Annotated in this window: 102 protein-coding genes, 2 tRNA genes, 1 pseudogene and 1 riboswitch (2 of these 106 cut by a window edge); of the genes and pseudogenes, 78 read left to right on the top strand and 27 right to left on the bottom strand. The window is 73.1% G+C overall.

Translation table 11 applies throughout. The features are described from left to right. The 4 genes in view from AC54T2_RS12570 to AC54T2_RS12555 are tightly spaced (each overlapping or abutting the next) and all read left to right on the top strand, a layout consistent with a single transcriptional unit that may run on beyond the window. On the top strand, positions 1–753 hold the 3' portion of the coding sequence (locus AC54T2_RS12570; RefSeq protein WP_186340818.1) for a cysteine desulfurase family protein. It extends 429 nt beyond the left edge of the window; the window shows 753 of its 1,182 coding nt (coding positions 430–1,182); its start codon lies beyond the left edge, outside the window; its stop codon occupies positions 751–753. Continuing rightward, the gene (mnmA, locus tag AC54T2_RS12565) at positions 750–1,877 is read left to right on the top strand and encodes a tRNA 2-thiouridine(34) synthase MnmA (protein WP_186340819.1); all 1,128 of its coding nucleotides are present in this window, start codon (positions 750–752) and stop codon (positions 1,875–1,877) included. The genes AC54T2_RS12570 and mnmA overlap by 4 nt, the downstream gene beginning before the upstream one ends. After that, complete coding sequence (locus AC54T2_RS12560) at positions 1,874–2,827, top strand: serine hydrolase domain-containing protein (RefSeq protein ID WP_496666337.1); 954 nt, start codon at positions 1,874–1,876, stop codon at positions 2,825–2,827. The genes mnmA and AC54T2_RS12560 overlap by 4 nt, the downstream gene beginning before the upstream one ends. Beyond that, the gene (locus tag AC54T2_RS12555; protein ID WP_489974809.1) at positions 2,824–3,813 is read left to right on the top strand and encodes a uroporphyrinogen decarboxylase/cobalamine-independent methonine synthase family protein; all 990 of its coding nucleotides are present in this window, start codon (positions 2,824–2,826) and stop codon (positions 3,811–3,813) included. Before AC54T2_RS12560 ends, AC54T2_RS12555 begins: the two co-directional genes overlap by 4 nt. Positions 3,814–3,822: 9 nt before the next feature. On the opposite strand, the gene AC54T2_RS12550 is transcribed toward AC54T2_RS12555, so the two are convergent. Continuing rightward, positions 3,823–5,442 carry an MFS transporter gene (locus AC54T2_RS12550; RefSeq protein ID WP_496666336.1) on the bottom strand — a complete coding sequence of 540 codons (1,620 nt, stop codon included), beginning with the start codon at positions 5,440–5,442 and terminating at the stop codon, positions 3,823–3,825. Positions 5,443–5,534: 92 nt separating this feature from the next. Then, a complete protein-coding gene (locus tag AC54T2_RS12545; protein ID WP_489974807.1) occupies positions 5,535–6,137 on the bottom strand; it encodes a TetR/AcrR family transcriptional regulator C-terminal ligand-binding domain-containing protein in 603 nt (200 codons plus the stop codon). Between the two features lie 180 nt (positions 6,138–6,317). On the opposite strand from AC54T2_RS12545, the gene ligA reads away from it, so the two are divergent. From ligA to AC54T2_RS12490, 11 genes are all read left to right on the top strand, one after another. Continuing rightward, a complete protein-coding gene (gene ligA, locus AC54T2_RS12540; protein WP_186340822.1) occupies positions 6,318–8,459 on the top strand; it encodes an NAD-dependent DNA ligase LigA in 2,142 nt (713 codons plus the stop codon). Positions 8,460–8,539: 80 nt separating this feature from the next. Further along, complete coding sequence (locus AC54T2_RS12535; protein ID WP_186340823.1) at positions 8,540–9,787, top strand: calcium-binding protein; 1,248 nt, start codon at positions 8,540–8,542, stop codon at positions 9,785–9,787. A 117-nt stretch (positions 9,788–9,904) separates the two neighbouring features. Continuing rightward, positions 9,905–10,204, top strand: a complete 300-nt coding sequence (gene gatC / locus AC54T2_RS12530) for an Asp-tRNA(Asn)/Glu-tRNA(Gln) amidotransferase subunit GatC (RefSeq protein WP_489974804.1) — start codon at positions 9,905–9,907, stop codon at positions 10,202–10,204. After that, entirely contained in the window at positions 10,204–11,748 is a 1,545-nt protein-coding gene (gene gatA, locus AC54T2_RS12525; protein WP_496666335.1) for an Asp-tRNA(Asn)/Glu-tRNA(Gln) amidotransferase subunit GatA, read from the top strand. Before gatC ends, gatA begins: the two co-directional genes overlap by 1 nt. Before the next feature lies 1 nt (position 11,749). After that, positions 11,750–13,258: an Asp-tRNA(Asn)/Glu-tRNA(Gln) amidotransferase subunit GatB gene (gene gatB / locus AC54T2_RS12520; RefSeq protein ID WP_206054395.1), complete on the top strand. Its 1,509-nt coding sequence runs from the start codon at positions 11,750–11,752 to the stop codon at positions 13,256–13,258. Positions 13,259–13,420: 162 nt separating this feature from the next. Then, the gene (locus AC54T2_RS12515; RefSeq protein WP_186340826.1) at positions 13,421–14,830 is read left to right on the top strand and encodes a prenyltransferase/squalene oxidase repeat-containing protein; all 1,410 of its coding nucleotides are present in this window, start codon (positions 13,421–13,423) and stop codon (positions 14,828–14,830) included. 103 nt (positions 14,831–14,933) lie between these two features. Continuing rightward, positions 14,934–15,072, top strand: a riboswitch (cobalamin riboswitch). Positions 15,073–15,149: 77 nt separating this feature from the next. After that, positions 15,150–17,024, top strand: a complete 1,875-nt coding sequence (locus tag AC54T2_RS12510) for a prenyltransferase/squalene oxidase repeat-containing protein (protein WP_496666334.1) — start codon at positions 15,150–15,152, stop codon at positions 17,022–17,024. Next, on the top strand, positions 17,021–18,127 hold the full coding sequence (locus AC54T2_RS12505; RefSeq protein WP_496666333.1) for a hypothetical protein: 1,107 nt from the start codon (positions 17,021–17,023) through the stop codon (positions 18,125–18,127). The genes AC54T2_RS12510 and AC54T2_RS12505 overlap by 4 nt, the downstream gene beginning before the upstream one ends. A 5-nt stretch (positions 18,128–18,132) precedes the next feature. After that, on the top strand, positions 18,133–19,233 hold the full coding sequence (locus AC54T2_RS12500) for an energy-coupling factor transporter transmembrane component T (protein ID WP_186340829.1): 1,101 nt from the start codon (positions 18,133–18,135) through the stop codon (positions 19,231–19,233). Next, positions 19,230–20,879 carry an ABC transporter ATP-binding protein gene (locus AC54T2_RS12495; RefSeq protein WP_496666332.1) on the top strand — a complete coding sequence of 550 codons (1,650 nt, stop codon included), beginning with the start codon at positions 19,230–19,232 and terminating at the stop codon, positions 20,877–20,879. Before AC54T2_RS12500 ends, AC54T2_RS12495 begins: the two co-directional genes overlap by 4 nt. Then, positions 20,876–21,700, top strand: a complete 825-nt coding sequence (locus AC54T2_RS12490; protein ID WP_241005150.1) for an ECF transporter S component family protein — start codon at positions 20,876–20,878, stop codon at positions 21,698–21,700. Before AC54T2_RS12495 ends, AC54T2_RS12490 begins: the two co-directional genes overlap by 4 nt. A gap of 36 nt (positions 21,701–21,736) precedes the next feature. On the opposite strand, the gene AC54T2_RS12485 is transcribed toward AC54T2_RS12490, so the two are convergent. From AC54T2_RS12485 to AC54T2_RS12475, 3 genes are read right to left on the bottom strand one after another with little or no spacing between them, the layout of a single operon-like run. After that, the gene (locus tag AC54T2_RS12485; RefSeq protein WP_496666331.1) at positions 21,737–22,891 is read right to left on the bottom strand and encodes a PQQ-dependent sugar dehydrogenase; all 1,155 of its coding nucleotides are present in this window, start codon (positions 22,889–22,891) and stop codon (positions 21,737–21,739) included. Beyond that, a complete protein-coding gene (locus tag AC54T2_RS12480) occupies positions 22,888–23,808 on the bottom strand; it encodes an EamA family transporter (RefSeq protein WP_496666330.1) in 921 nt (306 codons plus the stop codon). Before AC54T2_RS12480 ends, AC54T2_RS12485 begins: the two co-directional genes overlap by 4 nt. Positions 23,809–23,831: 23 nt before the next feature. Next, entirely contained in the window at positions 23,832–24,398 is a 567-nt protein-coding gene (locus tag AC54T2_RS12475; protein WP_496666329.1) for a PadR family transcriptional regulator, read from the bottom strand. A gap of 60 nt (positions 24,399–24,458) precedes the next feature. Here AC54T2_RS12475 and AC54T2_RS12470 point away from each other — a divergent pair, with 60 nt between their 5' ends. From AC54T2_RS12470 to AC54T2_RS12440, 7 genes are all read left to right on the top strand, one after another. Beyond that, positions 24,459–25,562: a WD40/YVTN/BNR-like repeat-containing protein gene (locus AC54T2_RS12470; RefSeq protein ID WP_496666328.1), complete on the top strand. Its 1,104-nt coding sequence runs from the start codon at positions 24,459–24,461 to the stop codon at positions 25,560–25,562. A gap of 337 nt (positions 25,563–25,899) precedes the next feature. Beyond that, on the top strand, positions 25,900–26,568 hold the full coding sequence (locus AC54T2_RS12465) for a helix-turn-helix domain-containing protein (RefSeq protein ID WP_496666327.1): 669 nt from the start codon (positions 25,900–25,902) through the stop codon (positions 26,566–26,568). After that, positions 26,565–28,256, top strand: a complete 1,692-nt coding sequence (gene ilvD / locus AC54T2_RS12460) for a dihydroxy-acid dehydratase (RefSeq protein ID WP_186340835.1) — start codon at positions 26,565–26,567, stop codon at positions 28,254–28,256. The genes AC54T2_RS12465 and ilvD overlap by 4 nt, the downstream gene beginning before the upstream one ends. A 40-nt stretch (positions 28,257–28,296) precedes the next feature. Next, positions 28,297–29,511 carry a kynureninase gene (kynU, locus tag AC54T2_RS12455; RefSeq protein WP_496666533.1) on the top strand — a complete coding sequence of 405 codons (1,215 nt, stop codon included), beginning with the start codon at positions 28,297–28,299 and terminating at the stop codon, positions 29,509–29,511. Further along, the gene (locus tag AC54T2_RS12450) at positions 29,508–30,242 is read left to right on the top strand and encodes a GNAT family N-acetyltransferase (RefSeq protein WP_496666326.1); all 735 of its coding nucleotides are present in this window, start codon (positions 29,508–29,510) and stop codon (positions 30,240–30,242) included. The genes kynU and AC54T2_RS12450 overlap by 4 nt, the downstream gene beginning before the upstream one ends. Before the next feature lies 1 nt (position 30,243). Next, positions 30,244–30,660 carry a VOC family protein gene (locus AC54T2_RS12445; protein WP_186340837.1) on the top strand — a complete coding sequence of 139 codons (417 nt, stop codon included), beginning with the start codon at positions 30,244–30,246 and terminating at the stop codon, positions 30,658–30,660. After that, entirely contained in the window at positions 30,657–31,121 is a 465-nt protein-coding gene (locus AC54T2_RS12440) for a deoxycytidylate deaminase (protein ID WP_186340838.1), read from the top strand. The genes AC54T2_RS12445 and AC54T2_RS12440 overlap by 4 nt, the downstream gene beginning before the upstream one ends. Here AC54T2_RS12440 and AC54T2_RS12435 read toward each other — a convergent pair. Next, complete coding sequence (locus tag AC54T2_RS12435; protein WP_496666325.1) at positions 31,102–31,872, bottom strand: hypothetical protein; 771 nt, start codon at positions 31,870–31,872, stop codon at positions 31,102–31,104. The two genes, AC54T2_RS12440 and AC54T2_RS12435, sit on opposite strands and share 20 nt — an antisense overlap. Before the next feature lie 47 nt (positions 31,873–31,919). Here AC54T2_RS12435 and AC54T2_RS12430 point away from each other — a divergent pair, with 47 nt between their 5' ends. Then, complete coding sequence (locus AC54T2_RS12430; protein ID WP_489974790.1) at positions 31,920–32,537, top strand: TetR family transcriptional regulator; 618 nt, start codon at positions 31,920–31,922, stop codon at positions 32,535–32,537. Here AC54T2_RS12430 and AC54T2_RS12425 read toward each other — a convergent pair. Continuing rightward, the gene (locus AC54T2_RS12425) at positions 32,524–32,964 is read right to left on the bottom strand and encodes a DUF6973 domain-containing protein (protein WP_186340840.1); all 441 of its coding nucleotides are present in this window, start codon (positions 32,962–32,964) and stop codon (positions 32,524–32,526) included. The two genes, AC54T2_RS12430 and AC54T2_RS12425, sit on opposite strands and share 14 nt — an antisense overlap. A gap of 25 nt (positions 32,965–32,989) precedes the next feature. Between AC54T2_RS12425 and AC54T2_RS12420 the strand changes: the two genes are divergently transcribed. The 12 genes from AC54T2_RS12420 (at position 32,990) to AC54T2_RS12365 (ending at position 45,312) form a co-directional block, all read left to right on the top strand. Then, the gene (locus AC54T2_RS12420; RefSeq protein ID WP_186340841.1) at positions 32,990–34,006 is read left to right on the top strand and encodes a S66 family peptidase; all 1,017 of its coding nucleotides are present in this window, start codon (positions 32,990–32,992) and stop codon (positions 34,004–34,006) included. Positions 34,007–34,053: 47 nt separating this feature from the next. Then, on the top strand, positions 34,054–34,728 hold the full coding sequence (locus AC54T2_RS12415) for a 4a-hydroxytetrahydrobiopterin dehydratase (RefSeq protein ID WP_496666324.1): 675 nt from the start codon (positions 34,054–34,056) through the stop codon (positions 34,726–34,728). Positions 34,729–34,933: 205 nt separating this feature from the next. After that, on the top strand, positions 34,934–36,751 hold the full coding sequence (locus AC54T2_RS12410) for an acetolactate synthase large subunit (RefSeq protein ID WP_186340843.1): 1,818 nt from the start codon (positions 34,934–34,936) through the stop codon (positions 36,749–36,751). Then, complete coding sequence (gene ilvN, locus AC54T2_RS12405) at positions 36,748–37,302, top strand: acetolactate synthase small subunit (protein ID WP_186340844.1); 555 nt, start codon at positions 36,748–36,750, stop codon at positions 37,300–37,302. Before AC54T2_RS12410 ends, ilvN begins: the two co-directional genes overlap by 4 nt. 67 nt (positions 37,303–37,369) lie before the next feature. After that, a complete protein-coding gene (gene ilvC, locus AC54T2_RS12400) occupies positions 37,370–38,398 on the top strand; it encodes a ketol-acid reductoisomerase (protein ID WP_277395297.1) in 1,029 nt (342 codons plus the stop codon). 19 nt (positions 38,399–38,417) lie between these two features. Further along, positions 38,418–39,218 carry a class I SAM-dependent methyltransferase gene (locus tag AC54T2_RS12395; RefSeq protein ID WP_496666323.1) on the top strand — a complete coding sequence of 267 codons (801 nt, stop codon included), beginning with the start codon at positions 38,418–38,420 and terminating at the stop codon, positions 39,216–39,218. 56 nt (positions 39,219–39,274) lie between these two features. Next, a complete protein-coding gene (gene efeU / locus AC54T2_RS12390; protein ID WP_496666322.1) occupies positions 39,275–40,138 on the top strand; it encodes an iron uptake transporter permease EfeU in 864 nt (287 codons plus the stop codon). 16 nt (positions 40,139–40,154) lie between these two features. Further along, the gene (gene efeO / locus AC54T2_RS12385) at positions 40,155–41,330 is read left to right on the top strand and encodes an iron uptake system protein EfeO (protein ID WP_496666321.1); all 1,176 of its coding nucleotides are present in this window, start codon (positions 40,155–40,157) and stop codon (positions 41,328–41,330) included. Further along, positions 41,327–42,613, top strand: coding sequence for an iron uptake transporter deferrochelatase/peroxidase subunit (gene efeB, locus AC54T2_RS12380; RefSeq protein WP_496666532.1), 1,287 nt, complete (start codon positions 41,327–41,329; stop codon positions 42,611–42,613). Before efeO ends, efeB begins: the two co-directional genes overlap by 4 nt. 37 nt (positions 42,614–42,650) lie before the next feature. Continuing rightward, the gene (locus tag AC54T2_RS12375; protein WP_496666320.1) at positions 42,651–42,989 is read left to right on the top strand and encodes a hypothetical protein; all 339 of its coding nucleotides are present in this window, start codon (positions 42,651–42,653) and stop codon (positions 42,987–42,989) included. 51 nt (positions 42,990–43,040) lie between these two features. Continuing rightward, the gene (locus tag AC54T2_RS12370; RefSeq protein WP_496666319.1) at positions 43,041–44,561 is read left to right on the top strand and encodes a purine-cytosine permease family protein; all 1,521 of its coding nucleotides are present in this window, start codon (positions 43,041–43,043) and stop codon (positions 44,559–44,561) included. A gap of 37 nt (positions 44,562–44,598) precedes the next feature. Then, complete coding sequence (locus AC54T2_RS12365; RefSeq protein WP_496666318.1) at positions 44,599–45,312, top strand: DsbA family oxidoreductase; 714 nt, start codon at positions 44,599–44,601, stop codon at positions 45,310–45,312. Positions 45,313–45,327: 15 nt separating this feature from the next. On the opposite strand, the gene AC54T2_RS12360 is transcribed toward AC54T2_RS12365, so the two are convergent. Beyond that, entirely contained in the window at positions 45,328–45,900 is a 573-nt protein-coding gene (locus AC54T2_RS12360) for a YdeI/OmpD-associated family protein (RefSeq protein ID WP_186340848.1), read from the bottom strand. A gap of 135 nt (positions 45,901–46,035) precedes the next feature. Between AC54T2_RS12360 and serA the strand changes: the two genes are divergently transcribed. Beyond that, complete coding sequence (gene serA, locus AC54T2_RS12355; RefSeq protein ID WP_186340849.1) at positions 46,036–47,631, top strand: phosphoglycerate dehydrogenase; 1,596 nt, start codon at positions 46,036–46,038, stop codon at positions 47,629–47,631. Positions 47,632–47,718: 87 nt separating this feature from the next. On the opposite strand, the gene yczR is transcribed toward serA, so the two are convergent. Beyond that, positions 47,719–49,170 carry a MocR-like transcription factor YczR gene (gene yczR, locus AC54T2_RS12350; RefSeq protein ID WP_496666317.1) on the bottom strand — a complete coding sequence of 484 codons (1,452 nt, stop codon included), beginning with the start codon at positions 49,168–49,170 and terminating at the stop codon, positions 47,719–47,721. A 61-nt stretch (positions 49,171–49,231) separates the two neighbouring features. On the opposite strand from yczR, the gene yczE reads away from it, so the two are divergent. After that, positions 49,232–49,936: a membrane protein YczE gene (gene yczE / locus AC54T2_RS12345; RefSeq protein ID WP_496666316.1), complete on the top strand. Its 705-nt coding sequence runs from the start codon at positions 49,232–49,234 to the stop codon at positions 49,934–49,936. A gap of 9 nt (positions 49,937–49,945) precedes the next feature. On the opposite strand, the gene AC54T2_RS12340 is transcribed toward yczE, so the two are convergent. Beyond that, the gene (locus AC54T2_RS12340; protein ID WP_496666315.1) at positions 49,946–51,439 is read right to left on the bottom strand and encodes a DUF6297 family protein; all 1,494 of its coding nucleotides are present in this window, start codon (positions 51,437–51,439) and stop codon (positions 49,946–49,948) included. After that, positions 51,429–52,097, bottom strand: a complete 669-nt coding sequence (locus tag AC54T2_RS12335) for an ATP-binding cassette domain-containing protein (RefSeq protein WP_489974780.1) — start codon at positions 52,095–52,097, stop codon at positions 51,429–51,431. The genes AC54T2_RS12340 and AC54T2_RS12335 overlap by 11 nt, the downstream gene beginning before the upstream one ends. Before the next feature lie 93 nt (positions 52,098–52,190). On the opposite strand from AC54T2_RS12335, the gene AC54T2_RS12330 reads away from it, so the two are divergent. Then, positions 52,191–53,822 (top strand): hypothetical protein, encoded by a 1,632-nt coding sequence (locus AC54T2_RS12330; RefSeq protein WP_496666314.1) that lies wholly within the window; start codon positions 52,191–52,193, stop codon positions 53,820–53,822. Positions 53,823–53,852: 30 nt separating this feature from the next. On the opposite strand, the gene AC54T2_RS12325 is transcribed toward AC54T2_RS12330, so the two are convergent. After that, positions 53,853–54,419, bottom strand: a complete 567-nt coding sequence (locus tag AC54T2_RS12325; RefSeq protein ID WP_496666313.1) for an O-methyltransferase — start codon at positions 54,417–54,419, stop codon at positions 53,853–53,855. A 419-nt stretch (positions 54,420–54,838) separates the two neighbouring features. Here AC54T2_RS12325 and AC54T2_RS12320 point away from each other — a divergent pair, with 419 nt between their 5' ends. Genes AC54T2_RS12320 through nhaA form a run of 4 tightly spaced genes read left to right on the top strand, consistent with a single transcriptional unit; the run spans position 54,839 to position 59,110 of the window. Then, positions 54,839–54,988, top strand: a complete 150-nt coding sequence (locus AC54T2_RS12320; protein ID WP_186340855.1) for a hypothetical protein — start codon at positions 54,839–54,841, stop codon at positions 54,986–54,988. Positions 54,989–54,998: 10 nt separating this feature from the next. Then, positions 54,999–56,087 (top strand): 3-isopropylmalate dehydrogenase, encoded by a 1,089-nt coding sequence (locus AC54T2_RS12315; RefSeq protein WP_186340856.1) that lies wholly within the window; start codon positions 54,999–55,001, stop codon positions 56,085–56,087. Between the two features lie 25 nt (positions 56,088–56,112). Beyond that, a complete protein-coding gene (locus tag AC54T2_RS12310) occupies positions 56,113–57,186 on the top strand; it encodes a branched-chain amino acid aminotransferase (RefSeq protein WP_186340857.1) in 1,074 nt (357 codons plus the stop codon). A 37-nt stretch (positions 57,187–57,223) separates the two neighbouring features. Further along, entirely contained in the window at positions 57,224–59,110 is a 1,887-nt protein-coding gene (gene nhaA / locus AC54T2_RS12305; protein ID WP_496666312.1) for a Na+/H+ antiporter NhaA, read from the top strand. Positions 59,111–59,660: 550 nt separating this feature from the next. On the opposite strand, the gene AC54T2_RS12300 is transcribed toward nhaA, so the two are convergent. Further along, entirely contained in the window at positions 59,661–60,014 is a 354-nt protein-coding gene (locus AC54T2_RS12300) for a TraR/DksA family transcriptional regulator (RefSeq protein WP_186340858.1), read from the bottom strand. 108 nt (positions 60,015–60,122) lie between these two features. Here AC54T2_RS12300 and AC54T2_RS12295 point away from each other — a divergent pair, with 108 nt between their 5' ends. The 4 genes from AC54T2_RS12295 to cimA all read left to right on the top strand — a co-directional run bounded on the left by AC54T2_RS12295 (position 60,123) and on the right by cimA (position 65,867). Next, on the top strand, positions 60,123–61,868 hold the full coding sequence (locus AC54T2_RS12295; protein ID WP_186340859.1) for a serine/threonine protein kinase: 1,746 nt from the start codon (positions 60,123–60,125) through the stop codon (positions 61,866–61,868). A gap of 70 nt (positions 61,869–61,938) precedes the next feature. Further along, positions 61,939–62,577: a DUF5709 domain-containing protein gene (locus AC54T2_RS12290; RefSeq protein ID WP_206054393.1), complete on the top strand. Its 639-nt coding sequence runs from the start codon at positions 61,939–61,941 to the stop codon at positions 62,575–62,577. Between the two features lie 200 nt (positions 62,578–62,777). Beyond that, complete coding sequence (locus AC54T2_RS12285; RefSeq protein ID WP_186340860.1) at positions 62,778–64,097, top strand: circularly permuted type 2 ATP-grasp protein; 1,320 nt, start codon at positions 62,778–62,780, stop codon at positions 64,095–64,097. Between the two features lie 177 nt (positions 64,098–64,274). Next, positions 64,275–65,867: a citramalate synthase gene (gene cimA, locus AC54T2_RS12280; protein WP_186340861.1), complete on the top strand. Its 1,593-nt coding sequence runs from the start codon at positions 64,275–64,277 to the stop codon at positions 65,865–65,867. Between the two features lie 89 nt (positions 65,868–65,956). Here cimA and AC54T2_RS12275 read toward each other — a convergent pair whose 3' ends face one another. Further along, positions 65,957–68,386: an Ig-like domain repeat protein gene (locus tag AC54T2_RS12275; protein ID WP_496666311.1), complete on the bottom strand. Its 2,430-nt coding sequence runs from the start codon at positions 68,384–68,386 to the stop codon at positions 65,957–65,959. 162 nt (positions 68,387–68,548) lie between these two features. On the opposite strand from AC54T2_RS12275, the gene AC54T2_RS12270 reads away from it, so the two are divergent. Continuing rightward, complete coding sequence (locus AC54T2_RS12270; RefSeq protein ID WP_186340863.1) at positions 68,549–69,271, top strand: DUF305 domain-containing protein; 723 nt, start codon at positions 68,549–68,551, stop codon at positions 69,269–69,271. 19 nt (positions 69,272–69,290) lie between these two features. Here AC54T2_RS12270 and AC54T2_RS12265 read toward each other — a convergent pair whose 3' ends face one another. Beyond that, positions 69,291–69,878 carry a TetR/AcrR family transcriptional regulator gene (locus AC54T2_RS12265; protein WP_241005145.1) on the bottom strand — a complete coding sequence of 196 codons (588 nt, stop codon included), beginning with the start codon at positions 69,876–69,878 and terminating at the stop codon, positions 69,291–69,293. 72 nt (positions 69,879–69,950) lie between these two features. On the opposite strand from AC54T2_RS12265, the gene AC54T2_RS12260 reads away from it, so the two are divergent. Genes AC54T2_RS12260 through AC54T2_RS12250 form a run of 3 tightly spaced genes read left to right on the top strand, consistent with a single transcriptional unit; the run spans position 69,951 to position 72,327 of the window. Continuing rightward, a complete protein-coding gene (locus AC54T2_RS12260; protein ID WP_186340864.1) occupies positions 69,951–70,508 on the top strand; it encodes an NAD(P)H-dependent oxidoreductase in 558 nt (185 codons plus the stop codon). A 33-nt stretch (positions 70,509–70,541) separates the two neighbouring features. Beyond that, positions 70,542–71,933 (top strand): amidase, encoded by a 1,392-nt coding sequence (locus AC54T2_RS12255; RefSeq protein WP_496666310.1) that lies wholly within the window; start codon positions 70,542–70,544, stop codon positions 71,931–71,933. 10 nt (positions 71,934–71,943) lie between these two features. After that, positions 71,944–72,327, top strand: coding sequence for a VOC family protein (locus AC54T2_RS12250; protein ID WP_489974772.1), 384 nt, complete (start codon positions 71,944–71,946; stop codon positions 72,325–72,327). Here the strand turns inward: AC54T2_RS12250 and AC54T2_RS12245 are convergent, their stop codons facing one another. Genes AC54T2_RS12245 through AC54T2_RS12235 form a run of 3 tightly spaced genes read right to left on the bottom strand, consistent with a single transcriptional unit; the run spans position 72,328 to position 74,316 of the window. Continuing rightward, entirely contained in the window at positions 72,328–72,945 is a 618-nt protein-coding gene (locus AC54T2_RS12245) for an energy-coupling factor transporter transmembrane component T family protein (protein ID WP_496666309.1), read from the bottom strand. Continuing rightward, a complete protein-coding gene (locus tag AC54T2_RS12240; RefSeq protein WP_186340867.1) occupies positions 72,942–73,640 on the bottom strand; it encodes an energy-coupling factor ABC transporter ATP-binding protein in 699 nt (232 codons plus the stop codon). The genes AC54T2_RS12245 and AC54T2_RS12240 overlap by 4 nt, the downstream gene beginning before the upstream one ends. Positions 73,641–73,674: 34 nt before the next feature. Continuing rightward, a complete protein-coding gene (locus AC54T2_RS12235; RefSeq protein ID WP_496666308.1) occupies positions 73,675–74,316 on the bottom strand; it encodes a biotin transporter BioY in 642 nt (213 codons plus the stop codon). Between the two features lie 110 nt (positions 74,317–74,426). On the opposite strand from AC54T2_RS12235, the gene AC54T2_RS12230 reads away from it, so the two are divergent. Further along, positions 74,427–74,987 (top strand): TetR/AcrR family transcriptional regulator, encoded by a 561-nt coding sequence (locus tag AC54T2_RS12230; protein ID WP_186340868.1) that lies wholly within the window; start codon positions 74,427–74,429, stop codon positions 74,985–74,987. A gap of 232 nt (positions 74,988–75,219) precedes the next feature. On the opposite strand, the gene AC54T2_RS12225 is transcribed toward AC54T2_RS12230, so the two are convergent. Next, the gene (locus tag AC54T2_RS12225; RefSeq protein WP_186340869.1) at positions 75,220–75,828 is read right to left on the bottom strand and encodes a pentapeptide repeat-containing protein; all 609 of its coding nucleotides are present in this window, start codon (positions 75,826–75,828) and stop codon (positions 75,220–75,222) included. 103 nt (positions 75,829–75,931) lie between these two features. Between AC54T2_RS12225 and AC54T2_RS12220 the strand changes: the two genes are divergently transcribed. Both AC54T2_RS12220 and AC54T2_RS12215 read left to right on the top strand, forming a co-directional pair. Continuing rightward, positions 75,932–76,573, top strand: coding sequence for a sulfotransferase family 2 domain-containing protein (locus AC54T2_RS12220; RefSeq protein ID WP_496666307.1), 642 nt, complete (start codon positions 75,932–75,934; stop codon positions 76,571–76,573). Positions 76,574–76,581: 8 nt separating this feature from the next. Beyond that, positions 76,582–77,016 carry a hypothetical protein gene (locus AC54T2_RS12215; RefSeq protein WP_496666306.1) on the top strand — a complete coding sequence of 145 codons (435 nt, stop codon included), beginning with the start codon at positions 76,582–76,584 and terminating at the stop codon, positions 77,014–77,016. Between the two features lie 10 nt (positions 77,017–77,026). Here the strand turns inward: AC54T2_RS12215 and AC54T2_RS12210 are convergent, their stop codons facing one another. Further along, a complete protein-coding gene (locus AC54T2_RS12210; protein WP_496666305.1) occupies positions 77,027–77,896 on the bottom strand; it encodes a 3-methyladenine DNA glycosylase in 870 nt (289 codons plus the stop codon). Positions 77,897–77,979: 83 nt separating this feature from the next. Between AC54T2_RS12210 and AC54T2_RS12205 the strand changes: the two genes are divergently transcribed. The 16 genes from AC54T2_RS12205 (at position 77,980) to AC54T2_RS12130 (ending at position 100,898) form a co-directional block, all read left to right on the top strand. Then, positions 77,980–79,341: an aminotransferase class V-fold PLP-dependent enzyme gene (locus AC54T2_RS12205; RefSeq protein WP_489974766.1), complete on the top strand. Its 1,362-nt coding sequence runs from the start codon at positions 77,980–77,982 to the stop codon at positions 79,339–79,341. Positions 79,342–79,440: 99 nt separating this feature from the next. Continuing rightward, positions 79,441–80,253, top strand: a complete 813-nt coding sequence (locus tag AC54T2_RS12200; protein ID WP_186340874.1) for a fumarylacetoacetate hydrolase family protein — start codon at positions 79,441–79,443, stop codon at positions 80,251–80,253. Positions 80,254–80,278: 25 nt separating this feature from the next. Then, on the top strand, positions 80,279–81,748 hold the full coding sequence (gene gltX, locus AC54T2_RS12195) for a glutamate--tRNA ligase (RefSeq protein WP_186340875.1): 1,470 nt from the start codon (positions 80,279–80,281) through the stop codon (positions 81,746–81,748). A gap of 4 nt (positions 81,749–81,752) precedes the next feature. Beyond that, positions 81,753–82,760: a CPBP family intramembrane glutamic endopeptidase gene (locus AC54T2_RS12190; RefSeq protein WP_186340876.1), complete on the top strand. Its 1,008-nt coding sequence runs from the start codon at positions 81,753–81,755 to the stop codon at positions 82,758–82,760. A gap of 85 nt (positions 82,761–82,845) precedes the next feature. Then, positions 82,846–82,917: transfer RNA gene (locus tag AC54T2_RS12185), tRNA-Gln, on the top strand. Between the two features lie 89 nt (positions 82,918–83,006). Next, positions 83,007–83,079, top strand: a tRNA-Glu gene (locus tag AC54T2_RS12180). Between the two features lie 112 nt (positions 83,080–83,191). Beyond that, positions 83,192–84,631: a xylulokinase gene (gene xylB / locus AC54T2_RS12175; protein WP_496666304.1), complete on the top strand. Its 1,440-nt coding sequence runs from the start codon at positions 83,192–83,194 to the stop codon at positions 84,629–84,631. Positions 84,632–84,734: 103 nt separating this feature from the next. Next, positions 84,735–86,006: an ROK family transcriptional regulator gene (locus tag AC54T2_RS12170; RefSeq protein WP_496666303.1), complete on the top strand. Its 1,272-nt coding sequence runs from the start codon at positions 84,735–84,737 to the stop codon at positions 86,004–86,006. Beyond that, positions 86,003–87,514 carry a sugar ABC transporter ATP-binding protein gene (locus AC54T2_RS12165; RefSeq protein ID WP_496666302.1) on the top strand — a complete coding sequence of 504 codons (1,512 nt, stop codon included), beginning with the start codon at positions 86,003–86,005 and terminating at the stop codon, positions 87,512–87,514. The genes AC54T2_RS12170 and AC54T2_RS12165 overlap by 4 nt, the downstream gene beginning before the upstream one ends. Continuing rightward, on the top strand, positions 87,511–88,587 hold the full coding sequence (locus tag AC54T2_RS12160; RefSeq protein ID WP_489974761.1) for an ABC transporter permease subunit: 1,077 nt from the start codon (positions 87,511–87,513) through the stop codon (positions 88,585–88,587). Before AC54T2_RS12165 ends, AC54T2_RS12160 begins: the two co-directional genes overlap by 4 nt. Positions 88,588–88,728: 141 nt before the next feature. Next, positions 88,729–89,808, top strand: a complete 1,080-nt coding sequence (locus AC54T2_RS12155; RefSeq protein ID WP_186340880.1) for a substrate-binding domain-containing protein — start codon at positions 88,729–88,731, stop codon at positions 89,806–89,808. Between the two features lie 163 nt (positions 89,809–89,971). Continuing rightward, the gene (locus tag AC54T2_RS12150; protein ID WP_206054391.1) at positions 89,972–91,165 is read left to right on the top strand and encodes a Gfo/Idh/MocA family protein; all 1,194 of its coding nucleotides are present in this window, start codon (positions 89,972–89,974) and stop codon (positions 91,163–91,165) included. Next, a complete protein-coding gene (gene xylA, locus AC54T2_RS12145) occupies positions 91,162–92,322 on the top strand; it encodes a xylose isomerase (RefSeq protein ID WP_186340881.1) in 1,161 nt (386 codons plus the stop codon). Before AC54T2_RS12150 ends, xylA begins: the two co-directional genes overlap by 4 nt. Before the next feature lie 168 nt (positions 92,323–92,490). Then, a complete protein-coding gene (locus tag AC54T2_RS12140; protein ID WP_496666301.1) occupies positions 92,491–98,826 on the top strand; it encodes a ThuA domain-containing protein in 6,336 nt (2,111 codons plus the stop codon). Between the two features lie 368 nt (positions 98,827–99,194). Next, positions 99,195–100,202: a sugar phosphate isomerase/epimerase family protein gene (locus AC54T2_RS12135; RefSeq protein WP_496666300.1), complete on the top strand. Its 1,008-nt coding sequence runs from the start codon at positions 99,195–99,197 to the stop codon at positions 100,200–100,202. A gap of 156 nt (positions 100,203–100,358) precedes the next feature. Then, positions 100,359–100,898, top strand: coding sequence for a copper resistance protein CopC (locus AC54T2_RS12130; protein WP_489974756.1), 540 nt, complete (start codon positions 100,359–100,361; stop codon positions 100,896–100,898). Here AC54T2_RS12130 and AC54T2_RS12125 read toward each other — a convergent pair. The 4 genes from AC54T2_RS12125 to AC54T2_RS12110 are packed head-to-tail and all read right to left on the bottom strand — an operon-like array spanning position 100,895 to position 104,374. Then, positions 100,895–101,290: a universal stress protein gene (locus AC54T2_RS12125; RefSeq protein WP_186340886.1), complete on the bottom strand. Its 396-nt coding sequence runs from the start codon at positions 101,288–101,290 to the stop codon at positions 100,895–100,897. The two genes, AC54T2_RS12130 and AC54T2_RS12125, sit on opposite strands and share 4 nt — an antisense overlap. Continuing rightward, entirely contained in the window at positions 101,287–102,846 is a 1,560-nt protein-coding gene (locus tag AC54T2_RS12120) for a tripartite tricarboxylate transporter permease (protein WP_496666299.1), read from the bottom strand. The genes AC54T2_RS12125 and AC54T2_RS12120 overlap by 4 nt, the downstream gene beginning before the upstream one ends. Next, positions 102,846–103,382 carry a tripartite tricarboxylate transporter TctB family protein gene (locus AC54T2_RS12115; RefSeq protein WP_489974755.1) on the bottom strand — a complete coding sequence of 179 codons (537 nt, stop codon included), beginning with the start codon at positions 103,380–103,382 and terminating at the stop codon, positions 102,846–102,848. The genes AC54T2_RS12120 and AC54T2_RS12115 overlap by 1 nt, the downstream gene beginning before the upstream one ends. Then, the gene (locus AC54T2_RS12110) at positions 103,379–104,374 is read right to left on the bottom strand and encodes a Bug family tripartite tricarboxylate transporter substrate binding protein (RefSeq protein WP_186340889.1); all 996 of its coding nucleotides are present in this window, start codon (positions 104,372–104,374) and stop codon (positions 103,379–103,381) included. Before AC54T2_RS12110 ends, AC54T2_RS12115 begins: the two co-directional genes overlap by 4 nt. Positions 104,375–104,467: 93 nt before the next feature. On the opposite strand from AC54T2_RS12110, the gene AC54T2_RS12105 reads away from it, so the two are divergent. From AC54T2_RS12105 to AC54T2_RS12085, 5 genes and pseudogenes are all read left to right on the top strand, one after another. Beyond that, positions 104,468–106,078, top strand: coding sequence for a sensor histidine kinase (locus AC54T2_RS12105; RefSeq protein ID WP_496666298.1), 1,611 nt, complete (start codon positions 104,468–104,470; stop codon positions 106,076–106,078). Further along, positions 106,075–106,797 carry a response regulator gene (locus AC54T2_RS12100; RefSeq protein ID WP_496666297.1) on the top strand — a complete coding sequence of 241 codons (723 nt, stop codon included), beginning with the start codon at positions 106,075–106,077 and terminating at the stop codon, positions 106,795–106,797. The genes AC54T2_RS12105 and AC54T2_RS12100 overlap by 4 nt, the downstream gene beginning before the upstream one ends. Before the next feature lie 74 nt (positions 106,798–106,871). Beyond that, positions 106,872–108,380, top strand: coding sequence for an AlkA N-terminal domain-containing protein (locus tag AC54T2_RS12095; RefSeq protein WP_496666296.1), 1,509 nt, complete (start codon positions 106,872–106,874; stop codon positions 108,378–108,380). A 1-nt stretch (position 108,381) separates the two neighbouring features. Continuing rightward, positions 108,382–108,864, top strand: a complete 483-nt coding sequence (locus AC54T2_RS12090; protein ID WP_186340893.1) for a methylated-DNA--[protein]-cysteine S-methyltransferase — start codon at positions 108,382–108,384, stop codon at positions 108,862–108,864. 44 nt (positions 108,865–108,908) lie between these two features. Next, positions 108,909–109,157: pseudogene (locus AC54T2_RS12085) on the top strand (alpha/beta fold hydrolase); the annotation flags it as partial. A gap of 57 nt (positions 109,158–109,214) precedes the next feature. Here the strand turns inward: AC54T2_RS12085 and AC54T2_RS12080 are convergent. Together AC54T2_RS12080 and AC54T2_RS12075 are read right to left on the bottom strand one after the other, a co-directional pair. Further along, on the bottom strand, positions 109,215–109,799 hold the full coding sequence (locus AC54T2_RS12080; protein WP_496666295.1) for a TIGR03086 family metal-binding protein: 585 nt from the start codon (positions 109,797–109,799) through the stop codon (positions 109,215–109,217). 96 nt (positions 109,800–109,895) lie between these two features. Next, entirely contained in the window at positions 109,896–110,618 is a 723-nt protein-coding gene (locus tag AC54T2_RS12075; RefSeq protein ID WP_186340895.1) for an IclR family transcriptional regulator, read from the bottom strand. 78 nt (positions 110,619–110,696) lie between these two features. Between AC54T2_RS12075 and leuC the strand changes: the two genes are divergently transcribed. The 3 genes from leuC to AC54T2_RS12060 all read left to right on the top strand — a co-directional run bounded on the left by leuC (position 110,697) and on the right by AC54T2_RS12060 (position 113,513). Then, positions 110,697–112,121 (top strand): 3-isopropylmalate dehydratase large subunit, encoded by a 1,425-nt coding sequence (leuC, locus tag AC54T2_RS12070; protein ID WP_496666294.1) that lies wholly within the window; start codon positions 110,697–110,699, stop codon positions 112,119–112,121. Between the two features lie 3 nt (positions 112,122–112,124). Next, positions 112,125–112,724, top strand: a complete 600-nt coding sequence (leuD, locus tag AC54T2_RS12065; protein ID WP_186340897.1) for a 3-isopropylmalate dehydratase small subunit — start codon at positions 112,125–112,127, stop codon at positions 112,722–112,724. A 114-nt stretch (positions 112,725–112,838) separates the two neighbouring features. Then, the gene (locus AC54T2_RS12060) at positions 112,839–113,513 is read left to right on the top strand and encodes an HU family DNA-binding protein (RefSeq protein ID WP_489974750.1); all 675 of its coding nucleotides are present in this window, start codon (positions 112,839–112,841) and stop codon (positions 113,511–113,513) included. 35 nt (positions 113,514–113,548) lie between these two features. On the opposite strand, the gene cofC is transcribed toward AC54T2_RS12060, so the two are convergent. Further along, positions 113,549–114,211: a 2-phospho-L-lactate guanylyltransferase gene (cofC, locus tag AC54T2_RS12055; RefSeq protein ID WP_496666293.1), complete on the bottom strand. Its 663-nt coding sequence runs from the start codon at positions 114,209–114,211 to the stop codon at positions 113,549–113,551. A gap of 131 nt (positions 114,212–114,342) precedes the next feature. On the opposite strand from cofC, the gene AC54T2_RS12050 reads away from it, so the two are divergent. After that, positions 114,343–114,376 carry the 5' portion of a lysophospholipid acyltransferase family protein gene (locus tag AC54T2_RS12050; RefSeq protein WP_496666292.1) on the top strand. 758 nt of this gene lie beyond the right edge of the window, so the window shows 34 of its 792 coding nt (coding positions 1–34); its start codon is at positions 114,343–114,345; its stop codon lies off the right edge, out of view.

Genomic DNA, 114,376 nt, shown 5'->3' with positions numbered 1-114,376 from the left:
CGGGACCCGGCGTCCGTGGCCCTGGTCTCGGTGATGTGGGCCAACAACGAGGTCGGCTCCATGCAGCCGATCGACGAGGTCGTCGCCGTCGCCGCCGAGCACGGCATCCCCGTGCACACGGACGCCGTCCAGGCGGTGGGCCACGTGCCCCTCGACTTCGGCGCGAGCGGGGTGGACGCGCTCACCTTCACCGGGCACAAGCTCGGCGGGCCCATCGGCGTGGGCGCCCTCGTCGTACGACGTGACCTGGCCGTGAGCCCCCTCGTGCACGGCGGCGGGCAGGAGCGCGACATCCGCAGCGGCACCCTCGACGTGCCGGCCATCGCCAGCCTGGCCGCTGCCGTCGAGGCGTCGGTCAAGCAGCAGCCCGAGCACGCCCTGCGCGTCGCCGCCCTGCGCGACGACCTGGTGCGCCGCGTGATCGAGGTGGTGCCCGACGCGCACCTGCACGGCACCCCTCCCGGGTCGCGCCGGCTGCCCGGCAACGCCCACATCGGCTTCCCCGGCTGCGAGGGCGACTCGCTCCTGATGCTGCTCGACGCCCGGGGCATCGAGTGCTCCACCGGGTCGGCCTGCTCCGCGGGCGTCCCGCAGCCCTCGCACGTCCTGCTCGCCATGGGATGTGACGACGACCAGGCTCGGCACTCGCTCCGCTTCACCCTCGGCCACACGTCCACCTCTGCCGACGTCGACGCCCTCGTCGAGGCGATCGGCCCGGTCGTGGAGCGGGCGCGGGCCGCCCGGGCCCGATGACAGCACCGGCGACCGGTCCGCTGCGGGTCGTCGCCGCGATGTCCGGCGGCGTCGACTCCGCCGTCGCGGCCGCCCGCGCGGTCGAGGCCGGCCACGACGTGACCGGCGTGCACCTGGCCCTGAGCCGCAACCCGGCGTCCTACCGCACGGGCGCACGGGGGTGCTGCACCATCGAGGACAGCAACGACGCGCGCCGCGCCGCGGACGTGATCGGCATCCCGTTCTACGTCTGGGACCTCTCCGACCGCTTCCACGAGGACGTCGTGGAGGACTTCATGGACGAGTACGCCGCCGGCCGCACGCCCAACCCCTGCCTGCGCTGCAACGAGAAGATCAAGTTCGCCGCCGTGCTCGACCGGGCGCTGGCGCTGGGATTCGACGCCGTCGCCACCGGTCACTACGCCCAGCTGCGCACCGGTGCCGACGGCCTGATCGAGATGCACCGCGGCGCCGACCACGCCAAGGACCAGTCCTACGTCCTCGGCGTGCTCGACCAGCAGCAGCTGCGGCACTCCCTCTTCCCGCTCGGCGACACCGACAAGCCGGCCGTGCGCCGCGAGGCCGAGGCGCGCGGGTTGCTGGTGGCCGACAAGCCAGACTCCCACGACATCTGCTTCGTCGCCGACGGTGACAACGCCGGCTGGCTTCGCGAGAAGCTCGGCGACCGCGCGCCCAACCACGGCGGCGCCATCGTCGATGCGACGACGGGGGAGACGGTCGGCACCCACACCGGCACCTACGGGTTCACGATCGGCCAGCGCCGCGGCCTGCGGCTCGGCGTGCCCGCGGTCGACGGCAAGCCGCGGTTCGTCCTCGACATCGAGCCGGTCAGCGGCACCGTCACGGTCGGGCCGCGCGAGCGGCTCGCCGTCGACCACGTGTCCGGCATCCGGCCCCGCTGGTGCGGCACGGTGCCCGAGCGCGTGGACGGCACCGTGCAGCTGCGCGCCCACGGCGCCGAGCACCGTGCGGTCGTCACGGTGGCGGGCGACCGGGTGGACATCGACCTGATCGACCCGGCCGAGGGCATCGCCCCCGGCCAGGCCGCGGTGATCTACGACGGCACCCGCGTCGTCGGCTCGGCGACGATCGCCGCGACGCGGCCCGCGGGAGTGGCCCGATGAGCGATCTCGCCGCGCGCGCCGGGCGGCTGCTCGGTCCGCGCCACACGACGTACGTCGTCGCGCTGGTGCGCCCGGGCAGCGTGGAGGTGGGCGCCGTCGGCGCCGACGACCACGCCGACGTCGAGCTCGGCTCGGTGAGCAAGGGCGTCACCGGCTTCCTCTGGCGCGACGCGATCGCACGGGGCGAGCTCGCGCAGGACGCGCTGCTCGGCGACCACCTCGACGTCCCGCCCCGGCTGGCGCGGATCCCGCTCACGGCCCTCGCCACGCACAGCTCGGGGCTGCCGCGGGTCGTCGGGCCCGACATGGCGCGCCGCACGTGGGACCTCTGGCGTCACGGCCGCAACCCCTACCGCGAGGACCTCGACGACCTGCTGGCCCTGCTCGGCTCCGTCCGGGTGCGCCGCTCGTCGCGGCCCTCCTACTCCAACCTCGGCTTCGAGCTGCTCGGCCACGCGGTCGCCGCTGCCGCGGGTCGGTCGTACGCCGACCTGGTCGCGGAGCGGCTCGCCGGGCCGCTCGGGCTCACCGACACCTACGTGCCCACCGCGACCGAGCACCTGCGAGCCGGGGCCGTCGCACCGCGCGGCCGGAGCGGCCGCGAGACCGAGCCGTGGGCCAACGAGTCCCTCGCGCCCGCCGGGGGTGTGCGGTCGTCCGCCACGGACCTCGCGCTGCTCCTGCGGGCGATGCTCGACCGGACCGTGGTCGGCGCGGACGCGATGGACCCGGTCGCCCCCCTCGCCGGCAGGATGCGCATCGGCGCCGGCTGGCTGACCGGACCGCTGCTGGGCAGCACGGTGACGTGGCACAACGGCGGGACGGGCGGCTTCCGGTCGTTCGTCGGCGTCGACCGCGAGAGCGGCACCGGGGTGGCCCTGGTGAGCGCCTCGACCCGCTCCGTCGACGGCGCCGCCGCACGGCTGCTGGCCGAGGCAGGCGACTCGTGACGCGCGCGACCGGGGTGGGCTCGATGCCGGGCACCACCGACGCCGACCACGCCGAGGCGACCCGTCTCGTGCTGGGCGAGCTGTCCGACCTCGCGCACGTGCCCGAGGTGCCGGGTCGGGGCGTCACGGCCGGGATGATCGGGCGCGGGCTCGCGGTCGTCGACGGGCTGGGCGCCGACCTCCAGCCGGCCGGCTGGCGGCTCACCGACGCGGACGGCGTCGACCACCGGCGGGCGCGGTCGCTCCTCGCCCAGGACCTCGACACCGTCGAGGAGCAGGCACAGGACTACGCAGGCGCCTTCAAGACCCAGGTCGTCGGCCCGTGGACGCTCGCCGCCACGGTCGAGAAGCCCCGCGGCGACAAGGTGCTCAGCGACCACGGCGCCCGGCGCGACCTCGCCCAGGCGCTCGCCGAGGGCGTGCGCGCCCACCTGGCCGACCTCCAGCGACGCATCCGTGGGGTCGAGCGCTGGATCGTGCAGGTCGACGAGCCCTCCCTCGCCGCCGTCGTGGGCGGCCGGGTGCCGACCGCCAGCGGCTTCGGCCGACACCGCACGGTCGACCTGCCCGAGGCCTCGGCCCACCTCGAGTGGCTGGTCGCGGCGGTGGAGGAGGCCGGGGGAGAGGCGTGGGTGCACTCGTGCGCCGCGCAGACGCCGTGGTCGCTCGTGGCGGGCACCGGGGCGCGGGGGCTGTCGGCCGACCTCGACACGCTCGGCCCGGCCGACCTCGACACGTTCGCGGAGGCGCTGGAGTCGGGCCGCACCGCCGCGCTGGGCGTGGTGCCGTCCACCGACCCCACGGGTGAGGCCTCGGAGGTGCGCACCACCGAGCGGGTGCAGCGCTGGCTCGAGATGCTGGGCCTCGACCCGGACGCCGTCGGCGAGCACCTGGTGGTCACGCCGGCGTGCGGCCTCGCCGGCGCCACCCCGGAGTGGGCCGGCAGGGCCGTACGCCTCTCGGCCGCGGTGGCCCGCAACCTCTGACGCCGCCGATCAGTGCGCGCCGACGCCCTCGGGAGCCGCCTCGGTGGCGAGCTCCTCGTGCTTGACGTCGAGGAACAGCCACACGATCGCCGAGGCGGCGAGCATCATCAGCGAGCCCACGAAGAACGCCATCGTGGCGCCCTCGGTGAACGAGCCGAGCGAGGCCAGCTGGCCGAGCGCCGACTCGTCGAGCCGGGGCGACGCGGCGGCGATGGCCGGCGCGATGTCGTCGGCGCGCGACTGGGCGAAGTGGAGCGAGACGGTGCTGAGCGTCGCCAGGCCGAGCGCGCCGCCCACCTGCTGCATCGTGTTGAGCACCCCGGAGCCGATGCCGGTGTCCTGCGCGCGCAGGTGGTGCACGGCGACCAGGGTGAGCGGCACGAAGTTGAGCCCCATGCCGAACGCCATCAAGACGATGAAGGGCAGCAGCTCGGTCCAGTAGTTGACGCCGTCGCCCAGCGCGACGCCCTGGCCACCCATGGACTGCGGCAGGGTCGCCAGGATCGAGCCCGGGTCCTCGGGGACCGTGATCCGGCTGAAGCCGTAGAGCGCCGCGGCCGACAACAGGGTGCCGACCCCGGAGAGCAGCCGGGGGTCGACGTGGCTGATCAGTCTCGAGGCGGCGGTGGCCGAGATGATCATCGCGACCGAGAACGGCAGGAACGCCACGCCGGTGTGGAGCGGGGAGTAGCCCACCACGAGCTGGATGAAGAGCGAGAGGAAGAAGAACATCGCGAACATCGCGGCCGGCACGATCATCATCACGGCGAACGCGGCGGCGCGGTTCTTGCTGCGGAAGATGCGGAACGGCATCAGCGGGTGCTGGACGCGGGACTCCACGAGCAGGAAGGCGCCCAGCAGCGCGACGCCCACGGCGAGGCTCGCGACGGTCGTCGTGTCGCTCCACCCGTAGCGCTCGTCGCCGGCCCGGGACAGGCCGTAGACGATGGCGAGGAGCGCTCCGGTGCCGGTGATCGCGCCGGGCACGTCGAGCCACCCGGTGTGGCGCTCGGACTCGTCGAAGAACCGGGGCGCGAGCAGGGCCGCGGTCAGCCCGATGGGCACGACGATGAGGAACGTGTAGCGCCACCCCTCGAGGCCCAGGATCGGGTCGAGACCGGTCAGCCAGCCGCCGAGGATCAGGCCCACGGCGGCGCCGATGCCCGCCATGGCGGCGTAGACCGCGAAGGCGCGGTTGCGCTCACGACCCGCCGGGAACGTCGTCGTGATCAGCGCCAGCGCGGCGGGGGAGGCCATCGCGGCGCCGAGGCCCTGCAGGCCACGTGCGCTGAGCAGCATGACCTCGTTCTGCGCGAAGCCGCCCACCAGCGAGGCGACGGCGAAGACGAGGACGCCGGCGATGAAGACCAGCCGTCGGCCGTAGAGGTCGGCGAGCCGGCCGCCGAGCAGCAGGAAGCCGCCGAAGGTCAGGGCGTAGCCCGTGACGATCCACTGGAGGTTGGCCTGGTCGATCGACAGGTCGGCGCCGATGTAGGGCAGGGCGATGTTGGCGATGGTGCTGTCGAGCACCACCATGAGCTGCGCGAGGGAGATGAGCACGAGGGCCCAGCGCAGGCGGTGCTGCTGCTCGGGGGTCACCTCGTCGGCGACCAGGGTGCTGTCGGTCATGGGACGTCCTTCGAACGGTCGTGGAAGTCGAGTGGGGCAGGGGGGTCCGACAGCGGCGCCGGACGTGGTGTGGGTCGAGGCCCGGAGACGGGCTAGGCCGTGGGCGCTGGTCCGCAGAGGGCCGCGGGGAGGATGACCTCGTCGAGCACCCGCCCGACGAGCTCGGGAGTGACGGCCTCGCCGAGGAGGAACGCCCGGTGCAGGACGATGCCGGCGAGCGAGGGCGCGAGGATGGTGAGGTCGGTGTCGGGATGGACCTCGCCGCGCTCGCGCGCCCGCTCGTAGATCACCCGCGAGATGGCGATCTTGGGTCCGATGAGATCGCGACGGTAGATCTCGGCGAACTCGGGGTCGCGACCCATCGCGGTGACCACGGCCGTCAGCACGGTCTGCGCCAGCGGGTCGTTGAGCCCGCCGGCACCGCAGTAGGCGGCCATCAGGTCGCCGCGCAGGGTGCCGGTGTCGGGGACGACGTTCTGGCCCTTGTGCGCCATGATCGCGGCCACGACGAGCTCGGGCTTGCCCTTCCAGCGGCGGTAGAGCGTGGCCTTGGACGCCTTGGCGCGGCTCGCGACGGCATCCATGGTCAGCAGGTCGTAGCCGACCTCGTCGAGCACCTCCAGCGTCGCCTCGAGGATCTCGAGCTCGCGCTGGCCCTTCACGCGCGGGCGGATGCAGGCCGCGGTCGGGATCACTGCACACCTCCCTGCGTCGAAGTGAAACGGTACGGTTTCGTTTCACCGAGCCTAGGCACGTCCTCCCCGATGGAACAAGTCCGTTTCATCCGGTCCAGACCACCACCGCTGCCGCCGTGCGCCCGGGGCCACGGCCGCCACCCCGCGCGCCCTGTCGGTCCCGACCGGCAGACTGTGCCCATGAGCACGTCGCAGCAGACCGGCCCCGAGGCCGGCGACGCCCCGGCCACCTCCTCCGACGTCACGGTCGCGTCCGCCCCGCCCGAGGCGCGTGAGCGCCACCGCGAGCTCAGCGAGCAGGTCGAGGACGCCCGCTGGCGCTACTTCGTGCTCGACGACCCCACGCTCTCCGACGCCGACTTCGACGTGCGGCTGCGCGAGCTCGAGGAGCTGGAGGAGCGGTTCCCCGAGCTGCGCACCCCCGACTCGCCCACCCAGAAGGTCGGCGGGGCGGTGTCGACCGAGTTCACCGCCGTCGACCACCTCCAGCGGATGGAGAGCCTCGACAACGCCTTCACCTACGAGGAGCTCGAGGGGTGGTACGCCCGCCTCGGGCGCGAGGGGCTCACGCAGCCCGACCTGCTGTGTGAGCTCAAGGTCGACGGCCTGGCCATCAACCTGCTCTACGAGGACGGGCGGCTGGTGCGGGCCCTCACCCGCGGCGACGGGCGCACCGGTGAGGACGTCACGCCCAACGTCAAGACCATCGACTCGGTGCCCCACCGGCTCACCGCCGCCGACGGCTTCCCCGTCCCCGAGCTGCTCGAGGTGCGCGGCGAGGTCTTCCTGCCCGTCGAGGCGTTCGAGCGGCTCAACCTGACGATGACCGAGGCCGGCCGCCCCGCCTTCGCCAACCCGCGCAACGCCGCCGCGGGGTCGCTGCGGCAGAAGGACCCCCGCGTCACGGCCGGCCGGGCCCTCGGGATGGTCTGCCACGGCGTCGGCGAGCGGCGTGGCTTCGAGCCGAAGGCCCAGTCCCACGCCTACGAGGCGCTCGCGGCGTGGGGGCTCCCGACGTCCGACCAGGTGCGCGTGGTGCCGACGCTGACCGACGTGCAGGCCTACATCGAGCACGCCGGCGAGCACCGTCACTCGATCGTCCCCTACGAGATCGACGGGGTCGTGGTCAAGGTCGACGACGTGGCGCAGCAGCGCCGGATGGGCTCCACCTCCCGAGCCCCGCGCTGGGCGATCGCGTTCAAGTACCCGCCCGAGGAGGTCAACGCCCGGCTGCTCGACATCCAGGTGCAGGTCGGGCGCACCGGACGGGTCTCGCCGTTCGGGGTGATGGAGCCGACCAGGGTCGCCGGGTCGACCGTGGAGCGCGCCACGCTGCACAACGCGCACGAGGTGCGGCGCAAGGACGTCCGGCCCGGCGACACCGTCGTGCTGCGCAAGGCCGGCGACGTGATCCCCGAGATCGTCGGCCCCGTGCTCGCGCTGCGGCCCGAGGGCCTGGCCGAGTGGGTCATGCCCACCGAGTGCCCGGCCTGCGGCTCGACCCTCGCGCAGCAGAAGGAGGGCGACCGCGACCTGCGCTGCCTCAACCACGAGGCCTGCCCGGCCCAGGTGCGCGAGCGGGTCTTCCATGTCGCCGGTCGCGGCGCGTTCGACATCGAGGGCCTCGGCTACGAGGCGGCCAGCGCCCTGCTCTCGTCGGGGGCGATCACCAACGAGGGCGACGTGTTCGACCTCGACGCCGACAAGCTCCGCACCACCTCGCTGTTCACCAGGGCGCCCAAGAAGGGCGAGGAGGGCCCGCAGCTCTCCGCCAACGGCCAGCGCCTCCTCGACAACCTCGACAAGGCCCACGCCGCGCCGTTGTGGCGCGTGCTGGTGGCGCTCTCCATCCGCCACGTCGGGCCGACCGCCGCCCGCGCGCTGGCCCAGGAGTTCGGCTCGTGGGAGGCGATCGACGCCGCCAGCGAGGAGGAGCTCTCGGCCACCGAGGGGGTGGGCCCGACGATCGCCGCCGCCGTCGTGGAGTGGCGTGAGGTCCCGTGGCACCGCGACATCGTCGAGAAGTGGTCGCGCCACCTCGCCCTGGCCGACGAGCGCGACGAGTCGGTGCCGCGCACGCTGGAGGGCCTCACCATCGTGGCGACCGGCTCGCTGGAGCACTACACCCGCGACTCGGTCAAGGAGGCGATCATCAGCCGCGGCGGCAAGGCGTCGGGGTCGGTGTCGAAGAAGACCGACTACGTCGTGGTGGGCGACAACGCCGGCTCCAAGGCCGACAAGGCCGAGCAGCTGGGCGTTCCGGTGCTCGACGAGGACCAGTTCACCGTGCTGCTGGAGAAGGGGCCAGAGGGCCTCTCCTGAGCACTTCGTGACGCCCGCGAGGTTTGGCGAGCCCGCCTGAGGGTCAGGAACCCTGCACCCACCTACGTCTTGGAGTCAGCATGCGCCTCGCCCGTCACCTCGTCCCCGCCGTCGTCGCGGCGGCCGGTCTCACCGCGCCGCTCGCCGTGGCCCCCGTCGCGTACGCCGCGCCCAGCTGTGGCGGCCTGCGGGCCACCATCGTGGGCGACGACAAGGCCAACTCCCTCACCGGCACCCCGCAGCGCGACGTCATCGTGGGCCGCGGCGGCAACGACACGATCCGCGGGCTCGGCGGCAACGACGTGATCTGCGGGGGAGAGGGCGCCGACACGATCATGGGCGGCGACGGCAACGACCGCCTCTACGGCGAGGCCGACCTGGTCCGGACCGACCAGTTCGGGCGGGTGGTGAAGACGGGCGACACCCTCTCCGGCGGAGCCGGCGACGACGCCATCGACCTCGGTCACGATCCGCGCCCGGCCAGCGACGGCACCACCGTCACGCCCGACGGCGTGACCTACGTCCACGCGCCGGCGCCGGTGGTGGTCGACTTCGGCGCGGCCGCGACCGTCCCCATCACCGCGGACGGCAACGACACCGTGACCGGCTTCGACGGCGGCGTCCGGCTCATCGCCTCCCCGCACGCCGACACCGTCAAGGGCACCAACTCCGCCGACACCATCCACGGCCGCGGGGGCGACGACACGGTCTTCGGCCGGGGCGGCGACGACACGATCCTCGCCGACGCGTCCGACGCCGTGGGCAACGACCGCCTCTACGGCGACGCCGGCGACGACACCCTGAGCGGCACGTCCGGCTCCGACTCCTTCGTCGGCGGCAGCGGGTCCGACACCCTGACGTCCACCTCCGAGCTGCCCCAGCAGCTCCGTGGCGGCAGCGGCGTCGACACCGTCACCTTCCCGCTCCCCACCGAGTCGGGCTTCTCCGCGCGGGGCAACGGCGGGCAGGACAAGCTGCGGCTGCTGCCCAGCTCCAACCTGGCCGTCAAGCCCACGGTGCGCATCGACCAGCTGAAGAGGACCACCATCCGCGGCCTGATCCCCGCCACCGTCGAGGGCAGGATCAACGGGTTCAGCGACATCGTGCTGCCGGCCCGGACGCTGTCGATCTTCAAGGGCAGCAACGACTCCGAGGTCATCACCGCCGACCCCGACCACCGCGTGAAGATCTACGGCCGCGGCGGCGCCGACGTGATGACCGGCTCCTCGCAGCCCGACCGGCTCGACGGCGGCAAGGGCTTCGACATCGCGCGCGGCCGGGGCGGCAACGACACCTGCAAGGCCGCGGAGAAGCGGTCGAGCTGCTGAGTGACTCGCACGCCCGTCCTCGGCTCGCGGAGGCGATCGTCGACACGGTCGCGACGATCCGCCCACGGGCCCCGACCGGGGGCGGGCGCGCACCGGGGGTGGACCTAGGATCACCCCATGCCCGAGATTTCCCGGGACGAGGTGGCCCACCTGGCCATGCTCGCCCGCATCGACCTCTCCGACGCCGAGCTCGACCACCTGGCCCCCCAGCTGAGCGTCATCCTCGACTCGGTCGCCTCCATCAACGGGGTCGCGGGTGACGACGTGCCACCCACCTCGCACGCGCTCCCGCTGACCAACGTCTTCCGCGACGACGTGGTGGTGCCCGGCCTGACCGCGGAGGAGGCGCTGTCCGGCGCCCCCGCGGTCGAGGGCCACCGCTTCTCCGTCCCGCGGATCCTGGGCGAGGAGGCCTGATGAACGACGTCACCCGCAGCACCGCTGCCGCCCTCGCCGAGGGCCTCGCCGCCGGCGAGGTCACCTCGGTCGAGCTCACCGAGGCCCACCTCGACCGCATCGAGGCCGTCGACGGGGCCGTGCACGCCTTCCTGCACGTGGACCGCGACGGGGCCCTCGCCGAGGCCGCCGAGTCCGACGCCCGTCGCGCCCGCGGCGAGGCGCGTGGCCCGCTCGACGGCGTACCGATCGCCGTCAAGGACGTGCTGACGACCCGCGGCCTGCCCACCACCTGTGGCTCGAAGATCCTCGAGGGCTGGGTGCCGCCCTACGACGCCACGGTCGTGGCCCGCCTGCGCGAGGCCGGCCTGCCGATCCTGGGCAAGACCAACATGGACGAGTTCGCGATGGGCTCCTCGACCGAGCACTCGGCCTACGGACCCACCCGCAACCCGTGGGACCTCGACCGGATCCCGGGCGGGTCCGGCGGCGGCTCGGCCGCCGCGGTCGCGGCGTTCGAGGCGCCGCTGGCCATCGGCACCGACACCGGCGGCTCGATCCGCCAGCCCGGCGCCGTCACCGGCACCGTCGGCGTGAAGCCGACCTACGGCGGGGTGTCGCGCTACGGCCTCGTCGCGCTGGCCAACAGCCTCGACCAGGCCGGGCCGGTCACCCGCACGGTGCTCGACGCGGCGATGCTCCACGACGTGATCGGTGGTCACGACCCGCGCGACTCCACCTCGATCCAGCAGGACTGGCCCTCGTTCACCGAGGCCGCGCGGGCCGGTGCCGCCGGCGACATGAGCGGCGTCAAGGTCGGCGTGATCACCGAGCTGGCCGGTGACGGCTGGCAGCCGGGCGTGATGGCGCGCTTCCAGGAGTCGGTCGACCTGCTGGTCGAGGCCGGCGCCGAGGTCGTGGAGGTGTCGTGCCCGTCCTTCGTGCACGCCCTCGCCGCCTACTACCTCATCCTCCCCGCCGAGGCCTCGAGCAACCTCGCGAAGTTCGACGCGATGCGCTACGGCCTCCGGGTGACCCCCGAGGCTGCCCCCAACGGAACACCGCCGAGCGCCGAGGAGGTGATGCGCGCGACCCGCGACGCCGGCTTCGGCGACGAGGTCAAGCGCCGCATCATCCTCGGCACCTACGCCCTGTCCAGCGGCTACTACGACGCCTACTACGGGCAGGCGCAGAAGATCCGCACGCTCATCAGCCGCGACTTCGACGCGGCGTTCGGCGAGGTCGACGTGCTGGTGTCGCCGACCGCCCCGACGACCGCGTTCCGGCTGGGCGAGAAGCTCGACGACCCGATGGCGATGTACCTCAACGACCTCGCCACCATCCCCGCCAACCTCGCCGGCGTCCCGGGCATCTCGGTGCCCAACGGCCTCGCCGACGAGGACGGCCTGCCGACCGGGTTCCAGGTGCTCGCCCCCGCCCTGGCCGACGACCGCGTCTACCGCGTCGGTGCCGCCCTGGAGGCCCTGCACGCCGACCAGTGGGGCGGCCCGCTGCTCGACAAGGCTCCGGCGCTGGCCGGCGCCCCGACCGCCGAGGTGAACTGACGTGACCGAGACCCTGATGCCCTTCGACGACGTGCTGGCGGCCTACGACCCCGCCCTCGGCCTCGAGGTCCACGTGGAGCTCAACACGGCCTCCAAGATGTTCTGCGGCTGCCCGGCCGTCTTCGGCGGCGAGCCCAACGCGGGTGTCTGCCCGACCTGCCTCGGCCTGCCCGGGGCGATGCCCGTGGTCAACCGCAAGGCCGTCGAGTCCGCGATCCGCATCGGCCTCGCGCTCAACTGCGACATCGCCGAGTGGTGCCGCTTCGCCCGGAAGAACTACTTCTACCCGGACATGCCGAAGAACTTCCAGACCTCGCAGTACGACGAGCCGATCTGCTTCGACGGCTGGATGGACGTCACGGTGCCGGTCGAGGGGGGCGACGACGAGACCTACCGGGTCGAGATCGAGCGCGCCCACATGGAGGAGGACACCGGGAAGTCGCTGCACGTCGGCGGCTCGACCGGGCGCATCCACGGCGCCGACTACTCGCTGGTCGACTACAACCGCGCGGGGATCCCGCTCATCGAGATCGTCACCCGCCCGATCATGGGCGCAGGGGCCAGGGCGCCCGAGGTGGCCCGGGCCTACGTCGCCCAGCTGCGCGAGCTGATCGTCGCGCTCGGCGTGTCCGAGGCCCGGATGGACCAGGGCAACCTGCGCGCCGACGTCAACCTGTCGCTCGCGCCCAAGGGCACCGGCACGCTCGGCACCCGCACCGAGACCAAGAACGTCAACTCGTTCCGCTCCGTCGAGCGAGCCGTGCGCTTCGAGATGCAGCGGCACGCCGCGATCCTCAGCAGCGGAGGGACGATCCTGCAGGAGACCCGCCACTGGCACGAGGACACCGGCATCACCACGAGCGGCCGCGAGAAGTCCGACGCGGAGGACTACCGCTACTTCCCCGAGCCCGACCTGGTGCCCGTGGCCCCGAGCCGCGAGTGGGTCGACGAGCTGCGCGGGACGCTGCCGGAGAACCCCACGGTGCGCCGGGCGCGACTGCAGGCCGAGTGGGGCTTCAGCGACCTCGAGATGCGCGACACCGTCGGTGCCGGCGCGCTGGGGCTCGTGGAGCAGACCATCGCCGAGGGCGCCGCCCCCCAGGCCGCCCGCAAGTGGTGGCTCGGTGAGCTGGCCCGCCGCAGCAACGAGGACGGCGTCGACCTCGTCGACCTGCCCATCACCCCCGCCGACGTGGCGCGCATCCAGGCGCTCGTCGACGAGAAGGTCGTCAACGACAAGCTCGCGCGCCAGGTCTTCGAGGGCGTCCTCGCGGGCGAGGGCACGCCCGACGAGGTCGTGGAGAAGCGCGGCCTGGCCGTGGTCTCCGACGACGGCGCGCTCGGCGCGGCGGTGGACAACGCGATCGCCGCCAACCCCGACGTGGCCGACAAGATCCGCGACGGCAAGGTCGCCGCGGCAGGTGCCCTCATCGGCGCGGTGATGAAGGAGATGCGCGGGCAGGCGGACGCCGGACGGGTCCGCGAGCTGATCCTGGAGAAGCTCACCTGAGGGCGACTTTCGGCGGATTCGGTGTTGACCGCCAGGTCTAGACAACTTGTTAGGGTGATGGCGAGTCACATTGGTCACATCACCAACCAACGCTCGCAGCACCGGGGGAGTGGTCGGCCGCGGCCTGCGGCCGTGACGACCTCTGCGAGCGGGAAGGAAGTCATGCACCATCGCATTCGACCCGTCCGCACGGCTCTGGTCGCCCTGTCGACCGCAGCCCTGGGGGTCGGCGTACTCGCCGCTCCGCCCGCGTCGGCGGAGCCCACGCCTGCCCTGCGCGCCGCCAAGGCCGCAGTCAACACCGACAGCACCCCGTCCACGATCGCCGCCCAATGGCTCGCCGGAGAGCTCAGCAACGGGCTGATCGTCGGCCAGTCCGGCCCGGACCTCGGCCTCACGGTCGACACGGGCCTCGGCCTCTCGACCGTCGCCAACCAGGGCGGCACCATCACGGCGATCAACAACTCCCTCGAGCCGCGCATCGCCGACTACGTCGGCGACGGCACCACGGAGTCCTACGCCGGTCCGCTCGCCAAGGCCGCCGTGTTCGCCTGGACCGCCAAGCAGAACCCGACCAGCTACGGCGGGGTCAACCTGATCGCCCGCCTCCAGGAGCGCACCGCCGACGTGCCGGCGGACCCCGCCGCCCAGCCGCAGGCCGCCGCCATCGCCGGCCGGATCTTCGACAAGTCGGCGTCCGGCAACTACGCCAACGTGATCGGCCAGTCCTACGCCGTGCGTGTCCTCACGCTGGCCCAGTCGACCGAGGCCGCCGCGGCGCGTGACTTCCTGCTCAAGCAGCAGTGCTCGTCGGGCTACTTCCGTGTCGCCTTCGCCAACGCCGACGTGCCCAACCAGTCGTGCACCGAGGGCGCGGCCGGCAGCGCGGCCGACCCGGACGCCACCGCCCTCGCGGTGATCAACCTGGTCGAGTCGGGCGACACCAGCCCCGCCGTCGTGGGCGCGCTGGCCAAGGCCGGCACGTGGCTCGCCAAGCGCCAGAGGGGGAGCGGAGCGTTCCGCGCCGCCGCGCCCGTCAGCAAGATCAACACCAACACCACGGCCCTCGGCGGCTACGCCCTCGGCCTGCTGAAGAACCGCGACGCGGCGCTCAAGGCCGCGCTGTGGGTGCGCAAGAACCAGCCGGTCGACAAGTTCAAGTGCCGCACCGCGCTGACCAAGGACACGGGGGCGGTGGCCTACCGCCCGCAGGAGATCGCGCCCGCCGAGACCACCGGCATCCCCGCCACGGCCCGCGACGAGTGGCGTCGGGCCACCGCACAGGCGATCCTCGGTCTCCAGTTCGCCCCGGCGAGCACGGAGAAGCTGCGGATCGTCTCGGTGCGCAAGCAGGCCCGCGCCGGTGACCGCGTCCAGTTCCGGGTCTTCGGCCTCGCTCCCAGCGAGAGCGCCTGCCTGCAGGTCAAGGGCGACTTCCTGCACCTGACGGGCAAGAAGAACGGCGGCAAGATCGTGCGCAAGCTCGTGCTGCCGACCGGCAACCAGCGCCGCGTGGCTCTCGTGAAGACCGCGGACGACGAGGCGCGTACGTCGCTGCGAGTGCGCAACTGACGCACTCCTGAAGGCACCACCAGCTGCACGGCACCATCACCTCGGCCCGGCGTCCCACGACGCCGGGCCGAGGTGCGTCCGGGCAGCGGCGGGGGATACGCTGCACGGGCCGTCCCGTCCGGGTCGGCACCACACACGCCCGAGCTGGGGAAAGCCGGTCCGAAACCGGCGCTGACCCGCAACCGTGGGCACGGGAGCGATCCCGTGCGAGCCGGAACACCTGCCTCGACGCGTCTTGATCACCATCGCTGTCGAGGAATGCAGCGAGGGCGGACCGGCCGTTGCCCCCTCCCTCGTTGTTGCAGCGAGGGAAGGAACCATGAAGTTCTCCGCGTCGGGATCCGCCCTGTCGGGTCTCGCTCTCACCCTGGCCGCTGCCACGTTCGCGCAGCCGCTCCTCGCCCCGCCCGCCCACGCGGCAGGCGCCGCCGGTGCCCCGGCATCCGGGGCCGCGCGCGCGGCCACCGGCTGGCTGGCGACACAGCTCACCGGCGGTGTCATCCACAACGACACCTACGACTTCGAGGACCTCGGCCTGACCATGGACATCGGGCTCAGCATGGACGAGGTCGGCGGCGACCAGGCCATGGTGCGCCAGATCCGGTCCTCGCTCGCCGGCCGGGTCGAGGAGTACGCCGCGCCGTCCGCGACCGAGCGCTACGCCGGCTCGCTGGCCAAGTCGATGGTCTTCGCGCAGGTCTCGGGCGCCGACCCGCGCACCTACGGCGGGGTCGACCTCGTCGCCCAGACGGAGGCGCGAGTCGTCGCGAGCGGTCCGAGCGCAGGCCGCCTGCGTGACGAGTCGGCCTACGGCGACTACGCCAACCTCTTCGGCCAGGCGCTGGCCGCACGGGGTCTGTCGGTCGCGGGGTCCGCCAAGGCCGCCGCCACCACCGACTTCCTGCTGCAGCAGCAGTGCGCGTCCGGCTACTTCCGCGTGCTCTTCACGCCCGACGCCACCGCGGCGGACCAGTCATGCGTGGACGGCACCGACCCGGCCGACACCGACGCCACCGCCTTCGCGGTCGTCCAGCTCGCGAAGGTCTCGCCGCGGCCCGCGGCCGTCGACCGGGCGATCACCCGGGCCGTCGAGTGGCTCGCGACCACCCAGCGCGCCGACGGCTCGTTCGGCGGCAGCCCCTTCACCCCAGACCCCAACACCAACAGCACCGGGCTCGCCGCGAGCGCGTTCGCCGTCACGGGCGCCTGCGAGCGGTCCGGACGCGCGGCCGACTGGGTCGCCACGCTCCAGGTCGGCGCCCAGCCGGACGGCTCGCCGCTCGCCGACGAGGAGGGGGCCCTCGCCTACGACCGGGCGGCGCTGGGCGGCGCCGCGACGGCCGGCATCGGAGCCGGCCGCGACCAGTGGTGGCGCGCGACGGTGCAGGCCGTCGCCGGTCTCACCCACGCCCGCGGCTCGGCGAAGGCGCTCACCGCGACCTCCACCGGGAGCGAGCCGGGATCGACCGCCACCCTCACCGCGACCGGCGGGGCGCCGGGGGACCGCTTCTGCCTCACCGGGCCCGGCATCGACGGCACCCGCACCGCCGTCGTGGGCTCCGACGGCATCCTGACCGCCCTGGTCGTCCTTCCCGCTGCCGCCGGCGCGGCGACCTACACGCTCACCGGCCGCGACGGCGCCACCACCCACACCGTCCTCGTCGGGGCGGCCGAGTCCGCGCGCGGGTCGGTCGCCGGCGTCCGCCTCGCCGGGCCGGCCGGCTTCCGCAAGGGCGGCAGCAAGGTGGCATTGGAGGTGATCGGCGCGGCTCCGGGCGCCCGCTTCGCCCTCCGTGGTCCCGGGATCTCGGGCGCCACCGTCGTCGTCGGCTCCGACGGCGTGCTGGCCCGCGTGGTGCGGCTGCCGCGCACGACCGGTGCGGCGACGTACGTCCTGACCGGCTCGGACGGCCGGGCCACCGGCCGGGTCCGCGTGCTCGGCAAGCGGACCCTCGCCGTGTCCACGCTCGCCAGCGACGGCCCCCGCACGCGGGTGCTGGTCCGTCGTCTCGCCGCAGGGGAGAAGGTGCGCCTGCGGATCGCCGGCACGACGGTCGCCACGGGTCGCGCCGACGCCAAGGGCAGGTTCCTCGCCCGCGTCGCGCTGCCCGGGGGGCGGGGTAAGGTCCGGATCCGGGCCGTCGGGCAGTTCGCCGCCCTGCGCTCCGGCTCGACGACGGTGGCGTCGCGATGACGGCCCGCGCCGTGCACCGCGTGCTCGTCGCGCTGCTGCTGGTCCTCGCTCCCGCGGTCGCCCTCGGGGCGGCGTCCCCGGCCGGCGCCGCGACCTGCGCCTCCGGGGGCGGGGTGAGCGTGGTCGTCGACTATCGCGAGCTCGGCGGCAGCATGGTCACCGCCTGTGCAGCGGACGGGGGCGGCAAGAGCGCCGCGGCGATCTTCGCCTCGGTTGGGGTCGACATCACCTACGCCACCCGTCAGCCCGGCTTCGTGTGCCGGATCAACGGCGTCCCCGCGAGCGACCCGTGCGTCAACACCTCCCCGCCCAACGCCTACTGGGGCATGTGGTGGGCCGACGGGTCGAAGGCGGCGTGGACCTACTCCTCCTCCGGCGTCGGCTCGCAGACGGTGCCGGCGAGCGGCTCGGTGGCGTGGTCGTGGCAGCAGGACCGCTCGGCCGGCTCCAACGTCCCGCCGGGCATCGCGCCCCCGGTGACGAAGACCGCGACCCCGTCGCCCTCCCCGTCCCCGTCGTCCCCGACGCCGTCGCCCTCGCAGGGCACCTCCCCGAGCGCCTCGCCCAGCACCGGCGGCTCCGCCGGGTCCGGAGGCGGATCGGGTGGATCCGGCGCCTCGGGCGGCGGCTCGCAGCCCAGCGGCCCCGCCACCAACTCCGGTGGCTCCGGGGGTGGCTCGAGCCCGTCGGCGTCATCGTCCCCGAGCGCGTCCGGCGACCCCTCCGCGCCCGCACTGGACAGTGAGTCTCCAGGAGACTCACGGCGCAGCGAGGGTCCCGACGGTGCCGGCGACGGATCGGGCGAGGGGTCGGACAAGGGGTCGGACAAGGGGTCGGACAAGGACTCCGACACGTTGTCCGACAAGGAGTCGGCCAAGGGGGCGAAGGGGTCCGGGCGCGGTGAGTCTCCCGGAGACTCAACGTCCAGCGCCGACGGCGAGGCCTCCGACGGCCAGGCGCCGGGTGCGTCCTCCGAGGCGGCCACGCCCAGCGCCGACGCGCCCACGCGGGTGCCGGCCGCCCTCACCTGGGGCGTGCTCGGCTTGCTCGGGGTCGCGATCGCGGTCGGTGCGGTCGTGACGCGCCGCCGACGGGGGGTCTGACGCCCGTGACCGGATCGGCGGCGCTGCCGCGTGACCTGCACCCGCTCGCCTGGTGGACCTGGGCGATCGGGCTGGCCACTGCTGCCTCGCTCACCACCAACCCGCTGCTGCTGCTCCTCGTCATGGGGTCGGCGACGGTGGTCGTGATGGCGCGCCGATCCGGTCATCCCTTCGGTCGATCGTTCCGGCTCTACGTCCTCCTGGCGCTGCTGACCGTGGTGCTGCGCGTCGTCTTCCGCATCGTCTTCGGCGGGCAGGAGGTCGGCCACGTCCTGCTCGACCTGCCGGAGGTGCCGCTGCCCGACTGGGCGGCGGGCGTCCGGCTGCTCGGGCCGGTGACCAGCGAGGCCCTCCTCGCCGGCCTCTACGACGGGCTCCGGCTGGCCACGATCATCCTGTGCGTCGGCGCCGCGAACTCGCTGGCCAACCCCAAGCGCCTGCTCGCGTCGGTGCCGCCCGCGCTCTACGAGATCGGCACCGCCCTCGTCGTCGCGGTGACGATCTTCCCCCAGCTCGCCGACAGCGCCCGCCGCGTCCGCGCCGCGCAGGCGCTCCGCGGCGGCGCGACCTCGGGCGTCGGGCGGCTCCGCCGCTTCCTGGTGCCGGTGCTCGAGGACGCTCTCGAACGCTCCCTTGCCCTGGCCGCCGGGATGGACGCCCGCGGCTACGGCCGCTCGGGCGGCGCGACGGCCCGAGAGCGATGGACGACCGGCTCCCTGCTCCTGCTCGCCCTCACCGGCATCTGCGTCGGCACGTACGCCTGGCTCGACCCCACCGCGCCCCGCGTCCTCGCGCTCCCGATGCTGGCGGCGGGCGCGAGCGTCGCGGTGCTCGGCATGGTCAGCTCCGGGCGCCGCGTGCACCGCACCCGCTACCGCCCCGACCCGTGGCGCGGGCCCGAGCTCGTCACCGCGGGCGTGGGCGTCGCCGTCGCCGTGCTGGCCTGGTACGTGAGCCACACGGAGGTCGCGGTCGCCTACCCCGGTGTGGACGTCGCGCCCTACCTCTCGCCGCTCGCCCTGGTGCTCGGCGTCCTCGGCACGCTCCCGGCCGTGACCACCCCGGTGCCTGCCACGGCCCCCGTACGACGCGAGGCGGCCGCATGAGCGCGCCACGCACCCCTGGTGCCGGGGTCATCGAGCTGCGCGACGTCGGCTTCCGCTACGACCGGCGCCAGGTGCTGGCCGGCGTCGACCTGAGCCTCGAGGAGGGCGAGCTGGTGCTCGTCTCGGGGCGCACGGGGGTGGGCAAGTCGACGCTCCTGGGCGTCGTCACGGGGCTGGTCCCGCGCTTCACCGGCGGGATGCTCACCGGGGACGTCCTGCTCGACGGACGCAGCATCGTCGAGCAGCCGCCGCGCGAGCGGGCGCACCTCGTCGGCTACGTCGGGCAGGACCCGCTCGCCGGGTTCGTCGCCGACACCGTCGAGGAGGAGCTCGCCTACGGCATGGAGCAGCTCGGCACCGCTCCCGAGACGATGCGACGCCGCGTGGAGGAGACCCTCGACCTGCTGGGGATCGCCGACCTCCGGGCCCGCGACCTCCGTACGCTCTCCGGTGGCCAGCAGCAGCGGGTCGCGATCGGCGCGGTCCTCACCACCAGCCCGCGGGTGCTGGTCCTCGACGAGCCGACCTCCGCGCTCGACCCGACCGCCGCCGAGGACGTCCTCGCGACGATCACCCGGCTCGTGCACGACCTGGGCCTGACGGTCCTACTGGCCGAGCACCGGCTCGAGCGGGTCGTGCCCTTCGCCGACCGGATCTGCCTGGTGACGGGGGACGGAGGCATCCGCGTCGACGACCCCCAGGTGGTGCTCGCCGACTCGCCGGTCGCACCACCGCTGGTGGAGCTCGGCCGCCTGGCCGGCTGGGAACCCCTCCCGCTCACCGTGCGCGACGCGCGGCGGCGTGCCCGCTCGCTCCCCGAGCTCACCCCCGCCGTGCCAGTGCCGCAGCCCGCCGCCGACCCCCTCCTCGTCGCGCGCGGGGTCACCGTCGTCCACGGCTCCCACGTCGCCGTGCGCGAGGTGGACCTGACACTGTCCTCGGGCCGGGTCACCGTCCTCATGGGGCGCAACGGGTCGGGCAAGTCCAGCCTGATCTGGGCGCTCCAGGGCTCCGGCAAGCGACGGGCGGGCTCGGTGGACGTCGCGGGCGAGGACCCCGCCACGCTCGCGCCCGCGGCGCGGCGTACCCACGTCGGGCTGGTGCCGCAGACCGCCGCCGACCTGCTCTACCTGGAGACCGTCGCCGAGGAGTGCGCGGCGGCAGACACCGGTGCCGACGCCGGTCCCGGCACCTGCCGCGCGCTCCTCGACCGCCTCGCCCCGGGGATCGACGAGACGATCCACCCCCGTGACCTGTCGGAGGGGCAGCGTCTCGCGCTCGCGCTCGCCGTCGTGCTCGCCGCGCGGCCGCCCGTCGTGCTGCTCGACGAGCCGACCCGCGGCCTCGACTACGCCGGCAAGTCCGAGTTGGCCCGCATCGTCGCGGGCCTCGCCGCCGACGGCCACGCCGTCCTGCTGGCGACGCACGACGTGGAGTTCGCCGCGCACGTCGCCGACGAGGTGGTCGTGATGGCCGAGGGGGAGGTCGTGTCGAGCGGTCCGCCGCGCCGGGTGCTGGCCGAGTCACCGTCGTTCGCCCCGCAGGTCACCAAGGTGCTCGGCCCGCCGTGGCTGGTCGTCGAGGAGGTCGCGGCCGCCCTGGCCGACCGCGCGGCCACGCGCGACGGCATGGGGGAGGGCCCGTGAGCACCGTCGACCGGCCCCGGTCCGACGTCGCGTCCGGGGTCGCCCTGCCCATCGGGCCGCGCACGGCGGCCGTGCTGATCCTGGCCTCCGTCGCGGGGCTGATGATGCTGTGCTGGCCACTGCTGCTGGAGGTGCAGCCCGGGGAGCGGGTCGAGCCGCCGTTCCTCTTCCTCGCGCTGCTCCCGCTCGTGATGGTCGTCGTCCTCGCGGAGATGGGGGAGGGCGGCATGGACGCGCGCGTCCTCGCCGTTCTGGGCGTGCTGTCCGCCATCAACGCCGTGATGCGGGCGCTCGGCGCGGGGACGGGCGGCATCGAGCTGGTGTTCTTCCTGCTGGTGCTGGGTGGACGGGTGTTCGGGCCGGGGTTCGGGTTCGTGCTCGGGTGCACCTCGATCTTCGCTTCGGCGCTGCTGACCGCCGGGGTCGGCCCGTGGCTGCCGTTCCAGATGATCTGCTCGGCCTGGGTCGGCATGGGCGCGGGCCTGCTGCCCCGCCGGGTCGGCGGTCGTGCCGAGATCGCGATGCTGGTGGTCTACGCCGTCGTCGCGTCCTACCTCTTCGGCATGCTGATGAACCTCAGCTTCTGGCCGTTCGCGCTCGGCATCGTCGTCCCCGGCCACGAGGGCTCGCTCGCCTACGTCGCCGGCGCGCCACTGCTCGAGAACGCCCACCGGTTCCTCGTCTACACGCTCCTCACCTCCACCGGCAGCTGGGACACCGGTCGCGCCATCACGACCGGCATCGCGATCGTGGTGCTGGGCCCGGCGATCCTCACCACGCTGCGCCGGGCGGCTCGCCGCGCCGTCGTACGTCCGGGCTGAGCAGCGCGGCCGGGTCAGCGCCGGGTCAGTGCTGGGTCACGGTCGGACGCGGACGATGCGGTCGTCGGCCGGGGTCGGCTGGCCCCGCCCGTCGCGGTTGGAGGTGGTGACCCAGAGCAGGCCGTCGGGCGCCGCGGCGACGGTGCGCAGCCGGCCGAACTCCTCGGTGAGGAACGCGCAGGGCTTGGCCGCCTCGCCGTCCTCGGCGACCGCGATGCGCCACAGGCGCTGGCCGCGGAGACCGGCCATCCAGAGGTGCCCATCGGCGAACGCCAAGCCGCTCGGCGAGGCCTGGTCGACGGGCCAGACCACCTGCGGGTCGACGTAGTCCGGGTCGTCGCCGGCCCCCTCGATGCGGGGCCAGCCGTAGTTGCCGCCCTTCTCGACGAGGTTGAGCTCGTCCCACTCCGAGTCGCCGAACTCCGAGGCCCACAGCCGGCCCTCGTCGTCCCAGGCCAGGCCCTGGACGTTGCGGTGGCCCAGCGACCAGACGGGGGAGTCGGGGTCGGGGTTGCCCGGCGCCGGGTCGCCGTCGGGAGTGATCCGGAGGATCTTGCCGGCCAGGCTCTCGGGGTCCTGGGCGAGGTCGGGGTCACCCGTCTCGCCGGTCGTCACGTAGAGGTGGCCGTCGGGGCCGAACGCGATCCGGCCGCCGTCGTGGATGAACCCGGCCGGGATGCCGTCGAGGACGACCGTCGGGCTGCCGAGCCGGGTGCCGTCGAGCCGGGCCTTGACGACGCGGTTGTCGGTGGCGGTGGTCAGGTAGAGGAAGAGCGTGCGGTCGGAGTCGAAGTCCGGCGACACGGCGACGCCGAGCAGCCCGGCCTCGCCCTGGGGGGCAGCGTCCGCGATCGTTCCGAGCGTGGTGACCTCGCCGCCCTCGTCGATGCCGAGGACCCGGCCGGAGATGCGCTCGGTGACCACGGCGGTGCCGTCGGGCAGGAAGTCAGCCCCCCACGGCACCTCCAGGTCCTCCACCAGGGTGTCGACGACCTCGGGCCGGCCGGACGACGCCCCGGACGTGGACTCCGAGCCAGGCGCCTCGGTGGGCGTCGGCTGCTCGGGCAGGTCCGTCGGCTGGGTGGTGCGCGGCATCGGGTCGGGCTCGGTGCTCGCGCAGCCCGCGGTGACGCCGAGCGCCAGGACCAGCGAGCTGAGGAGCAGTCGCGATCTCAGGGGGCTGCTCGTCATGTCGCCAGTGTGCCGGGTGCTGTCCAATGCTCACCGCCGCCACCGTCGCGGCGGCCGGGCGTCCCGCCGGGGGCGGACCCGGACCGGGTGGCTCCGACAGATGCCGCCACCACGCAGGCGATGGCCAGCCACTGGAGCGGCGAGAGGTGCTCCTGCAGCACCACGATCGCTGCGAGGGCCGCGGCTGCGGGCTCGAGGCTCATCAGGATCCCGAAGACCGCGGGACGCAGGCTGCGCAGCGCGATCAGCTCGCAGCTGTAGGGGATGACCGAGCTGAGCAGTCCCACCAGCGCTCCGAGGAGCAGCAGACGGCCGTCCCACAGTGACGTACCGGCGCTCATCAGGGCGGGCAGGGCCATCCCCGCGGCGGCGACGACGCTGGCCACGGCGAGCCCGTCGAGCCCGTCCCACCGGCGGCCGGTGCTCGCGCTGAGCAGGATGTACGCCGCCCAGGCCGCGCCGGCGAGCAGGGCGCAGGCCACGCCGAGCAGGTCGAGGCCCGTGCGCTCGATGCCGAGGAGCGCGACCCCGGCACCGGCCAGGCCGACCCAGACGAGGTCGCGGGCGCGCCGCGACCCGAGGATGGCGAGCGACAACGGCCCGATGAACTCGATCGTCACCGCGATCCCCAGCGGGATCCGGGACATGGACTGGTAGATCGCCCAGTTCATCGTGGCGAGGCTGGCGCCGAACCCGAGCACGACCAGCCAGTCCCGGCGCGTGCGGCCGGTGAGCCGGGGGCGGGTGATGGCGCCGAGCACCAGCGCGCTGGTGACCAGGCGCAGCCACACCATCGAGGTCGGCGAGATCTCGTCGAACAGCCCCTTGGCGATCGCCGCGCCGAGCTGCACGGACAGGATGCCCACGAGCACCAGGCCGACCGGCCCGAGCAGGGCGCTGCTGGGTCGCCGGGTCACCCGGCCACCCTATTCAGCCGTCGTCATTCAGTGGGCTCGTCGGCCGCGAGGCTGGCGAGGGCCCGGCGCGCGTGCCGCTGCTCGGCGGCGAAGTAGTCCAGGCCCCAGTCGGCCACGAGCGAGGGGAACCGGAACGGCTCGCCGGGCCCGTCGGAGCCCTTCAGCGCCGCGCGTACGTCGGCGAGGTCCCACGCGGCCTGCTGCAGCTCGTCGATGTAGTCGCGCAGCATCTGCCTGGTCTGGTGCGGCTCGCTCACGTGGCCGATGAGCAGGCGCAGCAGGACCGTGTGCTTGAGGACCGGGAAGCCGGCGGGCGTCTGGTCCATCCAGGTGCGCAGCGCCGTCCGCCCGGCGTCGGTGATCGCGTACGACGTCACCTCCCGTCCGCCTTCGGGGCGGACGTCGGCGCGGACGAGGCCCCGGTCGGTGAGGCGGTGCAGCTCGGTGTAGATCTGGCTCATCGCCGGCGAGACCCAGTAGAAGCGCAGCGTGATGTCTGCGCGCTGCTTGATCTCGTAGCCCGTCAGCTCGTCGCCGAACGTGAGGAGGCCGAGGATCGCGTAGCCGGTCACCGGAAGGTCTTGACTCATGATGCTCCGAGAGTAGTGTTCCTAATCGGAATAGTCATCGTCCGCACCCGGAGGTTCACCGTGTCGCGCACCCTGCTCATGGTCGGAACCCGCAAGGGCATGTGGCTCGGGACCTCGGACGAGTCCCGACAGTCGTGGGACTGGACAGGCCCGCACTTCCCGATGGAGGAGGTCTATTCCGTCATGGCCGACACCCGGGGGAGTGCGCCGCGGTTGCTGGCAGGGGCCTCGTCGAGCTGGCTCGGACCGCAGGTCTGGCGCTCCGACGACCTCGGCGAGACGTGGGACGAGACGCTCAACGGGGCCGTCCGCTTCCCGGAGGACACGGGCGCCACCGTGGCCCGGGTGTGGCAGCTGCAGCCTGGACCCTCCCGCGACGGCGGCGACGACGTGGTGTGGGCGGGCACCGAGCCCGGTGCGATCTTCCGTTCCGAGGACCGCGGCGAGACGTTCTCGCTGGTGCGCGGTCTGTGGGACCACCCGCACCGCGCGGAGTGGAACGCGGGCTTCGGCGGTCAGGCCTTCCACACGATCCTGCCGCACCCGGACGACCCCTCGCGCGTGCTGGCCGCACTGTCCACCGGCGGTGTCTACGCGAGCGCCGACGGCGGCGAGACCTGGCAGCCCTCCAACACCGGGGTGAAGGCAGAGTTCTTCCCCGGCGAGCGCAACTACCCCGAGTTCGGCCAGTGCGTGCACAAGGTCGCCCGGGACGCCGCCGACCACGAGCGGCTCTACCTGCAGAACCACGGTGGCGTCTACCGCTCCGACGACGGCGGCGCCTCGTGGCAGGACATCGCCCCGGGGCTGCCCACGGAGTTCGGCTTCGCCATGGTCGCCCACCCGCACCGCGGCGACACCGCCTACAACTTCCCCATCACCGCCGCCGAGGCCCGGTGGCCCGTCGACGGGCGCGCCCGGGTCTACCGCACCACCGATGCCGGCTCGTCGTGGGAGCCGCTGGGCGACGGCGTCCTGCCCGACGGCTACTACACCGCCGTCATGCGCGACGCCATGTGCGTCGACGACCACGACGTCCCGGGTCTCTACTTCGGCGGCCGCAACGGCGGCGTCTGGGCCTCGCCCGACGAGGGAGCATCCTGGCAGGAGATCCACAAGGACCTGCCGGACGTGCTCGTGGTCCGCGCCGCGAAGCTCCCCTGACGCAGCCGCGCCCTCTGCCGGGCACGCGCAGGCCGTCCCACCCACGCCCGCCCCGCCCTCTCCCACGCCGCACTGGGCATTGAGTCTCTGAGCGACTCAAGGCTCAAGGCGCGTTCCGCGGCGCGCGCCGAACGCGCCGCTGCGCCGTGAGTCCGTCAGAGACTCAGGGTCCAGTCCGGCCGAGGCGGACTGTGGGCGGTCGCCCGGGGTGGGCCGGGGAACGTCCACAGGGGCGGGCGTTCGGGCAGTTCGGGGGCCGCTGGGGAGGGCGCGCCGGTCCTGTCGGTCGCCGGCCGTGTGATGGAGCGACGAGGCGATCACGACCAGGAGGCCGGGGATGGGAATGGGGAGCGGGAGCACGACGTGGCGCGACGACGCGTCCAGCGCGGAGATGGCGGAGTGGACCGAGCAGGAGTGGGAGTGGTTCGAGATGGGGCCGTTCGACGGCGGGATACCCGGCCTGGTCCGCCGGGTCAGGCGGATCCTGGAGGTCTCCCAGCGCGGGCTGGCCGCGCTGATCGACGTCTCGCAGTCGGTGGTGGCGCGGTGGGAGACCGGGCGCACCAGTCCGCGGGCGTGCGTGCTGCACGAGCTGCTCAGGATGGCCGGCCTCACCGTGACCTACCGCGACGAGGAGACGGGGGAGGAGGTGACGCCGATGCGGGACGACGGAGCCCGCACGCACGGCGGGAGCCGGTTCCCCGCCCACGCCGACCTGAGGGCGACCGGGTGGTGGACCCCGCGACCGCCGATGACGACGATGGTCGAGTACCACCGTGCGCGCGACCGCTCGCGGGCGCGGCGGGACCCGTCGATCCGAGCCACGACGTGCCCGTTCTGGCGACGCCTCCTGCGCTTGGTCCACGGCACCCCGGACGACCACCCGTCGGTGTGGCAGCTGGCCGCTGAGGCCGAGCATCTCGACGAACGTCGTGAGGAGCGCCTCGGCGTCCCGGTGAGACACCGTGCACGGCCCCGAGAGAGGGCTACTAGCCTGACGGCATGACGCACGCAGCCGACGGACCCGACATCAAGCCCCGCAGTCGCGACGTCACAGACGGGCTCGAGAAGGCCGCGGCCCGGGGCATGCTGCGGGCGGTCGGCATGGGCGACGACGACTGGGAGAAGCCCCAGATCGGCGTCGCGTCCAGCTGGAACGAGATCACCCCCTGCAACCTCTCCCTCGACCGGCTGGCCAAGGCGGTCAAGAACGGGGTGCACGCGGCGGGCGGCTTCCCGCTGGAGTTCGGCACGATCTCGGTGTCCGACGGCATCTCGATGGGCCACGAGGGCATGCACTTCTCGCTGGTGAGCCGCGAGGTCATCGCCGACTCCGTGGAGACCGTGATGATGGCCGAGCGCCTCGACGGCTCCGTCCTGCTCGCCGGGTGCGACAAGTCGCTGCCGGGCATGCTGATGGCTGCCGCGCGCCTCGACCTGGCCAGCGTCTTCCTCTACGCCGGGACGATCATGCCCGGGCAGGTCGACGGCAAGGACGTCACCATCATCGACGCCTTCGAGGCGGTCGGCGCGTGCCTGGCCGGCAAGATCAGCCGCGAGAAGGTCGACGAGATCGAGCGGGCCATCTGTCCCGGCGAGGGCGCGTGCGGAGGCGCCTACACCGCCAACACGATGGCCAGCGTCGCCGAGGCGCTCGGCATGTCGCTGCCGGGCAGCTCGAGCCCGCCGGCCGTCGACCGCCGCCGCGACGGCTTCGCCCACAAGTCCGGCGAGGCCGTGGTCAACATGCTGCGACAGGGCATCACCGCCCGCCAGATCATGACCCGCCCGGCCTTCGAGAACGCCATCGCGATGGCCATGGCGCTCGGCGGCTCCACCAACGCCGTGCTCCACCTCCTCGCGATCGCCCGCGAGGCCGAGGTCGACCTGACCCTCGACGACTTCACCCGCATCGGCCGCAACGTCCCGCACCTGGCCGACATGAAGCCGTTCGGCCGCTTCGTGTGGACCGACTTCGACCGCGTCGGCGGCATCCCGGTGCTGCTGCGCGCGCTGCTCGACGCCGGGCACCTGCACGGCGACGTCCTCACCTGCACCGGCAAGACGATGGCGGAGAACCTCGCCGACCTCGACCCCAAGCCGCTCGACGGCGAGATCCTGCGCCAGCTCGACCGCCCGATCCACGCCACCGGCGGCCTGACCATCCTCAAGGGCTCGCTCGCGCCCGAGGGGGCGGTCGTCAAGAGCGCAGGCTTCGACGACTCCACCTTCACCGGCACGGCCCGGGTCTTCGACGGCGAGCGCAAGGCACTCGACGCGCTCGCCGAGGGCACGATCACCGCCGGCGACGTCGTGGTGATCCGCTACGAAGGTCCCAAGGGCGGCCCGGGCATGCGCGAGATGCTCGCCATCACCGGCGCGATCAAGGGCGCCGGCCTCGGCAAGGACGTCCTGCTGATCACCGACGGCCGGTTCTCCGGCGGCACCACCGGGCTCTGCGTGGGCCACATCGCGCCGGAGGCCAGCGACGGCGGACCGATCGCGTTCCTGCGCGACGGCGACCAGATCACGCTCGACGTGGCCAACATGACCCTCGACGTGCACGTTGACGAGACCGAGCTGGCGGCGCGCGCCGAGGGCTGGGAGCCGCTGCCGCCGAAGTACACCCGCGGGGTGCTCGGCAAGTACCGCAAGGTGGTCCAGAGCGCCGCGCACGGGGCGGTCTGCTACTGACGTCGAGACGGGCGGGGGCGGCGGATAGGTTGCGGGCGTGATGACCGCAGCAGAGCTCGACGCCGCCGACCCGCTCGCCCGCTTCCGGGACCGGTTCGTCGGTGCCGCGAGCGACCTCGTCTACTTCGACGGCAACTCCCTGGGGCGTCCCGTCGCCGCCACGGCCGACCGGCTGGTCTCCTTCGTGGAGCAGGACTGGGGCGGGCGCCTGATCCGCGGCTGGGACGAGCAGTGGATGCAGCTGCCGACGACCCTCGGCGACGACCTGGCCCGCACCTGCCTGGGCGCGGGCGCCGGCCAGACCGCCATCGGTGACTCCACCACGGTGTGGCTCTACAAGCTGATGCGGGCCGCGGTCGACCACGCCGTGCGCACCGACCCGGCTCGCACGGAGATCGTCGTCGACACCGACAACTTCCCGACCGACCGCTACGTCGCCGAGGGCATCGCCGCCGAGCGCGGGCTGACCCTGCGCTGGATCGAGGTCGACACCGCCGAGGGCGTCACCGCCGACCAGCTCCGCGAGGCGGTCGGTGAGCGCACCGCGCTGGTCGTGCTCAACCACGTCGCCTACCGCTCGGCCTGGCTGGCCGACGCCGCCGAGCTCACCCGCATCAGCCACGACGCCGGCGCGCTGGTGCTGTGGGACCTGTGCCACTCGGCCGGCGCCGTGCCCGTGGCCCTCGACGCGTGGGACGTCGACCTGGCCGTCGGCTGCACCTACAAGTACCTCAACGGCGGGCCCGGCTCGCCCGCGTTCGGCTACGTCAACGCCCGTCTCCACGACGAGCTCACCCAGCCGATCCAGGGCTGGATGGGCCACGCCGACCCGTTCCTGATGGGCCCCGGCTACACCCCGGCACGCGGGATCCGCAGGTTCATCTCCGGCACCCCGCCGATCCTGGGCATGGTCGCGATGCAGAGCATGCTCGAGCTCGTCGAGGACGCCGGCATCGAGGCGGTCCGCGCCAAGTCCGTCGCGCTGACGTCGTACGCCGTCGAGCTGGCCGACGCGTCCCTGCCCGAGGTCACCCTCGCCTCGCCCCGCGACCCGGCCCGCCGCGGCGGCCACGTGACCCTGCACCACGACCGGATGCGCGAGGTCACCGCGCTGCTGTGGCAGCGCGACGTCATCCCCGACTACCGCGACCCGGGCGGGCTGCGCATCGGGCTCTCGCCCCTGTCGACGTCCTTCGAGGAGGTCGAGCGCGGCGTCGCCGCGGTCGCCGAGGCCCTGCGGGAGACCGCGCGATGAGCGGCACCCCGAGGACCAACGCCCACGGCCAGCGCATCGGTCGACCGGTCGAGTGGACCCCCGCCGCCCCGCCCGACCCCGCCGTGGTGCTCGCGGGACAGGGCGTGCGCCTCGAGCCCGCCGGCCCCCAGCACGTTGACGACCTCTACGCGTCCTTGTGCGGCGAGGACGACGAGCCGATCTGGACCTACCTGGCGTGGGAGCGCCCGCGCGACCGCGACGAGCTCGCCGCCATCGTCGCGGAGGGCGGCGCCGACCCGGGCCGGGTGATGTACGCGATCGTCCCCGTCGAGACCGGCCGGGCAGCGGGATTCTGCTCCCTGATGCGCATCGACCCCGCGATGGGCACGATCGAGGTGGGCGCCATCGCGTTCGGCCGCCAGCTCCAGCGCAGCCGCGCCGCCACCGAGGCGATGGCGCTCCTCATGCGCTACGCGTTCGACGACCTCGGCTACCGCCGCTACGAGTGGAAGTGCGACAGCCTGAACGCCCCCTCGCGCCGGGCCGCCATCCGGCTGGGGTTCATCTGGGAGGGCCGGTTCCGCAACGCCGTGGTCGTCAAGGGACGCAACCGCGACACCGACTGGTTCTCGATCACCGACCGCGAGTGGCCGCGTGTGCGCCAGGCCCTCGCCGACTGGCTCGACGACCGCAACTTCGACGCCATGGGGCGCCAGCGCGTCCGCCTGGCCGCCCGTCCGCCCGAGCCCGCCGCCCCCCAGGAGCAGTGACATGGACCAGCGCCTCAGCTTCATCACCCTCGTCGTGGGCGACCTCGAGGTGACCCGAAAGTTCTACGTCGACGGACTCGGCTGGGAGCCCGAGCTCCACGAGGTCGGTGAGGTGCTGATGTTCCGGGTCGCCGACAAGGTCGTGCTGAGCCTCTGGGCCGAGTCGTTCTTCGTCGAGGAGGTGGGCAAGACGCCGACGCGCGGTGGCGTGCCGCCGATCACCCTGGCCCACAACCTCGCCACCAGGGCGGGCGTGGACACCGTGCTGGAGCAGGCACGCACGGCCGGAGCGGCGCACGTACGGGAGGCCACCGAGCGCGAGTGGGGCGGCTACTCCGGCTACTTCGCCGACCCCGACGGATTCCGCTGGGAGGTCGCCTACAACCCCGGCGCGATCGGGCAGTCGGTGCTCCCGTGAGCGCACCCACCACCGCGACCCCGGACCACGCCGTCCCCGGCTGGGACGACTACTTCCTCGGCATCGCCGACGCCGTGGCCGCTCGGGCCAAGTGCACGCGCCGCCGCGTCGGCGCCGTCCTGACCATCGAGCACCGCATCATCGCCACCGGCTACAACGGCGCGGCGCCGGGGGAGGACGACTGCCTGGGCGGGGCCTGCCCGCGCGGCCAGCTGGGCTACGACGACGTGCCCGGCCTCGGGGACTACGACCGCCCCGGCACACCCGGCTTCTGCATCGCCATCCACGCCGAGGTCAACGCCCTGCTCTTCGCGACCAGGGACACCAAGGGGGCGACCGCCTACATCACCGATCCGCCGTGCCCGGGCTGCCGCAAGGCGCTCGCCGCGGCGGGCGTGGTGCGCGCGGTGTGGCCAGGCGGCGAGCACGACCGCGAGGGCCTCACGGCCTGGGGTCGGTGACGGCGCTGGGCCTTGAGTCTCCAGGAGACTCAAGGTCGAGGGACTCCTCCCTGGCCTCCTCCGCGGACTCCTCCGCGGCCTTCTCCCTGGCCTCCGCCCTGGCCTTCTCCTCGGCCCGGCGCCGGCGCTTCACCTCGCCGCGGGCGAGGAAGAACGCGATGAGCACCGGCACCAGCACCTGGCGGACCGGCTCGGTCCATGCCGGCAGCGACGGGAGGTCGATGTCGGGCCACGGGATCGACGGCAGGGTGATGTCGGGCCAGGGGATCGACGGCAGGTCGGGCCAGGGGATCGACGGCAGCGAGATGTCGGGCCAGGGGATGTCCAGGCTCGGCCAGGGCACCAGGCTCAGCAGCCAGACCAGCAGGACCGGCACCCCGACGCCGGCGGCCGCGATCGCCGTCTGCCGTGCGGTGTGGAGGTGGGGGTGGGCACCGATCCATTCGGCGCGCCTGGCCGCTCGTGACCCGGCCGCGGGCTCGAGGTCGGTGCCGCCGAGGCCCGTGTGCGCCTCGGCCTCTCCGTCGTGGAGGGTGACCCGGCGGGTGGGGCCGACGATCGCGCACCGCAGGCGCACGGCACCGTCCGCGCCCGTCGGCGCCAGGACGATCGTGTCGTCGGAGGTCTTCGTGCGCCCCACCTCGGTGCCGTCGCGGGTCCACGCCACCTCGCGGGTGAAGGCATGCTGCTCCACAGTGACGACGTGCTCGTGGCCGCCCTCGACGAGGTGCCAGCGTTCGATGTCCCCCATGGGATGGAATACTAGAGCATGCACTCCATGAAAGGGAGAGGTGACCGGTGGCCCGCACCGTAGACCCGGAGAAGCACCTGGCTCGCCGGCTGCTGATCATCGACGCTGCGCTGACCTGCTTCGCGGCCACGGGGTACGCCGGCACCTCGACCGCCGCCATCTGCCGGGAGGCCGGCATCGGCTCGGGCACCTTCTTCCACTACTTCCCGACCAAGCAGTCGCTGCTCCTCGCGATCCTGGAGCTCGGCACCGAGGAGACGCGGGAGTGGTTCGCCGCCCGGCCGGCCGACGAGGACCCGATGGCCGTCATCGAGGCGCACCTCGCGCACACCGCCGACGAGATGGCCGACCCCCGGCTCGCGGGCTTCGTCCGGGCGGTCGGGGCGGTGATGGGGGAGCGCGAGGTCGAGGCGGCGCTCGCCCGCGACACCCGCGTGCTGGAGGAGGGTCTCGGCCCCTGGGTCGCCCGCGCCCAGGCCGCGGGCCAGGCCCGCACCGACCTGTCGGCAGCCGACCTCACCGCCTGGCTGCTCGTCGTGGTCGACGGCTTCCTGGGGCGCCTCGCGGTGGATGAGTCGTTCACGGCGGCGGGGCAGCGCGAGGTGCTCATCGACACCGTCCGCCGCCTCCTCGCGCCGGGTCACGACCCCGTCAGCGCCGGGTGACCCAGACCAGCTCGCCGGAGTCCCACTTCGCCAGGGCGACCGGCACGAGGCGCCGCATCGCGTCCGTGCCCCCGAGCTCGGCGGCGTTGGTGGCGCCGTACTCCTGCCCCACGGCGTTGTTGTGCTCGTCGACCCGCGAGTCGTGGCGGGCGGACGAGCCGGACTCCTGCGCCGTGGCGATCGCCCGGGCGGTCTCCACCCCGAACCGTGCCGTCAGCACCGCCTGCCACATGAAGTGGCGCATCGCGTTGGCGCGGCCCGGCACGCCACGGCCCTGAGCCGCCGCGATCTGCAGGGCGGCCCGGGAGAGCCGCAGCACCTCGAGCGCGCCGGCGGGTCCGAGGCCGGCCTGCACCGCCGCCACGTAGAGCCGCGGCACCACGGTGCCGGCATGGATCGCCTGCCGCGCGATGTCGCCCAAAGCCATGGACACACAGTGCCAGACTGGTGCCATGGCCCGAGCACCCCTCTTCCCACGCCCGCTGCGCCCCGGCGACCGGATCGGGGTGACCGCCCCGTCGGCGGGCGTCGAGGGCGACGGCGTGGCGCGGATGGACTTCTGCGTCGACTGGCTGCGCGGGCGCGGCTACGAGGTGGAGGTCGGCGAGTTCCTGGTCGGGGGCGGGCTGACCGCCGGCCCGGCCCAGCAGCGCGCCGACGAGCTCACCCGGATGCTGGCCGATCCCGACATCGCGTGCGTCATCCCGCCGTGGGGCGGCGAGACCGCGATCGACCTCGTCGACCTGCTCGACTGGGACGCGCTCGCCGCGGCCGAGCCGACCTGGCTCGTCGGCTACTCCGACCTCTCGACCGTCCTCGTCCCGCTGACCACCCGCCTGGGCTGGGCCACGATCCACGGCGACAACCTCGCCGACACGCCGTACGCCGTCCCCGACGGGCTGCTGCACTGGCTCGACCTGGCCGGCGGGCCCGGTCCGTTCGTGCAGCGCGACTCCGGGCTGGTCACCGACTGGGTGCGCTTCGAGCAGGACCCCCGGGCGACCGAGTGGACCCACGTGGGCACCGGGTCGTGGCAGGTCGAGGGCGGCGGATCGCTCGACGTGTCCGGGCGGCTGATCGGCGGCTGCATCGAGACGGTCGCCAACCTCGCCGGCACGCCGTACGGCGACGTGCGGGCCTGGGCCGAGGGCCTCGACGAGCCGACGATCGTCTACGTCGAGGCGTGCGAGGACCACGCTGTCGACATCTGCCGCTTCCTCCACGGCCTCCGGCTGGCGGGCTGGTTCGACCGGGCGGCCGCGGTGCTCGTCGGCCGCACGGGCGCGCCCGACCACCCCGACCTCACCCAGCGCGAGGCCGTGCTCGATGCCGTGGGTCGTCTCGACCTGCCGATCGTGTGGGACCTCGAGATCGGGCACGTGCCGCCCCACCTGCCCCTGGTCAACGGCGCCCTGGCGCGCGTCGTCGTCGACGACGCCACCCACGAGATCACCCAGACCCTGGCCTGAGCCGACGGGGGTGGTCGCCGTCGGTGCCGAGTGGCAGGGTCGGGCCCATGAGCGATCCGAAGGCACGACTGCGCCACGACGACATCCTCGCCGCTGGCCTCGACGACTGGCGCAAGGTGCTCAACCGACTCAAGGCCCGCTTCCGCACCGGTGACTTCGCCACCGGCCTGGAGCTGGTCGACCGGATCGGTGCGGCCGCCGAGGAGGCCGGCCACCACCCCGACGTCACGCTGACCTATCCGGAGGTCGTCGTGACGCTGAGCAGCCACGACGTCGGAGGCATCACCAGCCGTGACCTCGACCTGGCCCGGCGGATCAGCGAGCTGGCCGCCGAGCTCGGAGCGGTGGCCGACGTCTCCGGGCTCACCGAGATCGAGCCGGCGCTCGACACGGCCTCCGCCGAGCGGCTCGGCGACTTCTACGCCGCCCTGCTCGGCGCGCAGGCCGGCCCCGGTGGGGTCGTCGACCCGAGCGGGCAGGTGCCCGGGGTGTGGTTCCAGACGCCCGACGGGGATGGCGGGGCGCCACTGCCCGAGCGCGACCACGAGCAGCGCTGGCACCTCGACGTGTGGGTGCCGCACGACGAGGCCGAGCGGCGGCTTCAGGCCGTGCTCGACGCCGGCGGGCGCCTCGTGAGCGACGCCGACGCCCCGGCGTTCTGGGTCGTGGAGGACGCCGACGGCAACCGGTCGTGCATCTGCACGCCGCTGGAGCGCGGCTGAACGACGCCTGTTCTCCACATCGCGAGACTCGCGTTCCGAATGGTGGGACGCCTGTCACACTTGCTTGACGCCGGACCACCCCGGCGACGACGGTATGTCGCATGCGCACCGAGATTCTTGTACGCACGCGACGCGTGAGCTGACGGCCACCGGCCCAACGCACGCGCGTCACCCCTCGTCGCCCACCGGGCCGAGGGGTTTTTTCATGGCCCAGAGCCGACGTAGACGCAGCAGGAGAGAGAAGGACATGACGCAGCAGGGCGGACAGGGAAGCGGACCGGTCACGGGCGCACAGAGCCTGGTGACGTCCCTCGAGGCGGCCGGCGTGACCGACATCTTCGGCATCCCGGGCGGTGCGATCCTCCCGGCCTACGACCCGCTCATGGACTCCACCCGCATCCGGCACATCCTGGTCCGGCACGAGCAGGGCGCCGGCCACGCCGCGCAGGGCTACGCCGCGGCCACCGGCCGGGTGGGCGTGTGCATGGCGACCTCGGGTCCGGGCGCGACCAACCTGGTCACGCCCCTCGCCGACGCCTACATGGACTCGGTGCCGATGGTCGCGGTGACCGGGCAGGTGGGTGCCTCGATGATCGGCACCGATGCCTTCCAGGAGGCCGACATCCGGGGCATCACGATGCCGATCACCAAGCACAACTTCCTGGTGACCGACCCCGCCGACATCCCGCGCACCGTCGCCGAGGCGTTCCACATCGCCTCGACCGGTCGGCCCGGCCCGGTGCTGGTCGACGTGGCCAAGTCGGCGCTGCAGGCCCCGACGACGTTCGCCTGGCCCGACGAGCTCCACCTGCCGGGCTACCGCCCGGTGACCATCCCGCACCCCAAGCAGATCAAGGAGGCGGTGCGCCTCATCCGCGAGGCCAAGCGTCCCGTCCTCTACGTCGGCGGTGGCGTGATCCGGGCCCGCGCGTCGCGCGAGCTCGCCCAGCTCGCCGCCCTGACCGGCATCCCCGTCGTGACCACGCTGATGGCGCGCGGCGCGTTCCCCGACAGCCACCCCCAGCACCTCGGCATGCCCGGCATGCACGGCACCGTGGCCGCGGTCGCGGGGCTGCAGAAGAGCGACCTGATCATCAGCCTGGGTGCGCGCTTCGACGACCGGGTCACCGGCAACCTCGACTCCTTCGCCCCGGGCGCGCTGGTGATCCACGCCGACATCGACCCGGCCGAGATCGGGAAGAACCGCCACGCCGACGTCCCGATCGTCGGCGACTGCCGCGAGGTCATCTCCCAGCTCGTCGAGCTCCTGCAGGCCGAGGGCGCCGACGGCGACTACGAGGCGTGGGTGGCGTTCCTCGCCGGGGTCAAGCAGAAGTACCCGCTCGGCTACGACGCCCCCACCGACGGCTCGCTCGCGCCGCAGTACGTCCTCGAGCGGCTCGGCGCCATCGCCGGCCCCGAGGCGATCTACTGCTCCGGCGTCGGCCAGCACCAGATGTGGGCGACCCACTTCGTGGGCTACGAGAACCCCAACACGTGGCTCAACTCCGGCGGCCTCGGCACGATGGGCTACGCCGTCCCCGCCGCGATGGGCGCCAAGGTCGGCATGCCCGACAGCACCGTCTGGGCGATCGACGGCGACGGCTGCTTCCAGATGACCAACCAGGAGCTCGCCACCTGCGCGATCAACGACATCCCGATCAAGGTCGCGATCATCAACAACGAGTCGCTCGGCATGGTGCGCCAGTGGCAGACGCTGTTCTACAACGAGCGCTACTCCAACACCGACCTGCACTCCAAGCGGATCCCCGACTTCGTCAAGCTGGCCGACGCCTACGGCTGCGTGGGCCTGGCGTGCGAGTCGCCCGACGAGGTCGACGCCACGATCGAGAAGGCCATGGCGATCGACGACCAGCCGGTCGTCGTCGACTTCCGCGTCCACCGCGACGCGATGGTGTGGCCGATGGTGGCCGCCGGCACCAGCAACGACGAGATCAAGTACGCACGCGACCTCGCGCCGCAGTTCGAGGACGTGCAGGACGACTGGGAGGTCCGGGCATGAGCGCCGCCAACAAGCACACGCTGAGCGTCCTGGTCGAGAACCAGCCGGGCGTCCTGGCCCGCATCGCGAGCCTGTTCTCCCGCCGCGGCTTCAACATCGACAGCCTGGCGGTCGGCCCGACCGAGCACCCGGAGGTCTCGCGGATGACCATCGTGGTCAACGTCGACGAGTCGCCGCTCGAGCAGGTGACCAAGCAGCTCAACAAGCTCGTCGAGGTCATCAAGATCGTCGAGCTCGACGGCCCCGGGTCGGTCAACCGCGAGCTGCTCCTGGTCAAGGTCCGCGCCGACGCCGCCACCCGCGGTGCGGTGCTCGACGCCGTCCAGCTCTTCCGCGCCAAGGTCGTCGACGTGGCGCCCGACGCCGTCACGGTCCAGGCCGTCGGCAACTCCGACAAGCTCGCCGACCTGCTGCGGGTGCTCGAGCCCTTCGGCATCCGCGAGCTCGTGCAGTCCGGCATGGTGGCCATCGGGCGCGGCTCGCGCTCGATCAGCGAGCGCACCCAGCGCCCCGTCGCCGTGCCCGCACCCGTGTCCGCCATCGCCACCTGATCCACCCCCACCTGATCCCGCCCAACTGATCCACCCCGAGCAACACACCGACGAAGGAGAGCCCCCAGTGGCTGAGATGTTCTACGACGACGACGCCGACCTGAGCCTGATCCAGGGCAAGAACGTCGCGGTGATCGGCTACGGCAGCCAGGGCCACGCCCACGCCCTGTCGCTCCGCGACTCCGGCGTCGACGTCCGGATCGGGCTGCAGCCCGGCTCCAAGAGCCGCGACAAGGCCGAGGCCGAGGGCCTGCGCGTGCTCACCCCCCGCGAGGCGGCGGAGGAGTCCGACGTGATCGTGATCCTGGCTCCCGACCAGCACCAGCGCACGCTCTACGCCCAGGAGATCGAGCCGGCGCTCACCCCGGGCGACACCCTCGTCTTCGGGCACGGCTTCAACATCCGCTTCGGCTACATCACCCCGCCCGACGGCGTCGACGTCATCATGGTCGCCCCCAAGGGCCCGGGCCACCTCGTGCGCCGCGAGTACGTCGACGGGCGCGGCGTGCCGGTGCTCGTCGCGGTCGAGAAGGACGAGTCGGGCAAGGCGTGGGACCTCGCGCTGTCCTACGCCAAGGCCATCGGCGGCCTGCGCGCCGGCGGCATCAGGACCACCTTCACCGAGGAGACCGAGACCGACCTCTTCGGCGAGCAGGCGGTGCTCTGCGGTGGCGCCTCCCAGCTCGTGCAGTACGGCTTCGAGGTGCTCACCGAGGCCGGCTACCAGCCGGAGGTGGCCTACTTCGAGTGCCTCCACGAGCTCAAGCTCATCGTCGACCTGATGTACGAGGGCGGCATCGCCAAGCAGCGCTGGTCGGTCTCCGACACCGCCGAGTTCGGCGACTACGTCTCCGGCCCGCGGGTGATCACCCCCGAGGTGAAGAAGAACATGGAGGACGTGCTCGCCGACATCAAGAACGGCGCGTTCGCCGAGCGCTTCATCACCGACATGGACAACGGGTCGCCCGAGTTCACCGCGTTCCGCGAGACGGCCGAGAGCCACCCGATCGAGCAGACCGGTCGCGAGCTGCGCAAGCTGATGTCCTGGGTCAAGTCGCACGACGCCGACTACACCGAGGGCAGCTCGGCGCGCTGATCCGCCAGTCAGCACGTCAGTGAGCACCTACACCCACGGGCACGCCGAGGCCGTCCTGCGCTCCCACCGGTGGCGCACGGCGGCCAACTCGGCGGCCCACCTCCTGCCGCACCTGCACGACGGGCAGCGCCTGCTCGACGTCGGGTCGGGTCCCGGCACCATCACCGCGGACCTGGCCCGGCTCGTGCGGGAGGTCGTCGCCGTCGAGATCGACGAGACGGCGGCGGCGTTGACGCGCACGGAGCTCGAGCGCCAGGGCGTCACCAACGTGAGGGTCGTGGTGGGCGACGTCCACGCGCTCGACCTCGACGGCGCCCTCGGCGGGGCCTTCGACGTCGTCCACGCGCACCAGTTGCTCCAGCACGTCCCCGACCCGGTCGGGGCACTCCGCGAGATGCTGCGGGTGACCCGGCCGGGCGGCGTGGTCGCCGTGCGTGACAGCGACTACGGCCACTTCTCCTGGCACCCCGCATCGAGCGGCCTCGACCGGTGGCTCGAGCTCTACGAGGCCGCCGCGCGCGCCAACGGCGGCGAGCCCCACGCGGGCAGGATGCTCCTCGCCTGGGCGCACGCCGCCGGCGCCACCGATGTGGTCGCCGGGTCGTCGACGTGGTGCTACGCCACCCCGGCCGACCGCGAGTGGTGGGGCGGCCTCTGGGCCGACCGCATCACCACGACCGCGCTGGCCCGCCAGCTGGTCGACGAGGGACGCGCCTCCGTCGAGGAGCTCGCCGAGGTCGCGGCCGGCTGGCGCGCCTGGGCCGTCCACCCCGACGGCTGGTTCTCCGTCCTGCACGGCGAGGTGCTGATCAGGGCCTGAACGATCCGTGCGACCAAAGTATTAGGCAAGGCTAACCTCAGGTGTAGCCTGCAGTGGTGCTGGCGAACTACCTGATCGGGCTGCGCGAGGGGCTGGAGGCGGCCCTCGTGGTGAGCATCCTGGTCGCCTACCTGGTCAGGACCGAGCGCCGCCACCTGCTGCCCCGGGTGTGGGCGGGCGTGGGCGTCGCGGTCGGGGTGAGCCTCGCCTTCGGCGCCGCGCTGACCTTCGGTCCCCGCGGTCTCACGTTCGAGGCGCAGGAGCTCATCGGGGGCGGGCTCTCGATCGTCGCCGTCGCGTTCGTCACCTGGATGATCTTCTGGATGGCCTCGGCTGCCCGCAGCCTGAGCGGCGAGCTCCGCGGCCGCATCGACCAGGCCGCCGAGGGCGGGCGCTGGTCCCTCGTGGTGGTGGCGGTGCTCGCGGTGGGCCGGGAGGGGCTCGAGACGGCCCTGTTCCTCTGGGCCGCGACCAAGGCCGGCACCCGCGGCGGCGTGGGCACGGTCGCGTCGACGTGGGAGCCGCTGCTGGGGGCCGCGCTCGGCATCCTGACCGCCATCGCCCTCGGCTACCTGATCTACCGCGGCGCCATCTCCATCAACCTGTCGCGCTTCTTCACCTGGACCGGCGGCTTCCTCATCCTCGTCGCGGCAGGCGTGCTCGCCTACGGCGTCCACGACCTGCAGGAGGCCCGTTTCCTGCCCGGCCTCGACGACCTGGCCTTCGACGTGTCCGACACCGTCGACCTCAACAGCTGGTACGGCGCCCTCCTCAAGGGCGTCTTCAACTTCTCGCCCGCCACCACCAAGCTCGAGGCGGCCGCGTGGCTGCTCTACGCCGTGCCGGTCATGGTCCTGTTCCTCGTCGGCGCCCGCCGACGCTCCACCACCCCCGCCGCGCCGTCGCGCGCGGCCGCCTGACAAGGAAGCCCCGCACATGCGTACGACCCTCGCGGTGACCGCCCTGGTCGCCCTGCCCCTCCTCGGGGCCTGCACCGACAACGCGGACGGCGGGCCTGCCGCCGCAGGCGGGGGAGGCTCCGACGCCCGGGCGCTGACGGTCGAGTCCTCCGCCGACGCGTGCACGCTGTCGGCCACCGAGGCGCCCGCCGGGACGCTGACCTTCGACGTCACCAACACCGGCGACCAGGTCACCGAGTTCTACCTGCTCGGCGAGGACGGCCTGCGCATCGTGGCCGAGGTCGAGAACGTCGGGCCGGGCATCAGCCGCGCGCTCACCGTCGACGCGCCCGCCGGGACCTACGTCACGGCCTGCAAGCCGGGCATGACGGGTGAGGGCATCCGCGGGGACTTCACCGTCACCGAGTCCGACGAGGAGGTGGCGGTCAGCGCCGACGAGCAGGAGCTCGTCGACCGGGCCGAGGCCAACTACGCGGCCTACGTCGAGGACCAGTCCGCGCAGCTGCTGGAGAGGACCGCGGAGTTCGTCGACCTCTACAGGGCCGGCGACGACGACGCGGCCCGCGCGCTCTACCCGGTCGCGCGCACCCACTGGGAGCGCATCGAGACCGTCGCTGAGTCGTTCGGCGACCTCGACCCGATGATGGACGCGCGCGAGGCCGACCTCGAGCCGGGGCAGGAGTGGACCGGCTGGCACCGCATCGAGAAGGACCTCTGGCCGCAGCGCGCCGAGGAGTACACCCCGCTCACCGACGCCGAGCGCGCGACCTACGCCGACGACCTGCTCGCCAACACCGAGGAGCTCGACTCCCGGGTGCAGGAGCTCACCTACACCGTCGACGCGATCGCCAACGGCTCGCGCGGCCTCCTCGAGGAGGTCGCCACCGGCAAGGTGACCGGCGAGGAGGAGTACTGGTCGCGCACCGACCTCTGGGACTTCCAGGCCAACGTCGACGGCGCCCGAGTCGCCTGGGAGGGCGTGCAGCCGATCGTCGAGGAGAAGGACCCCGACCTCGCCGACCAGCTCACCACCCGCTTCGACGCGCTCCAAGCGCTCCTCGACGAGCAGCGCCGCGGCGACGGCTTCGTCAGCTACGACCAGCTCACCCCCGAGCAGGTCAAGGCGCTCTCCGACGCCGTCAACGCCTTGTCCGAGCCGCTCTCGCGGCTGACCGCGGCGGTGCTGTCCTGACCGAGCGGCCGACCCCCACCGGGCTCAGCAGGCGTGGCCTGCTGGGTGGCGGGGTCGCGCTCGCCGGCGCCGCGGGGGCGTTCGCCGCGGGCCGGACGTCCGCGCACGCCGGCGCGGACGGCACGCCGGGCGCCGGCACCGGCCGCTCGGCGACGTACGCCTTCCGCGGCGCGCACCAGGCCGGCATCGTGACCCCGGCACAGGACCGGCTGCACTTCGCGGCGTTCGACGTGCTGACCGACGACCGCGACGAGCTGGTCGGGCTGCTCGAGCAGTGGACGCTCGCCGCCGAGCAGATGACGGCGGGTCGTCCCGCCGGGGACGGCGCGGTCGGCGGCGACGTCCGGTTGCCCCCCGACGACACCGGAGAGGCCCTCGACCTGCCCGCCAGTGGCCTCACCATCACCTTCGGTTTCGGGCCGTCGCTCTTCCGCGACGCCGAGGGCCGCGACCGCTTCGGGGTCGCTTCGCGCCGGCCCGCGGCGCTGCGCGACCTGCCGCACTTCCCGGGCGACGCCCTCGACCCGGCGCGCTCCGGGGGCGACCTGTGCATCCAGGCGTGCGCCGACGACCCCCAGGTCGCCGTCCACGCCGTGCGCAACCTCGCCCGCATCGGGTTCGGCACGGTGTCGGTGCGCTGGTCGCAGCTCGGCTTCGGCCGCACCTCGACGACGTCGACGTCGCAGTCGACGCCCCGCAACCTGTTCGGCTTCAAGGACGGGACGGCCAACGTCAAGGCGGAGGAGTCCGCGGCCCTGGACGAGCACGTGTGGGTGGGCGACGACGACGCGCGCGCCGGCTGGCTGGCCGGCGGCTCCTACCTCGTCGCCCGGCGGATCAACATGGCCATCGAGGTGTGGGACCGCCAGCCGCTCGGCAACCAGGAGATGTTCGTCGGCCGCACCAAGGGCACCGGCGCGCCGCTCTCGGGCGGTGAGGAGATGACCGAGCCCGACTTCGACATGCCGGGCAGCAACGACCAGCCGGTGATCCCGACCGACGCGCACGTCCGCGTGGTGCACCCGAGCGCGCACGGCGGCGCGCGGATGCTGCGCCGCGGCTACAACTTCGTCGACGGTTCGAACGCCCTCGGCGGCCTCGACGCGGGCCTGTTCTTCATCGCCTACGTCCGCGACCCCGCCACCCACTTCGTCCCGGTGCAGCGGGCGATGTCGAAGGACGACGCGCTCGTGGAGTACCTGCGGTTCACCGGTTCGGCGGTGTTCGCGGTGCCCCCGGGCATCGGCGCGGGCGAGCACGTCGGCCAGGCGCTGTTCGCCTGACGCCGCGCGCGGCGTCAGGGGCGGTAGGGTCGGCGCCATGATCCTGCGCAGATGGCGGGGAGCAGTCCGGGCCGAGGACGCCGAGGCCTACCTGCGCCACCAGGACGACACCGGAGTCCGCGACTACCGCGCCACCGAGGGCAACCTCGGCGCACTCGTGCTGAAGCGGCACCGCGACGACGGCCTCGTCGAGGTGGAGACCCTCTCGCTGTGGGGCTCCATGGACGACGTACGCCGGTTCGCCGGCGACGAGCCCGAGCGCGCGGTGTTCTACCCGGGCGACGACGACCTGCTCGTCGAGAAGGACCCGCACGTCGACCACTTCGAGGTGACCGAGGCCGACCTCGACCCCCGGCTCCTCGGGCCCCTCGGCTGACGCAGGGGTGCGGTGCTGGATACCGGGCCACCGGTGCGCGACGATGCGGTCATGAGCCACACCACAACCCCGGCGTCGGGCCTGGAGCAGACCCGCCGCCTCGGCGTCGAGACCACCGGCATCGAGATCATCGAGGAGTCCGCGCGCACGGCGCGACCGCGCGACCTGTTCTGGCCGTGGTTCGCGGCCAACGTCTCGGTCTTCGGCATCAGCTACGGCTCGTTCGTGCTGGGCTTCGGCATCTCCTTCCTCCAGGCCCTGGTGGTCACGGTGGTCGGCGTCGTGGTGTCGTTCGCCCTGTGCGGCGTCATCGCCATCGCCGGCAAGCGGGGCTCGGCGCCCACCATGGTGCTCAGCCGCGCGGCGTTCGGCGTCGACGGGCAGAAGGTGCCCGGCGTCGTGTCGTGGCTGGTCTCGATCGGGTGGGAGACCTTCCTCGCGATCCTCGCCGTGCTCGCGACGGCGACGATCTTCGAGCAGCTCGGCTGGTCGGGCGGCACCACCACGCAGGTCGTGGCGACCCTCGTGGTCGCGGCCCTGATCGTCGCGGCCAGCGTCGCCGGCTACCACGTGATCATGCGGATGCAGTCGGTGCTCACCTGGCTCACCGGCATCGCCACGCTGGTCTACGTCGGCCTCACCCTCGACGAGATCGACTGGACGGCCGTGAGCGACATCCCCAGCGGCAGCGCCCAGCAGATGGTCGGGGCGCTGGTCATGGTGATGACCGGCTTCGGCCTCGGCTGGATCAACATCGCCGCCGACTGGTCGCGCTACCAGCGCCGCGACACCAAGGGCTCGGCCATCGTCGCCTGGAACACCTTCGGCGGGGCCGTCGCCCCGGTGCTGCTCGTCGTCTTCGGCCTGCTGCTCGCCGGCTCGTCCGACGAGCTGAGCGCCGGCATCGTCGACGACCCGATCGGCACCCTCGGCACGCTGCTGCCGACCTGGTTCCTCGTGCCGTTCCTCCTGGCCGCGATCCTCGCGCTGGTCAGCGGCGCCGTCCTCGGCATCTACTCCTCGGGCCTGACGCTCCTCTCGCTGGGCGTGCGGATCCCGCGGCCCGCGGCGGCGTTCGTCGACGGCCTCATCCTGACCGCCGGCACGATCTGGGTGGTCTTCTTCGCCGAGGACTTCCTCGGGCCGTTCCAGAGCTTCCTGATCACCCTCGGTGTGCCCCTGGCCGCGTGGGCGGGGATCATGATCGCCGACATCGCGCTGCGCAAGCGCGACTACGACGACGAGGCGCTGTTCGACAGCAGCGGCCGCTACGGCAGCGTCGACTGGACCTCCATCGCCACGATGGCGGGCGCCTCGGTCGTCGGGTGGGGCCTGGTGGTCAACAACTTCGCCGCCGACGCCACCTGGAACAACTGGCAGGGATTCCTGCTCCACCCCCTCGGCCTGGGCACCTACGTCGACGACCCCGCCGGTCCCTACTGGGACGGCAACTGGCCCTACGCCAACCTCGGCGTGCTGCTCGCCCTCGTCCTCGGGTTCGCGGTGAGCTACGTGGCCCGCCGCGCGAAGGTGCGGGCCCAGGAGGCCGACGCCCCGCGCGTCGCCGGCTGACCGGAACAAACCGCCGCCCGGACGGCGTTGGGCCCGCGTGAAGATCGAGATCTGGTCCGACGTCGTCTGCCCGTGGTGCTACATCGGCAAGCGCCGCATCGAGAGCGCCCTGGCGCAGTTCGCCCACGCCGACGAGGTGGAGGTGCGCTGGCGCTCCTACCAGCTCGACCCCGGGGCGCCGACCGAGCCGACCGAGACGACGACGACGATGCTGCAGCGCACGTACGGGCAGTCGCCGAGCGGCGCGCAGCAGATGCAGGAGCGCGTCGAGGCCGTCGCGGCCGAGGAGGGGCTGGTCTACCGGCTCTCCGAGACGATGCACCTCAACACCGTCGACGCCCACCGCGTGATCCACCTCGCCGACCAGCAGGGCGGACCCGCGCTGCAGGGCCGCGTCAAGGAGGCGCTGCTCGAGGCCTACTTCACCCAGGCCCGCAACGTCGCCGACCACGACGTGCTGCGCGAGATCGCGCTCGCGGCCGGGCTCGACGCGACCCGGGTCGAGGAGGTGCTGTCCTCGCGCGAGCTCGAGCAGGACGTGCACGCCGACATGGCGCAGGCCCAGGCCTACGGAGCCAGCGGCGTCCCGTTCTTCGTCGTGGACGAGAAGTACGGCGTCTCCGGCGCCCAGCCGACCGAGGTGCTCACCCAGGTGCTCGAGCGCGCGTGGTCGGAGTCGCACCCGGCCATCGAGGTGCTGGCGGGCGCCGACGGCGGGGACGCGTGCGGCCCCGACGGCTGCGCCATCTGACCGCCTGCGACCGGCCTACCGGGACCTCTCGCCGCGCCCGGCCTTCTCCGCGGTCGTCTCCACGCGCGCCGCCCGCGTCTCGGGTCGCTTGGCCAGCACGATCCACGTCAGGATCAGCTTCTGCGCCGACGCCGACCACGACTCCCAGTGCTCGCGCGCGCCCGGGTGCCGCTCGAAGGCGGCAGCGAGGTCGTCGGGCACGACGAGGTCCTCGACCGCGTCCATGAGCGTCCACATGCCCGTCTCCTTCGCGACGGCCACCGCCGCGGCCCCCGCCGGCTCCAGCAGGCCGGCCTCCTGCAGGCGCGCGATCCGGCCCTTGTTGATCCGGGTCCACATGCTGCCCCGGCGCCGCGGGGCGAACCACTGCATCGAGCGCTGCTCGTCGAGCGGCTTCACCGTCGAGTCGACCCAGCCGTAGCGCAGCGCCTCGAGGACCGCCACCTCGTAGGTGAAGGGTCGCTCCGTGGCCCGGCGCGGGCTCACCAGCCACACGCCGTCGGGCTGCCGGTGGTGCTCGACCAGCCACGCGCTCCACTCCTCGACCGTCCGCGGCTCCAGCCGCTCGGCGTCGTCCATCGCACCCATGGACCGATCGTAGGGGCCGGGTACGACGTCCGGATGCTGACGCATTGGGACTCCCGATCCACTCGCGGGTAGGGTGGTCACCGCACAGCGTCGTGCAGTCCCGGACACCCTCGACCCACCCAGAGGACCCACGCTGTGAGCGCACCCGTCAAGCCCGTCGTACTCATCGCCGAAGAGCTCAGCCCCGCCACCATCGACGCGCTGGGCCCCGACTTCGAGATCCGGCACTGCAACGGTGCCGATCGCGCCGAGCTCCTGCCCGCGATCGTCGGCGTCGACGCGATCCTCGTCCGCTCCGCCACCAAGGTGGACGCCGAGGCGCTCGCGGCCGCCGACCGGCTCAAGATCGTGGCCCGCGCCGGCGTCGGCCTCGACAACGTCGACGTCAAGGCCGCGACGCAGGCCGGTGTGATGGTCGTCAACGCGCCCACGTCCAACATCGTCAGCGCCGCCGAGCTCGCCGTCGCGCTGATGCTCGCCGCCGCCCGCCACATCAGCCCCGCCCACGCGGCCCTGCGCGGTGGCGAGTGGAAGCGCTCGAAGTACACCGGCATCGAGCTCTACGAGAAGACCGTCGGCATCGTCGGCCTGGGCCGCATCGGGGTGCTCGTCGCGCAGCGGCTGAGCGCCTTCGGCATGAAGGTCATCGCCTACGACCCCTACGTGCAGGCCGGCCGCGCCGCGCAGATGGGCGTACGCCTGGTCGACCTCGACACGCTGCTCGACGAGTCGGACTTCATGAGCGTCCACCTGCCCAAGACGCCCGAGACGCTCGGCCTCATCGGCGCCGACCAGCTCGCCCGCGCGAAGGACAGCCTGGTCCTGGTCAACGCGGCCCGCGGCGGGATCGTCGACGAGGCGGCGCTCTACGACGCCCTCAAGACCGGCCAGATCGCGGCCGCCGGCCTCGACGTCTTCGCCAGCGAGCCCTGCACCGACAGCCCGCTGTTCGAGCTCGAGAACGTCGTCGCCACGCCCCACCTGGGCGCGTCGACCGACGAGGCGCAGGAGAAGGCCGGCATCGCGGTCGCCCGCTCCGTGCGGCTCGCGCTGGGCGGCGAGCTCGTGCCCGACGCGGTCAACGTGCAGGGCGGCGTCATCGCCGAGGACGTACGCCCCGGCATCCCGCTCACCGAGAAGCTCGGCCGGGTCTTCACCGCGCTCGCCGGCGAGGTCGCCCAGCAGCTCGACGTCGAGGTGCGCGGCGAGATCACCGAGTACGACGTCAAGGTGCTCGAGCTCGCGGCGCTCAAGGGCGTCTTCGCCGACATCGTCGAGGAGCAGGTGTCCTACGTCAACGCGCCGCTGCTGGCCGCCGAGCGCGGCACCGAGGTCCGCCTGGTGACCGAGGCGGAGAGCCCTGACCACCGCAACCTGATCACGCTGCGGGGCACCCTGGCCGACGGGACCCAGGTCTCCGTCAGCGGCACGCTCGTCGGGATCGCCCAGAAGGAGCGGCTCGTCGAGGTCAACGGCTTCGACGTCGACATCGAGCCCACCACCCACCTCGCGTTCCTCACCTACGAGGACCGTCCGGGCATGGTCGGCACCGTGGGCGGCATCCTCGGCGACGCGGCCGTCAACATCGCCGGAATGCAGGTCTCGCGGCAGGACAAGGGCGGCGCCGCCCTCGTCGCGCTCAGTGTCGACTCGGCGATCCCCGCCGCGACGCTGGATGAGATCGAGGCCGCCATGCAGGCGGCGTCGGTGCGGGCCGTCGACCTGTCCTGACGGCCCAGAGACGGCGAACGCCCCGGCGAGCACTGCTCGCCGGGGCGTTCTCGTCGTGCGCGCGACGCGGGTCCTGTCGCGTCTGCCTCACGCGACCATGACGCGCCCGGCCTGACGGCGCGTGGGCGCCCGGGCGGCGTCGGACGTCACGTGCTCCCATGCCGCGGCCAGGCGTCGTACCGCCTCCTCGAGACGGTCGGGCTCCGCCGTCCACGGGATCCGCACGAACCGGTCGAGACCGCCCTCCACCGCGAAGACCGGCCCCGGCGCCAGCACCACGCCGCGACGCTCCGCCTCGGCCGTCGTCGCCGTGGCGAGCGCCTCGGGGAGCTCGCACCACAGGGCGAGCCCGCCGTCGGGCACCCGGAAGCGCCACGCCGGCAGGTGCTGGCCGATCGCGGCCACCAGCGTGTCGCGGCCGGCCAGCAGCCGTGCGCGGTGGGCAGGCAGCACCTCGTCGGCGTGGTCCAGCAGGTCGGCCAGCACCAGCTGCTCGAACACCGGCGCCCCGAGGTCGAGGCCGATGCGTGCCTGCAGGAGCCGGTCCATGTCGGCCAGCGGGGCGCGCACCCACCCCAGCCGCAGCCCGCCCCAGAACGACTTGCTGGCGCTGCCGATCGTGATCGCGCCCGGCGCGTGGGCCGCGAGCGGGCTGGGCATGTCGTCGGCCAGCCCGGGGCGCAGGGCGAGTGCCTGGTGGGCCTCGTCGGCGACGACGGTGGTGCGGGTGCGGGCCAGGGCGCCGGCGAGCTGCTCGCGCTGGTCGTCGCCCATCAGCTGCCCGGTGGGGTTCTGGAAGTCGGGGATCAGGTAGGCCAGCCGGGGCGAGGTCTGGCGCAGCGTGGCGGCCAGCGCGTCGAGGTCCCAGCCGTCGGGGTCGACGGTCGCAGCGACCAGCCGGGCGCCGGCGTGCCGCACCGCCCGGGTCGCGTTGGGGTAGGTCGGTGACTCCACGACGACCCGTGCCCCCGGGGTGGTGAAGGCCTGGGCCACCACCGAGGCGGCCGCCAGGGCGCCCGCGGTCACCATCACCTGCTCGGGGACGGTGGGCAGTCCGCGCGCCTCGTACGACGCGGCGATGCGCGCCTGCAGGGCCGGCATCCCGAGCGGGAAGTAGCCCGGCCCGCTGAGGTAGGCCGGCAGCTGCTCGCCGGCACGCTGGTAGGCCTCGACGAGGCCGGGCGGGGCGGAGCTGGCCGCGCAGGTGAGGTCGATGGCGTCCTCGCCGCCCGTGCCCGGCATCAGCGACCGGTCGTGGGCCCGCCTGCGCCCGCCGGGCACGGTCGTGAAGGTGCCCGACCCGCGGCGCGACTCGGCGTAGCCGGACTCGCGCAGCACCTCGTAGGCGCGGGTGATCGTGGTGCGCGAGACGTCGAGTGCCGCGGAGAGGTCGCGCTCGCTCGGCAGCCGCACGTCGACGCCCACCCGACCGTCGCCGATGAGCACCCGCAGGCTGTCGGCAAGGCCGAGGTAGGCGGGGGAGCGGGGGAAGTCGGCTACGAGGGTGGCCACCCGATGGGCGTTGACGACGCGGCTCATGCAGGCCACTGTCACAGGATTGGCTATTTCGAGCAAGGCCAATCCGGGTCAGGCTGGTGCCATGTTCGACAGCACGTCCGCCAGCACGTCCGCCGGCACCGTCGTCTCGCGCCCCGCCCTCGTCGACCTCGGCCCGGTCGCCCAGCTCCGCGCGGGACGCCTCGCCCGTCGCCTCCCGCAGCTCTACGTGGGCCTGTTCCTCTACGGCGTCTCGCTGGCGATGATGGTCCGCGGGGCGCTCGGCCTCGCGCCGTGGGACGTGCTGCACTCCGGCTTCGTGCGGCACGTGCCGATGACGCTCGGCCAGGCGGTCGTCCTCTTCAGCTTCGTCGTGCTGGTGCTGTGGATCCCACTGCGCGAGATGCCGGGTCTCGGCACGATCAGCAACGCGGTCGTGGTCGGCCTCGCGGCCGACGCGACGCTCGGCGTCCTCACGCCTCCCGACGCGATGGCCGGGCGAGTGGCGCTGATGCTCGGCGGCGTCGTGCTCTGCGGCGCGGCCGGCGCGCTCTACATCGGCGCCCAGCTCGGCCGCGGTCCGCGCGACGGACTGATGACGGGTCTGGCCCGTCGCGCCGGGCTGTCCCTCCGCCTGGTCCGTACGGGTCTCGAGGTCACCGTCGTGGTCCTGGGGCTGCTCCTCGGCGGGGTGCTCGGCGTGGGCACGGTCGTCTACGCCCTCGCCATCGGCCCGCTCACCCAGCTGATGCTGCCCTGGGTGACCGTCGAGCTCACGCCGTCGCCGACGGACCGGCCCGCCGGCTGAGCGCGGCCGTCAGCCCGGGCCGGCGTCGCCGGAGACGAGGTAGGCGATCACGCCGACGCTGACCACGCTCGAGACGAGCATGCCGCCCGTCCCGAACATCAGCGGCAGGGCGGTGATCGCCCACACGTCGAAGCCCCGGGCGGCGCTGAGGAACACGCCGGACGGCACGCCCCCGGCGGGGGTGCTGACCAGGGGCGCGGCGTAGTTCGGCGGCTTGCCGCTCACCCACCGCACGGTCGCTGCGATCGACGACAGCCCGCACGCGACGGCGAGGTTGACCGCTCCGCCGTCCTCGCCGACGACCGGCAGCAGCGTCCAGGTCGTCGCCAGGGCGAACGCCATCAGCGCCGTCGCGGGCACGACCAGGTGCGCGAGCACCAGCGTCCGCCGGCGCAGAGGCAGCATCCGGGCGATGCTGCGGGTGCGCACGACCACGCGGAGGCCGGAGCAGAGCGCCGGACCGCCGAGCAGCCCCGCCAGGGTCGTCGCGAGCACGACCGCCCGGCCGGCGCCGGCCTCCGCCGCGGCGTACGGGACGAGCACGAGACCGGCGAGCAGGACGTACGGCTGGGGTGCCCGGGCCGCCCGCAGCAGGTCGCGGTGGACCAGCGCGCGCCAGCCGAGCGGACCGCCGGTGCGCGATCTGACGCGCGCGCCGCGACCCCAGCGGCGGGCGAGCAGCACGTCGTACATCAGGCCGAGGTCGACCGACGACAGCGCTCCCGACAGGCTGGGGGAGAGGTGCTCGGTGTAGCCGAGCACGCGGCGCGACACGCGGCCGACGGCGATCGCCGCGCGCCAGGCGAGCGTGCCGGCGACCACGACGAGCAGGGCGGCCGCGGCGATCCCGGTCGCCGCCGGGACCTCCGGCACGACCTCGAGCCGGTGGGTCGCGGCCAGCGCGAGCGCCAGCCAGAGCGCACCGGTGACGCACCACATGAGCCACCGCGCGACCGGGTCCTCCCGCACCTGGGACAACGCCGCCACCCCCACGCAGGCGCACGCGGTGGCACCGCCCGCTGCCAGGTAGAGCACCGACTCGTGCCACGAGAAGCCGCCCAGCACGGCCGGTGCCAGCAGCAGGAGCACGGTGCCGAGGCCGGTGGCCGCGACGGTCCGCAGCCAGCCGGGACGCAGCAGCGCGCCGCGGTCGACGGGCGAGCCGAGCAGCCACGCGTTGGCCGCGGGCGGGCTGAAGACCGGACCGAGCAGCCGGGCCATGCCGAGCGCCAGCAACGCGACCGCGAGGGTCGCCAGCCAGGGGACCGCCGACCGGACCTCGGCGCACGCGGCGAGGCACGCGTCGTCGGCGAGCCGGCGCAGGCTGAGCACGACGTTGCCGGCCATCGCGGCGATCATCACCACGCAGAAGAGGGCGACGTAGGCGTCCGAGAGGACCTCGCCCCACGACAGCTCGGCGCGGCCCCGGCGCCAGTGGCGGATCTCCGCGCGCAGCTCCCGGGCGGACGGGACCTCCGCGAGGGCCGCCGGGTCAGTCGCCATCGTCGGGCTCGTCCCCGAGGCGGACCACCCGGTCGCAGACCCGCGCGACGAGGTCGGGGTCGTGGCTCACCAGCAGCACGGCCCGCCCGGCGGTCTTCTCGGCGAGGAGCTTCGCGCCGAGCCACTGCACGCCCGCGACGTCGAGCCGCGCCTCCGGCTCGTCGAGCACCAACAGCCGGCGCGGGCGTACGAACGCGCTCGCGAGGGCCAGCCGCCGTCGCTGTCCGGACGACAGCGTCGAGGGGAGCTGGCCCGAGACCTCCATCAGCCCGGTCTCGGCGAGCACCGCGTCGACGACCTCCTGGGCGTCCGGCTGCGCGTGCGCCCGCGCGACCAGGTCGAGGTGCTCGACCACGGACAGGTCGGGGAAGAAGTCGATGTCGTCCATCACCACGGCCAGGTCGGCCCGGATCCCGGGCTCGCGTTCGTCGAGGACGCGCCCGTCCAGCGTCGTCTCGCCGGCATCGGCGCGGTCGGCGCCGATGAGGCAGCGCAGCAGCGTCGACTTGCCGCTGCCGTTGGGACCCACCACCCCGACCGCCTCGCCCGAGGCGACGTCCAGGTCGACCTCCGACAGGATCGTCCGGTCGGCGAAGCGGCGGGAGATCCCCCGTGCCCGGAGCAGCGGGGGAGACTCGTCGGCGGCCACGTGCGTCATCCAAGCAGGCGCAGCATCGACCTTTCGACTGGTGACCCGACCGGCATGGCCGTGGTAGGGATAGCCACCTTGGTCCAAACGTGGGGGGAAGCCATGCGTCGTCGACGTCTGCTCGTGTCGGTCCCGGTCCTGCTCGGTGCCGCCGTCGCGGGCACACCCGCCGTCGCCACCACCGGCGGTCCCGGCGGTCCCGCCGACCCCGGCCACGGGATCGAGCTCCGGCTCGACCGTCGCGGCCAGGACGCGGCGCCGGGCACGCGTGTCCAGCGGCACGCGAAGGCGGCCGACGGTGCGGTCCGGCGCACCGCCCGGCTCACCGAGATCGAGCACGTCCCCGGCACCACCCCGCAGCAGCAGCTCGCGGCTGTCGACGTCGTGGTCGACGTGCAGGCCGGCACCCTCACCGGCACCGCGGCCCTCAACGCGGCGCCCACCGACGCCAGCGCCGCGGTCGCCGTCGTGGTCGGGACGTGGCAGGGCAGCACCTGCACGCCGGCGCTCGCCGCCGTCGCGACGGGCGACGCCTCCTCGGCGCAGGGGCAGGTGCCCGACGGGTCCGTGATCGGCGCGAGTGCCAGCCTGCAGGGCGCCACGGTGACCATCGCCACGGCTCCGCACCCGGTGCTGCGCGACACCGAGCTCGCGTGCGCCTACGCAGCGGTGGCGCAGAACGTCCCGAACGGTCAGCTGCTCAGCATCGCCTATCCCGCCGACCTCGCCGCGGTCTACGTGCCGGTGCTCGAGGTCGAGCCCGACGAGCAGATGGTCGGCGCCAAGGCCGGCCGGTGGGTCGACGTCGGCGTCGAGGTCCGCAACGCCGCGCGCGGGCCGGCATCGAGCGTGCGCCTCACGGCCTCGGGCAAGGGAATCGAGATCGCACAGAAGGTCGTCGACGTCGGCGTGGTCGACCAGCGGAGCACCGAGTACGTCGACCTCAAGGTCAGGCTCAAGCGCCCCACCGGCAAGAAGAAGAGGTCGAAGGCGCTCAAGCCGCGCACCCTCACGCTCACCGTCACCGACCCCGCTGCCGCCACGGCGACCGCGAGGACGACCGTCGTGGTCACCCCGAAGCCGACCCGGCTCCGCAACCTCGCCGGCACCTACTGGTGGGGCTGGGAGGACACCAACCTCCAGTCGTCGGCCGGCTGGATCAACCACGCGGTGTGGTTCGTCGACCGGAAGTGGGCCTACACGGGGTGGGCCGCCGGCCGGAAGCCGCGGTGCTCGGCCAAGGTCAAGGAGTGCCGCCGCTACTCCTACGACGCGCGCACCGGTCGGCTGAAGATCGGCAGGGAGAAGGTCAAGGTGACCTCCGCGGGCTTCGCGTTCACGCACCCCGGCTACGGCGAGAAGCTGCGCGTCGAGCCGCTGACGCTGCCCACGAAGGGCACCAAGCTGGCCGTGGACCTCTACCACCAGAACTGGTCCGGCTTCTGCACGATCTCGTGCACCGCCTACACCGACTACCTCACGATGGACCGCGCCGGGCGCTTCGTGGAGGGCGGCTACTCGGTCGGCAGCTGGCCGGGCCTGGGCAGCAGCTGGGCCACCGCTCCGGCCGACCAGCGCGGCACCTACCGGGTGGTGTCCACCGGCGTGATCGAGATGACGTACGCCGACGGCACGCGCACGCGGCAGGTGATCGGCATCCAGCACGATCCGCGGGGCAAGCCCAACCCGGCCGTGGCGGGGGTCCTGCTGGGCGAGACCAACTTCTACGACTGATCGGCGCCGGCCGGGCAGGCGCGCGGGGCCTCAGCGTCGGGTCGCGATGACGGCCGAGGCGTCCGCGGCGACCATGACCTCGACGGCGGTGAACCGCTCGTCGGTGAGCCACTGCTCGCGCAGCGTGTCGACCCGGCCGTAGGTGATCGGGGGCCAGGACTCGCACGGCGCGAAGTCGTCGAGGACCACGATGCCGCCGGGCTCGACGAGGTCGACGATCGCGTCGACGCCGACCTCCGACGGGGTGCCCGAGTCGAGGAAGAGCAGGGAGAAGGGGCCGTGCTCGCGCAGCACGCTCCAGTCGGCGGCGAGCACCTCGACCTTGTCGTCGTCGTCGAAGATCTTCGCCGCGGCGCCGGCCAGCGATTCGTCGAGCTCCGCGGTCAGGATCCGGGCGCCGTTGCGCACGCCGCTGCGGAGCCAGGCGGTGCCGACCCCGCAGCCGGTGCCGAACTCGGCCATGGTGCCGCCGCGCGTCGCCGCGAGGGTCGCGAGCAGGCGACCGGTCTCGTTGCGGCAGAACGCGACGTAGCCGGCCTGGCGGCACACGTCGAAGGCACGCTGGACGATGTGGGGGAGGTCGGGGGGAGCAGACATGAGGTCGCCGAGTCTGTCACCCCGCACCCGCGATCCCGGTGCGCGGGCTGACGTCTCACGATCTGACACATGGAGGGATCGTTGCTGCGCCGACCGCCCGGCCGGTCGTATGGTCTCCCCATCATGCGGAGCGTCTTCGTACTCATCGATCGCCGCGGCGGGGCCTGACAGAGAGGCCACCTCGTCGCGGTGTTCGGCGTTGACGAGGTTCCGCCACCGGCCTTTCGCCCCTCCGCTGGGCAGCAGCCCAGCCGAGCTCGAAGCCTCCGCCTTCGCGGCGGGTCCTGCGCAGCAACCGCGCGATCCGCACGCTCGTCGGCCGGCAGCCGGGCCCGGGCGATCCCCGAACCCCCTGCTTCCCCACCCGCCGCGGTGTCGGCGGCTTCGGGCTCACCCCCATAGCGACGCACCACGCAGGAGTGAGCGAGATGTACCAGATGTACCCCGAGACCTGGGGCCCCGCGGCCCACGACCCCGACAACCCGCGCAGCGCCGAGAACACCGCCGTCGCCGTCCAGCGGGCGCTTGACCTGCGAGACGGTGGCGGCCAGCGTCCGGACGACAACTAGCCTTCGCGGCATGTCCGAGACCCCGCAGCCCGCCACCGCCCGCGCCACCGGCAACCCGACCCTCGCCGTCATCCCCGGCGACGGCATCGGCCCCGAGGTCACGGCGGAGGCGTTGAAGGTCCTCGAGGCCGCGGCCCCCGTGACCTTCGAGTCGACGCGCTACGACCTCGGCGCCGAGCGCTACCTCGCCACCGGAGAGGTGCTGCCCGACTCTGTGCTCGCGGAGATCCGTGAGCACGACGCGATCCTGCTCGGGGCGGTCGGCGGCAGGCCCAACGACCCCCACCTGCCCCAGGGCATCCTCGAGCGCGGGCTGCTGCTGCGGCTGCGCTTCGAGCTCGACCACTACGTCAACCTGCGCCCGTCGCGGCTCTTCCCCGGCTCCACCTCACCCCTGGCGGAGTCGGTGCTGGAGAAGGGCGACATCGACTTCGTGGTGGTCCGCGAGGGCACCGAGGGTCCCTACACCGGTAACGGCGGCGCGCTGCGGGTCGGCACCCCGGCCGAGGTGGCGACCGAGGTCTCGGTCAACACCGCCTACGGCGTGGAGCGGGTGGTCCGCGACGCCTTCGCCCGGGCACAGGGTCGGGCACGCAAGAAGCTCACGCTGGTCCACAAGACCAACGTGCTCGTCAACGCCGGCTCGCTCTGGTGGCGGCTCTTCGAGCAGGTCGGGGCCGAGTACCCCGACGTCACCACCGACTACATCCACATCGACGCGGCGATGATCTTCATGGCCACCGACCCGGCCCGCTTCGACGTGATCGTGACCGACAACCTCTTCGGCGACATCATCACCGACCTCGCCGCCGCCGTCACCGGTGGCATCGGGCTCGCCGCCTCCGGCAACGTCAACCCCGACCGCACCGCCCCGTCCATGTTCGAGCCGGTCCACGGCTCCGCCCCCGACATCGCCGGCCAGCAGAAGGCCGACCCGACCGCCGCGATCCTGTCCGGCGCCCTCCTGCTCGACCACCTCGGCCACGCCGAGGCGGCCGCGCGGATCGAGGCGGCCGTCCTGGCCGACCTCACCGAGCGCGCGCCGGGCACGAGCCGTCGTACGAGCGAGGTCGGGGACGCCATCGCCGCTCGCCTCTGAGCCACACCTGAGTAGGTTTGACCCCATGCAGATCAGCACCACCGCCAACCCCGCACCCGTCGACGACGCCCGCCTCGCGGAGATCCTCGCCAACCCGGGCTTCGGCACGCACTTCACCGACCACATGCTCACGCTCGAGTGGACGCCCGCCGACGGCTGGCACGCCGGTCGGATCGAGCCCTACGGCCCGCTGACCCTCGACCCGGCGACCGCGGTGCTGCACTACGCGCAGGAGACCTTCGAGGGGATGAAGGCCTACCGGCACGACGACGGCTCGATCTGGACCTTCCGGCCCGACCAGAACGCGGAGCGGATGGTGCGCTCCTCGCGGCGCCTGGCGTTCCCCGAGCTCCCCGTCGACGACTTCGTCGCGGCCGTGGACGCCCTGGTGCGGGTCGACCAGCGCTGGGTGCCCGAGAGCGAGGGGGAGAAGTCGCTCTACCTGCGGCCCTTCATGTTCGCCTCGGAGTCCTTCCTCGGCGTGCGCCCGGCCGAGCACGTCACGTTCATGGTGATCGCCTCGCCCGCCGGCGCCTACTTCAAGGGCGGCATCAAGCCGGTCAACCTGTGGCTGTCGGAGTCCTTCACCCGCGCCGGGCGCGGCGGGATGGGCGCGGCCAAGACCGGCGGCAACTACGCCGCCTCGCTGGCCGCCCAGCGCGAGGCGATCGAGCAGGGCTGCGACCAGGTGGTGTTCCTCGACGACCAGGAGTTCCGCTACATCGAGGAGCTCGGCGGGATGAACCTGTTCTTCGTCCATGCCGACGGCCGGGTCGTCACCCCCGAGACCGGCACGATCCTCGAGGGCATCACCCGCGCCTCGATCATCGAGCTGGCGGGCAAGCTCGGCCACGCGGTCGAGGAGCGCAAGGTCTCCATCGACGAGTGGCGCGAGGGGATCGCGTCCGGTGACATCACCGAGGTCTTCGCGTGCGGCACGGCCGCGGTCGTCACCCCGGTCGGCGAGCTGCGCTCGCCCAGCGGCGTGACCCCGGCGCCGGCGAGCACCGGGCTCACCATGCAGATCCGCGAGGCCCTCGTCGGCATGCAGTTCGGTCGCGCCGAGGACACCTTCGGCTGGATGCACCGGGTCTGCTGAGCCGCGCAGCGGCGACCCGCCCGCTAGCCTCGTCCGGGTGAGCACGGCGCCGTCGGACCGCGACCCCGACCAGTCGTCCTGCCGGGGGGCGAGCGCGTTCGAGGCGCAGAGCCCACGCTCGCTGCGCGACTTCATCCGTACCGAGTCGGGCTCGGCGGGCCTGCTCGTCGTCGCCGCGCTGGTCGCCCTGGTCTGGGCCAACTCGCCCTGGTCGCAGTCCTACGTCGACCTGTGGCACACCGAGGTGTCCGTGCGCTTCGGCGACGGCGGGCTCACGATGGACCTGCACCACTGGATCAACGACGGCCTGATGGTCGTCTTCTTCTTCGTCATCGGCCTCGAGGTCCGCAAGGAGTTCGCGATCGGCGAGCTCGTCGACCGCAGCCGGGTGGTCGTGCCGCTGGTCGCCGGCACGACCGGCATGCTCGTCCCGGCCGCGATCTTCCTGGCCCTCAACCCCTCCGGGGAGGCCGCGGCCGGCTGGGGCGCGGTGATCGGCACCGACACCGCCTTCCTGCTCGGGGTGATGGCGCTCGTCGGGCCGGCGGTCTCGACGCAGCTGCGGATCTTCCTGCTGACCCTCACCGTCATCGACGACATCGTCGCCGTCAGCGTCATCGGGGTCGTCTACTCCGACCACCTCTCGCTCGGGGCGCTCGCGGTCGCCGCGGCGTGCCTGCTCGTGCTGGTCGGGCTCGGCCGCGCGGGCGTGTGGCAGGCGGCGCCCTACGTGCTGGTGGTGGTCGTCCTCTGGGTGGCCACGCTGGAGTCGGGCGTGCACGCCTCGATCGCCGGCATGCTGAGCGGCCTGCTGGTCCCCGCGCTCGACCCGCGGCGCTCCGACGTGGAGGACGCGGCGCGCAGCTTCCGCGCGTTCCGGCAGTCGCCGATGCCCGGCGTGCAGCGGGTGGCGCGGCGGTCGCTGACGCGGGCCATCTCGGTCAACGAGCGGCTCCAGGAGGCGTTGCACGCCCCGACCAGCAACGTCGTCGTACCGGTCTTCGCGCTGGCCAACGCCGGCGTCGACCTGCGCGACGGAGTCCTCGGCGACGCGCTGGGCTCACGGGTGATGTGGGGCATCGTGCTCGGACTGGTGGTGGGCAAGTCGGTCGGCATCTTCGCCGGCGCCTGGGCCAGCGTGCGGCTCGGCTGGGGACGCCTGCCGCAGGGCGTGGGACTCGGGCACACGCTGGCCGGCGGCGCGCTCTCCGGGATCGGGTTCACGGTGTCGTTGCTGATCATCAGCCTGGCCTTCGAGTCGTCCCGGCTCCAGGACGAGGCCCGCGTGGGCGTCCTGCTCGCCGCTGTGCTCGCGAGCCTGGCGGGATGGCTCGCGTTCCGCTTCGCCGCCCGCTTCCTCGGCCAGGGCGACGCCGCCCTGCCGACGACCCTGAGCCGGCCGGTCGACCCCGCGCGCGACCACGTCCTCGGACCGGTCGACGCGCCGCTGACGCTCGTGGAGTACCTCGACTACGAGTGCCCGTTCTGTGCCCGCGTCAGCGGGGTCGGCAACGAGCTGCGCGCGCACTTCGGCGAACGGCTGCGCTACGTCACCCGTCACCTGCCGCTCCCGGTCCACCCGCACGCCGAGCTGGCCGCGCTCGCGGCGGAGGCGGCGGCGCGGCAGGGCCGCTACTGGGAGATGCACGAGCTGCTCTTCGCCCACCAGGACGAGCTCGAGCTGGAGGACCTGGCCGGCTACGCCGCCGACCTCGACCTCGACGTCGAGCAGTTCCTCCGTGACCTCGACGACCAGGAGCTGGCCCGTCACGTCGCCCAGGACGTCGCGTCGGCCGAGGAGAGCGGCGTGCGCGGCACCCCCACCTTCTTCATCGGCCGGACCCGCCACGTCGGCCCCCACGACGCCCGGACGCTGATCGCGGCGCTGGAGCGGTCGGAGGGCTCGCCCCGGCCGATCGGCTGACCCGCGCCGGCCTGCGGGCCGATGCGTCGTACGCCGCGCGCGACGAGGCTCGTCGCCATGACGACCACCGCCTCCGACCCCATCCGCACGACCGCGGCGCGGCGCCGTCCCCGCCGCGAGTGGTGGATTCCCGCGAGCCTGCTGGCACTGACCTTCGTGCCCGTGGCCGCCGTGGGGGCTGGTCCACTCGTACGTGCCGGGCGCGGTGGTCTCGTAGCGCCGCGGCGTGCAGGCTGGGTGTTGAGGTCGATGACCGGGCTGGCGGTGACCTTGGTGCGCGAGTCGGCACACCAGCCGCGGATGTGGTCGAGCAGCACCAGCCGCTGCCTTTCCACCACCCGAGCAGCCCCACTAGGACAGTCTCGTCCCCGCTGGGACACCCGGATCCGACTGGTTGAGCGGGGACGTGACCGCTCAAGGACGCCCGCCGTCGCCGAATCTGTGGAGGGGTGACGCCCGGGCGCGGCTCGCGGCGGGGACCGGACACCCGGCACCTCCACGACGTACCGCATCGGCAGGGCGGGAGACCACCCAGAGCACACCCGTGAGGTCAGCGCGAGCCCGGGTCGCGTCCCGCGCACCGGATGCAGGTGCGCGCTGCCGGGAGCGCCTCGAGCCGGGCGTCGCCGATGGGCCGCCCGCACGACTCGCACACACCGTAGGTCCCGGCGTCGACCCGCTCGAGCGCGGCGTCCACCTCGGCCACGCGGCCGCGCACCTGCCGGACGAGGGCTCCGATCTGCGAGCGCTCGAAGGCGATGGTGGCGCCCTCGGGGTCGTGCTCGTCGTCGGCGTTGGTGTCGAGGGACGCCGCGACGACTGCGTCGTAGTCGCCGGTCAGGCCGGCCAGGCGCGTGAGGGCCTGGTCACGCTCGTCGGCCAGCCGTCGCCGTGTCTCGTCCACCGCCCCATGGTCGCCGACGGCACCGACAACGCGCCTGTGCGCCGCCACCGGCTGCGCCGAGCAGCCGTGGTCAGGGGGATCCGATGCCTACGGCACTATCCTCGTGCCGTGACGACGTCCCCGAAGGCGCCGCCGCCCGGCCTGACCGTGGGCGGCTACGCCCTGCGTGCCCGCCTCGGCGAGGGCGGCATGGGAGTCGTGCACCTCGGCCAGCGGCCGGGGGAGCGCCCCGTGGCGATCAAGGTGCTGCGCCCGCACGTGGTCGGCGACGACGAGGCGCGTCGCAGGCTCGCCCGCGAGGTCAGCTCGCTCAGCCGCGTCCGCAGTCGCCGCATCGCCGAGATCGTCGACGCCGACCCCTTCGGCGAGATCCCCTACGTCGCCACACGCTACGTCCCTGGCCTCTCGCTCCACGACCACGTGCACGAGGAGGGGGCGCTGGAGGGCGACGACCTGGTCTGGTTCGCCGACTGCCTCGCCGAGGCGCTCGAGGCGGTCCACTCCGTCGGCGTGCTGCACCGCGACATCAAGCCGTCCAACGTGATCATGGAGGGCCGCACGCCGATCCTCATCGACTTCGGCCTGGCCCGGGTGGCGGAGGACTCGCGCATCACCATGAACGGATGGCTGCTCGGCACGCCGGGCTACCTCGCCCCCGAGATCCTCTACGGCGACGACGCCACCGCCGCCTCCGACGTGCACGCCTGGGCCGCGACCGTGGCGTACGCCGGCACCGGGCGTGCGCCGTTCGGGCGCGGGCCGTCGGTGGCGGTGATGGACCGCGTGCGCCGCGGCGAGCACGACCTCGACGGCCTCGACCCCGACATGCGCGAGCTGGTGGAGCAGGCGCTCGCCCCCGAGCCCGCCGACCGGCCCTCCCTGACCGAGGTGCGCGACTGGCTCGAGGACCTCGCCTCCCCGGTGGGCACGGAGCACGCCCACCGCACGCCCGGACCGATCACGCTGCCCTACGTCGCGGGCGTCCGCCAGGACCTCGATGCCCCCACCCGCCTCGGCACGTTCGCGCAGGGCGCCGCTGCGGAGCCGGTGCACTGGTCCGGCGACTGGGACCACCCCGGGAACGACCGCACCGACGACCGCACCGACGAGCGCGCCGACTGGCACGACGACGACCGCATTGACGCGTGGCACGACGCCGACGTGACGGTCGGGTGGGGCGACGCCGCCACCGCGCCGCACCGCCACACCCGCGTCCTGCCCGACGGCTCGGTCGAGTACGTCTCCGACTACGGGCCGCCCCAGCGCGAGCAGGTGCCCACTGGTGAGCGCGTGCGTCGCTCGCTCACGCTGCTTGCCCTCGGCGGCGTCGTGGCCGGCGCCATCACCCTCGCCCCCTACGTCGCGCTCGGGGTCCTCTTCGTCGTGGTGTGGCTGCTGCGCAGCGGCTCGCTCGCCGCGGCGTCCGCCGGCAGCCGCCGCGACCGACGCGGTGCGCGCTGGTACGACGGCATCCAGGTGCTGCTGGCCGCGCCGTGGCACGTGGTGGCCGGCATGGGCGGCTCGCTCGTGCTGTTCCTCTGGAGCGCGGGCATCGCGTGCGCCGTGGCCCTGATCTGCTTCGCGGCGTCGCTGTCGATGACCACCTCGCTCGCCGCGATCGGCGTCGTCTTCGCCGTCTCGACCTGGTGGGGGCCGGGGTCCGAGCGGCTCCGCTCGCCGGTCCACCGCCTGGTCGACCCCCTCGCCCGCCGCGGTGTGCCGTGGCTGCTCGCGACCCTGCTCGTCGCGGCGGCCGGGTCCGGCCTGGCCGCGGCCGCGACCGCGCAGGGCACCGACTGGGCGCCCGACGACGCCGCGCCGTTCTCCGGCGTACGCCTGCCCGCCTGGTTGTGACGGACCTCGCCGTGTAGCAGCGGGCGTCGGGGGTACCTAGCGGGTTCACCCACCGACAGCAGGAGGACTGATGAGCTCCGACCAGCCCGACATCGGCACCGAGATCGGCACCGACCCCGCGGTCGACGTCACCGGGGACACCACCGACAACGAGAGCTACCACGGCTACAGCGTCGACGACGAGAACCAGCCGCAGGGTGAGGGCGACAGCCTGGTCGACGACCGGGGCCTGGCCGAGCCGCTGGACGAGGGCTACTCGCCGCCGGAGAAGTGGTCCGCGGCGCAGGGCTACGGCAACACCCCGCTCGAGGAGAGCATGGGCGAGTCGCTGGACCAGCGGGTGGAGCAGGAGGTCGTCGAGCCCGACCCGTACGAGCAGGCGGCCGAGGAGGCCGAGCGGGGCGAGCTGGCGCCGCTCGTGGCGGAGGACTCGACCGACGGCGAGGCCGTCCAGGCCGACGTGGAGACGGCGACGGGGGAGCGCGCGGGACGTCTCGTGGCCGAGGACGAGGGCGTGCGTACGGACACGGAGAAGGACCTCGTCGCCGAGGACGTGGGCATCGACGGTGCCGCGGCCGGTGCCGAGGAGGCCGCGGTCCACGTCATCGACCCGGTCCTCGACGACGCGGTCCTCGACGACCCGGTCGCCGCCGACGCTGTCTTGCTCGACGGCGAGGTCGTGGACGGGGAGCCCACCCGCCCCGAGTGAACGACCGCAGGTGAACGACCCCGCGAGCCCCGGACCCGACGGGTCCGGGGCTTTCGCGCGCCCGCCGGGAGCCGCCTCGGCCGGCCGCGGGCTCCACCGGCACCGAGCGCTCGACCGTGGCCGGGGCAGTCGTCCCCCCGTGGGCCCCGCATGCCCCGGGGATGACGCCCCCGCGGCGCGTTGTCGGTAGACAGGGCCCCATGACGTCCCACCCCGACCCGACCGAGCGTCCCTCGTCCCCCGGCGAGCGCGACGACCTGAGCCGACGCGTGAACGCCGTGCTGGAGGAGCGCGGCGTCCGCTTCGGTGGGGCCGGAGGCCATGCCTTCCGTGCCGACCCCGTCCCGCGCCTGCTCGACGCCGAGGAGTGGGAGCTCCTCTCCGCCGGGCTGGCGCAGCGCATCCGCGCCCTCGACGCCTTCGTGGCCGACGTCTACGCCGAGCGCCGCTGCGTGACCGACGGCGTCGTGCCCGCCCACGTCCTGGACGCCACTCCCTACCTCGAGCCCGGCCTCCGCGGCAGCGCGCCGGCGGCGGGTGCCTGGATCTCGGTCGCCGGCTTCGACGTGGTCCGCGACGAGAGCGGCACCCTGCTGGTGCTGGAGGACAACGTCCGCACGCCGTCCGGGATGGCGTACGCGATGGCGGTCTCGGAGGCCGTGTCGCAGGTGCTGGACGTCGAGCAGCCGGCCGGCCTCGAGGAGTGCGCCTCGGCGCTGCGCCGCTGCCTCGAGGCCACCAACCCCGACGGCGAGGGCGCGCTGGTGCTGCTGACCGACGGCCCGGACAACTCCGCCTACTACGAGCACCGCCGCCTCGCCGACGAGGCGGGGCTCACGCTGGTCGAGCTCGACGGGCTGCTGCCCGACGGCGAGGGGCTGCGGCTGGCCGACGGCACGCCGGTGCGCGCGGTCTACCGGCGCACCGAGCAGGACGGGCTGCGCGCCACCGATCCCGCCGCCGACCCTGCCGCCGACGTCGCGGGCCGGCTGCTCGCGCCGTGGCAGGCAGGTCGGGTCGGCATGGTGAACTGCTACGGCACCGGCGTCGCCGACGACAAGTCCGTCTACGCCCACGTCGACGACATGGTCCGCTACTACCTCCACGAGGAGCCGCAGGTGCGGTCGGTGCGCACCTACGACCTCACCGACGCCGACCGGCTGCGGGAGGCGCTGGACCGCCTCCCCGAGCTGGTCGCCAAGCCGCGTGACGGTGCCGGCGGCCAGGGCGTGGTGATCGGTCCGTCGGCGTCGCGGGAGCAGCTGGAGACGACCCGCGAGGCCATGCGCAGCGAGCCGCAGCGCTGGATCGTGCAGGACGTGGTGTCGCTCTCGACGCAGCCGACGATCGTCGACGGCGTGCCGCAGCCGCGCCACGTCGACCTGCGGCCCTTCGTGTTCTTCGACGGCCGCGACGTGACGGTGCCGCGCGGTGGACTGACCCGCGTGGCGCTCGAGGAGGGCCAGATGGTGGTCAACTCCTCGCAGGACGGCGGCGCGAAGGCGACCTGGGTGCACTAGGCCGCCGCTCGGATGGCGAGACACGCGTCTCGCCATCCCGGGCATCGGTGGCACCATGGCGGCATGAGCACCCGCACCATCATCATTGCCTAGCGCGACGGGAACACCCGCCGCGCCCACCTCCTGCACCCCAGGAGGTTTTTTTCTGCCCCGACCGCACCGACCGAGAGACCTCCGATGGACCTGCACGGCTCGTTCCACGTCTACGACACCACCCTGCGCGACGGCGCCCAGCAGGAGGGCCTCAACCTCTCCGTCGCCGACAAGCTGAGCATCGCCAAGCAGCTCGACGGCCTGGGCGTGGGGTACATCGAGGGCGGCTGGCCGGGCGCCAACCCCAAGGACACCGAGTTCTTCCGCCGGGCCCGCGAGGAGCTCGACCTGCGCCACGCGCGGCTCGCGGCGTTCGGCGCCACCCGCCGGGCGGGCGTACGCGCCGCCGACGACCCGCTCGTCGCGGCCCTGCGCGACTCGGGCGCGGGCGTGGTCACCCTGGTCGCGAAGTCGCACGACCGGCACGTCGAGCTCGCCCTGCGCACCACGCTCGAGGAGAACCTCGCGATGGTGCGCGACACGGTCAGCCACCTGCGCGCCGAGGGCCAGACGGTGTTCCTCGACGCCGAGCACTTCTTCGACGGCTACCGCGCCAACCGCGACTACGCCCTCGAGGTGCTGCGCACGGCCGCCGAGGCGGGCGCCGAGGTGGTCGCGCTGTGCGACACCAACGGCGGCATGCTGCCCGACTGGGTCTCCGACGTGGTGCTCGACGTCATCGAGACCACCGGTGCGCGCGTCGGCATCCACGCCCACAACGACAGCGGCTGCGCCGTGGCCAACTCGCTCGCGGCGGTCGCGGCCGGCGCGACGCACGTGCAGGGCTGCATCAACGGCTACGGCGAGCGCACCGGCAACGCCGACCTCGTCACCGTCGTGGCCAACCTCGAGCTCAAGCTGGACCGCGCCGTGCTGCCCCAGGGCCTGCTGCGCGAGGCCACCCGCATCGCGCACGCGGTCGCCGAGGTCACCAACGTGCCGCCGGCCTCGCGCCAGCCCTACGTCGGCACGTCGGCGTTCGCGCACAAGGCAGGGCTGCACGCCAGCGCGATCAAGGTCGACCCCGACCTCTACCAGCACCTCGACCCGATGGTCGTCGGCAACGACATGCGCCTGCTCGTCTCCGACATGGCCGGGCGCGCGTCCATCGAGCTCAAGGGGCGCGAGCTCGGCTACGACCTGTCCGACGGCTCGCCGGAGATGAGGGAGCTGGTCACCCGCGTCACCGACCGGGTCAAGCAGCTCGAGCAGCGCGGCTACACCTTCGAGGCCGCCGACGCGTCCTTCGAGCTGCTGCTCGCCGAGGAGGTCGAGGGCGCACGCCCGTCCTACTTCGACGTCGAGTCGTGGCGCGTCATCACCGAGACCCGCACCGACGGCGAGGCGATCTCGGAGGCGACGGTCAAGCTGCGCTCGGAGGGGGTGCGGTACGTCGTCACGGGCGAGGGCAACGGTCCGGTCAACGCCCTCGACGCCGCCCTGCGCGAGGCGATCGGGCAAGCCTTCCCGGAGGTCGCGAAGTTCGAGCTGATCGACTACAAGGTGCGCATCCTCGACCAAGGCCACGGCACCGACGCGATCACGCGGGTGCTCATCGAGACCACCGACGGCGAGTCGTCGTGGGTCACCGTCGGCGTCGGCGCCAACGTCATCGAGGCGTCGTGGGGCGCGCTGGTCGACGGGCTCACCTTCGGTCTGCGCCGGCACCACCGCTGATCAGGCCGCGGGCACCTGCCCGCACGCACGAGGCCCCGGCGGATTCCCCCGCCGGGGCCTCGTGCTGGTGCGTCAGCTGCGCGTCCGGGTCAGCGCACGACCCGGAACCTCACGGTGTTGCGGCTCTTCCTCACGGCGTCGGACCCGCCGAAGCTCGCCGACACCGTGTGCGCGCCGACCGCGAGGTTCTTCCTCACCTTGACGACGACCCGACCGTCGGAGAGCCGGGCGGTCTTCACCAACGTGCCGTCGACCCGGACCACCACCTTCCCGGTCGCATCGGCACCGCGGGACTTCACCGTCACCACGACGCTGAAGTCCTGCTTGACGCGCGGCTTCTTCGGCTTGACCGTGACCTTCGTCCGGGAGGCGACCTTCCCGGTCGGCGTCGCGGCGGTGACGGTGGCGGTGAACGTCGCCGACGAGGCGGCGTTGGTGTCGTCGCCCGCGTAGGCCGCGGTCAGGGTGTGGGTGCCCACCGGGAGGTCGGCGGGCAGGCCCACGGCCGCGGTGCCCCGAGCCAGGGTGGCCTTGCCGAGCTGCTTGCCGGCCTTGTCGGTCACCACGACGCTGCCCGTGGGCAGGGCGCCCTCGGTGCCGACGCGGTCGACCGTGACCGTCGTCGTCGACGCCTGTCCGAAGCTGGACGGCTCGGGGGAGTGGGCGGCGCCGACCTTGGTGGGCAGCTTGCAACCGGCGTCGCACGGCAGGCTGTCGCGCAGCTCGGTGATGGCACGCCGGGCCCGGACCTGCTCGACGTTGTCGCCGAGAGACCGGCGCGCCGCGTCGAGGTGGTAGCGGACCAGGGGCGCCGAGGAGGCCCCCTGCGCGGACAGCTCACGGGCGGTGCCGAAGCTCTCGGTGACGGCCGTCAGGGTCTCCCCGGCCAGCGCGCCCGACCGGGCGGCCTGGTCGAGGTAGGAGCCGGCCACGTTGAAGCTCGGGGCCCAGCGCAGCGGCGTCTGGTGCTGGGCGTTGAACTCCTCGACGACCGATTCGCCGGCGGCGGCGATCTCGTTGGCCGAGAGCAGGTCGCTCGGGGTGAACGCCAGGGCGTCGAAGCCGCGCCCGATCTCCGAGCCGAAGACGTGGCCGTTGTACCAGTAGGTCGACCAGTAGCCGGCGAGGTTGAGGCCAGTGGGGTTGGGGGTGTTGACCGGCCCGCGGTCGTAGAAGGCGAGCTCGACCGGGTTGGCGGAGTCGGTGAAGTCGATGACCGACAGGCCGCCCTGGTACCAGGCCTGGACCATGATGTCGCGGCCCGGGACCGGGACGAGCGAGCCGTTGTGGGCCACGCAGTTCTCCTGCGCGGTCTGCGGCGCCGGCAGCTTGTAGTAGCTGCGGAACGCCATCTTCCCGTCGACGATGTCGAAGATCGCGTCGGCACCCCACTCGGGCTTGTCGCTCTCGCGGCAGCGTGCGCCCGAGCCGCCGCCCCACTCGTCGGTGAAGATCACCTTGGTGCCGTCGTTGTTGATCGTGGCCGAGTGCCAGTAGGCGAAGTTGGGGTCGGACACCGCGTCGATGCGCTCGGGGTTCACCGGGTCGGTGATGTCGAGCAGGATGCCGTTGCCCTGGCACGCGCCGGCCGCGAGGCCGAGCTCGGGGTAGGCGGTGATGTCGTGGCAGGTGTTGGTGTTGGGCAGCGGCGAGTAGTTGGTGCCGGACGGGTGCGGGGTGCCGGGGAGCGTGTTCTGCAGGCCGTTGAAGGCGCCGGTCGCGGGGTCGGTGAAGATCCGCGGCTGGCTGACGATGGCGGCGTCCTCGGGCGCGGCCAGCGGCACCTTGATGACGTCGATGCGCCACTGCGCCGGGTTGCCGGTCGTGACGGGGCCGGTGGTGGTGTTGGGGTTGACGCTCTCGCAGCCGGCGAGCTCATCGCCCGACCGCACGCCGGCGGTGCCCGAGTTGTAGAGGTAGACGTTGTCGGGATCGTCCGGGTCGGTGACCACCGTGTGCGTGTGCGAGCCGCGGCAGGTCTGCACGCCGCCCACCTGGACGGGGGCAGCGAGGTCGGAGATGTCGAAGATCCGGACGCCGCGGAACCGCTCGGGGCTCACCGAGCCCGTCACTCCCTGGGAGCCGCAGTCGACGCGGGCCGAGGTCTGCTCGACCGAGAAGAACAGCAGGTCGCCGAAGACGCTCACGTCACCCTGCCCACCGGGGCACACGAACGAGCCGCTCAGGGTGGGGTCGGCGGGGTCGGACACGTCGTAGACCTGGAAGCCCAGGTAGTTGCCGACGATGGCGTGGTCGCCGGTGAAGGCGAGGTCGGAGTTGATGCTCGAACCGCCCGGAGCTCCGTCGAACGGCGCGACCCGGGGGTTGTTGTCGAGCAGCTCGATGTTGCTGCTGGCCTCGCTCCAGGGGAGGTAGCCCGGAGCCAGCCCGATGCGGGGGTCGTCGGCTGCCTGGGCCGCGGCGGGCAGCAGCGCCGCGACCAGCGCGGCGAGGCTCGCCGCGAGGGCCGGGCGGCGGAATCGACGAGGGCGACGTGGCGGCGTCATGGGTGGCGTCATGGGTGGCGTCATGGGTGGCGACCTTCTTCCGACGACGGTCGCCCCGGATGGCCGCGGCGTGCGCCGTGGCCGGTCGACCTAGTATGTCGAGAAACGTAGCGACGACCGGCGCCGGCCGCACCATCCCTTGGTCGGACATTTTCGAGGGGAACTGGAGTCCACATGAGCGCGCTGGTCAGGGTGGGAGCCGTCGTCGTGTCGGTCGCGGTCGCGCTGGGTGTCTCGGGATGCACCGGCGAGGAGCCGTCGCGCGACACCGAGCAGGGCGCGCCCGTCGTCCAGCTCGGCGCGCCGGGCGAGGCCGGGAAGACCATGTCGCCGGAGGAGGTCGAGAGCCTCGCCGTGCCGACGTACACCGCGTCCGACGTGGCGTTCGTGGAGGAGATGGTCCCGCACCACACGCAGGCCCTCGAGATGACCGCGCTGGTGGCGGACCGGACCGGCACGCGCGCCATCCTCACCCTCGCCGAGCGCATCGAGGTCTCACAGGTCGAGGAGCTCGCCCAGCTCGAGGGGTGGCTGACCCGCCGGGGCGAAGGAGCGGGCGAGACCCCCGACGACCACGGGTCGGGGGACGACGAGCAGCACGACGACCACGGCGACGAGGCCGGTGGGGCGGTCGCGACCCACGCCGGCATGCCGGGGATGGCCACGCCCGAGCAGATGGAGCGGCTCGCCGATGCGCGGGGGCGCGACTTCGACCGGCTCTTCCTGCAGCTGATGATCCGCCACCACGAGGGCGCCATCGTGATGGTGGAGACGCTCCTCGCCGATGGCAGCGGCGGTCAGGAGTCCGAGGTGTTCCAGCTGGCCACCCACATCGCCTCCGACCAGGCCGTCGAGGTCGCGTCGATGAAGCGCCAGCTGACGTCCCTCGACGGCTGAGCGCGGCCGGCGTGCGGCGTCAGCCCACGACCCGGCGCACCAGGTCGTCCCAGCCCGCCTCGACGCGTTCGACCGAGATGTTGTCGCGCACGACCTGCTGGTCGAGCACCACCATCTCCAGCGGGGCGAGGAGCGCCGTGGCGAGCATCAGGAGGTCGCCGGAGACGCCGAGCTCGCGCAGCAGGTGGCGCACGTGCAGGTTGGCGAAGGACATCGCCGCAGCCGAGCGGGCGCCCGGCTGGCCGGCCGCCGCGATGAGGTCGGCGTGGGCGAGGTTGGCGCGCAGCCGTGAGTGGCCGAACGCGATGAGCCGGTCCATCGGGGGAGCGCCCGGACCCAACGGGGGAGGCCCGGAGATCACGCTCGCCTGCCAGGCCGTCTCCGACTCGTTGAGCACCGCTCCCATCAGGCCCTCGCGGCTCTCGAAGCGCCGGAACAGCGTGCCCTTGCCGACTCCCGCCTCCGCCGCGACCGTGTCCATCGTCACGGCTTCGACCCCCCGGGTCCGCACCAGTCGCAGGGCCGCTGCGAGGATGGCCTGCCTGTTGCGCGCCGCGTCGGCCCGCTCGGGGACCGGGGCGTCGGCCATCGGCAGGGGGCGGGTCACCCCGACAGCCTAGGACCGGAGAAAGTCCGGCCAGGCGGGAATGTAAGCGGACCGTGGTCCGTTTACGACGGTATGACTACCGCTGACACCCAGACCCGCGTCGCTGTCCTCCTCGGCTCCTACCGCGCCGGGAGCCTCAACCGCCGTATCGCCGAGCACCTCCGCGACCATGCCCCGGCCGGCGTCACCGTCGACGTCGTCGAGGGCCTCGCCGACGTCCCGTTCTACAACGAGGAGCTCGACGGCGACTCGGTCCCGGCCGCGGCCGCCGCGCTCCGCGAGTCGGTGGCCAGCGCCGACCGCGTGCTCGCCGTGACGCCGGAGTACAACGGCACGATGCCGGCCGTGCTCAACAACGCCATCGACTGGCTCTCGCGCCCCTACGGCCAGGGCGCCATCGTCGGCAAGCCCTTCGCCGCCATCGGCGCGACCCCGACGCCCTACGGCGGCAAGTGGTCGCACGAGCACGCCCGCCACTCCGCCACCATCGCCGGCGCTGTCGTCGTGGAGGGCATCGTCGTCGACGAGCCCGCCCTCGACGGTGACCCGCTGGAGGACGAGGCCGCCGTGCAGCGCTTCCTCGGTGCCCTCGACGCGCTCGTCGCCCACGAGGTCGAGGTCGCGGCCTGACCCGGACCGCGCATCGCAGGTACGGTCGACGATGTGCTGCACGACCTGACCGCGCTCGAGCAGGGCGATGCCGTACGCACGGGTGACGTGTCGCCGCTGGAGCTGGTCGAGCACTACGCCGGCCGCGCCGATCGGGTCGGCGCCTTCATCACGCCCACCCACGAGCAGGCGCGCGACCACGCCCGCCGGCTGACCGAGCAGGGCCGGCCCGCCGACGCCGGCCCGCTCTGGGGCGTGCCCACCGGCATCAAGGACCTGCACCCCACCGCGGGTGTGCGCACCACCTTCGGGTCGGCGGCGTACGACGACCACGTGCCCGACGCCTCCGACGACCTCGTGCTCACCGTCGAGGCGGCCGGCATGCCGAGCCTGGGCAAGACGAGCACGCCGGAGTTCGGCTCGCCCTGCTACACCGAGCCCGACGTCGCCCCGCCCGCCGTGACGCCGTGGGACCCCACGCGCACGGCTGGCGGCTCGTCCGGGGGTGCGGCCGCCGCGGTGGCTGCCGGACTGCTGCCCGTCGCGCCGGGGTCCGACGGGGGCGGCTCGATCCGCACCCCCGCCTCGTGCTGCGGGCTCGTGGGCCTCAAGCCGACGCGGGGACGCATCAGCGGCGCCCCGAACTACGGCGATCCCACCGGGCTCGCCACGCCCGGCACCCTCGGGCGCACCGTCCGCGACACCGCCGCCCTGCTGGACGTGCTCGCGGGTCGCCGGGTCGGCGACCCGTACTGGGCACCCGCGCCGTCCGGGAGCTTCCTCGACGCCTGCGACCGTGAGCCCGGCCTGCTGCGGGTCGCGCGCTTCATCACCCCTGTCATCGCGGAGACCGACGTCCACGCTGCGAGCGTCGCGGCCTGGGAGGGCGCCTCGCGGTTGCTGGCGTCGCTGGGCCACGACGTCGAGGACGTGCCGGTGCCGATCCCGCTCGAGGCGACGGCCGCCTTCGAGACCTGCTGGTCGGTGCTCACCGCCCTGTCGCCCGTCCCACCCGGCCGCGAGGACCGGCTGCGCCCGCTGACACGGTGGCTTGCCGGTCTCGGCCGCGCGGTCAGCGGGCCCGAGTTCGCCCTCGCGATCGGGCGGATGCGTCGCCACGCCGCCGCCGCGCTGGCGGCCCTCGCGCCGTACGACGTCGTCCTCACGCCCACCCTCGCCCGGCCACCGGCGCTGGTCGGCGAGCTGCGCGACGACGCCGACCCGGCGCGCGACTTCGCCCGGCAGAAGGAGTTCACGCCGTGGACGAGCGCGTGGAACGTGACCGGCATGCCGGCCGTCTCGCTGCCGCTGCACTGGACCGACGACGGGCTGCCGATCGGCGTGATGCTGGCAGCGCGCCCCGCCGAGGAGGAGCTGCTCCTCGCGGTCGCGGCCCAGGTGGAGGCGGCCGCGCCATGGGTGGACAGGCGTCCGCCCGGATGGTGAAGTGACGCGTATGGGTGAGCTGACGCCGTACATCTGCGTCGCCGACGCACGCCGCGCGATCCAGTGGTACGTCGACGTGCTGGGCTCGGAGGTCGTCGTCGAGCCGATCGTCATGGAGGACGGGCGGGTCGGCCACGTCGAGCTCGCCGTCGGTGGCGGTCGCTGGATGATGTCGGACGAGTTCGACTCGGCCGGCGTCGCGGCGCCCGACACGTCCCGCGGCGCGGCCGTCTCGCTGCACCTCGAGGTCGACGACGTCGACGCGCTGTGCCGACGGGTGACCGGGTCGGGCGTGACCCTCGACCGCGGACCCGAGGACAGTCCGCCGGCCGGCCGCGTGGCCGTCTTCCGCGATCCCTTCGGCCACCGCTGGTTCGTCAACCAGCGGTCCTGATCAGGACTGCTCGTCGCCGATGCCGCGCGCGTGCAGCGCGTCGCCGGACTCGTGGGCGCGGGCGACGACGCGGATCACGAACGGGGACAGGTAGGCCCGGGGGTTGCGGTCCAGGCCGCGCGCCCGCGCCGCGTCCCGGGTCTCGCGGGCGACGGCGATCGTGCCGGGAAGGGCGCCGATCGTCAGCGCGACGGTGAGCGCGACGCGGTCGGGGTCGACGCCGACGACGCGCAGCGGCCGTGCCCACCGCGAGAGCGCGTCGACCATCGCGTCGACGGTCGTCGTCGCGGTCAGCGAGAGGGCGGCGAGACCGAGCGTCAGCAGATCGAGGAAGGTCTCGACGGCCTTGCCCGGGCCGTACCACCACCACTGGAACGCGCTGGCCACCGCCGCGATCAGCAGCACGCCCCGGGCCGCGCGCCACACCGAGCGCAGCGGCACCCGCGCCACGACGGCGAGCAGGAGCGTCACGGCGAGGAACACCGGCGCGGCACGGACGTCGCGCACCGCGACGACCGCGAGACTGAGCACGGCGAGCCCCAGCACCTTGGCCCCGACGGGCAGCCGGTGCAGGAACGTGTCGCCGGGCTGGTGCAGCCCGGCCATCAGGTCGCTCACGCGTCGACCAGGCCCGTGTAGTGGGCGATGGCCTCGCGCGGCGCCCCGTCGGCGACCACGCGAGCGGCGTCGACGACCAGCACCCGGTCGCACCTGGCGGCCAGGTCGAGGTCGTGGGTGACGAGCAGCAGCTGCTGGTCGAGTGCGAGGAGGGCGTCGCCGACGCGCCGGGTGTTGGCGCGGTCGAGCAGCGTGGTCGGCTCGTCCGCGACCACCACCGCCGGCTCGAGGGCGAGCACCCCGGCGAGGGCGAGCAGCTGGCGCTGCCCGCCGGAGAGCGAGTGGACCGAGTCGTGCGCGTGCGCCTCGAGGCCGTTGGCCGCGAGCACCGCCATCGCACGCTCGCGCCGGGCGCCGGCGTCCTTGATGGTGCGCCGCAGTGACAGCTCGACGTCCTCCACGCACGTCGGCATCACCAGCTGGGCCGCCGGGTCGGTGAAGCAGAACCCCACCCGCCGCCGCACGGCGGCGCCCTCGCGTGCCACGTCGCGGCCGTCGACCGTGACCCGGCCGGTGGTGGGCCGGACCAGCCCGTTGACCATGCGTGCCAGCGTGGACTTGCCCGAGCCGTTGGCCCCGATGACGGCGACCCGCCGCTCGGTGAGCACGAGGGTCGTCGGCGCCAGGATCTCGCGCTCGCCGCGCCCCGGCAGGGGCACGCGCGCCCCCGCGCGGTCGAAGTGGATCGTTGCCATGCCGTGTCCCGGTGTCCTGTCCCGATGTCCGCGGTCAGTCGCGCTGCAGAAGCTGCGGGAACGCCCGGTGCACCTCGGCGGCGATCATCGCGACCAGTGACGTCTTCACCACGTCACCGATCCAGAACGGCGCGTCGTAGGCGGCCGCCTCGGCGAAGGAGATGTCGAAGAAGCGCATCATCCCGAGGATCCCGAGGAGGTGGACGACCAGCGCGCTGGCGGTGAACGAGCACGCGAAGACGACGATCGCCCGGGTGCGGCGCTCGCGCGCGACGTACTCCACCAGGAAGCCGGCGAGCGCCGCGGCGAGCGGGAACGCGATCAGGTAGCCGCCGCTCGGGCCGCTGAACACGCCGATGCCCGACGAGTGCTCGGCGAAGACCGGCAGGCCGACGGCTCCCAGTGCGAGGTAGAGCATCACGGCGGAGAAGCCGCGCAGCGGGCCGAGGACGCAGCCGGCCAGCATCACCGTGAGCGTCTGGAGGGTGATCGGCACGCCGGCGCTCCCGACGGGGACTGCGCCGATGTAGGCACTCGCGCAGATCAGTGCCCCGAACGCGGCGACGAGCGCGATGTCGCGGGTGGGGGAGGAGCGGGCGTGCCGCTCGTGGACCGCGATGTCGGGCGCGGCGTCGGGGGTGGCGGCGGGGGTGGAGGCGGGGGTGGAGGCGGGCACGGTGGTCCTCGGCGGCTGGACGGGGGACCTGAACGGTGTTCAGGCTGAACGGTGTTCAGGCTAGGGTGGCGCCGACGGCCCGTCAACGACGTCCAGGACCGGGAGGGTGCGTGGCCCACAGGCGCAGCGACGTGCTCGACCACGCCGTCGCCCTGCTCGACGCCCACGGGCTCGCGGCGCTCACGATGCGGCGCCTCGGCGCCGAGCTCGACGTCCAGCCCAGCGCGATCTACCACCACTTCCCGAGCAAGCAGGCGCTGCTGGCGGCGGTGGCCGACGAGATCCTCGCCCGCGGTGCGCGAGCGCGTACCGCCTCGGAGTGGCCCGACCGGGTGCGCGAGATCTGCTCCGAGCTGCGCGAGGCGATGCTCGCCTGCACCGACGGCGCCGACGTGGTCGCGACCGTGTGGGCCTTCGGCCTCGGCGCCGCGGCGCCGGTCGCCGAGCTCGAGAAGGTCCTCACCGACGCCGACGTCCCGTCCGAGCTGGTGCCCGTCGCCTCCCACGCGCTCGTGCACTACGTGTTCGGCCACGCCTTCGAGGAGCAGACCGCCCGCCAGGCCGTCAGCCTCGGTGCGGTCGAACGCCCCCTCGACTCGCTGCCCGACTTCGACCTCGGGCTCGACCTGCTCCTCGACGGCCTGCGGGCGCGGCTGCGCGGGGGTGCTTGAGCGGGGACGTCCCCGCTCAACGGCCCGGATCCGGGTGTCCTAGCGAGGACGGGACGTGTCTAGTGCTCATGCTGGGAGCTGGGAGCTGGGAGCTGGGAGCTGGGAGCTGGGAGCTGGGAGCTGGGAGCTGGGAGCTGGGAGCTGGGAGCTGCGCTGCGGTGCTCGAGCGGGGAGATCCCCGCTCAACGGCCCGGATCCGGGTGTCCTAGCGGGGAGGGGGCGGGTTGAGCGGTCAGGGGGAGCCGTCGACGTCCGCGCCGTGGAGCTCGGCGAGGAGGACGGCGCCCGCGAGGTCGAGGCGCGTACGCCGGAGGTCGGCGGCGGCCAGGTCGACGCCGTCGAGGGCGGCGCCGCGGAGGTCGGTGCGGTCGAGCTTGGCCTGTCGGAGCACGGCGCGGTCGAGGCGCGTGCGGGCGAGCACGGTGAGGGTGAGGTCCGACTGGGACAGGTCGGCCTCGCGCAGGTCGACGCCGGTCAGGTCGAGGCGGGAGAGGTTGGTGCCGCGGATCGTCACCCCGAGCCACGACCCGCCGAGGACCGTGAGGGGGCGCATCGTGCACTCGGAGAAGACCGACCCGACGAGCTTGCACCCGTCGAGCGTCGCGCCGAAGAACGACGCGCGGCGGAAGTCGCAGCCGACGAACGCCGTCGCGGTGTGCACCGAGTCGTTGAACCGGGTGCCGTGGAAGGTGCACCGCTCGAACGTGGCACCCGACGACGTCGCCTCGGAGAGGTCCACGTCGGTGAAGGTGCACTCGACGAAGCGCGCCGCGCCGAGGTCCTCGCCGTACCAGTCCTCACCGCGCAGATGGGTCCCGGTGGCTGTCCTCGGCTCGGTCACGGCGCCACCGTAGCCGTGGGGTCGGTCCGACTCGACGGATGGCCCGACGGATGGGCCCGACGGATGGGCCCGACGGATGGGCCCGACGGATAAGGTCGTGCCCGTGATCGCGTCCCACCAGCACCGCTTCATCTTCCTCAAGACCCGCAAGACGGCGGGGACGAGCGTGGAGATCGCGTTGTCAAAGGTGTGCGGTCCCGACGACATCATCACCGAGATCAGCCCCGAGGACGAGAAGCTGCGCCAGGCGGCCGGCGGTCGTGCACCGCAGAACTTCCAGTCCCCGCCCCTGCCGCGCAAGGCCTACAACCACATGGGCGCCAAGGCCACCCGCGACCTCGTCGGCGCCGAGGTGTTCGCCGACTACTTCACCTTCGCGATCGAGCGCAACCCGTGGGACGCCGTGGTCTCGCTCTACTTCTGGAAGTACAAGGACCGTCGCGAGCTGCCCGACTTCGAGACCTACGTGCGGGAGGTCTGGATCGAGCAGCTGGCCAACAACCGCCGGCTCTACCGCATCCGCGGCAAGATGGCGCTCGACCGGGTCCTGCGCTACGAGCGCCTCGACGCCGAGCTGCGCGAGGTCTGGGAGCACCTCGGGCTGCCCGGCGAGCCCGACCTGCCGCGGGCCAAGGGCAACGCCCGGCCGGCCGGGCACTACCGCGAGCTCTACACCCCTGCCTCGAGGGAGCGCGTGGCGACGGTGTTCGCCGACACCATCGAGGCCTTCGGCTACGAGTTCTGAGGGCGAGGATGACCAGCCAGACGTCGCCGACCGGTCGCACCCGTCGGTTCGGCCCTGCGGCCGCCGGCCTGCTCGCGATCGCCGCGCTCTTCGCCGCCCTCGTCCCGGTCGTGCTCGAGGTGGACTCCCGCCTCGACCGCACCCGGCCGATGTACGACGACCGGAGCCGGATGGAGTGGCTGCAGTACCAGACCGTGCTCACCGCGGGTCGGGCCGAGCCCCTCGAGCTCGCGCCGGGTGAGTCGGTCGAGCTCGCCGGCGAGCGGTTCACGTCGTCGTCCGGCGTGGTGGTCGAGGTGCGCGCCGAGGCGCCCGAACGCCCGTGCGTGCGGACGTCCAACCACCACGGCGACGTCACCGCGTGGGCCTGCGTCGACCTCGACGAGCCGCCGGCCGATCCCGACCTCGAGGTCGTCGACCTCACCGTCGCCCCGACGACGTGAGGGGCGCGGGTCAGACCGGCTCGGGCACGAGCGCCAGGAGCCGCTCGCACTCCGCGAGGAGTCGCGCGCGCAGCGGCGCGCCGCGCTCGGCGAACGCGCGCTGCGCCTCGAGGTACTCGCGCTTGCCCTCGGCGGTCTCGATCCTGACGGGGGAGTAGCCCAGGTCGGTCAGGTCGTAGGGCGCCGCGCGCATGTCGAGCACCCGGATGTCGCGCGCGAGCTCGAAGCAGTCGGCGACCAGCTCGCTGGGGATCATCGGCGTGAGCCGGAAGGCGTGCTTGTAGAGGTCCATCCCGGCGTGCAGGCAGCCCGGCTGCTCGAAGGCGGGGCGGTCGTCGCGGCCCGGCCGCAGCTGGTTGAGCGGGCGCGCGCTGGGGGTGAAGAAGCGATAGGCGTCGAAGTGGGAGCAGGCGATGCGGTGCGACTCGACGACCGCGTCGGTGCCCTCCTGCCCGAGCCGCAGCGGCCGGTCGTGGCGGGTGCCGCCGGGGACCCGGTCGGCGCGGTGCACCATCGCCCACTCGTGCAGCCCGAAGCAGCCCAGCTGCGGGGCCCGGGCGGCGGTCGCGGCCAGCAGGGTGTGCAGCTGGTCGAGCAGCGGGCGCTGGGAGGCGACGTACGCCTCGGTGACGGCGACCGGGTCGCCCCCGTAGCCCTTCAGGCCGGCGTGCTCCGTCGCGTCCTCCAGCGCGACGCCGTGGCCGGGGTGCCAGCGCCGCAGCTGGGCGGGCCGCTGGGAGTAGTAGGTGAACAGGAAGTCGTGCACCGGGTGCCGGACCTGGCCGGCCCGACGCGCGAGGTGCGGCCCGACGAGGTCGTCGACCCGGGCGGCGTGCGCCTCGGCGAGGGGGCGCCACTCGGCGGCTGACAGCACGTGCACCGAACCGAGGCTAGTGCCGCCACCCCGTGCCGGCCGCTTCGAGGGCTCTCGACGTGGGGTGGCGCCGGGGGGACACTGCCGGGATGGACCGCACCGCCGGTCTCGACCGTGCCCACGAGCACGCGGTCGAGTGGCTCACCTCGCTCGCCGACCGCCCGGTGCCGCCGCGGCTGGGCGCCGAAGAGGTGCTCGGCCGGCTCGACCCGCAGCTCCCCGACGGTCCCACCGACCCGGTCGCGGTGGTCGACGAGCTGGCCCGCGCCTGCGACCCCGGGCTGACGGCGATGCCGGGCGGGCGCTTCTTCGGGTTCGTCATCGGCGGCACCCACCCGGCCGCCCTGGCCGTGGACTGGCTGGTCAGCGCGTGGGACCAGAACGCCGGCCTGCGGCTGCTCACTCCCGCGCACTCGGCCGTCGAGGACGTGGCCGAGGCGTGGGTGCTCGACCTGCTCGGCCTCCCCGCCGGCAGCGCGGTCGGCTTCGTCACCGGCGGCACGATGGCCAACTTCACCTGCCTCGCCGCAGCGCGCGACGAGGTGCTGCGGCGCGCCGACTGGGACGTCGCCGAGCGCGGGCTCGCCGCGTCGCCCGGCGTCCGCGTCCTCGTCGGCGCCGAGCGGCACGACACGATCGACCTGGCCCTGCGCTACCTCGGCCTCGGTGCGCCCGAGGCGGTCGCGGTCGACGACCAGGGGCGCATCGAGCCCGCGGCGCTCGCCAGCGCGCTGGACGCGGGCGACGGGCGCCCGACCGTGGTGTGCCTGCAGGCCGGCAACGTCCACTCCGGGGCGTTCGACCCCTTCGACGCCACGGTCACCGCTGCCCACGACGCCGGGGCGTGGGTCCACGTCGACGGCGCGTTCGGGCTCTTCGCGGGCGCGTCGCCGCGCCGGCGCCACCTCCTGGCGGGCGCCGATCGTGCCGACTCCTGGGCCACCGACGCCCACAAGACCCTCAACGTCCCCTACGACTGCGGGCTGGCGATCGTCCGCGACCGGGCCGCGCTGCGGGCGGCGATGGGCATGCACGGCGACTACCTGGTCCACGACGCGACGGGGGAGCCGTTCGACAAGGTGCCGGAGATCAGCCGCCGGGGCCGGGCGTTCCCGGTGTGGGCGGTGCTCCGGGCGCTGGGACGCGACGGCGTGGCCGACCTGGTCGACGGCTTCTGCGACCACGCGGAGGCGTTCGCCGAGGGGATCGCCGCCATCGAGGGCGCCGCGGTGCTCAATGACGTGGACTTCACCCAGGTCTGCGCCACGTTCGGCGACGACGACCGCACCCGCGCCGTGGTCGAGGCGATGCTCGCGGAGGGGACGGCGTGGACCACCGGGTCGACCTGGCACGGCCGCGCGGTGCTGCGGGTCAGCGTGAGCAACTGGTCGACGACCGTCGAGGACGTCGCGGCGACCCTGGCCGCACTGCACCGCGCGGCCGGGCAGTAGCCGGGCAGCAGCCGGGGTAGCAGCCGGGGCAGCAGCCGGACCGACCGCGGGAGCCGCCCGACGTGGGCCGGGCAGACCGCGGTTGGATAGCCTCGACCCATGCGCATCTGTCGGTTCAGCACGGGCGAGGAGCCGCGGTTCGGGGTCGTCACCGGGGAGGTCGACGAGTTCGGCCAGCCCGACGAGGACTCCGTGGTGGTGGCCCTCGCGGGCGACCCGCTCTACGCCGGGGTCAAGCCCCTCGACGAACAGCACCGTCTCGCCGACGTACGGCTCCTCGCGCCGATCATCCCGCGCAGCAAGGTCGTCGGCATCGGCCGCAACTACGCCGCCCACGCCGCCGAGCTGGGCAACGACCTCCCGGCCGAGCCGCTGATGTTCCTCAAGCCCAACACCACGGTGGTCGGCCCGGGCGACCCGATCTTCTACCCGACGCAGACCAGCAACCTGCAGTACGAGGGCGAGCTGGCCGTGGTGATCGGCCGCATCTGCCGCGACGTGCCCGCCGAGCAGGCGACCGACGTGATCTTCGGCTACACGATCGCCAACGACGTCACCGCACGCGACCTCCAGCGCTCCGACGTGCAGTTCACCCGGGCCAAGGGCTTCGACTCCTTCTGCCCGATCGGCCCATGGATCGAGACCGACCTCGACCCGCAGGCGTTCATCGACGGCCGCGCGGTGCAGACGCACCTCAACGGCGACGTCGTCCAGGACGGCTCGACGGCCGACATGATCTTCGACGTGCCGACCCTCGTCGCGCACGTCTCGTCCGTCATGACGCTGCTGCCCGGCGACGTGATCCTGACCGGGACCCCCGAGGGTGTCGGCCCCATGCAGGTCGGCGACGAGGTGGAGATCTCGATCGCCGGCATCGGCGCCCTGACCAACCCCGTCGCCCGGCGCAGCTGACCGGCCACACGAGAGAGCCATCCCCATGAGCAGCAGCCCCGTCCGCGTCCGCTTCTGTCCCTCGCCCACGGGCTCGCCGCACGTCGGCCTGGTCCGCACGGCCCTGTTCAACTGGGCCTTCGCGCGCCACCACGGAGGGCAGATCGTCTTCCGGATGGAGGACACCGACCGCGAGCGGAGCACGCAGGAGTCCTACGACGCCATCCTCGAGCTGTGGCGCTGGCTCGGCCTCGACTGGGACGAGGGCATCGAGGTCGGCGGACCCCACGGGCCCTACCTGCAGAGCGAGCGCGGCGACGTCTACCGCGACGTCCTCGCCCGGCTGCGCGAGTCGTCCTACACCTACGACTGCTTCTGCACGACCGAGGAGGTCGACGCCCGCCGCAAGGCGTCGGGCTCGAAGATGCAGGGCTACGACGGGTTCTGCCGCGACCTCACCGACGAGCAGCGCGCCGCGTTCGAGGCCGAGGGGCGCCGCCCCGTCGTCCGGTTCCGGATGCCCGACGGCTCCATCGGCTGGGACGACCTGGTGCGCGGCGAGATCACCTTCGCGACCGAGAACGTGCCCGACTTCGCGCTCTCGCGTGCCAACGGCGACCCGCTCTACACGCTGGTCAACCCCGTCGACGACGCCCTGATGCAGATCACCCACGTCCTGCGCGGCGAGGACCTGCTCTCCAGCACGCCGCGCCAGCTCGCGCTGTTCGAGGCGCTGGTGGAGCTCGGCATCGCCGAGCAGGTCCCGGCCTACGGCCACCTGCCGTACGTGATGGGCCAGGGCAACAAGAAGCTCTCCAAGCGCGACCCCGAGGCACACGCCCTGGCCTACCGCGAGCAGGGCTTCCTGCCCGAGGGCCTGCTCAACTACCTGGCCCTGCTGGGCTGGTCGATCGCGGCCGACCGCGACGTGTTCTCGATGGCCGAGATGGTCGAGGCGTTCGACATCAAGGACGTCAACCCCAACCCGGCCCGCTTCGACCTCAAGAAGGCCGAGGCGATCAACACCTCGCAGATGCGGCTGCTGCCGATCGACGAGATCACCCACCGGGCGCTGCCCTTCCTCAAGTCGGCGGGCGTCGTCGGCGACCCCGTCGCCGATGCCGACGCCCAGCTGCTCGAGCTGGCGATGCCGCTGGTCGCCGAGCGGATCAACAAGCTCACCGAGGCCGCGCCGATGCTCGGCTTCCTCTTCGTCGACGAGGCAGCGTTCGAGCGCGACGCCGACGACGTCGCGAAGGTGCTCGACGAGACCGGCCGCGGCGTCGTCCAGGCAGCGTACGACGCCCTGGTCGGCGTCGAGACGTGGTCGACCGCGGCCATCGAGGAGGCGCTGCGGGTGGCGCTGATCGAGGGCATGGAGCTCAAGCCGCGCGTGGCCTTCGGTCCTGTCCGGGTGGCCGTGACCGGCCGGCGGGTGAGCCCGCCGCTGTTCGAGTCGATGGAGCTGCTCGGCCGCGACCGCAGCCTGGCGCGGCTGCAGTCGGCCCTGGCCTGACGTCGTGACCCGATCGCTGTCGCCCGACTTCCGGCCGCGCTACCACGAGCTGCACCGGGTCGGGCGCCCCGGCGCGTGGCGCTCGGTCGTGGGCGGCCTGCTCCTGCTGGTGCTCGTCTTCGGCGTGGTGCCGCTGGCCGCCGGGGCCCTCGCCCTCGTGCTGCTCCTCGCGACCGGCGACACCGCGGAGGAGGCCGCCGCGCTGCTCGACGTGACGCAGGAGGCGACGCCCGCCGGGCTGGCGCTGCTCAACGCGATCATCGCTGCGGCGATCCCGCTGACGTTCCTGGTCACCTGGTGGCTCCACCGGCTCAAGCCGCGGTGGGTCTCCTCGGTCGCGCCCCGACTGCGATGGGGCTACCTGCTGGTGTGCCTGGGCCTGTCGCTGGTGGCCCTGATGGCGTCGCTCGGCGTCGCGATGCTGCTGCCGATCTCGGTCGGGGACGTGCCGGCCGGGACCGTCAACGACTTCACCACGCAGACCCGCGACTTCATCATCGTGATCCTGCTCCTGACCCCGCTGCAGGCGGCCGGGGAGGAGTACCTGTTCCGCGGCTACCTCACCCAGGCGTTCGGCTCGCTCGTGTGGGGCAGGCGCGTCTCGCAGGCGCTGGGGGTGCTCGGGCCTGCCCTGATCTTCGCGCTCTTCCACGGCCTGTCCCAGGACTGGCCGGTGTTCTTCGACCGCTTCGCCTTCGGTGTCGTCGCCGGCATCCTCGTCATCCGCACCGGCGGCCTCGAGGCGCCCATCGCCATGCACGTGCTCAACAACTTCCTGGCCTTCGGGCTGGCGCTCGCGTTCGGCGACCTGACCACGGCGCTCAACGCCGAGGGCGGCAGCAGCTGGTGGACCATCCTCTCCACCATGACCCAGTCGCTGGTCTACCTCTTCCTCGCCTCGTGGGTGGCGAAGGCGATGGGGCTGGCCGACGTCGGACCGCCCGTCGGGGGAGCGGCGTTGCCGCCCGGGCAGCGCGACCCCGTTTTGGCCCCGCCGCCACCCCGCATGTAATGTTCGGGGTCGGTTCGGGAGGCGTTCCACGAGGGATTCCACGCCCGGACCACGTGGGTGGTCGGACAGCGATCCGATACCCCCATGGGGTATGGTGTAATTGGCAACACGGCTGATTCTGGTTCAGTTGTTCTAGGTTCGAGTCCTAGTACCCCAGCAAGATCCAGGCCCTCGGGCCCGGATTTGGAGCGTCACTCCGGCCCCGCTAGAGTTCAGCTCCGTCGCTCCTCGGAGCAACACCTGCAAGCCCCCGTTGTGTAGCGGCCTAGCACGCCGCCCTCTCAAGGCGGTAGCGCCGGTTCGAATCCGGTCGGGGGTACGGCACCCGAAGGGCCCGGTCACCAGACCGGGCCCTTCGTCGTCGTCGGGGAGCCGTCCGGGCGAGTCGCCGCGCCGGGCCCCGGGAGGGGCGTGGGCTAGCATCCGCGGCCATGACTGACGGGCCCCGGCTGGTCGCCGGCATCGACTCCTCCACCCAGTCCTGCAAGGTCGTCGTCCGCGACGCCGAGACGGGCGCCCTCATGCGCCAGGGACGTGCGAGCCATCCCGACGGCACCGAGGTCCACCCCGACCACTGGTGGGCCGCCCTGCAGGCAGCCGTCGCCGAGGCCGGCGGGCTGGACGACGTGGCCGCCGTCAGCGTCGGCGGCCAGCAGCACGGCATGGTCTGCCTCGACGAGGACGGCGCGGTCGTACGCCCCGCGCTGCTGTGGAACGACACCCGCTCGGCCGGGGCCGCCCGCGACCTCGTCGACGAGCTGGGCGGGCTCGAGGAGGGCGGACGGGCCTGGGCCGAGGCGGTCGGCGTCGTCCCGGTGGCCTCGTTCACCGTGACCAAGCTGCGCTGGCTCGCCGAGCACGAGCCCGACAACGCGCGGCGCACGGCAGCGGTGTGCATGCCCCACGACTGGCTGACCTGGAAGCTCTCGGGCAGCGGCGAGCTGGGCGACCTCACGACCGACCGGAGCGACGCCAGCGGCACCGGCTACTGGTCGGCGGCGACCGGGCACTACCGCACCGACCTGCTCGAGCGCGCCTTCGGCGCCGTGCCGCACCTGCCGCGGGTGGTCGCGCCCGGCGAGGTCGCGGCGCGGTCGGCCGGCACCGTCGTCCGCGCCGGCACCGTCCTCGGCGCCGGTGCCGGCGACAACGCGGCCGCGGCCCTGGGCCTGGGTGCGGGCGAGGGCGACGTGGTCGTCTCGATCGGCACGTCCGGAGTCGTCACGGCCGTCACCAGCGCCCCGGCCGTCGACCCCACCGGGTCGGTCGCGGGCTTCGCCGACGCCACGGGGCTGTTCCTCCCGCTGGTCGCGACCCTCAACGGCGCCCGCGTGCTCGACGCCGCCGCGCGCCTGCTCGACGTCGACCACGAGACCTTCTCGAGCCTGGCGATGGAGGCCCCGGCGGGCGCCGGGGGACTGGTGCTGGTGCCCTACCTGGAGGGCGAGCGCACCCCCAACCTTCCCGACGCGACGGGGTCGCTGCACGGCCTCACCCTCGCCACGGCCACCCGGCCGGCCTTCGCCCGAGCGACGGTGGAGGGCCTGGTCTGCAGCCTCGCCGACGGCCTCGACGCGGTGGCCGCCACCGGGGTCGCTCCGTCGCGGGTGCTGCTCGTCGGCGGTGCGGCCGCGTCCGAGGCCGTGCGCACGGTCGCCGCCGAGGTGCTGGGCGTGCCGGTCGACGTTCCCCCGCCGGGGGAGTACGTCGCCGACGGCGCCGCCCGGCAGGCGGCCTGGGCGCTCACCGGCGCCGACACCGCCCCGGAATGGGTGCGTGAGGGCACCCGGCGCTACGCCGCCGACCCGGCTCCGCAGGTGCGCGCGCGGTACGCCGAGGGCCGCTCGCGACACCTGGACCGGACCACCTGAAGATCTTGCGACGAGCCCCTTGACGTGACCATCGTCACGACTTAGTTTGGCGGTCCACCAAACTAACTGGTGACGCGAGTCACACAGCAGATCGAGGGCACGAATGTCGCAGGTGCGAGACGGCTGGTCGTCGACCGGCTCGGGAGGTGCCGACCAGGGCACCGTCCGCCGCGCGAACCTGTCGCTCGTCCTGCGCAGCCTCCGCGAGGACGGCGGCCGCAGCCGCGCCCGCCTCGCCGCCGACCTCGGCCTCAACAAGGCGACGGTCTCCAGCCTGGTGACCGAGCTCCTCGAGCGTGGCCTGGTCCGCGAGGGCAGCGCCGAGCGCGGCGCCGTCGGCCGGCCCGGCACGATCGTCGAGATCGACGGTGCGGGCGCCTACGGCGTCGGCGCGGAGATCAACGTCCACCACGTCTCGACCCGCGCGGTCGACCTCGCCGGCACCGTCGTGAGCGAGCACCGCACCTCGATGGACACCCGCGGGCTCGAGCCCGCGGCGGTCGTCGACCGGCTCGGCGAGCTGCTGCACGCCACGCTCGACGACCTGGCCGCCCTCGGCGCCGTGCCCGTCTCGGCGGTCGTCGGCGTCGCGGGCCTCGTCGACCACGACGCCGGCACCGTCTCGGTCGCGGCCAACCTCGGCTGGCAGGACGTCGGGCTCGCCAGCCTGCTGCGCGCCGTGCTCGGCGACCCCGACTACCTGATCAAGGTCGACAACGAGGCCAACCTCGCTGCCGTCGCCGAGGCCACCCCCGGCGATCCCGACCGGCGCGACATCCTCGTCGTCCACGGCGAGGTCGGCATCGGCGGCGGGATCATCGCCGACGGGCGGCCGTTCGCCGGCCGGCGCGGCTACGCCGGGGAGTTCGGGCACATGGTGGTCGACCGCGACGGCAACCGCTGCGGGTGCGGTCGCACCGGCTGCTGGGAGACCGTCATCGGCCTCAGCCACCTCATCGACCTCGCCGCCGGCAACGACGACGACCTGCTGCGCTCGCCGGTCCTCGACCTGGAGGGCAAGGTCGAGGAGATCGGCCGCCGCGCCGCCGCCGGTGACGAGCAGACCCTGACCGCGCTGCGCGAGATCGGCCACTGGGTCGGCATCGGCGCCGCGCTGCTCACCAACGTGCTGAACCCCGGCATGATCGTGCTCTCGGGCTACCTCGGCGAGATCGGCGAGTGGTTCCGCGCCGAGGCCGAGGCCGAGCTCGCCGCGGGTGTGCTCGCCCCCGACGCCGGCGGCACCCGCATCGCCCTCTCGGCCCTCGGCTTCTCCGCAGCGGTGCACGGGGCCGCCGCCGTCGCCATCGACCACGTCTACGACGACCCGACCCTGGTGCCTCGGGTGGTCCCCACCCTGGAGGTGATGTCATGAACGACACCCCGCTGCTGACCATGCGCGGCATCGTCAAGCGGTTCCCCGGCGTGCTCGCGCTGGGGGGCGTCGAGCTCGAGGTGCGCGCCGGCGAGGTGCACTGCCTGCTCGGCCAGAACGGCGCCGGCAAGTCCACGCTGATCAAGATCCTGTCCGCGAGCTACCAGCCCGACGAGGGCGAGATCCTGTGGGAGGGTGCGCCGGTCACGCTGTCGACGCCGCAGGCGGCGATGGGCCTCGGCATCTCCACCATCTACCAGGAGCTCGACCTGGTGCCCGACCTCACCGTCGCGGAGAACATCTTCCTCGGCCACGAGCTCAGCACGGCGGGCTTCAGCCAGCGCGCCGAGACGCTCCGGCGCACCCGCGAGCTGCTCGCCCGGCTCGGCCACAGCGAGATCCCGGCCACGCGCTCGGTCGGCCGGCTCTCTCCGGCGGCCCAGCAGATCGTCAGCATGGCCCGCGCGCTGTCCCAGGACACCCGGCTGCTGGTGCTCGACGAGCCGTCCGCCGTCCTCGACCAGGGCGAGGTCAACAACCTGTTCCGCGTGATCCGCGACCTCACCGCCGAGGGCGTCGCCGTCGTCTACATCTCCCACCGCCTCGAGGAGATCCGCCAGATCGGCGACCGGATCACCGTCCTCAAGGACGGCAGCAGCGTCGCCACCGGCCTCGCGGTCGACCAGACGCCGACGAGCGAGCTGATCAAGCTGATGACCGGCCGTTCGATCGAGTACGTGTTCCCGCCGCGCGGCGAGGCCGTCACCCCCTCCGGCGAGCCCGTCCTCGAGGTCACCGGCCTCGAGCTGCCGGGCGTCTTCACCGGGGTGGACCTCACGGTGCACGCCGGCGAGATCGTCGGCCTCGCGGGGCTCGTGGGCGCGGGGCGCTCGGAGATCCTCGAGACCCTCTACGGCGCCCGCCGGTCCTCGGCCGGCACGGTGCGCGTGGCGGGACGCGAGCTGCGCCGCGGGTCGGTGCCCGCCGCGGTGAAGGCCGGGGTCGGCCTGGCCCCGGAGGAGCGCAAGAGCCAGGGGCTGCTCCTCGACCAGGCCGTCTACAGCAACATCACCGTCTCCACGCTCCGACGATTCAGCCGGTTCGGGCTGCTCGACCGGCGTGCCGAGCGCACGAGCTCCGCCGAGGTGGCGGAGTCCCTGGACGTCCGTCCGGCAGGGGTCGATCGCCTCGTGCGCCTCCTGTCGGGCGGCAACCAGCAGAAGGTCGTCCTGGCCAGGTGGCTGCTGCGCGAGTGCCGCGTGCTGCTCCTGGACGAGCCGACCCGAGGGGTGGACGTCGGCGCTCGCGCCGAGATCTACGCCCTCGTCCGCTCGCTGGCCGACTCCGGCGTCGCCGTCGTGGTCGTGTCCAGCGAGGTCGAGGAGGTGCTCGGGCTCGCGGACCGGGTCCTCGTGGTCCGCGAGGGCCGTGTCGTTCACGAAGGTCCGGCGGGCGAGATCGACGAGTCCCGCGTCCTGGACCTGGTCATGGAAGGAAAGGTCGCATGAGCGAGCAGAGCACGAACCGGGACGGGGGCACGGTGGAGAACACCGTCACGCCCTCGACCGACACGGTCACGGTGGAGCGCGCCGCCGCCGAGAGCGAGCGCGACAGCGGCGGAGGGCTGATGAGCGGCCCGTTCGGGCGCAACCTCGGCCTCGTGGTCGCCCTGCTCCTGATCTGTGCGGCCGGGATCATCACCGCGGGCGACCGGTTCGCGAGCGTCGACAACACCCTCACGATCCTGCGCTTCGCCTCCACGATCGGCGTGGTCAGCATCGGGATGACCTTCGTCATCACCGGTGGCGGCATCGACCTCTCCGTCGGCGCCATCGCGGCGCTGTGCTCGGTCTGGGCGACGACCTTCGCCACCCAGACGATGGCCGAGGACACCCACTGGCTGGTCATGGTGTTCGCCGCGCTGGCCGTGGGAGCGGGAGCCGGTCTGGTCAACGGGATCATCATCGCCTACGGCAAGGTGGTCCCGTTCATCACGACGCTGGCGATGCTCGCCGCCGCCCGTGGCCTGGCCGAGATCATCTCCGAGCGGCGCACGCAGATCGTCACGGTCGACGGGTTCAAGGACTTCTTCTCCGCCGACGTCCTCGGCGTGCCGCTCCTCGTCATCATCTTCGCGCTGGTCGCGATCGCCGGCTGGGTGCTGTTCAACCGCACGACGTTCGGCCGGCGCACGCTCGCCGTCGGCGGCAACCCCGAGGCCGCCCGCCTGGCCGGCATCAACGTCAACCGCCACACCGTGATGCTCTACGTCCTCGTCGGCCTGTGCTGCGGGCTCGCCGCCCTGATGCTGGTCAGCCGCACCACCACGGGCAGCTCCACCCACGGCACCCTGTGGGAGCTCGACGCGATCGCCGCGGTCGTCATCGGCGGCACGCTGCTCACGGGCGGCCGCGGCACGATCGTCGGCACCGTCGTCGGGGTGCTGATCTTCGCCACCCTCAGCAACGTGTTCACCCTCAACAACCAGGACACCTCGACCCAGGCGGTCGCCAAGGGCCTGATCATCGTGGTCGCCGTGCTGCTCCAGCAGCGCCTTGCCCGCAACGCGACCTCGACCTAGCGATCGGGCCCTCCCGACTCGAACACCCCCGCACCACCCGCACCACCACCCCTCACCACCACCCCGCACCACCACGCCGGCACGTCACGCAGCGTCGGCCGCACCACCGCACCCATCGAGACAACACAAGGAGCACCACCCATGCGACTGCGCACCCCCCTCCGACGGCAGCAGAGCCGCCGCTACTCCGGCCTCGTGGTCGGCGCGGTCGCCGTCCTGTCCCTCGTCGCCTGCACCGGCAGTGCCGAGGATGCGGCCAACGACGACGACAACGGCAGCTCGGACAGCGCCCCCGCCGCGGCCGCCGGCAGCAACGACGAGGAGGGCGACCAGGTCACCATCGGCTTCTCGGCGCCCGCCGCGGACCACGGCTGGATGGCCGCCATCACCAACAACGTCCGCGACCTGCAGGAGCAGTACCCCGACGTCGACCTCCAGATCGCGGAGGGCACCAACGACGTCAACCTGCAGATCAGCCAGGTCGAGACCTTCATCAACGACAAGGTCGACGCCATCGTGCTGCTGCCGTTCGACGGCGCGGCGATGACGCCGATCGCTCTCAAGGCGATGGAGGCCGGCATCCCGGTCGTCAACGTCGACCGTGAGTTCGACGACCCCAACGCCGCGCGCGTCACCGTGCTCGGTGACAACTACGGCATGGGCGTCTCGGCCGGTCAGTACGTCTGCGAGCAGGCAGGCGGCGACAAGGACGTCGTCGTCGCCGAGATCGCCGGCATCGACTCGCTGCCCCTGACCCAGGACCGCAGCCAGGGCTTCGAGGACGCGCTGTCCGAGTGCGGTCTCGACGTCGACGCCCGCCAGGCCGCCGAGTTCACCGTCGAGAGCGGCGAGGAGGTCGCGGCCAACCTGCTGCAGGCCGAGCCGAAGATCGACTACCTGTGGAACCACGACGACGACCAGGGCGTCGGCGTGCTGGCGGCGATCGAGAACGCCGGCCGCGACGAGTTCGCGATGATCGGCGGCGCCGGCTCGGCCAACGCGATGCGCGCAATCCAGGAGGGCGACGGCGTGCTCAAGGCGACCGTCATCTACCCGTCCACCCAGGGAGCCGACGGCGTCAAGCTCGCCCGCCTGCTGCTGCAGGACAAGGCGATGAGCGACCTCGTCGAGGTCCAGGTGCCCCGCACGGTGCAGCTCTACGCGCCGGTCGTCACCGCCGACAACGTCGACCAGTACCTCGACTCGGCCTTCGAGTCCTGATCGGTCGCGCGGCGGCTCCCGACCCGGAGCCGCCGCGGCTCCACCCCCGCTCACGACCCGCGCCGGCACCCGTCCGGCGACAGGGGCGCTACCAGGCATGCCTCCGCACGCCCCCTCCGCATGCCACGACGCCCCGCTCCAGCCCCACACACGAGGAGGTCCGATGACCACCACTTCCGACGTCCCCGACGACCGGAGCGACCTGTCGGTCGGCATGGTCGGGTACGCCTTCATGGGCGCTGCGCACTCGCACGCCTGGCGCACCGCGCCCCGCTTCTTCGACCTCCCGCTCCGGCCCCGCATGCGGGCCGTGGCCGGCCGTGACCCCCAGGGCGTCGCGGCCGCCGCCGAGCGGCTCGGGTGGGAGTCCACCGAGACGTCGTGGCAGGCGCTGGTCGCGCGTGACGACATCGACCTCGTCGACGTCTGCACGCCGGGCCACACCCACGCCGAGATCGTCATCGCGGCCCTCGAGGCCGGCAAGCACGTGCTGTGCGAGAAGCCGCTCGCCAACAGCGTCGAGGAGGCCGAGGCGATGACCCGGGCCGCCGAGCGCGCCGCCGCCGACGGCGTACGCGCGATGGTCGGCTTCACCTACCGCCGCGTGCCCGCCATCGCGCTGGCCCGCCAGCTCGTCGCCGACGGCCGCCTCGGCACCCTGCACCACGTGCGTGCCCAGTACCTCCAGGACTGGATCGTCGACCCGCAGGCGCCGCTGTCGTGGCGCCTGGAGAAGGACAAGGCAGGCTCGGGCGCCCTGGGTGACATCGGCGCGCACATCGTCGACATGACGCAGTACATCACCGGCGACACCATCGCCCGGGTCGCCGGCCGGCTGCGCACCTTCGTCGACGAGCGCCCCCTGCCCAGCGAGCACGCCGGCCTGTCCGGCACGGCCGGCTCCGGCACCGGCAAGGTGACCGTCGACGACGCCGCCACCTTCCTCGCCGACTTCCGCGGGGGAGCGATGGGCGTGTTCGAGGCGACCCGCTTCGCGTCGGGTCGCAAGAACGCGATCCGCATCGAGATCAACGGCTCCGACGGCAGCCTCGCCTTCGACTTCGAGGACATGAACGTCCTGCACTTCTTCGACGGCACCGAGGACTCCCGCACCGCGGGCTTCCGCCGCATCCTCGTGACCGAGGCCGAGCACCCCTACGTCGGTGCGTGGTGGCCACCCGGCCACGTCATCGGCTACGAGCACGGCTTCGTGCACCAGGCGGTCGACCTGGTCCGCGACATCGCGGCCGGCACCGACCCCTCCCCATCCTTTGCCGACGGACTCCAGGTGCAACGCGTCCTGGCCGCGGTCGAGACCAGCTCTGACAACGACTCGTGGCAGGAGATCCCCGCATGACCGACTACACCCCGACCCCTGAGGACAAGTTCTCGTTCGGCCTCTGGACGGTGGGCTGGCAGGGCACCGACGTGTTCGGTCCCAGCTCCCGCGCCCTCCTCGACCCGGTGGACGCGACCTACAAGCTCGCCGAGCTCGGCGCGGCCGCCGTGACGTTCCACGACGACGACCTCGTCCCCGACGACGACGCCCGCGACTCCGTGCTGGAGCGCTTCGAGAAGGCGCTGGGCGACACCGGCCTCGCCGTCGAGATGGTGACCACCAACCTCTTCGGGCACCCGGTGTTCAAGGAGGGCGCGCTCACCGCCAACAACCGCGAGGTGCGTCGCTACGCCCTCGCCAAGGTGCTGCGCAACGTCGACCTGGCCGCGTCGCTTGGCGCGAAGACCTTCGTGCTCTGGGGCGGCCGCGAGGGCGCCGAGCACGGTGCGGCCAAGGACGTGCAGGCGGCGCTCGACCGCTACGCCGAGTCGCTCAACCTGCTGTGCGCCTACGTCAAGGAGCAGGGCTACGACATCCGCTTCGCCCTCGAGCCCAAGCCCAACGAGCCGCGCGGCGACATCCTGCTGCCGACGATCGGTCACGCGCTGGCGCTCATCGCCGAGCTCGACCAGTCGGAGATGGTCGGTCTCAACCCCGAGGTGGGCCACGAGGAGATGGCCGGGCTCAACTTCGCCCAGGGCATCAGCCAGGCGCTGTGGCACGACAAGCTGTTCCACGTCGACCTCAACGGCCAGCACGGCCCCCGCTTCGACCAGGACCTGCGCTTCGGCGCGGGCAACCTGCGGGGCGCGTTCTGGGCCGTCGACGCGCTGCTGGGCGCCGGGACGGGCAAGGCCTACGACGGCTACGTCCACTTCGACTTCAAGCCCCCGCGGGCCGAGGCCGAGGACGGGGTGTGGGAGTCCGCGCGCGGGTGCATGCGCAACTACCTCATCCTCCGCGACCGGGTGCAGGCGTTCCGGGCCGACCCGGACGTCCAGGCCGCCCTCGCGGCCTCCGAGGTCGAGACGCTGCGCACCCCGACCCTCGGCGAGGGGGAGTCGCTCGCCGACCTCCGCGCGGCGTCGTATGACGTGGAGGGTCTCGCCACGCGCAGCGTCGGGATGGAGGCCCTCGACCAGCTCGCCCTCGAGCACCTGATGGGGGTGCGCTGACCCGACAGCGTGGCCCGGCGGGCGCCGAACCCGCCGGGCACACCATCTCGGACGCACGACCTGCACGACCCGACTGACCCGCACGACACCGCATGACAGGGGCCGAACGCCCGGGGACCCGCCCCGGAACCGATGGAGCGCACATCCGTCACCACAGAAGGGATCGTGATGAACAGACTCATCACGCGACTGCAGAAGCACTCCCGTGCCGCAGTCGGCTCCACCATGGCCCTGATCGTCTCGCTACCACTCGGTGCGACGATCGGCCTGGCTTCCACGGCGAGTGCGGCGGTGCCCGACGCGGCACCTGATCGTGCGTCCGCCCCCGCCGAGAAGGCGAACAAGGCCACGAAGAAGGCCACGAAGAAGGCCGACCTGACCCCCGCGCAGGAGAGCACCCTCGGTGAGGCGGTCCCGTGGACCGCCGACGCGGACGCCTCCGCGGCGGCTGCGGCCGACGAGTCGTTCGACGCGCTGCTGTTCTCCAGGACCGCGGCGTTCCGCCACGACAACATCGGAGCGGCGACGACCGCGATCCAGGCGCTCGCCGCCTCCAACAACTTCACCGTGACGGCCACCGAGGACGCCAGCGCGTTCAACGACGCCAACCTCGCGAACTACGAGGTCGTCATCTTCCTGTCCACCACCGGTGACGTGCTCAACCCGGCCGAGCAGGCCGCGTTCGAGCGCTACATCCAGGCCGGCGGCGGCTACGCGGGCATCCACGCGGCCTCCGACACCGAGTACGACTGGCCCTGGTACGGCCAGCTGGTCGGGGCCTACTTCAACAACCACCCGCCGGGCACGCCGCAGGCGACCGTCAAGGTCGAGGACCCCGCCCACCCGTCCACCAGGACGCTCGAGCGCCGCTGGACGCGCAACGACGAGTGGTACAACTTCCGCACCAACCCCGCCGCCAACCCCCGCACCAAGCTGCACGTGCTGGCGTCGGTCGACGAGACCACCTACACGCCCGGCAACGGCTCGATGGGTGCCGAGCACCCGATCGCGTGGTGCCAGGACTACGACGGCGGCCGCAGCTGGTACACCGGCATGGGCCACACCGCGGCGGCCTTCACCGACGCGAAGTTCCTCGAGCACGTCCTCGGCGGCATCCAGACCGCTGCCGGCGCCCTCGACGCCGACTGCAAGGCGACGCTGGCGCCGAGCTTCGAGAAGGTCGCGCTCGACGAGAACACCTCCAACCCGATGGAGCTCGCCATCGCCGACGACGGGCGCGTGTTCTACATCGACCGCAACGGCGCCGTGCGCATCATCAAGGAGGACGGCAGCGTGGTGACCGCGGGCACCGTCCCGGTCTACACGGGCCAGGAGTTCGGCCTGCTGGGCATCGCCCTGGACCCCGACTTCGCGACCAACAACTGGGTCTACCTCTACTACTCGCCGAACGGCTCGGAGTCGATCGACCGGATCTCGCGCTTCACGATGGCGGGCGACACGCTCCAGCTCGGCACGGCGACGACGATCCTCGACGTCCCGACGCAGCGCAACGAGTGCTGCCACGCGGGCGGGTCGATGGAGTTCGACAACGACGGCAACCTCTACCTCGCCACCGGTGACAACACCAACCCGTTCGACTCCGGCGGCTACACCCCGATCGACGAGCGGCCCAACCGCGCCGCCTGGGACGCCCAGCGCACCTCGGGCAACACCAACAGCCTCAACGGCAAGGTGCTGCGCATCAGGCCGAAGGCCGACGGTGGCTACACCGTCCCCGCCGGCAACCTCTTCGACGAGGCCGCCGACACCCAGCAGAAGACCCGCCCCGAGATCTACGCGATGGGCTTCCGCAACCCGTTCCGCATCGGCCTGGACGAGCAGAACAACAACATCCTGGTCGCCGACTACGGTCCCGACGCCGGCTCGACCAGCGCGACCCGCGGACCCAACGGTCGCGTGGAGTGGAACATCCTCGACGAGCCCGGCAACTACGGCTGGCCCTACTGCGTGGGCAACAACACCCCCTACAACGACTACAACTTCGCCAACAGCACCGCCGGCGCGACGTTCGACTGCGCCGCCCCGGTCAACGACTCGCCCAACAACACGGGCCTGACCAACCTGCCGCCCGCGAAGCCGGCGGTGATCTGGCAGAGCAACAACGGCACGATCACCGGGACCCCGGAGATCGGCGCCAGCGGTGCGCCGATGACGTCGGGCACCTACGACTACGACCCCGACCTGGTCTCCGACCGCAAGTGGCCGGAGTACTTCGACAGCAAGGCGATCTGGGCCGACTGGAACAACAACCGCCTGTTCACCGTGCAGATGAACCAGGCCGGGACCAACTACACCGACATCAACCGGTTCCTGTCCAACCTGCCCATGCAGCGCCCGCACGCCCTGCAGTTCGGCCCCGACGGCGCCCTCTACATGATCGAGTGGGGCAGCGGGTTCAACGGCAACAACACCGACTCGGGCGTCTACCGCATCGACTACGTCGAGGGCAACCGCGCCCCCGTGGCCCGGGCGACGACCGACCGGACCTCCGGTCCGGCGCCGCTCACCGTCGAGTTCGACGGCACCGGGTCCTTCGACCCGGACACCGGTGACGACACAGGCCTCACCTACGCGTGGGACTTCACCGGCGACGGCTCCACCGACGCGACCACCCCGACGGCGAGCTTCACCTACAGCACGGCGGGCAACTACACCGCCCGGCTGACGGTGACCGACGTCGACGGTCGCAGCGGCACGACCAACATCGACATCACGGCCGGCAACACGGCCCCGACCGTCGAGCTGGTGCTGCCCAAGGACGGCGGCTTCTTCGAGTTCGGCGACTACGTGGCCTACGAGGTCGTCGTCACCGATCCCGAGGACGGCACCATCGACTGCGACGACGTCGTCGTGCAGCCGGGCCTGGGCCACGACCAGCACTCCCACGACTACGAGCAGTACAGGGGGTGCTCCGGCACCCTGGCACTGCCCGGGGACGCCGGCCATACCGGTGCCAACATCTTCGGCACCATCAAGGCCACCTACACCGACAAGGGCAGCGGCGCCGCCGGGGCGCTGACCAGCGTCGACGGCATCGTGCTGCACACCAAGAAGAAGGAGGCGGAGTTCTACGACTCCACCGGCCGCACCGGTGACAACACCGCCGGCTCGCCCGGAGTGACCACGCAGGCCACCACCGACAGCGGCGGCGGTCAGAACGTGACCGGCGTCGAGACCGGCGACTGGTTCCGCTGGGACGTGATGAACCTGACCGGGATCACCGGCGTCTCGATGCGGGCCGCGTCGACCACGGCGGGCGCGACGTTCGAGGTGCGCCAGGGCTCGGCGACGGGCACCGCGATCGGCACGCTGACGGTGCCGAACACCGGTGGCGCGCAGACCTACCAGACCGTGACGACGACCTTCACCAACGCGACGACGACCAGCCAGCCGCTGTACTTCGTCGCGACGACCGGTGGGGCCAACGTCAACTGGCTGCAGTTCAACGGCCGCGGCATCACCGACAACCAGCCGCCGACCGTGGCATTCACCGCCAGCACCACCAGCGGTGAGGCGCCCCTGCCGGTGTCGTTCGACAGCACGGTGATCGACCCCGACGGGAACACCCCCGTCACCTACGCGTGGGACTTCGGCGACGGCGCGACCTCCACCCAGGCCGACCCGAGCCACACCTACACCACGCCGGGCAGGTACGTCGTCTCGCTGACCGCCACCGACGCGCGGGGGGCCGAGGCCACCAGCACGACGGAGATCACGGTGAGGAGGCCGTCGGACACCTGCTTCAGCGGGCGTTCGGACGACTTCCTGGGCAACGAGCTCGACACCGACCGGTGGAACCGCAGCGTGCGGGTCAACCAGTCGCTGACGGTCGCCGACGGGACGCTCAACATCCCGTTGACCAACTCCGACCTCTACCAGACCACCAACACCACGCCCAACATCGTCCTCCAGGACCTGCCGGGCGGGGCGTTCGAGGCCACGACCCAGGTCACGCTCAACGCGACCAAGGGCTACCAGCAGGCCGGTCTGATCGTCTACGGCAACGACGACAACTACCTGAAGCTCGTCTACTCGGGCCGCTCGACGGCCGCGGCGGGCAGCAAGGCGGCCAACGTCATCCAGTTCGCGAAGGAGGCCAACGGCACGGCGACGGAGTCCAACTCCGCCAACCTGGGCGCGGACTTCCCCGACACCGTGTGGCTGCGGATGTCGAGCACCGACGGCAGCTCCGTCACCGCCTCCTACAGCAGTGACGGCGACACCTGGGTGCCGCTCGCCACGAGCAACGGGAACCCGGCGCCGGCGCGCGACCTGAGCGGCATCACCGCGCCCAAGGTGGGCCTGCTGGCCCTCGGTGCGACGGCGGACGGCGCGGCGGACAACCTCACCGCGAAGTTCGACTACTTCACCCTCACCCCCGACGACACGGCCGAGCCGTGCAACAACGGGTGCTTCGTGGAGGAGTTCAACGGCTCGACGCTCACCTCGGACTGGTCGACGGTCCGACCGAGCGGCAACCTGACGGTGTCGGGTGGTGCGCTCACGATCCCGATGGAGGCGACCGACCTCTACCAGACCACGAACACCGCGCGGGACCTGGTCCTCACCGACCTCCCCGACGGCCCGTTCGTGGCCACCACCAAGGTCACCGCACCCATCAACCAGGCCTATCAGTCCGCGGGCCTGCTGATCTACGGAGACGACGACAACTACATCAAGCACGTCTTCCAGGGCCGCAGCACCAACGGTGCCAACGCCGCGCAGAACATCGTCCAGACCGCGAAGGAGACCGACGCAGCAGCAGTCGAGACCAACACGCCAGGGCTCGGGGCGGACTTCCCGACCACCGTGTGGCTACGCCTGACCAGCACCGACGGTGAGGAGGTGCTCGGCAGCTACAGCACCGACGGCGAGACGTGGACCGACATGTCGGGGGGCTACGACCTCACCGGCATCGACGAACCGCGGATCGGCCTGCTGTCGGCGGCCAACCAGACCGCGGGTGCCGGCATCACGGCCACCTTCGACTGGTTCACCCTGGGCGAGGACGCCACGTGCGAGCCCGGCGGGGAGCCGCCGGTCGACACCACCGATCCGGAGGTCGCTGCCACGGTCCTCGGCTCCTACGCCGGGGAGCTGGTCGACCAGGCCAGCACCGGCATCACCGGCGAGGCCACCATGGTCTCGGCGGCCGAGGGCAACGGCTACACCACGACCATCGAGCTGTCGCTCGAGGGTCTCGACCCCCAGGAGGGCTACGAGTCGCACCTGCACGTCGGCACGACGTGCGGTGGCTTCGAGGGTCACTACCGTGACGACCCCGACGGGGCCGGCACGCCGCCCAACGAGCTGTGGCCGACCAACCCGGGTTGGACCGCCGGCTCGGGCGACCCGAGGATCAAGCCCGCCGCTGACGGCACGTCGTTCGCGACGGCCACGGTCCCGTGGGCGCCGCGCATCGAGGGCGGCATCCTGGCCCTGCACCGGGACGGCGCGATCATCGGTTGCGTCGACCTGGAGCTGACCGGAGCGGGCACCGTGGTGCTCGACGCCACGGACGACGTCGAGGTCACCTCGTTCACCTACACCGTGGACGGTGGAGCCGAGACCGACTACGAGGGTCCGTTCGAGATCACCGAGCCGGGCGAGCACACGGTGGCCTACACGGCGACCGACGCAGCCGGCAACGAGACGACCGGCGAGTTCACGGTCGTGGTACCGGAGGCGGACCCGGGTCCCGACCCGGAGCCCGGCCCGAAGCCGACCGTCACGCTCACCACGTCGCCGGCCGCAGCCAACGGTCGCAGCAACTGGTTCACCTCGCCGGTCACCGTCACCCTCGCGGGTGCCGGCGGCGAGGGGAAGCTGAGCGTGGAGTACCGCATCGGCAACGGTCCGTGGACGGCGTACACCGCGCCGATCACGGTGTCCGACGACGGCGTGACCCTGGTCCAGGCCAGGGCGACCGACGCGGCCGGGAAGACCTCGGCCGTGGAGACGACCACCATCAAGAAGGACGGCACGGCGCCCACCCTGGCCGTCGCCGGCATCGCCGACGGCGCCAAGCTCGACGTCTCGGCGGTCCGCACGGCTCGGATCACGGTCACGGACGCCACGTCCGGGGCCGCCGAGCAGGTCGTCCGTCTCGACGGCAGGGCCGTCACCGGACCGGCTCGCATCGACGCCATGTCGCTGCGGCCGGGCAAGCACCGGTTGAAGGTCACCGCCTACGACGCGGCCGGCAACCAGACCGTGCAGACGATCACCTTCAAGGTCGTCGTGTCCTTCAAGGCGGGCAAGAAGCTCGTCGAGCGCCTCGCCGAGGAGGGCGTCGTCGGCCCGAAGCTCGCGGCGAAGCTGAAGCAGGAGCTGAAGGCCGCCGAGCGCGCTGACAAGCGCAACCAGGTGGGCAAGGCCCTGAAGTCCCTCAAGCGGTTCGAGAGGCTCGCATCGCGGGTGAAGGACAAGGAGGTGAGGCTCGCTCTCAAGCGCCTGTCGCGCACGCTGAAGTCGCAGCTGTAGGCGCCGGTCCGAGCACAGAGCGTCCGTGGTCGGGCGGCTCGGCCAGCACGTCACCTCCGGGTGCGTGAGCCGGCGCGCATGCAGGATCGGCCCTGCGTGCGAGTCGGTGGCCGGGCCCCCGGCACGGGCGGGGGTGGCGCCGCAAGGCGCCACCTTCAGCGGCCGGTGCCGGGACACGGCGCTCCGTCCCGGCACCGGTCCGCGCCGGCGCCCAGCCGGCCGGGCAGGTCCACCCGAGCGACCGCCACCCCCCAGCACCACCACCCACCAGCACCACCCCCAGCACCACCCCCAGCACCACCCAGCACCACCCCGCTGCCGCGGCAGCACCAGCCGAACGCACCACCACCACCACACGAGGAGCACACATGCCACGCCCCATCACCCTGTTCACCGGCCAGTGGGCCGACCTCCCGTTCGAGGAGGTGTGCAAGCTCGCCTCGGGCTGGGGCTACGACGGCCTCGAGCTCGCCTGCTGGGGCGACCACTTCGACCCGTGGGCGGCGGTGGAGGACGAGTCCTACGTCCCGGCCAAGCTGGAGATGCTCAAGAAGCACGATCTGCAGGTCTTTGCGATCAGCAACCATCTCAAGGGCCAGGCGGTCTGCGACGACCCGATCGACGCGCGCCACCGCGACATCCTGCCGGACCGCATCTGGGGCGACGGCGACGCCGAGGGCGTGCGCCAGCGCGCGGCCGAGGAGATGAAGATGACGGCCCGCGCGGCCCGCAAGCTGGGCGTCGACGTCGTCGTCGGCTTCACCGGCTCCTCGATCTGGAAGTACGTCGCGATGTTCCCGCCGGCCTCCCAGGCCCTCGTCGACGCCGGCTACCAGGACTTCGCCGACCGCTGGAACCCGATCCTCGACGTCTTCGACAGCGAGGGGGTCCGGTTCGCCCACGAGGTCCACCCCTCCGAGATCGCCTACGACTACTGGACCACGGTCGCGGCGCTCGAGGCGATCGACCACCGCGAGGCGTTCGGCCTCAACTGGGACCCCTCGCACTTCGTGTGGCAGGACCTCGACCCGGTCGGGTTCCTGTGCGACTTCAAGGACCGGATCTACCACGTCGACTGCAAGGACGCGAAGCGCCAGGTCGGCAACGGCCGCAACGGCCGGATGGGCTCGCACCTCGCCTGGGCCGACCCCCGCCGCGGCTGGGACTTCGTGTCCACCGGCCACGGCGACGTGCCGTGGGAGGCGTCGTTCCGGATGCTCAACACCATCGGCTACGACGGTCCCATCTCCGTGGAGTGGGAGGACGCCGGCATGGACCGCCTCGTCGGGGCACCCGAGGCCCTCGAGTTCGTGCGGCGCCTGGCCTTCGACGCGCCGACCGCGGCCTTCGACGCCGCGTTCTCGACGTCGTCGTGATCCCCGCCTGACGCCCACCGTGCCCCCGCCCGACGCGTCCGAGGAGGACGACATGACCCACCGGCCCGACCTGACGGCCGGGACCGGCGTGTGGTTCGTCGGTGCGCGGGGCTCGGTGAGCGAGCGGCCCGAGCTGCATCCCGACGGCCTGGTCCCGTGAGCGCCCGTTCCGCGCTGCGCCGCGCGGTCGCGACGACCGCCCTCGCCGTCCTCGCCGCGCTCGCCGCGCTCGCGGCATGGGGGCCGGTGCCGCCGGCCGCCGCCCACGACGAGCTGCTCTTCTCCGACCCCTCCGAGGCGGGGGTGCTCGCAGCCCTGCCCTCGCGGGCCATCCTCACCTTCACCGGACCCGTCGCGGAGGTCCACGAGGTGAGCGTGACCGGTCCGGACGGGAGCGTGACCAACGGCGCCCCGACCGCCACCGGCCCCGAGGTCCGGCAGAACCTCTGGGCCGGGCCCGACGGCACCTACACCCTGACCTACGACGTGGTGTCCTCCGACGGCCACGAGATGGCCGGCGAGATCACGTTCGACGTCGGTGGGTCCGCCTCCGGCGAGGAGGGCACGGGATCATCCCCGCCCACTGACGACGACGGGTCGGGCAGCTCGCTCCGCGGGGTCGTGGTGCCGGCGGGTGTGGTGCTGCTGTCCGGCGCCTTCGCGCTCGCCCTCTGGCACCGCCGCCGCACCACCTAGCCGACAGGCTTCACCGCCAGCACGGCGCAGTCCGCACCGAGCAGGATGCGCTGCGCGACGCTGCCCATCAGCAGCTTGCCGACGGGGGAGCGTCGGCGCAGCCCGATCACCACCAGGTCGGCCGCGACGTCCTCGGCCACCGCCAGCACCTGGTCGCCGACGTCGGCGCCCATCGAGCGGCGCACCTCGACCTCGACGCCGGCCCCGCCCAGCTCGGTCGTCAGCGCGGCCAGCTGGTCGTCGTCGGCATAGCGCTCGTCGACGAGGGCGTCGCCGCGGGTGGCGTTGACCACCACGATCCGCCCCTCGCGCAGCCGCGCCTCCTCGACGCCGCGGCGCAGCGCCGCCTCGCCGAACTCGTCGGGGGTCCAGCCCACCACGATGGTCGTCATCGCACCTTCTCCTCGCTCCGGTCCGCGTCGCTGTCGTCTGGTGGAGTGCCGTCGTCGGTGAGCGCCACGCGCGCCGGGCGCACGGCGCGCAGCACGAGCGGCGCCACCACGACGACCACCACGATCACGTAGATCACCACGGCCAGCGGCTCGCTCCACAGCGCCGAGGCGTCGCCGCCCGAGATCGCCATCGCCTCGCGCAGTCGGAACTCCATCAGCGGCCCGAGGATGACCCCCAGGATCAACGGCAGGACCGGCAGGGCGAAGCGGCGCATCAGCAGCCCGAGCAGGCCGAGCGCCAGCAGCAGGAGCAGGTCGAACGCCTGGAGGTTGGCCGCGTAGGCCCCCAGCGTGGCGAAGAACAGGATGCCGGCGTAGAGCTGCGGTCGCGGGATCCGCAGCAGCTTGGCCCACACCGGCGCGAGCGGCAGGTTGAGCACGAGCAGCAGGGCGTTGCCGACGAGCAGGCTCGCCAGCAGGGCCCACACCAGCTCGGGCTGCTCGGTCATCAGCTGCGGTCCCGGATCGATGCCGTAGCCCGAGAGCGCCGCGAGCATGACCGCCGACGTCGCCGTCACGGGCAGGCCGAGCGCGAGCAGCGGGACGAACGTGCCGGCGGCGGAGGCGTTGTTGGCCGCCTCCGGTCCGGCGACGCCCTCGATGGCACCGCGGCCGAACTCGTCGCGTCCCCGGCGCGCGGCGAGTCGCTTCTCGGTGATGTAGGACAGGAAGGTCGGGATCTCGGCGCCGCCCGCGGGCAGCGCGCCGAACGGGAAGCCGTAGGCCGTGCCGCGCATCCACGGCCCCCAGGAGCGCCTGAGGTCGGTGCCGCTCAGCCACGGCTGGCCGACCGGGATCACGTGCGCGGGCGTGCGGCGCAGGTGGGCGGCGACCCAGAACGCCTCGCCCAGGGCGAAGATCGCGACCGCGACCACCACCACGTCGATGCGCTCGGCGAGGAGGGGCTGGTCGAAGCTCAGCCGGGTCTGGCCGGTGTTGAGGTCGAGGCCGACGAGGCCGATGGTGAGGCCGAGGAACAGGGCGATGAACCCGCGCAGCCACGACCCGCCCAGCACGCTCGTGACCATCACCATCGTGAGGACCATCAGGGCGAAGTAGGACGGCGCGCCGATGTCGTTGGCGACCGACGCCAGGGCCGGGGCGAAGAAGACGACGAGCAGCGTGCCGATGGTGCCGGCGATGAACGACCCGATCGCGGCGGTGGCCAGGGCCTGGGAGGCCCGCCCGGCCTTCGCCATCAGGTTGCCCTCGAGCGCGGTCATCACCGACGCCGACTCACCGGGCGTGTTGAGCAGGATGGCCGTCGTCGAGCCGCCGTACATCCCGCCGTAGTAGATGCCGGCGAACATGATGAACGCGGGGATCGGGTCCATGCCGAAGGTGACCGGCAGCAGCAGCGCCACCGCCATCGCCGGCCCGATGCCGGGCAGCACGCCCACGAACGTGCCGAGCAGCACGCCGATGGCGGCGAAGAGCAGGTTCTGCGGGGTGAGGACGGAGCCGAAGCCGTCCATCAGGAGGGTGAGGTTGTCCATCAGAGCACCCCGTCCAGGATCCCGGCGGGGAGGATCACGCCCAGCACCTCGTGGAAGAAGTACCAGCTGCTCACCGACAGCACGGTGCCGACGATGGCGTCGCGCAGCAGCGTCCGGCTGCCCAGCGACCACGCGGCGCCGGTGAAGAGCAGCGCACCGCTGACGGCCCAGCCGAGGAAGGAGACGGTGAGCGCGGTGAACAGCAGCACGCCCACCAGCTTGAGGACGGTGACCCAGTCGGCGGGGTGCCGCAGGTCGACGTCCTCCCCGCCCTCGGCCTGCGGCACGTCTCCGCGCAGCGTCGCCACGACCAGCAGGAGGCCGAGCACCACGGTGACCGCTCCGATCACGTAGGGGAAGATCCGCGGCCCGACCGGGTCGCCGAAGCCGATCCGCAGGGTCGTCGCGTCGTAGAAGGTGTAGGCACCGACCACGACGAGCAGCGCCGCGAGGCCGAGCTGGGGGAGGTCGCGGTCGCGGCCAGGTGCGGTCCGCGGTGCCTCGGCGGGGGTGGGGGTGTCGACTGATGTGCTCACAGCAGGTCCAGCTCCTCGAGGGTGGTGGCGACCCGCTCGTCCTGCTCCCGGAGGAACGTCGCGAAGTCGTCGCCGGTCTTGAACTCGTCGATCCAGCCGTTCTCCTCGAGGGCCCGCTGCCACTCGGGGGTCGCGTGCATCGCCTCCAGGTCGGCGATCAGGTCCTGGCGCCGCTCCTCGCTGATGCCGGGGGGCGCGAAGACGCCGCGCCAGTTGGTGAAGACCAGGTCGATGCCGGACTCGGTGAGGGTGGGTGCCTCGCTGATGCCCTCGCCGTCGAGCCGCTCCTCGCCGGAGACGGCCAGCAGCCGCAGCTCGCCGGAGGAGAGCTGGCCGACGAACTCCCCGACGCCGGAGAAGCCGACGTCGATCTTGTTGCCGAGCAGCGCGCTGGTCAGCGGGCCGCCGCCGTCGTAGGCGACGTAGCGCAGCTCGCGCGGGTCGACGTCGACCGCCCCGGCGAGCTGCATCGGGAACAGGTGGTCGGGTCCGCCCGGTGACGAGCCGCCGCCGACGACGACGGAGCCCGGGTCGTCCTGCCAGGCCGCCACCAGGTCGTCGATGGTCTCGAAGGGGGAGTCCGCCGGCACCAGGACGCCCTCCTGGTCCGCGATGAGCTGGGCCAGCGGGGTGGCGTCGTCGAGCCGGTAGGGCGCGCCGAAGGAGTAGAGGGAGCCCACCACGCCGAGGCCGGCGGTCATCATCGTGCGCTCGTCGCCCTCGGCGTTCATCAGCCGGGTCATCGCCACCGACCCTCCGGCCCCGATCACGTTGGTCACCTCGAACGAGCCGCCGGTGATGTCGCCGTTCTCCATCACGGCCACGGCAGCGCGCCCGGTCTGGTCGTAGCCGCCGCCCGGGCTGTTGGGGATGAGCATCGTCATGTCGTCGCTCGCGTCGCCCCGGGTGACCCCGCAGCCCGTCGCGAGCAGCACGACGGTGGCGAGTGCCGTCGCCGTGGCCGCGACCCGCCTGGTCCGTTGGCGCAGCATGTGGTCTCCCTCGCTCGATCGTGCCGACCCCCCGATGGTGCAAGACTCCTGTGGCGGACGTCACGATTGGCAAAGCAATGGAGGTTGTGGAACTTGTGGTCGCGCTCGCGCTGGCGGCCGGCGACGCTCGCCGGCCAGGTCCTGGTGCTCCAGCTGACGGTGCTGCTCGTCGTGGTCGCCGTGGCGAGCGTGGTGTCGGTGCAGCAGAGCGACGCCGACTTCCGCGACACCCGCGGCGCCCGGATGCGGGCCGCCGCCGAGTCGATGGCCAACATCGCGGCGGTGCGTGACCCGTTCGTGCAGGGCCTGGTCGAACGCCGTCGGGCGTCGCTGACGTCGTACACCCAGCGGGTGCGCAACAACTACCAGGCCGGGGGCGTCTACCTCGCCGACCCGGACGGGGTCGTGCTCGTCAGCAGCGACTTCGCCGGCCGGGGCCGGCAGGTCGACCTCGGCGGCAGCACCGTCCAGCAGCTGCGGACGTGGACCGGCGACGTCGACGACTTCGGCGATCGGGCCATCGCGGCGCAGGTGCCGATCATCGACGACCGGGGTGCCCTCGTCGGGATCTCGATGGTGGCGCAGTCCTACCCGTCCCTGGCCGAACGGGCACGCGGCGTGCTGCCCGACCTGCTCGCCGTCGCCGGTCTCGGGCTCGGCCTGGGCGTCGCCGGCTCGTTCCTGCTCTCCCGGCTGGTGCGCCGCCGCACGCGCGGGCTCGAGCCGGCGGCGATCGCCGCGCTCGCCGACCAGCGCGAGGCCCTGCTCCACTCGATCCGCGAGGGCGTCGTCGCGGTCGGGGAGGACGGCACCATCACCGTGGTGAGTGACAGCGCCCGCGAGCTCATCGGGCTCGAGGGCGATGTGCAGGGGCGCGCCGTCGACGACCTCGACCTCGACCCCGCCGTCCGCGACCTGCTCGCCGACGGCGCCGCGATCCGCGACCACGTGGTCGTGCTGGGCGAGCGCGTGCTGGTCGTCAACCGCAACCCGGTCGTGGAGGGCGGCAGGCGGGTCGCGTCGGTGACCACGCTCCGCGACCGCACCGAGCTGCTCGCCCTGCAGAGCGAGCTCAGCGCGCGGGAGTCGATCACCAACACGCTGCGCGCCCAGACCCACGAGTTCCACAACCAGCTGCACACGATCTCCGGGCTGGTGCAGCTCGGCGAGTACGACGAGGTGTCACGGCTCGTGGGGACCCTCAGCCGGCGGCGCCGCGAGATCTCCGACGCCGTGCTCGCGCACGTGGCCGACCCCGCCGTCGCCGCCCTGCTGATCGCCAAGACCAGCCTGGCGGCCGAGCGCGGGGTCGACCTGCGCGTGTCGGCGACCAGCAGCCTGCCCCGCCTCGACCCCGAGACGTCCACCGACGTGGGCACTGTCGTGGGCAACCTCGTCGACAACGCCGTCGACGCCTCGGTGTCGGTCGGCGGCACGGCGGTCGAGGTCGACCTGCGCCTCGTCGGCGACGTCGTGCACCTGGCCGTGACCGACACCGGGCCCGGCGTGCCCCCGGACGAGGTGGGCAGGATCTTCCGCCGCGGCTGGAGCTCGAAGGCACCCACCACCGAGGGACGGGGGGTCGGGCTGGCGCTGGTGCAGGTCGTCTGCGAACGTCGGGGCGGCGCGGTCGCGGTCCGCGCCGGGGTCGACGGCACCGGCGCGGTCTTCGAGGTGCGGCTGCCGGGAGCGGAGGTCGGATGAGCACGCGCACGCACCGTCCGCCGAGCGACACGACGCACGACGTCACGGTGCTGGTCGTCGACGACGACTTCATGGTCGCGCGCATCCACACCCAGTTCGTCGAGCGCACGGAGGGCTTCACGGTCGTCGGGGTCGCCAGCAGCGGGCAGGCGGCGCTCGACCAGGTGGCACGTCTGCGCCCCGACCTGGTGCTGCTCGACGTGCACCTGCCCGACATGACCGGCATCGAGGTGCTGCGACGGCTCCGGGCGGGCGGCGACGACGTCGGCGTGCTGGTGGTCACGGCGGCCCGGGAGGCCGACACGGTGCGCGCCGCCGCGTCCGGCGGGGCGGTCCACTACCTGGTGAAGCCGTTCGACTACGACGACCTGCGGGTGCGGCTCGAGTCGTTCCGCGCCGCGCTGCTGGCGCTCGCGGGCTCGGGAGCGCCCGCCCAGGACGACATCGACGCGGTGTTCGGCGCGGCCGCCGTCGGCGCGTCCCCCGGCCCGGGGAGGCTGCCCAAGGGCCTGAGCCCGGAGACGGCCGAGGTCGTGGCGGAGGCGCTCCGCGACACTGACGAGCTCTCCGCGGGGGAGTGCGCCGAGCGGGTCGGCATCTCCCGGGTCTCCGCCCGGCGCTACCTCGAGCACTTCGTGGCCCGAGGTCGGGCGGAGGTGCGGCTGCAGTACGGCGGGGCGGGGCGACCGGAGCGCCGCTACCGCTCGGTGGGCTCCTGAGACACGCCTGCGCGTCCCACCCCCGTGTCCGTTTCCCGCTGGTGGGGGGACGGCTCGGGGGTCAGGATGGAGCCATGACACCGACCGGGCACCTCGACGCCGAGGCCTGCTACCGCGCGGTCCGCAGCAGGGATCGCCGCTTCGACGGGGTCTTCTACACCGCAGTGCGCACCACCGGGATCTACTGTCGTCCGTCGTGCCCGGCGCGCACGCCCGCCGAGGGCAACGTCACCTTCCACCCCACGGCCGCCAGCGCGCATGCGGCAGGCTACCGCGCCTGCAAGCGCTGCCTGCCCGACGCGACGCCCGGCAGCCCCGAGTGGGACGTCGCGGCCGACGTCGCCGGCCGGGCGATGCGCCTGATCGCCGACGGCCTCGTCGACCGCGAGGGCGTCGACGGGCTGGCGCGCCGCGTCGGCTACACCCCGCGCCACCTCGGCCGGCTGCTGACCCAGGAGCTCGGCGCCGGGCCGCTGGCACTGGCGCGGGCCCGACGGGCCCAGAGCGCACGGGTGCTCATCGAGACGACCGACCTTCCGCTGACCGACGTGGCCTTCGCGGCCGGGTTCGCCAGCGTGCGGCAGTTCAACGAGACGCTGCGTGAGATCTACGCCGCCTCGCCCAGCCAGCTGCGCGGCCGCCGCCACCACCGTGCCCCGAGCGCCGGCGCGGTGACCATGCGCCTGCCCGTCCGCACTCCCTTCGCCGGGCAGCGCCTGCTCGACTTCCTGGCCCACCACGTGGTGCCGGGCGTCGAGGTCGCCGGACCCGGCTGCTACGCGCGCACCCTCGACCTGCCGCACGGCAGTGGCACGGTGCGGCTCGAGCTGGCCGACCTCCCGGCGGGCGGCACCGGCTTCGTCACCGCCGAGTTCCGGCTCGAGGACCTGCGCGACACCGCCGCCGCGAGCGAGCGCGTGCGCCGCCTGCTCGACGCCGACTGCGACCCGCGCGCCGTCGACGCCCACCTCGGCGCCGACCTCGTCCTGGGCCGCCTCGTGCGCGCCACCCCGGGCCTGCGCGTCCCGGGTCAGGTCGACGGCGACGAGACCGCGATCCGCACCGTCATCGGGCAGCAGGTCAGCGTCGCCGGCGCTCGCACGGTCGCGGGCCGCCTCGTCCGGGCCCACGGGCGTCGCATCGAGACGGAGGCGCCGGGCCTGACCCACCTCTTCCCCGACGCCGCGACCCTCGCGACGGCCGACCCCGCGACGCTGCCGATGCCGCGCGCGCGGGGCCGAGCGCTCGTCGGGCTCGCCGCCGCGCTCGCCGAGGGACGCGTCGTGCTCGACCGCGGTCCCGACCGCGACGACGTACGACGGGCGCTGCTCGAGCTGCCCGGCATCGGGCCGTGGACCGCCGACTACGTGGCGATGCGCGCCCTCGGGCACCCCGACGTCTTCCTCGCCACCGACCTCGCGGTGCGCCGGCTGCTGGCCGACCTGGGCGGCGATCCGGATCCCGAGAGCTGGAGACCCTGGCGCTCGTACGCCCTGATGCACCTCTGGAACACCCTCATGCCCGCCACCGCACCCACCGCTGCACCCATCGCCGCACCCGCCGCCCCACCCGAGGAGACCTGACATGTGGACCGTGATGCCCTCGCCCGTGGGCGACCTGCGCGTCGTCGAGCGCGACGGGTCGATCGTGGCGATCGAGTTCTCGCCGTTCCGCCAGCCGGCCGACGGCCGGCCGCTGGGCGCGCGCTCCGACGAGCACCCGGTGCTCGCCGAGGCCGTGCGGCAGCTGACGGCCTACTTCGACCGCGAGCTCACCGACTTCGACCTCCCGCTCGCCCCGGTCGGCACCGACTTCCAGCGGCGCGTGTGGTCGCAGCTCGAGCTGATCGGCTACGGCCGCACCGCGTCGTACGGCGAGATCGCCGGCCGGCTCGGGATGACCAACGCCGCTTCGCGTGCCGTCGGACTCGCCAACGGCCGCAACCCGATCCCCATCGTGGTGCCGTGCCACCGGGTCATCGGCGCCAACGGCACCCTGACCGGCTACGCCGGAGGCCTGCTCCGCAAGCAGCAGCTGCTCGAGCTCGAGCAGGACGCGCTGTTCTGACGGGCGGTCTCCGGGCCACCGCGCCGAGGCGGGTCGCGCGGACCATGACGTCCAGCTGGGCCCAGGCCCTGGCGGGGATCGTGGCCGAGGGCGGAGACGTGAGCCTGTCGCGGGCGTCGCTCATCACGTGGCCGACGCTGTTGATCGCCGGGGCACACGACCCGGTCTGCCCACCGGACCTGGTGCGGCAGATGGCCGACGCCATCACCCACGGCGCCTACCGCGAGGCAGCGGGAGCCGGCCACGACGTCCACGTGTCACACGCCGCCTGGCTGTCGGCGACCGTCGTCGACTGGCTCAGCGAGCACGAGGGCGCCCGTCCACGACTCCCGGGAAACCCCTGCCCCTGCTCAGGCCGGAGCCCACTCCGGGTCGCGACCCGAGGCGGCCAGGACGCGCTCGAACGGCGCCGCGTCGGCGCCCACGGTCACGGCGGGGCCGAACATGCCCGGTGTGCCGTCGGTGTCGAAGCCGTCCACGAACTCCGCGAGCGCCCCGGCCGTCGCGTCGTCGCAGTCGAAGCCCTGGCCGGTGGCGCGGGCGAGGTCCCAGCCGTGCAGGACGATCTCGTCGAGGGCGACGAGGCCGGCCACCTGGCCGGGCAGGTCGACACCACCCGCGCGGGTCATCCCCTCCCATGCAGCCGGGTCGCGCCAGGCGGCGGCGAGCGCCGGAAGCTGGTGGGCGAGCGCCTCGCGCCAGCCGGGCTCGGCGTCCGGCCACCCCGCCTCGTCGGGACTGGTGTCGGTGAGCGGGCCGACCTCCTTGTCGGCGGCCGCGCGGAAGGCGAGCGTCAGCCCCACGAGGTGCTGGAGGAGCTGCCCGACGGTCCTGCCCTCGCAGGGAGTCGGCGCGGACAGCTGGTCGTCGGTGACGTCCACGACGACGTCGGCGAGCTGCTCGGCAGCGGGGGCGAGGTCCACGAGCTCGGTCATGCGTCCACCCTGCCCGAGGGTCGGCGGTGCTGAGAAGCCCTCGGGGCTACTCCAGGGGGGCTGCTCCGGGGGCTACTCCGGGGGCTACTCCGGGGGCTACTCGGCGGCGGCGCGGCGCAACGACTCCGAGAGCCGGTCGGCCGCGGCGAGGACGGCGGGCGCGTGCATCCGCCCGGGCTGGCGCGAGAGGCGCTCGAGGGGACCGGAGACCGAGACCGCGGCGATCACCTTGCCGCCGGGGGAGCGGACCGGGGCCGACACCGAGGCGACGCCCTGCTCGCGCTCGCCCACCGACTGCGACCACCCGCGCCGGCGGATCCCCGACAGCGCAGTGGCGGAGAACGCGGCGTTCTGCAGGCCGCGGTGCATGCGCTCGGGGTCCTCCCAGGCGAGCAGGATCTGCGCGGCCGAGCCGGCGTTCATGGTCAGCTGCGAACCGACCGGGATGGTGTCGCGGAGTCCGGAGGGGCGCTCGGCAGCGGCCACGCACACGCGGTGCTCGCCCTGGCGGCGCCACAGCTGCGCGGACTCGCCGGTGATGTCGCGCAGCCGGGCCAGGACCGGGCCTGCGGAGGCGAGCAGGCGGTCCTCGCCGGCGGCGGCGGAGAGCTCGGCGAGCCGCGGGCCGAGCACGAACCGGCCCTGCATGTCGCGCGCGACGAGGCGGTGGTGCTCCAGGGCCACCGCGAGGCGGTGCGCAGTCGGGCGGGCCAGCCCGGTGCCGGCGACCAGGCCGGCGAGGGTGGCCGGTCCGGCCTCCAGCGCTGCGAGCACGAGCGCCGCCTTGTCGAGAACGCCGACGCCAGATCCGTTGTCCATATGCCGATATTGTCATCTCAGGGAGTGGGATGCAAGATGTAGCGTCGTTCCACCGCACGCAAAGAAGGAGATCGAGTCATGGGCAAGACCCTGTCCGAGAAGGTCTGGGACGAGCACGTCGTCCGGAGCGCCCCCGGGGAGCCCGACCTCCTCTACATCGACCTCCACCTGCTCCACGAGGTGACCTCGCCGCAGGCGTTCGACGGGCTCCGACTGGCCAATCGCCCGGTGCGCCGTCCCGACCTCACCCTCGCGACCGAGGACCACAACGTCCCCACCCTCGACTGGGACAAGCCGATCGCCGACCCGGTGAGCCGCACCCAGGTCGAGGCGCTGCGCAAGAACGCCGCCGACTTCGGCGTGCGGCTCCACCCGCTCGGCGACGTCGAGCAGGGCATCGTCCACGTCGTCGGCCCCCAGCTGGGCCTGACCCAGCCGGGCATGACGATCGTGTGCGGCGACTCGCACACCTCCACTCACGGGGCCTTCGGCGCCATCGCCTTCGGCATCGGCACCTCCGAGGTCGAGCACGTCCTCGCCACGCAGACCCTCACCCAGGCGCGTCCGAAGACCATGGCGGTCACCGTCAACGGCAGCCTGCCCGAGGGGGTCACCGCCAAGGACCTCGTGCTGACCCTGATCACGCACACCGGCACCGGCGGCGGCCAGGGCTACATCGTGGAGTACCGCGGCCAGGCCATCGAGGAGCTCTCGATGGAGGGCCGCATGACGGTGTGCAACATGTCGATCGAGTGGGGGGCCAAGGCCGGCCTCATCGCTCCCGACCAGACCACCTTCGACTACATCGAGGGCAAGCCGGAGGCGCCCCAGGGCGCCGACTGGGACGCCGCCGTCGCGCACTGGAAGACGCTGCGCACCGACGACGACGCCGTCTTCGACAAGGAGATCGTGCTCGACGCGTCCACGATGACGCCGTTCGTCACGTGGGGCACCAACCCCGGCCAGGGTGCGCCCCTGGGCGCGAGCGTCCCGAGCCCCGACGACTTCGACGAGCCCAACGACAAGATCGCGACCGAGAAGGCCCTGCAGTACATGGGCCTCGAGGCCGGCACTCCGCTGCGCGAGGTCAAGGTCGACACGGTGTTCGTGGGCTCCTGCACCAACGGTCGCATCGAGGACCTGCGGCTCGCCGCCTCGATCCTCGACGGCCGCCGGGTCGCCGACGACACCCGCATGCTGGTGGTGCCCGGGTCGGTGCGCGTACGCCTCCAGGCCGAGGCCGAGGGCCTCGACCGGGTCTTCGTCGCCGCGGGCGCCGAGTGGCGTGGCGCCGGCTGCTCGATGTGCCTGGGGATGAACCCCGACCAGCTCGCCCCCGGCGAGCGGAGCGCGTCGACGTCCAACCGCAACTTCGAGGGCCGCCAGGGCAAGGGCGGTCGTACGCACCTCGTCTCGGTGCCCGTCGCCGCGGCCACCGCCGTGCGCGGCACCCTCTCCTCGCCCGCCGACCTGGCTCCCGTCGCCGACCTGCAGGAGGTCTGACCCATGGACAAGTTCACCACCCACACCGGCGTCGGCGTGCCGCTCAAGCGCAGCAACGTCGACACCGACCAGATCATCCCGGCCGTCTACCTCAAGCGCGTCACGCGCACCGGCTTCGAGGACGGACTCTTCGCGGCGTGGCGCAACGATCCCGACTTCGTGCTCAACGACCCCACCTACGCCACGGGGTCGGTGCTCGTCGCCGGTCCCGACTTCGGCACCGGGAGCTCGCGCGAGCACGCCGTCTGGGCGCTGCAGAACTACGGCTTCAAGGTCGTCATCTCCTCGCGCTTCGCCGACATCTTCCGCGGCAACTCCGGCAAGGCCGGGCTGGTCGCGGCGCAGGTCGACGAGAAGGTCGTGCAGCGGCTGTGGGACTGGCTCGACGACAACCCCGGCGGCGAGATCACCGTCGACCTGGAGAGCCGCACCATCCGCGCGGGCGTCGGCGAGGACGCCGTCGAGGACTCCTTCGACATCGACGACTACACGCGCTGGCGGCTGCTCGAGGGCCTCGACGACATCGGCATCACGCTGTCGCACGACGCCGAGATCACCGCCTTCGAGGCGGGGCGACCGAGCTGGAAGCCCGTCACGGCCTGAAAAACCCCTGCAAACAAGGGCGATGGTGATTGTCCTCACCCTCCCATGTCCCTAGCGTGCTAGAGAGGGTCGAGCACGAGCTCGGCGTCCGAGGTTCATTGGGAAGGGAAGCTAGTGAACAAGTCAGAGCTCATCGACGCGCTCGCCGCGCGTTACGAGGGGAACCGCAAGCAGGCGGCCCACGCACTGGAGTCAGTGCTCGACACCATCACCCGCGAGGTCGCGAAGGGGGAGAAGGTCGCGATCACGGGCTTCGGCTCCTTCGAGAAGGCCGTCCGCAACGCGCGCTGGGTCCGCAACCCGCAGACCGGCGAGCGGATGAAGTCGAAGAAGAAGTCCGTGCCGAAGTTCTCCGCCGGCAAGGAGCTCAAGGACGTCATCTCGGGGTCGAAGAAGCTTCCGAGGCTGACGGCCGCGACGATGCCCAAGCCGCCCGGTGTCCGGGCCGCCGCGTCAGCCGTCACGGGAGCTGCCACCAAGAAGTCGGCACCGGCCAAGACCACGACCTCGAAGTCCACCGCGGCCAAGAAGTCCAGCACCGCCAAGTCCACGGCGTCCAAGACCACGACCGCCAAGAAGTCGACCGCCAAGAAGGCCGGCAGCTCCACCGCCAAGACCGCGTCCAAGACCGCGTCCAAGACCACCGCCTCCAAGGCGCCTGCGAAGAAGACGGCCACGAAGTCGACCGCGAGCAAGTCCACCAGCTCCTCGACGGCCAAGAAGGCACCGGCCAAGAAGACCACCACCAAGAAGACCACGGCCAAGAAGAGCACCGCGAAGAAGTCCTGACGCCGCAGCCCTGCTGCCGCGCCGACACGGGCGGGTCACCCCGAGCGGGTGGCCCGCCCGTCGCATGCCCGCGTCGTGTGCGGGCCGACGCCGGCCAGCAGCACGGTCTCCAGGTCGTCCGCGTCGTCGACGTCGGTGCGCACGCTGGTCGCGCGGGAGCCGACCTCCACCGCGCCGGCCTGCTCGTGCCGTGACGCGGACGAGGGCCCGAACGCCGGGTCGAACCGCCCGGCAGCGGCGGCGTACAACGTGGTGCCCGCACCGGAGCGGTCGCGCACGAAGGCGCTGCGGCCGGCCGCGACCTGCTCGCGCACCTCGGCGAGCACCCCCGCGAGCTCCACGGGCCGAAGTCCCGGCAGGTCGGCGCACAGGGCCACCGGAACGGCGCCCGGCCAGCGGCGCGTCACCTCCGCCGCGGCCTGCACGAGGGTGGCGTTGAGGTCGTCGCTCACGCCGTCGGGGATCACCGCGCACCCGAGGGTGCGCACGGCGGCGGCGAGGCGGTGGTCGTCGGTCACGACGAGGACCGCGTCCACGCCCGGCGTCGCGGCGGCGGCCTGCACGGTGTCGAGCGCGAACGCCTCGGCGAGGGCACGGCGTCCGTCGTCGCCGAGCCCGGTCAGCCGGGACTTGCCGTGGGCGGGCGGCTTGACGGGCACGACGACCACGTAGCGGTCGGTGGGGGCGACGACGGACACCCGGAGATCCTGCCACCCGGGTCCAGCGTGCCGGTGTGGTCCCTGCGCCGCGCCGACCGGATAGCCTGCTCGCGACACACAGGAGCATCCGGGCCGGGCCCGCGAGCACAGCAGGATCGGGAGGGGCGACGGTGCGCGTCAGGAAGCTGGAGCGGAAGCGTGGCT

This window comes from Nocardioides sp. Z35_8 (assembly GCF_059621125.1).
The sequence above is the reverse complement of the archived record's forward strand: the minus strand, read 5'-3'. Positions and strand labels throughout refer to the sequence as shown.

Excerpts from the sequence above, each read along its gene's own strand:
- AC54T2_RS12135 (WP_496666300.1), top strand. The coding sequence starts at position 99,195 with ATGCCACGCCCCATCACCCTGTTCACCGGCCAGTGGGCCGACCTCCCG.
- AC54T2_RS12140 (WP_496666301.1), top strand. The coding sequence starts at position 92,491 with ATGAACAGACTCATCACGCGACTGCAGAAGCACTCCCGTGCCGCAGTC.
- AC54T2_RS12410 (WP_186340843.1), top strand. The coding sequence starts at position 34,934 with ATGGCCCAGAGCCGACGTAGACGCAGCAGGAGAGAGAAGGACATGACG.
- cimA (WP_186340861.1), top strand. The coding sequence starts at position 64,275 with ATGGACCTGCACGGCTCGTTCCACGTCTACGACACCACCCTGCGCGAC.
- AC54T2_RS12200 (WP_186340874.1), top strand. The coding sequence starts at position 79,441 with ATGCGCATCTGTCGGTTCAGCACGGGCGAGGAGCCGCGGTTCGGGGTC.
- AC54T2_RS12360 (WP_186340848.1), bottom strand. The coding sequence starts at position 45,900 with ATGGGTGCGATGGACGACGCCGAGCGGCTGGAGCCGCGGACGGTCGAG.
- AC54T2_RS12110 (WP_186340889.1), bottom strand. The coding sequence starts at position 104,374 with ATGCTGCGCCAACGGACCAGGCGGGTCGCGGCCACGGCGACGGCACTC.
- AC54T2_RS12550 (WP_496666336.1), bottom strand. The coding sequence starts at position 5,442 with ATGACCGACAGCACCCTGGTCGCCGACGAGGTGACCCCCGAGCAGCAG.
- AC54T2_RS12310 (WP_186340857.1), top strand. The coding sequence starts at position 56,113 with ATGCAGATCAGCACCACCGCCAACCCCGCACCCGTCGACGACGCCCGC.
- AC54T2_RS12205 (WP_489974766.1), top strand. The coding sequence starts at position 77,980 with ATGGACCGCACCGCCGGTCTCGACCGTGCCCACGAGCACGCGGTCGAG.
- AC54T2_RS12510 (WP_496666334.1), top strand. The coding sequence starts at position 15,150 with ATGAAGTTCTCCGCGTCGGGATCCGCCCTGTCGGGTCTCGCTCTCACC.
- AC54T2_RS12290 (WP_206054393.1), top strand. The coding sequence starts at position 61,939 with ATGAGCTCCGACCAGCCCGACATCGGCACCGAGATCGGCACCGACCCC.
- xylB (WP_496666304.1), top strand. The coding sequence starts at position 83,192 with ATGACTGACGGGCCCCGGCTGGTCGCCGGCATCGACTCCTCCACCCAG.
- mnmA (WP_186340819.1), top strand. The coding sequence starts at position 750 with ATGACAGCACCGGCGACCGGTCCGCTGCGGGTCGTCGCCGCGATGTCC.
- AC54T2_RS12515 (WP_186340826.1), top strand. The coding sequence starts at position 13,421 with ATGCACCATCGCATTCGACCCGTCCGCACGGCTCTGGTCGCCCTGTCG.
- AC54T2_RS12150 (WP_206054391.1), top strand. The coding sequence starts at position 89,972 with ATGACCACCACTTCCGACGTCCCCGACGACCGGAGCGACCTGTCGGTC.
- kynU (WP_496666533.1), top strand. The coding sequence starts at position 28,297 with ATGACCGCAGCAGAGCTCGACGCCGCCGACCCGCTCGCCCGCTTCCGG.
- AC54T2_RS12270 (WP_186340863.1), top strand. The coding sequence starts at position 68,549 with ATGAGCGCGCTGGTCAGGGTGGGAGCCGTCGTCGTGTCGGTCGCGGTC.
- AC54T2_RS12215 (WP_496666306.1), top strand. The coding sequence starts at position 76,582 with ATGACCAGCCAGACGTCGCCGACCGGTCGCACCCGTCGGTTCGGCCCT.
- AC54T2_RS12165 (WP_496666302.1), top strand. The coding sequence starts at position 86,003 with ATGAACGACACCCCGCTGCTGACCATGCGCGGCATCGTCAAGCGGTTC.
- AC54T2_RS12425 (WP_186340840.1), bottom strand. The coding sequence starts at position 32,964 with ATGGCTTTGGGCGACATCGCGCGGCAGGCGATCCATGCCGGCACCGTG.
- AC54T2_RS12160 (WP_489974761.1), top strand. The coding sequence starts at position 87,511 with ATGAGCGAGCAGAGCACGAACCGGGACGGGGGCACGGTGGAGAACACC.
- AC54T2_RS12375 (WP_496666320.1), top strand. The coding sequence starts at position 42,651 with ATGATCCTGCGCAGATGGCGGGGAGCAGTCCGGGCCGAGGACGCCGAG.
- gltX (WP_186340875.1), top strand. The coding sequence starts at position 80,279 with ATGAGCAGCAGCCCCGTCCGCGTCCGCTTCTGTCCCTCGCCCACGGGC.
- AC54T2_RS12435 (WP_496666325.1), bottom strand. The coding sequence starts at position 31,872 with ATGGGGGACATCGAACGCTGGCACCTCGTCGAGGGCGGCCACGAGCAC.
- yczR (WP_496666317.1), bottom strand. The coding sequence starts at position 49,170 with ATGAGCCGCGTCGTCAACGCCCATCGGGTGGCCACCCTCGTAGCCGAC.
- AC54T2_RS12330 (WP_496666314.1), top strand. The coding sequence starts at position 52,191 with ATGCGTCGTCGACGTCTGCTCGTGTCGGTCCCGGTCCTGCTCGGTGCC.
- efeO (WP_496666321.1), top strand. The coding sequence starts at position 40,155 with ATGCGTACGACCCTCGCGGTGACCGCCCTGGTCGCCCTGCCCCTCCTC.
- AC54T2_RS12485 (WP_496666331.1), bottom strand. The coding sequence starts at position 22,891 with ATGACGAGCAGCCCCCTGAGATCGCGACTGCTCCTCAGCTCGCTGGTC.
- AC54T2_RS12250 (WP_489974772.1), top strand. The coding sequence starts at position 71,944 with ATGGGTGAGCTGACGCCGTACATCTGCGTCGCCGACGCACGCCGCGCG.
- AC54T2_RS12420 (WP_186340841.1), top strand. The coding sequence starts at position 32,990 with ATGGCCCGAGCACCCCTCTTCCCACGCCCGCTGCGCCCCGGCGACCGG.
- AC54T2_RS12535 (WP_186340823.1), top strand. The coding sequence starts at position 8,540 with ATGCGCCTCGCCCGTCACCTCGTCCCCGCCGTCGTCGCGGCGGCCGGT.
- AC54T2_RS12415 (WP_496666324.1), top strand. The coding sequence starts at position 34,054 with ATGAGCGATCCGAAGGCACGACTGCGCCACGACGACATCCTCGCCGCT.
- AC54T2_RS12475 (WP_496666329.1), bottom strand. The coding sequence starts at position 24,398 with ATGAGTCAAGACCTTCCGGTGACCGGCTACGCGATCCTCGGCCTCCTC.
- AC54T2_RS12125 (WP_186340886.1), bottom strand. The coding sequence starts at position 101,290 with ATGACGACCATCGTGGTGGGCTGGACCCCCGACGAGTTCGGCGAGGCG.
- AC54T2_RS12370 (WP_496666319.1), top strand. The coding sequence starts at position 43,041 with ATGAGCCACACCACAACCCCGGCGTCGGGCCTGGAGCAGACCCGCCGC.
- ilvN (WP_186340844.1), top strand. The coding sequence starts at position 36,748 with ATGAGCGCCGCCAACAAGCACACGCTGAGCGTCCTGGTCGAGAACCAG.
- AC54T2_RS12080 (WP_496666295.1), bottom strand. The coding sequence starts at position 109,799 with ATGACCGAGCTCGTGGACCTCGCCCCCGCTGCCGAGCAGCTCGCCGAC.
- AC54T2_RS12340 (WP_496666315.1), bottom strand. The coding sequence starts at position 51,439 with ATGGCGACTGACCCGGCGGCCCTCGCGGAGGTCCCGTCCGCCCGGGAG.
- AC54T2_RS12325 (WP_496666313.1), bottom strand. The coding sequence starts at position 54,419 with ATGTCTGCTCCCCCCGACCTCCCCCACATCGTCCAGCGTGCCTTCGAC.
- gatA (WP_496666335.1), top strand. The coding sequence starts at position 10,204 with ATGAACGACGTCACCCGCAGCACCGCTGCCGCCCTCGCCGAGGGCCTC.
- AC54T2_RS12560 (WP_496666337.1), top strand. The coding sequence starts at position 1,874 with ATGAGCGATCTCGCCGCGCGCGCCGGGCGGCTGCTCGGTCCGCGCCAC.
- AC54T2_RS12465 (WP_496666327.1), top strand. The coding sequence starts at position 25,900 with ATGGGAATGGGGAGCGGGAGCACGACGTGGCGCGACGACGCGTCCAGC.
- AC54T2_RS12260 (WP_186340864.1), top strand. The coding sequence starts at position 69,951 with ATGACTACCGCTGACACCCAGACCCGCGTCGCTGTCCTCCTCGGCTCC.
- ligA (WP_186340822.1), top strand. The coding sequence starts at position 6,318 with ATGAGCACGTCGCAGCAGACCGGCCCCGAGGCCGGCGACGCCCCGGCC.
- yczE (WP_496666316.1), top strand. The coding sequence starts at position 49,232 with ATGTTCGACAGCACGTCCGCCAGCACGTCCGCCGGCACCGTCGTCTCG.
- AC54T2_RS12170 (WP_496666303.1), top strand. The coding sequence starts at position 84,735 with ATGTCGCAGGTGCGAGACGGCTGGTCGTCGACCGGCTCGGGAGGTGCC.
- AC54T2_RS12505 (WP_496666333.1), top strand. The coding sequence starts at position 17,021 with ATGACGGCCCGCGCCGTGCACCGCGTGCTCGTCGCGCTGCTGCTGGTC.
- AC54T2_RS12155 (WP_186340880.1), top strand. The coding sequence starts at position 88,729 with ATGCGACTGCGCACCCCCCTCCGACGGCAGCAGAGCCGCCGCTACTCC.
- AC54T2_RS12090 (WP_186340893.1), top strand. The coding sequence starts at position 108,382 with ATGTGGACCGTGATGCCCTCGCCCGTGGGCGACCTGCGCGTCGTCGAG.
- AC54T2_RS12100 (WP_496666297.1), top strand. The coding sequence starts at position 106,075 with ATGAGCACGCGCACGCACCGTCCGCCGAGCGACACGACGCACGACGTC.
- xylA (WP_186340881.1), top strand. The coding sequence starts at position 91,162 with ATGACCGACTACACCCCGACCCCTGAGGACAAGTTCTCGTTCGGCCTC.
- AC54T2_RS12075 (WP_186340895.1), bottom strand. The coding sequence starts at position 110,618 with ATGGACAACGGATCTGGCGTCGGCGTTCTCGACAAGGCGGCGCTCGTG.
- AC54T2_RS12240 (WP_186340867.1), bottom strand. The coding sequence starts at position 73,640 with ATGGCAACGATCCACTTCGACCGCGCGGGGGCGCGCGTGCCCCTGCCG.
- gatC (WP_489974804.1), top strand. The coding sequence starts at position 9,905 with ATGCCCGAGATTTCCCGGGACGAGGTGGCCCACCTGGCCATGCTCGCC.
- leuC (WP_496666294.1), top strand. The coding sequence starts at position 110,697 with ATGGGCAAGACCCTGTCCGAGAAGGTCTGGGACGAGCACGTCGTCCGG.
- leuD (WP_186340897.1), top strand. The coding sequence starts at position 112,125 with ATGGACAAGTTCACCACCCACACCGGCGTCGGCGTGCCGCTCAAGCGC.
- AC54T2_RS12275 (WP_496666311.1), bottom strand. The coding sequence starts at position 68,386 with ATGACGCCACCCATGACGCCGCCACGTCGCCCTCGTCGATTCCGCCGC.
- AC54T2_RS12120 (WP_496666299.1), bottom strand. The coding sequence starts at position 102,846 with ATGGACAACCTCACCCTCCTGATGGACGGCTTCGGCTCCGTCCTCACC.
- AC54T2_RS12495 (WP_496666332.1), top strand. The coding sequence starts at position 19,230 with ATGAGCGCGCCACGCACCCCTGGTGCCGGGGTCATCGAGCTGCGCGAC.
- AC54T2_RS12095 (WP_496666296.1), top strand. The coding sequence starts at position 106,872 with ATGACACCGACCGGGCACCTCGACGCCGAGGCCTGCTACCGCGCGGTC.
- AC54T2_RS12445 (WP_186340837.1), top strand. The coding sequence starts at position 30,244 with ATGGACCAGCGCCTCAGCTTCATCACCCTCGTCGTGGGCGACCTCGAG.
- AC54T2_RS12285 (WP_186340860.1), top strand. The coding sequence starts at position 62,778 with ATGACGTCCCACCCCGACCCGACCGAGCGTCCCTCGTCCCCCGGCGAG.
- AC54T2_RS12335 (WP_489974780.1), bottom strand. The coding sequence starts at position 52,097 with ATGACGCACGTGGCCGCCGACGAGTCTCCCCCGCTGCTCCGGGCACGG.
- ilvD (WP_186340835.1), top strand. The coding sequence starts at position 26,565 with ATGACGCACGCAGCCGACGGACCCGACATCAAGCCCCGCAGTCGCGAC.
- AC54T2_RS12450 (WP_496666326.1), top strand. The coding sequence starts at position 29,508 with ATGAGCGGCACCCCGAGGACCAACGCCCACGGCCAGCGCATCGGTCGA.
- AC54T2_RS12315 (WP_186340856.1), top strand. The coding sequence starts at position 54,999 with ATGTCCGAGACCCCGCAGCCCGCCACCGCCCGCGCCACCGGCAACCCG.